The sequence below is a fragment of the Legionella bozemanae genome (assembly GCF_900450575.1).
Lineage (GTDB): Bacteria > Pseudomonadota > Gammaproteobacteria > Legionellales > Legionellaceae > Legionella > Legionella bozemanae.
Window position 1 is genome coordinate 1,731,780 of the sequence record NZ_UGGY01000001.1, and the last position, 115,343, is coordinate 1,847,122.

The window sequence follows — 115,343 nt, forward strand, 5'->3', positions numbered from 1 at the left end:
TTTGTGGGTACAAACAGTCGGGGTTTTGATCAAAACCGATTTTTCATCGGTTTGGGTTATAAAATAAACCCCATAGCCACTACTGAAATTGGCTATATGAATCAATACATTCGACGTTTTGGCGTTCCTGACTTTTTAGCCAATATTATATCGGTAAACTTTTTTATTAATTTCTAAGCGTGTGAATTTTCAAGATAACTTAAGTGAAAAATTGCGAGCTATCTTGAGTATCATCCTGAAAAGTACCCACTTAACGACCACCGCCAACTCCACCAAGCCCTCCAGAGCTACCAGGTCCCCCAGAGCTACCGCTTCCACCAGCGCCACCAACTCCACCGTAACCTGCGTTATCTATTTTAGAAGCTTGCCCGGGATTTGGCGTATGACATCCTGCCAACAAAGAGGTCAAAAGTAATAACAATAATATTGCTTGTTTCATGAATGTCCTTATTTGATTAAAAGAATTTTTAATATCCTTAATAACAAGTATAACTATTTTTTAAGTATAAAGCTTATTTTTCCTTTTATATTCTTCTGCTTGGGAGTTTGTATGAAGTTATTGCGCGTCTGGTACGTTTTCTGCTGGGTGTGAGCGGTAATGCCAAAATTTTGGTAAGGCCAAACAGCAAAAAGTTACTCCTATAATGCATAATACACCACCTGAGATCAGGGCAGTCGGAATGCTAAAACTGGTGGCAATAAATCCAGCGCGTGTATCACCTAATTTAGGCCCACTCAAATAACCGATCATTTCAATACCGGCCAACCTTCCGCGATATTCTGTTGGAATGGTATTATTCCACAAAGTAGTACGAAATATTCCGCTTATCGCATCAAAAGCACCAGCAAGTGCCAAGAAAAACAGGACATACCAAAGTGAATTTGATAAGCCAAACCCAATGATGGCTGCACCCCACAATGCAGAGGCAATGGCAATGGCTTTGCCATCATAGTTTATTTTTGCAGTCCAACCACTGAAAAATGAAATAATCAGTGCTCCTGCAGCAGGTGCAGAATAGAGCAAACCTAAGGTTTTTGCACCACCAAAAGATTGGGCAATAGCAGGAAGTAATGAATTAGGCCATGCAAAAACCATGGCAATAAAATCTACAGTATAGCTTCCTATTAATTCCTGCCTATTAAATGCAAAAGAAACCCCTTGTTTTAGGGATGATAAAATGGAAGGATGCTTCTGGGTGACGGGCTTGGGAATAGTATGAATTCTGACTAAAGCGATTAATGACATAAAAAATGTAATTAAATCAACTAAGTAAGTAATCACTATGCCGTATTGAGCAATAATAAGTCCGGAAAGGGCTGGTGCAATAATCATACAAAAACTGAATTTAAATGTAGCAAGCGCCCCCATTTTTTTGTAATCTCTCGGGTTAACAATTTGTTGCATAACACTATCAAAAGCAGGACGATGTAAGCCGTTAATTGCAGACATAGAAGCTGAAATGATAAAAATAAGGCTTAGTGAGGGGGATGTCTGATATGAGTTAAGAGCCAGTATCAAACATCCTATAGCAAGAAGTAATTCGCTGATAATTAATAATCTGCGACGATTGTATCGATCAGCAAATACACCACCAATCAGCGCAGTGATTAATAGTGGCAATAATTGAACCAAACTGAGTAAACCGACCAAAAAAGTTGACTGAGTAATTTGATAAATTTGATAGGGTAGTGCGACACTGCTGATCATTGTACCTATAAATGAAATAAATTGACCTAAATAAAGTAATCTGAAGTCTCGATTTTTTTTAAGAAGAGAGAAATCTAAAAACTGGCTCATTTTTGAAACATCCGAATGTGCAGAACAGTAAAATAATAAGACAAGAAGATTTTATTCTTTTTAATTGATTCAGTACAGTACTGATTTGCTCTGGGAAAAGCACTTTAAGTGTTTATCTAAGATTCAGAATTATTATTATACTTTTTATTATTTTCTTTATTTTGGTTTTTACTTTTTTCTTTATTATGAACTATCAAAGGTTCAAGAAAGCTCACTGGAGTGGAATAAGTCATCGGGATTTTTTCCTTATCAAGCGCATTTTTAATTGCTGTAAGTACTTCATCAAGTGAGCGACGTTGTTGGCTGGGTTCGGGATTTGTCCACCAATATATTGCAAAGTCAACGCCATTAGAAGAAAAAGAAACCACATAGACTTGAATGTACTTATCTTTAGAAACTGTTTTACACTGTTCCATAGCATTTTTAATGACTGAACGCGCTTTTTCTATATCAGTATCAAAATCAATACTGCAAACAATTTTTTCACGTCTGAGTGATTCATCAGTAAATACCCGTACTATACTGGCATACATTTTAGAGTTCGGGATGAATACCCGGGAACCGTCCGTTTTACGTAAATGAGTATTTTGAACAGAAATACGATGAACATAACCTTTAGCATCCCCATGTTGTGACTCGACCTCAATAAAATCGCCAATGCTAAAAGGTTCTCTGAGTAAGATCAAAATACCAGTAAAAAAATTTTCAAAAACATTTTTGAATGCAAAGCCGATTGCGACAGAGGTTAGTCCCAAAGTTGCCAAAATATTTGCAGTTGTTACTGAGGGAATTAAGATGGCTGAAATAATTAATATTCCTAAAAACCATACTATGATAATGGTTAGCTTATGAAAAATTGTTACTAAATTGGCACGAATTGCTATTCTCGGCAAAAACGAACTCACAAGACGGCTAATTATTTTCGCGAGAAAATAAGTAATAAAGGCAAAAAAAATGGCAATAATGATATTGGGAATGAGTGCAATGAAATTTTGTGCAAATTTATTTAGAGTTTTTAGAATAATCTCTAAATAGTTCATATCGAATTTCCTTATTCTACTTTTAATTATTTACCGAACAGATTATCTATTTGCCGATAATAAAAGACTGTGAATCGGATCAATTGTAGTGTAGCAAAAAAAATTGAAAGAAAGTAATAAGTACGATCCGGATAAATTGTATGACTGTAAGATTTTTGCTTCAGTGTAAAAATAAAAAACTTGGCTGCAAACATACTCCAGGGTGCTCGAATTAATCCTCGCATTCTGAAAATAATTCATATAGGATAAAGTGTAATATCCTATTGTTACTATTGAGAATTATGGCAGTAATACGACAAGATCCCAAATCTAAAGCATCAAGAAAAGTCTCTCTTGCAAGTATGGTTGGAACTACAATTGAGTGGTATGACTTTTATCTTTTTGGTACCGCCTCAGCTTTATTTTTCAATAAACTTTTTTTCCCTAAAATTAGCCCTGTAGCTGGAATTATGGCTGCGTATGCAACCTATGCCGTTGGTTTCTTTGCCAGGCCCTTAGGGGGAATTATTTTTGGTCACTATGGTGATAAATTAAGTAGAAAAAGTATGCTTGTTATTACACTATGTATGATGGGGATATCTACTTTTTTAATCGGGTTACTTCCGACTTACCAGACAATAGGGATATTTGCGCCGCTTTTATTAGTGATTTTGCGATGTACGCAAGGTATAGCAGTTGGAGGAGAATGGGCTGGTGCGGTAGTGATGTCTGCTGAAGTTAGCCGGGAAAAAGAAAGAGGATTTTATTCAAGCTGGCCAAATGCAGGAGCTCCTTTGGGGTTGGTCATTTCCATCGCAATATTTCTTTTATTTTCCGCACTTCCAAATGAGCAATTTTTATCTTGGGGTTGGCGTGTTCCTTTTTTACTGAGTTTCATTGTAATTATGGTCGGTCTTTATATTCGATTGCAGATTATGGAGAGTAAGATTTTTGTGGACGCAACAAAGAATAAACGACCGCCCATAGTTCCTGCTTTGGAAATGTTGCGTTCTCATTTTAGAAACTTTATTTTGGCGATAGGGGCTCGTTTCATTGAAAGCGCTTCATTTTATGTTTTAACTGTTTTTATATTAAGTTATGGAACACTTGTTCTGAATTTACCAAAATCACTTCTTCTCTATGCTGTGATGATTGGTGCTGTTTTGGAAACGTTTTCAATTCCCTTTTTTGGTATGATCTCTGATCGGATAGGACGTCGCCCCGTTTATATTTCCGGTGCTTTATTGATGGCTTTCTTTGCATTTCCATTTTTTTGGTTGTTACAAACAAAAAATCCAGTGCAAGTTTTTTTTGCTATAGTGTTTGGGATGTGCATTCCTCATGCAATGATGCATGGTGCCCAGGGAGCATTTTATTCCGAATTATTTAAAACACGTATTCGTTATAGCGGAACGGCAATTGCTTATCATTTATCAGCAGCATTGTCTGGGGGATTAGCTCCATTACTTGCTACTGGATTAGTAGAGTGGGCGCATGGGAGTACTTGGCCTGTATCTGTGTATCTTATCATTATGGCCGTAATTACTATTTTCAGCGTTTATCTGGCTGTGGAGAGAGCACAGAAAGATATTTCCTAGTTTTTAATGATAGAGCATACCTGAGTGATTCTTTTTATTGTACTTGGGTATTTTTATGACTTTTGCTTTTTGCTAATTTTTGAACCTTTTTCCTTTGGAGGATAAATATCTGCCAGGGAAACAGATGTACCATGCTCTGACACAATTCGGGCATGATGTCGTCTTAATTCTCGTGGCTCTTCTACACCACAGGAATGACAGATGATACCTACTTCATTGGTGAGGTTTTTGACATAATGATAAACGCGAACGGCCTTGTTTTTAGGATTTAAGCCTCGGGTTAGCCATTTGTTGTGAGTTGTAATTCCAGTCGGACATGTATTCTTATGACATCTCAGCGCTTGTACACAGCCAAGCGCAAACATAAATCCACGCGCTGAATTGACAAAATCCGCTCCAACACAAAGTGCCCAGGCTACCATTCCGGGGGTAATTAATTTGCCGGAGGCAATGATTTTGATTCGATCACGCAAATCATATTCTACTAGTTTATCGACAAGGACAGGGAGACTTTCTGTTAGAGATAGGCCCATATAATCCGCAAGCGTTAGAGGAGCGGCTCCTGTTCCCCCCTCAGCACCATCAAGAGTAATAAAATCCGGTGCATACTCCACACCTCGTTTGAGGATTTCTTCACATAACTCGTCCAGCCATTCATAATCACCAAGAACAACTTTAAATCCCGTAGGTTTTCCAGTTACTTCTCTTACATGATGAATTAGATTAAGTAATTCAAATGAATTTGAAATTTCAGGAAAGCGATTTGGACTAATAGAATCTTCGTGAGGTTTGATGCCCCGAATTTTAGCAATCTCCTTTGTTACCTTAACAGCGGGTAATATTCCACCTCTTCCTGGTTTGGATCCTTGACTGAGTTTAATTTCAAACATTTTAACTTGAGGATGTGCCGCTGCTTCTTTTAATTTTTCATCAGACAAGTTACCGTCTTTATCGTGGTATCCATATTTTGCTGATCCAATCTGAGCAATCAAATCACATCCACCTGCTAAATGATAAGGGGATAAGCCGCCTTCCCCTGTATTGAGCCAACACCCCGCTTTTTTTGCACCATGCGATAAAGCAAGAATCGCATTTTGCGAAATGGATCCATGACTCATTGCCGAAATATTGATTAATGAGTTTGTTGTATAGGGATATTTGCAATGCATTCCAATTGTCACAGAGTGTGCTTTTACTACATATCGTTTAAGCACGGGAAAAGGTGAGTCAACAAAATATATTGTATTCGGTTTTCTGTCCCGAGTAGTTCCAAATCCTATAGTTGTGTCGGTATTTTTACTTGCTTCATAAATCCATGTACGTTCAGTGCGATTAAAAGGTAACTCTTCCCGGTCTCGAGTAAAAAAAAAGTGTCTTAAATAGACCCCCAATGATTCAGAGACATAGCGTACATAACCTATGAGAGGAAAGTTTCTTAATATAGTGTGCTCTTTTTGGAATACATTCCAAATTCCTAAAAGAATAAGAAATACGAAAAAACTAGCAAATAATAATCCTAGTGAACTAGTGAAATGGAAATAAGGCTCTTTCATAAATTAGCGTCCTAGCCAAAAGCAAAACCAGAATACACTACAAAAGCATTTTTCAGCAACTCTACCATTTATCATTAATAATGACTAATCACATTGATTGAGAAATAAAGAGTCAATGTGAGTTGAAAATAATAATAATTGGCATATAATGAACAACAATTTGAATTGATTATAGAGGTGATATGCCAGCAATTACGAACAGCAATGATGAGACCAGTCAGGAAAATTCTAATCTTATGCAAAAGATTGAAGTTGCAAAAAAAACTCCAGTTTCAGCCCCACAACAAATTATTCAGCCTAATCAAATAATTAAACTATTAAAATCCAAGGCTCGCCAAAAACAAGCAGAAAAAGCTTTTTTATATACATTTCCAGATATAGACAAACAAATGGTATTGGATTTTATTAAAACACTGCAAGACTTACCTTCGGTAACTCCTGATCCTGAGGCTGCTGCATTAATTCATCAATGGTATCTTTCAGTTGGCATGCAGAATAAAAAGGAGTTTTCAATGACTGATACAGAGTATCAGCATTATAAATCTGCAAATATAACTCGTATCATCACCTCTCATTGTTCACCTCAACAGAAGGAAAAATTGAAAGGAAAAGCCCTTCTTGATATAGGTGCTGGTGATTGTGCAATGACTTATTTGGTAAGCCAGCATTTAGAGATGGAAGGAAATGCAATTGATATTCAAACTGAGATTGACTGGGGTGGTGAAAATAGCAGTGATAAAAAAAGAAAAAATCATTATATGGCACAACTTCATAACTATTATGAATATGATGGCAGTGATCTATTAGGTGCACTTAAGGGGAAAAAATTTGCGGTGGTGATGTATAATCATTCATTACATCATTTCCCATCGTTTCAGGCACAGCTCGACAGTTTAAAACAGGCAAGTCAAATTTTAGAGCCAGGGGGCATTCTCTTTTTATCAGAGCATGCGAATTGTTTTGATGAGGATATCTTGGATCTATCTCATATTTTATTAAACCTAAGATATAGCATTGATAAAAAGCAAATTCTTAATCCTGAAGATGCTATGGAAGCTATTTCAAAATTTAAATCTGAATATCAATCGCTTTATTTTTCTAAAAATATTCTTGATGTAATCACCAAACAACTTGGGTTTACATTGGTGAAAGAAGAAGTTCGTTCTGCAACGGATGTAGCAAAAGCAACATTTTTCTGTTTTGTTAAAAAATCTTCAAGAGCTGAGTTGACGTATTCTCCATATTTCTTTGATGAAGATAAGGCAAGTAGGCTGCATCACCATGTAGACAACACTGCTCATCAGGATCTTCCTCAAAGAAGATATTCTGCAGAATCTTTTAATTAATTACTGTAATCAACCAGGGTTAGCCTGTATTGAATTGAACTTAGATACAGGCAAAACTCATGAACATCAATTGTTACACATAGGAACATATGAGGTTTCTTTAGTTTCTGATGGTGAGTTTACACCAAGCGTCTTTAAAAATTTTGAGCAAATTTCCTGAGTCTCAGGAAATATCTTTGCATAAAAAGAAAAATCTTCAACTGTTTGGCTCACGGTATTTTTCATGTATGCTTGTACATATTCTTTGTCTTCGAATAGATAAGACTGGCGGTCCAAATTTGTTAAAATAGTTAAAATATGCTGTTGATATGCTTCGATTAATTGAGTCACATTTGCTCGATTTTCAAATAAATTAAGGCCTAAAGAAGTGTTGCGAATCGTTTCATCCAATGTTACTACGTTTTTATTCCAGTATTCATTGTAGCGGTCTTCAAACAAGGAGTTTTGAAATTTCATATTTATCCTTTTATTAATTAAAGTGATAAATATATAGACAAAATATTAAGAAAATATTAAATGAAGCTGCTCTATGTGCATTAAAATTCGTTTCTTAATGTATCTTTGGAAGATGCTGATTCCCATACAGAGTGTACAAAGTCAGAATCTTCTATTTCAGGTAGTGTTACTGTTGGGGGCAATGAGGAGTTCACCTCTGCAAAGTGATTTCTTACAATTTCTCCATCAAGCAAGTCTTTTAAATCCGTGATGTAAGCAACAATACGCTCCGCAGGTAAACCCTCGATGATTGCTCCGTGAATATATTCTTCTGGAATGAAATCAAGTGAAGATAATACAATTAGTCTTTCCGCAACGCCCACGATTAATCCACTTTTCCCGTTTTCAATTTCTTTATCTTTTAAAAAGCCAGTGAATAAATCATCAAGAACAGTGGCTCCACCATATGTTATTAGTGGTTTTTTTTCCGATAAGTATTTAGTTAATGCCTCAATAGTTACTTTGTCAAAATTGCCTCTTATTGGCAAGCCATACTCAGGAAAAGTACCATGAATTCTGTAATAAGGCACATTACGTTCTATGGCTGATGCTAATCCACCAATACTTTGTGGTTTTGTGCTGAAAAAGCGCAGCTTCGCAATACCCATGCCGACACTCCAAATAAAAAATATACTTCAAAAATTCAAAAGTAATTAGAGCGGTCATATTTTTATAAGTTACTATGTATTAATTATAGCCATTATTTGGTCCTACGCCTTGTGGCAGAGTATCTTGGAACCAATTACACTTTCTACTCAGTTTGTATTCACTTAACGTATAGTCTCTAAGTTTTTATTTTTACATTAAATTATTTATGTTGTGCAATTTTCAGCAAAATATCTCATTCTATAGCACTATTAGCCTTAAGTATTTGTCTTAGTAGAGGAGGAGTAAAGAGGATAGATTTTGAATCATAAGGAAACTGCTTCATCCGCATGAAAAGAATTAGGATGAAATCACAAGACTTCATAATTTAGCGCATGAAAATTGGAAAACACTTTAAAGGTTTTATTTTCATACTAACTCACAGTCTACTCGTTGTCTCGCTTAAGTAGTGTATTTAACATTGCGATAAAGTTTTTGGATGCACTAAATTTAAAAAATCTTCACTTTTGATTTTTAGAAGTTGAGTATGATTACCCGCATTAAAAACAAGCCATTCTTTATGTGCAAGACTATCCGCAAGATAGACATCCATACCATAAAGTTCGCCAAACAATGGTATCGCTCCAACTTCACAGTCTGTAAATTTGTCTTGAAACTCAAATTCTTTAGCAATTTCTGCACGCTTTGTGTGAGTTTCTTTTTTTAATAGGTTTAAATCCAGACGAGCATGGGCGGGAATTGCTACTAGTGCAAATTTTCCATCCAATTTGACAACTATAGATTTAGCAAAACAGTTTCCTTTAATATGTGCTGCTTGTGCACATTGTGATGCTGTATATGCTCTAGGGTGGCTGATAGTCTTATATGCAATATCATGACTATGCATGTATTCTCTAATTGATGGGTTTAACATGAGGGGCTCCTGAAAAAGATCTATTTGATTAATTATAGTTCAATTTATCTATATCTATACTAGATAAAGTTGTTGCCCTATTATTAAGGCGCGCACGTTATTACTAGTATTAATCCAGGCAGCGCCGAATGATAGCCATACAGATTACCCTTGCTCAGTATGGCGCACTCTCTGTGGCAGTTCAATAAGAATAGAAATCACCAACGCAGCAAGCGCAATAATCTGAAGAATCGCCCGTGAAGCGTGGGCAAATTCCCATTGGTCTCGCAAACGCGTCCAATCAGGAGGAAGCGTCTCGGGTGATAGTGTGGCACAAGCGCAACGTTCACCGAGCGATCCAGATCCAGAAGATTGCGTGAGTCGCCACAAGACATGATGCAGCGAGCAATGTCCATCAAAATGCTGTCGGGTGGTTGCGGATGGTAACAACCAGCACCAAAGAGGCGACAACCGCTCCGAATGAAGCATTGAATTGGGAGCGATTTGGATATGCTATTTATAAATGCTAAGTTTAACAGAGCTAATCTACAAGTTTTATTTTTCCCTGGGAGCTCTAAATTAGCAACTTTGTGTTTATTTAAATTCCTTTATGGGTTAAAATTTGCCATAAATTTAACTCTATTGAAAACAATGTCGTCTATATCTTTTTTTGAAGAGCAACTCCGATCGTTTTATAAAAAAAGAGAACAAAGGGAAAATGCAGATATAACTATACGTGACTTAGTAATCTATCCGCAAAGTTCATTTTTCTCACAAGGAGAAGCTGGTCTACATACAAATCCCTATTCCTTTTTAGATATGTATTCACGATTAGCGGAATATGTTGAATTTTTATTTGATCTAGCTAATGACTATCACCGACAAGCTTATTGCATCGAGAAAAATGGTAAATTTTACTTACAAGAACAATATAAAAATACAATCACACGGCTTTCTTTATATGAGTTTGCTTTATATGGCAAGGAATATATCACTATAGATAAATTTAATTTATTAATTGAAAAAATTCAGCATTTAGCAACAAACTCATTAGATAATGTACATGTATGCTTAAGTTCTTTTCCAATTCTTGATAGTAATGGAAAAATATTAAATTGCACTCTTTATGTGACATGCGGGGCAAATTCTCAAATACGTGCTATTTTTAAAAGCACTGCCTCTTCTGTTGATGTAACATATCCAGGTTTAATAAATTTTTCACAAACAAACTATCCCGCCTCCGAGGTTTCTTCCTATATAGTAGGAAGTAATCAAGAACTTATTTCTAACAACAGTATATTTGAAATAGAAACTGTTGGTGGCGCTAAATACGTACAAGTGATTGATATTTGCCTTGATCATAAATTTAAACATGCTAAAAATTTATTCATGCAACAACTTGAGCCAAATTTTCCTACTGATACGTCTCATTTTTTAATACCGATACAGGTTGATCAACTTGTAATCTCGAACTCAATACAACTTATTGATGACGCCAAAATATGCCCATCAACTTTGCATGTTGATCCTGCCCCTGTTTTTTATGATAAGGAAAATAAAGATCGACCTGTAGAGCAAAAATTTGTATTTAATCCCAAAGACCTCCCCAAATGGGTAAAAAAGTACTCTTTATTAAACATTATTCCTAATCAATGTGGATTGCAGGTTTTTAATCCTCCTTTTGGTTCTGATTTTGATTTAGTTGCTTATCAAGAAAGAACTTTAACTACCTATCTTCCTGAAATTGCAAAACAAGTGCAGATTATTAATCAAAGAATTTTAGATGAAAAACTAAAAAAATTGATAGGAGTTAGAGAGGGTTATTCATCTGAAGAATTAACTCAGGCTCCAATGCCTCCTGTTGATTTATCGCCTTTAGTACTTGATACGGATCTTTTATTTTTAGAAAACGAAATGTTCTCTTCTTCTCAACTAGTCATTGATGAGCAAGAACTTGAAAAAATGATGGAGTTTTTCGACAATACGACCCCACCCGTGTTGGTCGACGATCTCGCGTTGCCAGAGGAATTGCTTTTACTCCCGCTAGAACAATTTTGTATCCCCCAAGCAGAAGAGCTAGAGCCTGTAGCTACTTTACCTCCACGTTTACAGCAGGAGTTTCAATCAGCAAAGCAGCCTTCATTTTTTAATATGCGGGTGATGAAGAGAAAACATGACGATGATGAGATAGCTGATGAACTAGAATCGCCTAAACGAAGGCAATTTGGTCATGGATGATTGCACCTCTGTTATGATACTACATTTTATTACCAATTTGCTGTCCATATAAATGATGCAGATGTTTTAAAGCAGACTATTGAGTTCTTTGTACTATAATTGATACAAATCAATGAACATAAAGGATGCAAATATGGACAGGGATGCAGAAGTATTAGAAATTTATCATCGAAATATAAGTAAAGAAGAAAAAATTCATTTACTTGAAGAAATGGCTCTTGATTTACGCAATGAAATGGAAGCCCAAGATCAAAATATGCATCCAGAAATTCATAATAAATTAGCTGAAGGCTTGAGGCTCGCAACGAATTTTATAAGAGAATTGCAGTCACTTAATAAATCATGACTTCAGCAAGCTATAAAAATAATGGGGGTAAGACTGATTACAAAGGTGGTGCATATTTATAGCTTAGGCTCAAAGAAGGGGGAGCAAATTGTGCTCCAATTGTCCTTTTCTCTGCGGTTATCATAGTCTTCGTGGGTGATTCAGGAATTTATTTTATTTGAGTATATTTAAAGCTACTGTCTTTTATTTTATCATTTAATTGAATTACTGCTTTTTCTCTATTTTTTGGGAGAACTTGTTTGGTAGCTGCTAGAGAGATATGGGGGGTATAATTTTCTGGAATAATATCCGCATACATTTTGAAATTTGTATGATAGTCCTGATTATATTTTTTAAGTAATAAATTCAATTTCAAATTAATATTTTTTAACTCATTTTTAGTGGGCTCATCTGGAAACAATACAATAGCATTACGAGTACATTTTTTATTGTTCGGTGCCGGCTTAGGACATGATGGCGATACTTGGTAAATACCAGCTTCTCCAAAAAAATAGTTTATAGGTGATTCAGTTTTTAATTCATTTTTTATCATCTTCTCTAAATTTTTATCACTTTTTCCATTTTCAATCCATCCCACCGTAACATGATAGTTAGGCATGTTCGTTTTATTTGTATTATTATCTTTTGCAATAATTGTATCCTTTACAAATTGATCATAAATTTTTGTTTTATCAGCTGAATTGACACGTAGTAGCAAAACAAGATCAGTTGGTTTTGCTGCAAAAGATAGAGAAAAAAACATTAAAGAAAAAAGATAAGTAATTAATATTTTCATCATAATTGACTCCTATAAAATTCATTAAACTATATCAATTAAATATTAATTAATTCTTAATTCACTTTAGTAACTAATGCATTTCCAAGAGGCCGTAGCCTTGATAGAGCCTAGTGTCATAGGATTTTATTCTGAGTTTTGGTTTGGAGAAAAAGATCAGCAAATTAGGTTGCAAGCAACCAGGCTTGCTGGAGAAAATAGATGACACATCATTATTTCGCAAGAGAATCTAATTAAGACGAACCCTTTTTATCGTTTGCATTAACTTCATTTAAGGAATATCTGCACTCCCCATGCTAGTTGAATGAAAGTAGCGTTGCCGTTTGCAAGCAAACGGTCTATGCGTATTATACTTGTTGAAGCTGAGTATTGGACTCTTGTGTTGTTTCTTTTGCCGGAATTTTAAAACCATCGAGATCGGGAAGATCCTTCATGTCACTTTCTTTGGGCATTATGGACTTATCGGTAATCTCTTGCGGGCCTTCTTTTCCTGGCCTATAGAGTTTTCCATCACCATTAGAAAAGGCAATGACTTTATTCGTTTTTTCATCAATCATAATAAAACTTTTTCCTGAATCAGCTTGCTTTTTAAAAAAGTCAGCCATGTCTTCATCGGATTTAAAAGATAGGTTTAATCGACCCTCATCATTTTTCTGAGGGGGGTTATTCTTAAACCATTCTTCCCCACAATGTTTTTTATAGGCCTCAAGCAAAGCTTCAGTTTGTTCACTTTGAACACTAGTACTCTTTTTCTTACGCGCAGATTCTTCTTTTTCAAGCATTTGCAGCGCCTGTAGCTGAGAGGTCTCGGATACTGTTTTCTTGGGAGGTGTTAATGGTATATCGTCTTCTAAAGAGGGAGGTGGTAGATTGTTCTTTACCCAATCGTTAATCATTTGTTTTTGACCCGGTGTTTGCACGCCAGCAGCCACACCACCACCAATTGCCAACTTTCCTGGAGGGGTTTTTTGATTAGTCCAGCCGAGTAACACGCCTCCACTCTCCATAAATTTAGAAGCATGGTCAAGACTTTGCTTTACTGCAGTATCTTTAGCGGGTGCTGGTTTTCCTTTGCTGTCGTATTCCATCGTGGTAATAGGAACTGTCCGGTATACACTCTGTAAATGTTTATATTTTGGCTCAGTGAGTAGCTGCTCGATTTCGGATATTACAGTTGCCTGATTAGCTCCACTTGTACCGGTTTTCCAACCCCCTTTGTTGTAGATATCTATAATTTTATCTGTTTGATCTTTATTGGCAGAATAAGTGATCCCAACCGTTTTAGCTCCATTAGCATGTAATCTCGCTACTTCATCCAAAATTTTAATTGCCTGAGCCCTAGATGAAACTGAAGTACCATCCTTCTCAAAATCTACGCGGAAGGGAACAATACTGTTTGGCATGTGAAAAATCCTTAAATTGTGATAACTATTTAATCATAGTTAATCCGATGTTTGTTTTCAATAAAATGAAAGTAGAGTTCAAATAATTTATTAATGAGCAATTCGAGGGTACTAAATTCTGAAATCGACAGATACGAAGAAGAACAAATAATCATCCTTGGAGAAAGACTTTTAAATGTGCTAGTAAGCGTAATCTTGCTTATAAATGGGAAATGCTTGCTTAAGATAATCTACTCAGAGTAGGATAAATTAATTAAAAAGAGTCCTGCTGAAGTTAGAAGGATGAATGAAGCACTGCAGTAAACAAAATTGAAAGGGACACGATACATGGATAAGATAACACCGCATTTATGGTTTGATAAGGAGGCTAGGGAAGCGGTCGAGTTCTATATTTCTTTGTTTCCTGACTCGAAAATTACGAATATCACAACACTTCATAACACACCATCGGGAGATTGTGACCTTGTTTCTTTTGAGCTTTCAGGCCAGTCTTTTATGGCGATCAGCGCAGGACCTCTTTTCAAATTCAATCCCTCGGTTTCATTTCTCGTAAATTTTAATCGCGCAGAGGGAAAGGATGCCAGAGAAAAACTCGATATATTATGGAACAAGTTGCTTAGCAAAGGCACGGTGCTTATGCCGCTTCAAGAATATCATTTCAGCAAACGCTATGGTTGGGTTCAGGATAAATACGGTCTTTCATGGCAACTTATTCTTTCAGATAGTGGGAGCGAAGAACGCCCTCATATCATTCCATCGCTTCTGTTCGTCGGGAATGTGTGCGGTAAAGCAGAAGAGGCTATCAATTTCTATATGTCGGTATTTAAAAACTCAAGATGGGGCGATGTTACTCATTATGGTTCGGATCAAGCCTCGGAAAAAGAAGGGACAATTGCATTTGCCGATTTTATACTTTCAGGCAAGTGGTTCGCTGCAATGGAGAGCGCTCAAAATCATAATTTTGCTTTTAACGAAGCGATATCATTCATCGTGAATTGCGAAACTCAGGAAGAAATTGATTATTACTGGGGGAAGCTCTCTGCTATACCGGAAGCAGAGCAGTGTGGCTGGCTTAAGGACAAATATGGCCTCTCATGGCAGGTAGTTCCTACAGCTATGGATGAAATGATGAAAAATGGCACTCGTAAACAGATTGACCATGTAATACAAGCATTTTTACCAATGAAGAAATTCGATATCGCAACGCTTAAGCGAGCTTATGAGGGAAAATAAACAATATGAGAAAATTAGTTATCCTATCATTTATAACTCTTGACGGTGTGATGCAAGCTCCCGGCGGCCCGGAAGAGGAGCCTACTGGTGGATTTAAATACGGCGGTTGGACCTTTCCTTATGATGTGCTTTATTTGTGACAAAATTATTGACTAATTCAAAAAGAAATCTATTACTTTATAGAAGATCATTTATTTCAGATTTTAGCAATCTGGTTATGAGAAATTAGATATGTGACAAAGAAATCGCATTTCTCTTTTTCTAACAGCAAAAGGAGAATAGATGGATACTATTGCTGTTATTATAAATAAAATGGCCAAAAATTCCTCTAAAGCCATACTCTATTTAGAGGGGTTAAAAGGTGCGAATATTTCTTATATTCTCTATGAGACCACACCAAAAAATTTGCCAAAAACAATAAAGAAATGTATTAATAAATATAAAGTTATTTTGATTGGTGGAGGAGATGGGACAATACGAACAGCAGCTCATTATTGCGTCCATACGTCAATAATTTTAGGGGTAATTCCCTTAGGCACTCTTAACCATTTTGCTAAGGAACTTGGTTTACCTAGTGGTGTTCAAGAGATAGTTGCTAGTTTGAAAAAACTTCATACAATTAAAATCGACTTAGCTGAGGTCAATGATAATATTTTTATTAATAACTCTTCCATTGGTTTTTATCCAAAATTTGCCGACAAACGAGAGCAGTATAATAAGAACTATAACAAATGGTTAAGCTACATACCTGGTTTTATCGAGAGTTTAAAAAAACATCCAGTCTTTACTTTAACTGTAAAAAGCAAAAATCTAGATTTATCATTACACACTTCTTTTTTGATGGTCAGTAATAACATATATTGTTATAAGTTTCCAGCAACAATTAAAAGAGAGAGTTTCCACAAAGCCTTGCTCGGTCTTTATTATTTTAAACAGGGAAAAATACAAATATTTAAAATAATCCAAAGTATATTTTGCAGTAAAAATCTCTTTGAACGAATTCAATCAAAACATCCTATTGAAATCCATTTTAAAAATGAGAAAGAAATTACAATCTCTCTGGATGGCGATACCATCAAGACAAAAACTCCATTGTATTATCGAACATTATCTCGCTCTTTAACTCTTTTAAAGAGTTCATCATGAAAATAATACACATTTCCGATCTTCATTTTGGAATGCATAATCCTGAGATTATTGAGTCTTTGCTGGAAGATCTAACTTTATTGAATCCCGATGTTATTATTATATCCGGAGACTTAACGCAGAGAGCTCGCTCTGAGCAATATAAACAATTATTAGGATTCCTGCAGCGCTTAACTATGCCTCTGCTTATTGTTCCAGGCAATCATGATATTCCTTTTGATAATCCCATTTACCGTTTTTTACATCCATTTAAACGCTACAAAGAATATATTTCTGCTCAGTTGGAGGTAAGTTTTAATAATAAAGAAGTAAATATTCTGGGGGTTAATAGTGCTACTCCGTATCAGATTAAAGATGGTAGGTTAAGTCAAAAAACCTTAGGGCGTATAAAAAATCATTTTTCATGTACCTCAAAACAATTAAACATTCTATTTTTTCATCATAATCTTAAATATTTTTCAGGGATGCATCATCCCTTAAATAATGCGGAAGAATTTATAGATTATTTAAAAGAAAGTCCTATTCATATCGTTTGCACAGGCCATCTTCATTATGCCAATTTAACACTAATTACCAAAAATCAAGGTGAGCAATGTGCACTACTGCACGCCGGTTCAACATCTTGTTTGCGAACTAAAGATGAAAAAAATAGTTATTATTCAATCAATACTGACCAATTAAAGTGTTCTATTGATTGGCGGGTCTTTGTTAATAATGCTTTTACATCTCATAAGATTTATGAGCTCGATTTTACTCCTAAGATTAAGTAAAGAGATGTATTTATTCAAAGATCGATCTGAATTGCTTCACTAGGTTCACAATGACAGCTGCCTCTTAATGAAGTATAACTACATGAGATAAGTTATTTTTGTCGTTAAATTTCGGAGCTCATAGATATTATGGAAAATTCTTTTGGTTTTATCTTCCTATTATGTTGATGATCATTTACTTATTTATACGAGCCTTTATCGGGAAACCAATGAAAAGAAGCTACATAAATATGATCTCGGCAATCTATTTAATTTTTTATTTACTCACTACAGCTTGGTTGGGGCTATTCTGGGTAGCGCGCATCGGCTTGCTCGCTTTTGATTTATATTATTTGTTTGGTTATTGTTTGCTATCTTTAGTTTCTATTCATCTTTGGTTTCAACTTCCTCTGGTTTCTAACTGGCTAAAAAAATAGTCCCTCTGTTCTGCTTGATAAAACACATACTCAATGGAAGCCATGGGTAAAAAAATCTTTTTAATTATCATAATGCTAATTGCTTATTCTGTGATAACGATGATCGTGTATGAATTTATTAGCCCAGCAACAATCCCTCTTATTGAGAATAACCTGGAAATATCGAGTGGTTATCGAATCTGGTTTACCACAGAAGGAAAGTATATCCACCACCAGGGAGATCTCTCTCGTAGCGCTGTTTTTGGTCTCAGGTTTTTTAACCGAAAGATTAGCCCTGATGATTTTTCAGGCGTAATCCGCCAGTCCTTTGTCCTTCTTGGAAATCCACATAATGTTGAAGATGGCAGTCGCATTGAACTATTCGTTATAGTCTCTAAGGTAAAGATTTAAGCAAAGGCGTTTATTGGTATATTCCTGAAAGAGCCACTTTAGAGAAAATTAGAGAGGGTGATTTCTCAAAAGAAATATATCAAGCCGGGCTTTCTCAGGTGCTTCTTGAATGAGCCGCCTTTGTTATTTTCTGGAGCGTTGATCTCAGTCGGATAGGATTGCTACACGGAGAAAGAGATTACCGGTACGCCAATTTAGAATCTAGCATAGGCGGAGAAACAACCTATCTTGCCGCCCAAGCACGTGGATTGGGAGCTTGCTCGGTAGGTGCATTTTATGATGATGAATTGCGAGATATTCTTAATACTCGAGAAACATGAAACATGAGCTCTTATTCACTGCAGTGGGTAATAGATAGGTTCTTAGGGACGGGACTGAGGTGTGAATGTGTGAAAAAATTTGAAAAAAAGTTTGTGACCCCATAGAGATTATGTAATTTTTCTAATAATCCATCTACCAATAACTTGAAAATTAGAATAATCTACTGCTAATTATGTGCATATGACAGAAGCACCTTGACACTAAAAGGAAATTAAATGTCTAATTATCATCTCAATTATCGACCTGATATCGATGGTTTGCGAGCAATCGCTGTTTTGTCAGTAGTTGGGTTCCATGTTTTTCCAACTTTGATAAAAGGAGGCTTCATCGGTGTTGATATTTTTTTTGTGATCTCGGGTTTTTTAATTTCCAGCATAATTTTTAATAATTTAACGAATAATAATTTCAATATTTTTGAATTCTATAGCCGCCGCATTAAAAGAATTTTTCCAGCTCTTCTAATTACATTGTTGGCTTGTTTCATAGTCGGGTGGTTCATTTTATTTCCCCATGAATACGCACAACTAGGTAAACATGTTTTAAGCGGTGCGGGATTTTTCTCGAACTTTACTTTTTGGTTTGAAGCGGGTTATTTTGATAATCTGGCAGAAACAAAGCCTTTACTCCATCTTTGGTCTTTAGGGGTTGAAGAGCAGTATTATATTATTTGGCCATTATTATTATGGCTTATCTGGAAAAAGCCGCCTATTATTCCAGGTGTTTTGTCGATTATTTTCATGGCTTCCTTAATCATCAATATTAGAGTGGTGCATCATGACTTAGTTGCTGCGTTCTACTCACCGCAAACTCGTTTCTGGGAGTTAGTAGCAGGGTCTTTTTTAGCGTATTTTATCTTTAAAAAACAATCCGCGAGCGCTGTTTCGGCTACTACTTCACTCCATGGACAAGACGCAGAACATAGCTTGGTCAGAGAAAAACAAGCTGTACCGAATAAGGATCGCTTAAAGTTAGGAAAAACTCTATTGCAAAATGCGATTGATATAAACGAGAAACACTCTATTTTGCAAAATGTTAGCTCGCTAGTGGGTTTTATATTACTCGGCATCAGCCTTTTATTTATTAACAAAACAAAAATTTTTCCAGGTTGGTGGGCAATCTTACCTAATCTTGGAACTTTGTTGATTATTCTAGCTGGACCTAAAGCGTGGTTTAACAAAGCCATTTTATCCAGTCGTGTTTTGATCTGGATTGGATTAATAAGTTTCCCATTATATTTATGGCATTGGCCTCTTCTTTCTTTCACATTCATTCTGAAAGGGGAACATGTAGGAATAAAAGCAGGGCTAATTATTATTTTAATCTCGATGATGTTTGCCTGGGGAACCTATTCTTTTATTGAGAAACCAATCCGCTTAAATCAAAAAAAATTTATTGTGTATTTATTAATCTTAATCATGTTAGTGATCGCTTTAATGGGTTTTTATTGTAAAAGTAAAGAGGGTTTCCTGAATAGACCCATCTGGAAAAATTTTAATGAAGCAAACGCTCAGATTGTTGGCCCTGCTTGGCAATACACAAAAAATGATCTTTGCTTAAATCGCTATCCTTTTGATGAAGCAAAAGATTATCGATGGTGGTTTTGTATGATGAATAAAAGCAAGAAACCAACTGTTATTTTACTTGGGAATAGTTTTGCAAACCAGCTTTATCCTGGGTTATTACATAATAAGTTATTCTCGAATGAGACCATACTTTCTATTGGCACTTGCGATGCAGCAAAAGTTGGCAAAACTCCTTTATTTGATAAGCCATTGGATCCAACCTTTCCTTGTGCGGGGGATAGGCCCCTACATCAAGAAAAGTTTATAAATAATATTATTAAACAAAACGTTGGCTCTTTAAAATACGCAATAATTGCAGGCATACCCAACCTACAGTCAGAAGATTACATTTATCGCTTGAAAAGCAGAATAGATTTTCTGGAAAAAAATCATATAAAAGTTATTGTCTTTTTACCTCATCTCCTTTTTAATAAGGATGTCAAAAGCTGTATTAGACCATTTAGCAGCGCTACAGGATGCATATCCGATTTGAAAGAAAGGAACGCTCTCATTCAATCGAATCAAGCAGTAATTAAAACAATATCAAAAACCAATCCAAGTGTTGTTTTTTTTGATCCGAATGATTTATTTTGTGATAGTAAGAAATGCTCAATGATAGATACTAACGGCCTTCCTTTCTATCGCGATCATGCGCATATTTCTGAGTATGGAAGCATAAAATTGGTCGGTTTGTTTCAAAAATGGGTGGAAAAAAATCTTTCGGAAAAGATAATAACTTAGAGGCATGGCGCAATTACCTTGACACTAAAAGGAAATTAAATGTCTAATTATCATCTCAATTATCGACCTGATATCGATGGTTTGCGAGCAATCGCTGTTTTGTCAGTAGTTGGGTTCCATGTTTTTCCAACTTTGATAAAAGGAGGCTTCATCGGTGTTGATATTTTTTTTGTGATCTCGGGTTTTTTAATTTCCAGTATAATTTTTAATAATTTAACGAATAATAATTTCAATATTTTTGAATTCTATAGCCGCCGCATTAAAAGAATTTTTCCAGCTCTTCTAATTACATTGTTGGCTTGTTTCATAGTCGGGTGGTTCATTTTATTTCCCCATGAATACGCACAACTAGGTAAACACGTTTTAAGCGGTGCGGGATTTTTCTCGAACTTTACTTTTTGGTTTGAAGCGGGTTATTTTGATAATCTAGCTGAAACAAAGCCTTTACTCCATCTTTGGTCTTTAGGGGTTGAAGAACAGTATTATATTATTTGGCCATTATTATTATGGCTTATCTGGAAAAAGCCGCCTATTATTCCAGGTGTTTTGTCGATTATTTTCATGGCTTCCTTAATCATCAATATTAAAGTGGTGCATCATGACTTAGTTGCTGCGTTCTACTCACCGCAAACTCGTTTCTGGGAGTTAATAACAGGGTCTCTTTTAGCATATTTTATCTTTAAAAAACAATCCGCGACTGCCGTTTCGAACACTACAATCCACGAACAAGACACGGAACAAAGCGGCGGGGTCAATATTAAAAAGCAGGCTGTACCGAATAAGGATCGCTTAAAATCAGGAAAAACTCTATTGCAAAATGCGATTGATATAAACGAGAAACACTCTATTTTGCAAAATGTTAGCTCGCTAGTGGGTTTTATATTACTCGGCATCAGCCTTTTATTTATTAACAAAACAAAAATTTTTCCAGGTTGGTGGGCAATCTTACCTAATCTTGGAACTTTGTTGATTATTCTAGCTGGACCTAAAGCGTGGTTTAACAAAGCCATTTTATCCAGTCGTGTTTTGATCTGGATTGGATTAATAAGTTTCCCATTATATTTATGGCATTGGCCTCTTCTTTCTTTCACATTCATTCTGAAAGGAGAACATGTAGGAATAAAAGCAGGGCTAATTATTATTTTAATCTCGATGATGTTTGCCTGGGGAACCTATTCTTTTATTGAGAAACCAATCCGCTTAAATCAAAAAAAATTTATTGTGTATTTATTAATCTTAATCATGTTAGTGATCGCTTTAATGGGTTTTTATTGTAAAAGTAAAGAGGGTTTCCTGAATAGACCCTTCTGGAAAAATTTTAATGAAGCAAACGCCCAGTTTGTTGGCCCTGCTTGGCAATACACAAAAAATGATCTTTGCTTAAATCGCTATCCTTTTGATGAAGCAAAAGATTATCGATGGTGGTTTTGTATGATGAATAAAAGCAAGAAACCAACTGTTATTTTACTTGGGAATAGTTTTGCAAACCAGCTTTATCCAGGGTTGTTACATAATAAGCTATTCTCGAATGAGACCATACTTTCTATTGGTACTTGCGATGCAGCAAAAGTTGGCAAAACTCCTTTATTTGATAAGCCATTAGATCCAACTTTTCCTTGTGCGGGGGATAGGCCCCTACATCAAGAAAAGTTTATAAATAATATTATTAAACAAAACGTTGGTTCTTTAAAATATGCAATAATTGCAGGCTTATACGGTGCGTCAGAAGAGTACCTGGCTCGCTTGAAAAGCAGAATAGATTTCCTGGAAAAAAATCATATAAAAGTTATTGTCTTTTTACCTCATCTTATGTTTAATAAAAAAGATGTCAAAAGCTGTATTAGACCATTTAGCAGCGCTGCAAGATGTAGATCCGATTTGAAAGAAAGGAATGCTCTCATTCCATTTAATCAAGCAGTAATTAAAACAATATCAAAAACCAATCCAGGCGTTGTTTTTTTTGATCCGAATGATTTATTTTGTGATGAAAAAAAATGCTCAATGATAGATACTAACGGTCTTCCTTTCTATCGTGATCAAGTACATATTTCTGAATATGGAAGTATAAAATTGGCTGATTTGTTTGAGAAATGGGCTAAAAAAAATCTTTCATAAATGATAATAAGGCCGGGACGAAAATAACTTGAGTGGAAAACGTCCTAATCTGCTAGGTCGTGGGGATGAATTGTAAAAACATCCTAAATATATTAACAATAAATTTGCTCTTTACATGTTGAAGCATTTTATGCAATATGCAAAACTCAATGAATATCAAAATGTTATTAGGTAAAGATATGCCTATCGAGAGATATCCTCTTTCTGAATGTCATTCATCGGGTTTAGTCAAAGTTTCGGATGATACTTATATCTATTATGAGCAACGCGGGAATCCATTAGGACCTACAGTTGTTTATAATCATGGTGGCCCTGGTGGTTCTTCAAGTCCCGAAAATAGCCAGTGGTTTGATCCTGAATACTATAACATCATTCTTTATGATCAACGAGGAACCGGTCGCTCATGTCCTTCTATCGAATCCCCAGAAGTTGACCCAAAGCAGTTCTCTAAACTTACGATTGATGATATGGCCGCTGATCTTGAAAATTTGAGAGATGCTTTAAATATTAGCCAATGGCTTGTTTTTGGAGGCTCTTGGGGATCTACCCTTTCTTTATATTATGCTGCCAAATATCCTCAGCGTATTAAAGGCGTCATTGTATATGGAATTTTTTTAAATGACCCTGAAGAAATGAGCCAATACTATGATGTAAAACTCATCAAAGAGCGTTTTCCTGAATTAGGAGCTGAGGCTTTAGATACTTTATTGTCCCATGCGCAATCAAAAGGAGTGACCATTAACCCTAATTCACCACAAAGCTTGATGGATGCTTATTATCAATTTTGTGTTAATGAAAATGATATGAAGGCACAATATCTGTGGACGGCGTTTGAACGTTTTAATGATAGTCCAACAAAAGAATCATTAGATGATTTGCATAATCCACCAGAAAAAATTGACCCCAGTGATAGAACTCATGCAGTTTTTGAATGCATCCTCTTTAGATTTGCTTATCACGGATTTAATCTTTTAGATAAAGATTTATTAATGCCCTTTAATGAGATTCCTATTCGTATTGTTCAAGGGCTCTCAGATACTGAAGCACCACCTATTTTTGCACAAAAACTAGTGAAAACCTTATTGGAAATAAAACCTAATCTTTGGTATCGGTTTATTTCGGGTAAACATGCTGGAGATTCTTCCGAAGAAATGACTCAAACTTTGCTGGACTGTACCAATTACTTTAAAAAAGAGGTTGGTGCTCTTGAAACTGAGCAACAACATTCGGATGTTACTGCTCTATTGATGCAAGGTGTATTTGCATCTAAATTGGAAAATAAGCCTTTTTCTAATTCCTTACATTTGAATACTGACGGTTATGGACCTTCTGGTCCATAGTTGTTATTTAATAAATGCAAATTAAGAGTAAAAATAATTAAGAAAAAACCAGTCCATGAGAGAATTTACACGAAATCACGAAAAGTCAATTACTTGTTGGTCAAAATGACCTAATCTGCTGCTCTTTTGAAGCTTAGTCCATCTCTCAATTTACAGGGGTTTGCGCAAGTTTTGGTCTATAATTAATTATCATTATTTTTATTTAATTTCTATTATGAGATTTAAAATTTCCAGGGTAGCAAATCCAATCTTCGCGTTAGTTAAGTACACAGGTAAAATAGCATGGACGCATTGGGTAAATGTACCTAGTACAGGCTATGAATATGTAGATGAGGTAGAGGTAAGAAAAGAGCTAATTGATAGCGAAGGCGATAAAAAAGATGAAAATAGAATAAAAGTAACAGAAGATCTGCCCCGTTATGCAGCTTTTTCTTATCATGGAATATCTCTAAGTGAAATGAATAACTATGGTTATGGAGAAGATTTTAATCCAAATATAGTTATATTGAATGATCGCAATTCTGAATCAATTTTTCCTGGCAGTGACTTTAAAAATGATAATTGGGAGCTTGCCCTTAACAATGTAGTTGTAGATAGTGAGGGTAGGTTTATAGCTGATGGCTGGGATAATGATGACTGGGGTGCAGCGCCTGTTAATAGAGTGATTGCTGATAGCGAAGGACGTCTTATAGCTGATGAGTGGAATAATGATGACTGGGATGCAGCGCCTGTTAATAGAGTGACCGCTGATAGCGAGGGACGGCTTATAGCTGATGAGTGGGATAATGATGACTGGGATGCGGCGCCTGTTAATAGAGTAATCGCTGATAGTGAGGGTAATCTTGCAAACACTACTGCTGAATCCAATAAGGATGAAAGCATGGCTGTGCAGCCTATTGTTCCAATCAAATCTGAATTAAAAATTATTAAAATTAGACCAGACAATAGACAATCTAACGTAGAAATTATTACAAGATTATTGGATGATGAATTGTTAAAAAATTCTGGCACAGAGGAATTAATTCAAAATCTATTAACAAGGATTAAAAATATTGATTTATTGGATGAAAAAGAAATTTATCTAGGGTTACAAGGCATTAAAGATTATATAATCGATTGGGAAAAAAATAACTCTAATGAGGCAGAAAAAATTAGTCCTAGGCTATTAAAGTTAATGGAAATCTTTAAAACTAATAATTCTACTTTTGAAGAGATATTGAAATCCGCGTTACAGCATAAGGAATTCACTGAAATCATCGATCGTTTCAATACAGGACTTACGCAAAACTTTGTAAATTAAGAAATAGATCAAGCAAGTCGTCTAGAATAATTGAACTGATATTTAAAAATTAGCTACTTAGTGGTGATAGCCCAGATCTTTTTTAAAGATGAAGGATTGTAAAAAGACTGCAAGTGCCGCCACTTATCTAAAAATGGTTTGAATTGATTTATTTGATTTATAAGGAACAAATATCACCATATCTCAAGTAAGAATAGCAGAAACCAAAAATTAACGACAATGACCTTACTGTGCTCAGCCTTTAACCGATTATCCTTCTTCTTTGTATTCTACCACGCTTAATTTTGTAGCAAGTGTTGCTATTATGCTTAACCAATAGGCGAAATAATCATAAAAAAAAGGTTAATGGAACAAGTTTTTGCTGCAAATCCGGATAAAATACTGTACAATATGTGACAATTTTTTATCCATCAACTTTATAAGAGCGCTATGACTGATTTAAACCTTTATAGAAACATTGGTATCTTCGCCCACGTGGATGCCGGAAAAACCACCACTACCGAACGTATTCTTAAGCTTACTGGTAGAATCCACAAAATAGGTGAGGTTCACGATGGTGAATCAACAACCGATTTTATGGAGCAGGAAGCGGAGCGCGGTATTACCATCCAGTCCGCTGCAGTAAGTTGCTTCTGGAAAGGTCATCGTTTCAATGTTATCGATACCCCAGGACACGTTGACTTCACAGTAGAGGTATATCGTTCATTGAAGGTACTCGATGGCGGCATCGGAGTATTCTGTGGTTCTGGCGGCGTTGAGCCTCAGTCAGAAACCAACTGGCGCTATGCGAACAACTCAAAAGTATCTCGTTTGATTTTCGTAAACAAACTTGATCGTATCGGCGCAAACTTCTTGAAAGTGACTGACCAAATTAAAAAAGTATTGGGCGCACATCCTTTAATTATGACTTTGCCCATTGGCTATGAAGACAGCTTCGTAGGTGTTGTCGATTTATTAACTCGTAAAGCGTATGTTTGGGACGAATCTGGTCAGCCAGAAAATTACAAAATTACTGATGTGCCAGCCGATATGCATGACGACGTTGAAATGTATCGCGCGCAATTAATTGAAACAGCACTTGAAATGGATGATGAGTTGCTGATGGCTTATTTAGAAGGAGAGGAACCTTCAATAGAAGAAATTAAGCGTTGTATCCGTAAAGGTACGCTTGAATTAGCCTTCTTCCCAACTTATTGTGGTTCAGCGTTTAAAAACAAAGGAATGCAGTTATTATTGGATGCAGTGGTTGACTATTTACCTGCTCCCCATGAAGTTAATCCGCAACCTTTGACCAATGCCGAAGGTGAGCCAAATGGCCAATTCGCTATCGTTTCTCCTGATGAGCCATTCCGTGCCTTGGCATTTAAAATCATGGATGACCGTTTTGGTGCTCTAACGTTCGTACGTATCTATTCAGGAAGACTAAATAAAGGGGATACTATTCTTAACTCCTTTACTGGTAAAACGGAACGTGTTGGCCGTATGGTTGAGATGCAGGCAAATGAGCGTAATGAATTGCAAAGTGCTGAAGCAGGCGACATTATAGCGATTGTAGGTATGAAAAACGTTCGAACCGGCCACACTCTTTGCGATCCTAATCATGAGTGTACACTTGAAGCGATGGTTTTCCCTGAGCCAGTCATCTCTATTGCTGTTACGCCCAAAGATAAAGGTGCTACCGAAAAAATGGCTATTGCTATTGGTAAGATGGTTGCAGAAGATCCAACGTTTAGAGTGGAAACTGATCAAGATTCAGGTGAAACCATTCTTCGTGGTATGGGTGAATTACATCTTGATATTAAAGTGGATATTCTGAAGCGTACTTACGACGTTGAATTAATAGTAGGCCAACCGCAGGTTGCTTATCGTGAAACCATAACCAAATCGATTCAAGATAGCTATACTCACAAGAAACAATCAGGTGGTGCTGGTCAATACGGTAAAATCGACTACACTATTTCCCCAGGCGAGCCAAATACTGGATTCACGTTCATCACATCCGTTGTGGGTGGAAATGTCCCTAAAGAATTCTTTCCGGCAATTGAGAAAGGCTTCCGCTCAATGATGGACTCAGGTACCTTGGCAGGTTTCCCCGTATTGGATGTTGTAGTTAATCTCACCGATGGTGCTTACCATGCTGTTGACTCCTCGGCAATTGCATTTGAAATTGCAGCAAAGGGTGCTTTTCGTCAATCGATACCCAAAGCTGCCCCACAATTGCTTGAGCCAATCATGAAGGTTGATGTTTATAGTACTGAAGAGGATGTAGGTAATGTGATTGGTGACTTGAACCGTCGTCGCGGTATGATCTCGGGTCAAGAACCCAGTGCAGCTGGTGTCCGCATTAAGGCCGATGTTCCTCTTTCAGAAATGTTTGGTTACATCAGTACATTGCGCACCCTTACCTCTGGTCGTGGTCAATTCTCAATGGAATTCTCTCACTATGCTGCTTGTCCAAACAATGTAGCTGAAGCAGTAATTGCTAAAGAAAAAGAAAAGAAGAAAGCCACAGCTACTGCGTAAGATAATTAGTAACTTTTAAAAAGCTCTGTCAGTTTGTTCTGATGGAGCTTTTACTTTTAAAAGCCCAATAAATCAGGCATGAAATTTAAAGAAAATTTCTAACTGGTTATAACTTTTCTTTTAACCAGTCAATTTTCACACAGTCTTAGTAAGAATAAATTTCAATGTTTAGCATGCGGCAAGCATTTAAAATTTCTTCAACACACAATTCATTATCATTAGAATAATAAAAGAAATCTCTATGGATGTTACTACTGACAGAGTTTAACGAACAGCCATAAATAGAAGAAACTGCACTATTTCTTCCGTCAGAAAGACTAACTCTGACGACTCGGCCATAATCTGTGGATAGGGAACATGTCATTTTCTGATTATTAGAAAAAATTGAATTCAAAAAAAATGAATTAAAGCACTGACAGGCAAGCACATTGTTATTAATTGATAAGAAAATTGCCATTATGAACATTGAAAAAGTATTTTTAAAAGTAAACATTATGATCATTACCAAAAGTAAATCCATTTTTTAAATTATAGAACAGCAGCAAAATCTAAAGCAGACGTATCCGTATGGGAGGCAATGAGGAATAAAATTTTTATCTTTTTGCAAGCAAATGATCAATTGCCAATAACTATTTTCTTTGTTAAAGCAGCCTAAAATCGGTCCCTTATGAAAATGCTCCCATTCATTTCAGTTTTTCTAATAAAATAATATCCGTACCACGAGTATGCGATATTTTTTTAACTGTTACTGATGTTTTTTGTAGCATTTCTTGTATATCAGAAAATAAATCTAAACCATGATGATTTAATGGGCGTAATAAAAAATATGCTTTGCCATTGATTGCAAGTGAATTTTCTAGCGCTCGAATATAACTCTGAAAAGAGCTATCTAAATAAAATCTACAACGATTTTTAAATTCGGAGGGCGAAAGCATTCCGTGGCCTGGTTGGAAATAGGGTGGGTTACTGATAGTCAAATCAAATTTGCCTTCCCATTTTTTTTCATGTAATTCATCATAATTTAAAAGATGCCAGCGACATTGCAATTCAGGTCGATTGACGTTAGCTATGTTTTGATAAAAATATTCAGTATAAATATCCTGGATCTCAATAAAATCAATCTGCCGGATTGCTTGAAGATGCCATGATAGTTCAATTCCAATAACTCCGCAGCCTGCACAGAGATCTAATACTCTTAATGAACCAAGATCTGTATAGGATTTCAATTGTGTTGCAACAAATTTCGCAAGGTGAATTGAATCAAGACTGAAATGATATTCGTCAGGTTGTTTGTAATTATAAGTAAAATGCATGTTTTGTTCGTTCTGCATTGTATAAATCATTTTGAAATTATTTTCTGTCAATTATGGTCTTAAAGTATCTTATTCCGTTGCTTGTTCTCCCTTAATTAATTTTTCAAATTTATTTTCATATATAAAATAGATTTTATTCATAGTCATATTAATAACCTTCCATTAAACGATCATAAAAGTTTAGGCTGAGCATCTGATAGTGATCAATAAGCCATGAATTTTATGCTTTAGATTACTATTATAATGATGTTATAGAGGATTTTCCGAGTGGATATTTTAAGATTTTTTCGTCATGTTCTGGATACTTGCTCAATTACGCGAAAATTTTTGAAAAAACACCCCCATCCTTAACACCGGCTCTCATTATATAATGAGAGCTGAAAACAAAGGAGCAAGAGTTACTATTTATTTGACTGCGTTTGTTGTCTTAAGCTCGTTTCAAAAGTTATAGGACACTATGAGCCTGAGCCTATTGAGTGGAATCAACTTGTTCATCATAATGCAGATAGGCTAAAGCTCTTTCTACAAAAACTAGAAGTAGATCCCTTGAAATACTATTTATGATAGAGAAATGATGCAAAATTGGATTAAGAAAGAAAATATAAATCCTAAAGCAAAACCAAGGGAATCTTTATATATGAAGAAGCCGGTTCGTTCAATTGCGGAATATTTTGGTCCTTTGCTTGAAAAAGGTTTCGAACTGGAGTATCTGCAGGAAGAGACTACCATGACATTTAAAGTATAATTAAATTACCCTATTTGCTAAAGTTAATATATGGTGCTTATAATGTTCATAACTTATTCACAAGGAGTAAAACATGATGTCGAAAGAAGCTAATGGTACAAAAAGTCCTAAGGATGCTACAAAAAAATGGTCTTTTTTAGATACGTCCAAACGAATTTTAGAGGAAGAGAAAAGTCTAAAGAACTCGGCAGGAAAAAAAATAGTTAAGGGTAAAGAAGAAGCTCTCACCAGTTCAGATAATATGCTTGAAGCGGAGCCAGATATAAATCAGCTTTTTAAACATAAATAGTTTGGATATAAGAAGTTATCGAAAAAATCGATGCCTTAGGCTGTTGAAATGAGAAAGTCCAATCTTTCATGTTTGTCCAAAAACTCTTATAAATTAATTTTTCTGATATCCCTATAATAGGGACAGGTCTTTCCTTTTTATATTTAGGAAATAAATGCGAAACTATTGGTTTGCAAATGGAGAAGTATTTTGTTCTTAAAATTGGAATAGGATTCTGAACGATTTTGTGATGCGGTTTCCAGCATGTGTACTAAGGAGGCATGTTGGCGTCCATAGTATTTTTGTGAGGAAACCGCTATTACTTATGAGCTTACCGTAATCAGCTTTTCCAGTTCAAAAGCAATTTAAATTCTCAGTTTGTATCTATATTGTACTATAATTATATTTAGTTTTTCGGACCTTATCTTCGAACAGGGGTAACGGAAGCATTTACAAAAGAAAAAGTTGAATATGATGAAAAAAAATATAATGAGTTGTATCTATTCAGTTTTTATTTTTTTATTCTTTATCTTTGGTTCTGCGTATGCTGAAGATGAAGGTGAACCTTCTCGAGTTGCCCGATTAAGTTCCATCAATGGCTCTGCAAGTTTGCTGCCCGGAGGGGAAACTCAATGGGTAAAAGGCATTGTCAACCGTCCATTAATCACCGGTGATCGCATATGGTCAAGTAATAAATCATTTCTCGAATTACAGCTGGGCTCTACAACGGTACGTATGGGGAATCAAACCAGCCTTAAAATTCTAAACCTTACTCAAAAAATTTCCCAATTACAACTTTCCAGTGGAACCTTAATTGTCAAAGTAACCCATTTGAATCCTCGGCAAACAATTGAAATCAGTACACCCACTCTTGCTTTTATAGTAACAAAACCGGGTTATTATCGAATTTTTGTCAACAATCAAGCAAAAATAACGATCATAAGTGTAATAAAAGGAAGGGGAAAGGTGTATGGCCCAAAAGTTTCTTATATTGTTAATCAAGGAAAATCCTACACTTTTGGAGTAAATCTAAAACTATTTAAACCCACTGGCATACCTGCACCTGATAGTTTTGAACGTTGGAGTCGTATGCGGGATCGCATAGGCAAAGGTATTACCCGGTATGTATCTACCGAAATGATTGGCGAAGAAGATCTGCAACTCTATGGAAGTTGGAAAAAAACTCCTAAATATGGTCATGTTTGGATACCCAATAAAGTTAACCCAAATTGGGCCCCTTATCGTACAGGTCGGTGGGTTTGGGTACGCCAATGGGGTTGGACCTGGGTGGATGAAGAACCCTGGGGATTTGCTCCATTCCATTATGGTAGATGGGCTTATCTTGAAAGAAGATGGTGTTGGGTCCCAGGACCAAGATATGTCCAACCTGTTTACGCACCTGCTTTGGTGGCATTTGTAGGAGGCAACAATTTTAACCTGAGACTAAGTACTGGTGCATCTGGAATTGCATGGTTTCCTTTAGCTCCGGGAGAAATCTATATCCCTCCAGCCCACCTGGGACGTAATTATTTCATCAACGTTAATACCAGTAACACCCAGATTAATAATACTTATGTAAATAACATTTACGTTAATAGATCTACCAATATTTTCTATCAAAATGTAAATGTAGCACCCGCAATAACTGCAGTGCCAACACAAACATTTGTCAATTCACAACCGGTTAACCAGGCAGTGATAAATGTGCCTTCTCAAACAATACAACAGGCGCCTAAAACGCCTATTGCAGCAATTGCTCCTGACACTACCAGTGTATTAGGAGGAAGTTCTGCGCAGTCTCAACCCCCCAAAGAAATTTTAGATCAAGCTGGGGTAGTAACTGTTGCTCCTCCAGCACCTCCTGTTCCTTTTTCTGAAGAGAAAAAACTACTGGAAAAAAATCCGGGATCTCCTTTATCCACACAGGAAGCGCAATCTTTAAAACCATTGCCAACTGGAGCAACCGAAAAATTAGATGTAGTTAATCCAACACAAACTTCTACTCCCATTAATGAAAAAATTATCGAGCAAGCCCCCGTACCTGATCCAGCATTGATTAAAACTCAAGAACAGCGGTTACCACCTTCCCAACCAGCACAACCTCAGGAACAACCACAACCTCAGGAACAACCACAACCTCAGGAACAACCACAACCTCAGGAACAACCACAACCTCAGGAACAACCACAACCTCAGGAACAACCACAACCTCAGGAACAACCACAACCTCAGGAACAACCACAACCTCAGGAACAACCACAACCTCAGGAACAACCACAACCTCAGGAACAACCACAACCTCAGGAACAACCACAACCTCAGGAACAACCACAACCTCAGGAACAACCACAACCTCAGGAACAACCACAACCTCAGGAACAACCACAACCTCAGGAACAACCACAACCTCAGGAACAACCACAACCTCAGGAACAACCACAACCTCAGGAACAACCACAACCTCAGGAACAACCACAACCTCAGGAACAACCACAACCTCAGGAACAACCACAACCTCAGGAACAACCACAACCTCAGGAACAACCACAACCTCAGGAACAACCACAACCTCAGGAACAACCACAACCTCAGGAACAACCACAACCTCAGGAACAACCACAACCTCAGGAACAACCACAACCTCAGGAACAACCACAACCTCAGGAACAACCACAACCTCAGGAACAACCACAACCTCAGGAGCAACCACAACCTCAGGAGCAACCACAACCTCAGGAGCAACCACAACCTCAGGAGCAACCACAACCTCAGGAGCAACCACAGCCGCAGGAGCAACCACAACCTCAGGAGCAACCACAGCCGCAGGAACAAATACAGCCACAGGTACAAACACCGCTACCGGCACAAATACAGCCGCAAATACAAACGCCGCCACCGGCACAAATACAGCCACAGGTACAAACACCACCACCGGAACAAATACAGCCACAGGTACAAACACCACCACCGGAACAAATACAGCCACAGGTACAAACACCGCCACCGGCACAAATACAGCCGCAAATACAAACGCCGCCACCGGCACAAATACAGCCGCAAATACAAACACCGCCACCGGCACCGGCACAAATACAGCCGCAAATACAAACGCCGCTACCGACACAAATACAGCCGCAAATACAAACACCGCCACCGACACAAATACAGCCGCAGGTACAAACACCACCACAAACGCCTGTACAATAGTAAAGATAAAAGTATGAGCAAGTTAGCTTCTTAAGTCTTAATCTGTTTCGTCAGGAGCAGAATAAAATTAAATAAAGTATTCAATGAATGATGGACCTTGTTTCATGTACCTAAGATAGTGCATGAAAACATGATAAAACGCTTTGCTTCTTGGCAGAATCCTGGTGGCATTTTGCAATTCGCTACTGGAGAGAGCGCTTATGAAGAAAGCAGTAAGGATATGCTCGAACAAGGGCTGTGGTTCTATAGTCTGGAACACGAAGAGTATGAAAAATACCTCAAACAAAGTGGATATTAGCTACAACATCTAGTTTGGATGGTGGAATATACCGGAGTTGGTAACAATGAAACTCGACATTGTAAAAAGTTCAGAAAGTGATATCGAATATATCAACACTGGATATCGATACTGGGCGAATTCAACAGAAATCAGGTTCAACATACCTCCAAAATGGATTACATATCTCTTAATTATCATATAAAGGATGAAGATGGTTTGATTATTGCCAGCATCAATGCCTTTTCCTGCTGGCAAATGGCTTACATCAGTGAATTCTGTGTTGCCTTAAAATTTCGAAATCAGGGTATAGGCTCCCTTCTCTCAATAAAATTGAGGAAGAAGCAAAAATTAGGTGCAACAGTATCTCATACAGATACATTTGATTGGCGAGCAAAAGATTTTTATTTGAAATATGGTTATGAAGCCTTCGGGACAATTGAAAATTGTCCTCCAGGACATAAGCGTTTTTTCCTTAAAAAGCATTTTTAACAGTAGTAACTGTCTTGAATTTTATTTCGAGACAGTTATTACCTTTGGAGTAGTTGAGGGAATATGCTCTTCTATTCGTTTGATCATGTAGGGGAAAAATGGATTGGATGAAAGTCGGAGGATTGAATCCAAACTTATGATGAGTACATTTCGTTCACCACGCGAAGCGAGGGCTCCTAATTGAATGCCATATTTTTTCGAATCTGGAGAAAGGCCATACAGACTATCGTTTACCGGAAAGGGTATGGCAACATGTGACAAGGAGTAAACATCGCGGGGATAAGCCAATCCTAGAGAGGAAACACGTTCATTTACTGTCCCAGCTTCAGTGACACGTTCGACAACATCGATACTGTCATCAGTCGCATTAGTAATGATTACGGTGCGAAATTTTCGCGGGGGTTTATTTAAAAGCCGTGCCACTGCCGTATCTGCGGAAGGGCGTAATAAAAGACCTAATTTAGCGGCTCGATTCAAATCAAATAATATTAATTCACTACCATTTGCAGGAAGGTTGGCATAAAAAGCAGTAATTATTGCACGCGTACTTACTGTAAAATCCATTACAGACTGGAACGTCAATACAGATGGAAGTTCAATTAGTCGATCTTCATTAGCAAGGCGTACTATTTGTTGTTGTAATACCGCAGTTAAACGATGAGACTGGCTTGCTCCATTAACCGGAAAAGAGTTGTATTTAAATGGATTGAATTCAGGAAGTATACTGAGCCAGGCTGCTTTTGCAAACGGTGGCAAAACAGCCGGTAGGGCAGCAAATCCCGCAAAGCGAGCGAAGCGGGTGACTCCTATCATCGGTGAAATTAAGATAATTTTATCTGGTCGTGTTAATTGTTTATTTTCAAGAGAATCAAGAGCATATTTTAATGCCAGTGCTCCGCCATTAGAAAAACCTACGAGATGAAGGGGTTGTGATGGTCCTATGCGTCTTCGCGCTTCACGTACGGCTAGCCTGGTTGCCGCTAGCCAATCTTCCCATTTGACATCTGTTAACGCGGCAGGTACTGTGCCATGAGCAGGTAGTCTGATAGCAATGGCAACATAACCATGGGCGACATATCGTCTGGCAATATGACGCAGACTATAAGGAGAATCAGTCAGCCCATGTAAAAGTACAACAGCTCCAACAGCGGGACCTTGGGGTTCACGTATATAAGAGCGATTCCAATCAGTGGAAAATTTTTCGGGATAAACTGGGCTGCCGGAGAAATATCGATTAACCGGGACACGCTCTTTCTTATTTAATTTTTCAGTTACTTCAGTTCGTACAGCGTCAAAAAGAGCATTTTCTATTTCTATGTATTGTGCCCAATTAAGTTTATCAAGTTCTTTGGCATGTTTTTCTTTGGGGACATAAGTATGCCATAACTCTAAGGCTGGGCCACGTTGCGAATCAAATATTCTTAACCCAAGCAAAATTACAAAACATAAGCAGACAAGCTTAGTTAGTGATTTTAACAATTTAAATAATCTAGTTCTCATTGATGGGCTCTTTTGATCATCAGACCTAAGGTTTTTTCATCTAGGATATCATTTAGTTTTAATTCTCAAAATCTTATTTCTCTATTTTGCTTTTCTTTTAATGCACAATTACATCAAACAGAAGTGATGTTAATCTACTTTTTTGCCCGTCGGTTTCACACTGATTTTTGCTGGGCTAAGGTTGTTGGTGATGCGGGAGACAGTTCTATCTACTCGCCGCTGAAGCATGATTTCTACCATTAGTGTTTCATTCGGATGAAGAATTTTGTTAATGTCAGCGAGCGAGGAATGAAAATCAAGCGGCTTGTAATAGGCAAGGGCTTGATCACTTGGCGCAGGGTATGCCTTAATACGGAACCCCAGATTACCCTGCATTTTTGGGATATTAATCCCGGCTTCCATGATATCGTAGTCAAGAAAATAAGTCAGTTTACCTCGATCACGCTGGTTACGCTGGCGGTCTGCGAAGAAACCTGTAGGAAGCGCATACTCGCTATATTTGGGTCCAGCAGTTAGATAAAGATCATAATCGTCAAGATGATTACCCCTGTCATCAATAAGTCGGAATATAATCATAGAGTAGCGATTGGTGATATACTCCCGTTTATGCATAAGCGTCTTCACAAGTTCTGTATGTTCATTTTTCTGGGTTTCTTTGGTAATCTTGTCTAGCTCTTTTGCCAATGCATTATAGGAGTCACGATTTCTCACTTGAAGGCATCGCAAGACCCATATAGTCGTAGGATGAGTAGCGGCATTGGTCATAGTAATACTGCGGATGATTCCCATTTTTTTACCGGAATGCGAACATCCAGGTAGAACCCCAAATGCCATTTGTTTTGTCCGTGTCATTTTGGAGACAACAAGATTTTCACCGTTATTCCCCTCCTGATGTAACTTTAATAGACTGTAATTCATATTTGCAGCAGTGACACGAACAACTCCATCAGACCCAGCTTCTCCTGTATAGGAGTTAAGGGCATCATAAAGTTGGTGATCAATTTTCTGGCCTGTAAGTACAAACGAATAGATACCGTTAGCAGTGCAATCGTAATCAAGCCAACTTTCATTAAGTTGCCAGCTCATGTTGCTTCCGAGCTCAAGCCAATCAAGCACATGCTTTCCTGGTTCAATACCTTCAAAAAAACTTTTTATACGACCTAACCTGGATTTACCAAGTTGAGCAAGTGCAGAACCGTGGTTGGCGGGAGCCAGCATGATAAGATGACTCAATGGGCATTTTGCAAGATTATTCTTAAAGTATAAATCCATCCACTTACGAACAACGGGGCCACCGGTAGAGTGAGTAATACAAGCAAAACGCCTCCCATCTCGCAGTTTATCAGCAATTTCATCACGCACTGCATGATCAAATGCTCGTGCTATATCGTCGATTGTTACCGTATCGTCAAAGCTGATATAGTGCCCAAGATAGATGTTACCAACTTGAATATTCAGTTTTCCGTCTTTGCTCTGACGTTCAAGCCATTGAGGAAGCTCTCCATAAGTATCGGTATGTGTGACACTCCAACCATGGACGAAGATAACAATCATAATTTTCCTTAATTTATTGACACTACAAGGAGGCATTGTTTAATAAATCGGATAATATTGAATTATTTTACAATAAAATAGCTAAGTAAAATTAAAAACTTGAGGACACCTTGTCGCCAGTAATTGACTCTAACTGTTATTTCCGAATTCATAAACCTTTTTGTAAGCCATGCATTTGGTGGCTCCAGAAATTAAATATTAAAATTAATTGAAAGGGAAGTGATGAACCACAAATTAAGACATAAAAAGTCCGCTTACTGTGATATTCAGATCAAAATTCATTTGAAAAATAATTCAGTTCCCAATAGAGTTGCAGCAGGGAGGGAGCCTAATATTACGAAACAATGCTTCGTATGTACAGTCTAAAGCGGCATTCTAAATGTGGCCGATTTTTGGACTGTATTGCTAAAATTGCGTAGTAGTAATAATACTCACGTAACGCAAATTGATCAATAATTGCCCATAAAGTTTAATATGGAGTAATAAAATGCAGTCTCGTGAAGTAAATGAAAGCATAAAGTCTGAACGTATCATTACTGATATTTTGCCGTCTACTGAACTGACCGAAGAGCAAGACAATAATATTTTGTCTGATCATGCTTTCCGGATAAGTAGAATACCTATTGGTACAGGCTATGTAAATGCTGGTACTTTTAATATGTTAGCCAACGCCAATATATTTCCTGGGTTTCGATACCAATATCCTGATACGAAACAAAATTTGAGAGGTTTAACTTCATCCGACTCTAACTATGAGCTCTGGCAAAAAAATCGATGGGAAAAGATGGTTGAGTTTGTGAGTCAAACGGCCAAAATCCGTGAACTTTCATTATTATCGATTCAGGAAACGATACCAGATTTACGTAGTATGCTTTTGAAAAAATTGAATGAAAATCTTCCTGAAACTGAACAGTGGGCATTTTATTCTGATCCTGATAGTAAGAATGCTCCTGTAGCTATTTTATATAAAAAGTCAGAGTTTAAACTTGAAAATGAACGGATTATTAAACTGGATGGAAATAAATGTCCTTGTGTCGCTTTAACCCATAGCGCCACGCAGGAACCTATTGAAGCGGTAGCCCTTACTATAGGGCATAGACCGGATGAAGATCCAACAACTGCAGAAAATGATCTTCTCAAATGTGCCAGTCAAAATATGAGACAAAAAATGATTGCCATTGGGGATTTCAATTTGCGGATGGCAAATCCCGGTTCAGAGTTAATAAATTGTGCAAATAATCTTATCCCACCAGGTTTTCAAAAGACAGCAGGAGTTTATGATTCAACAGATGCGTTCATAATGGTTGAAATGAGTACTCTTAAACAATTGCCTGCTGATACTGTTGATCAATTAAATCCCAAGCTAAATATTTCACCAGTACCTATTTTGGATGTCAGTACACAAGAAAGTCCCTATAGAAGAGTTTTTAATCCCAATGGGCATTTGTTACCCATTGGTAAAGGTAGAGGGATGAATGTATCAGATTTTGTTAAAGGATTAATTAATGATACTAAAATTGAAAAAAATATTAATGTTGAAGTTTATGCTAAGATCCAAACCAATGAAAAACAGCTGGTTATTCGATCTAATACTAAAATACCCATTTTAGAGGCCATGGGAATACCTTATGATTTCCAAAATAAAAAATATTTAATTGAATTTGCCTATCCTGAAATAGACAAAGTCATGCCAATAAGCCGTAATGCTAAAAGCTTTTATTTTAGAGATGAAAACAAAAGGGTTAATCTTGCTTGTCTAGGTAGTCATCATCATAGAGTTGGACTAGTTGGTATATTTGCTAATAAAAATGTAAAGGAATATGAGACTAATAGGGATAGGCTAATTTTGGCTAGCGGATTGTATGATCATCTGGAAAGCAAAAAGTGTCTTCAAAATATAGAGAGTTCCTCTGGCGATCGTGTAATATATGAGGAGAACATGGCTAATTTGATAGGTGCGGTTAAAGAATTTATGAGTACTAATGGGGTAACTAACCCCAAGCAGATTCACCTTACAGTTTCTGAATATAAATCAGTGTACAAACAAAATAAAGAAATGACAAAAAAAGTTGAAGAGGCTATTGATTCTGTACTTAATATCTACTCAGCGCATGCGCCTGCGCCAGCATTACCTCCAAGAGCAAACCGATTGGGCCGATGAGATGATTGGCAACCCCAATGTGCATATGGGGCTAGCGATCCCGTTGTAATACAGGATTCATTTGTCAATCTATAATTATCCATTTAATTTTTCCTTTATGTTTATATAATGTAAAACTATTTGTTCAATGAGTTTATGGGTTCTTACTAATGCAAGATAAAAAAGAAGAGAGTCAAAGTAGAGGATATAAGTTAAGTCCTAAAAAAAATTTAACAAGAGATCTTATGATGGACCTAGTCAAAGCACTAGAAGAAACCAGTAGAGCTGAAATGTCTCTAGACGAAGAAATAAATATTATTTTAGAGGAACTGGCGTATTTTGCATCTATAAACGAGTTTCAAAATGCATTGATTGCACTGAATAGATTAGCTTCTCAAATAAAACACTTCTCTGACGAGGGGGCTTTTCTTGAATTCTTAAAAAATAAAACGGAGTATTCTGTTATAAACACTCCTCAAGTTGCTTACTTTTTTGCGTTAATGAATGATGTGATTAAGAATCAAAATAAACTCCTAATTTCCGGGAGTCAAGAAGACAAAAATATTGATGATCAAATTCTTCCTTTTTGTTTTTTAAGCAATTCAAAAAAAGGTTTAAAAATTCTTACTCCACTGCTGTCACCTCATAGAGTAGGCCAGCAATGCCATAGTGAATTTAATAATGATGTAGCCAAGTTAGATAGTTTGTTCAACAGTTTTAGAGTCTATAAAGAGTATTGGAGAAGCGATCGCTATTTTTATCGCTTAGCCAATCACTTACCAAAATGGGATAGTTTATATATTGAATCCTTTCATGATATTTTTGACGATATTGCAGATGAAAACTATATAAATTATATTCTGAATAATATTCAACAACGTCTTAAAATTTGTAAGGAACACTCTTTTCCTGCCTTTATCCACTTCAATACTGATAATGTACCTGCTTTATTTTTAAAAATTAGTCACTATTTGGGTAACGATAATTTAATTCAGAAAAAAATTGAAGAGCAAATAAATTCTGGCGCTAAAATGCGTTTTTTTAATCAGGAATGTCAAAGAGCGGGCTCCAAGACTTTATTATTAGGAGGAACTTATGGGAATGGATGTGTTCTTGCAGCTGCCCAAAAACTTGGAAAAACCATTTTTACAAAAACAAATGGTTATTTTCAGGCAAGCCATGCTCACTGCCGTTGGGTCAATTATCACAAAAAACCTTACTTACATGAAAACTCGCTTATAGATCCTCAAATTACCGAGGGTTTCAATCCTTTTGATGCAAAACAGAATGTTGAGAAAATAGGCTTTAGCGAGTTTCCTGCGTTATTACAGGTGAGTCATCGATATAGATGTAACTTTTTAGCATCTGAGTTAGAACAAGTTAGAGTTTTAGATACCTTGCCGCGCGAACAACAATGCAAGTTAATTTTTTCGGAGTGTGTGGATTATTCTAAATTAGCTACTGTAAAGCCTAGTGCTTTATCGAGAATCAGACAACGGAGTGCACAGCTAAATACTCAAAGCGCCCAAAGGCCTATTTTATCATGGATGTACAATGGCAGCAGACCTACAGTTATTTTGAAGAAACATCGTAAAGAAAATTCTGAAGAGAATCCGAGTCCTACACAAAATATGACTCCATAATCTAGTTTGGACTTTCCCTCCCAAAAGGCATTTTAATCAAGTAGTCTAGTATTTAAATTTATTAGTATCTGAAGTTAATAAAACTGTATTCAATAAAAATAGATAAAATGCCTAAAAAACCATCAGAAAGGTAGGTCGGGCTTTGGTTCGACGACTGTGAGCAATCCTTTTTGATATTTATTCTATTTATTCTTTACATCTGGCTTCAAACTCTGCATAGGGTGGTAATCGAATAAGGTTCCTGTTGTACGTATGCGATATGTTGAAAAACAATGCATTCAAAGGCTAATAAAACAATACTAATATTTTTAATATGAACAAATGAAGCAATGGAGAAATGCAAAACTCAAGACCTGACCTCATGGATTTCAAGCTTATCAGCAGATAGAGAGAAGGTCGCTATCTAATCTTTACGGTTTTTTGGTCATTTCATATCCGTCATTACTTACCAATGCATCATATATTTTTTTGCCTTGGTCAATTGCAATACCACGGGCAAACATTCCAAAGGCAGACAAACCAACTAAAGGAAAGAAGCCCTTTACACCACTTGATTTATAAATTTTGCTTGCCATAGTAACTATGTTGGTTGATTCTGCAGTAATTTTTTGATTAAGTCCAATGACACTTAATGGATTGCTGAAAATATAGCCTACAACTCCAGATACACCTGCTACTAAGACATTATCACCATATGTTCCTTGAAGATAATTCAGTGTATTAAAATAGACACCATATTGAATTGCATCTCTCATAGCGATAGCATTGACTCCTGACATGAGGCGACTTCCATTAAGGTTATTAATGGGCACATTAGTCATCATTCGAGCCTTTATTACAGAGATAGGGGTTGTTATATAAACAGTCGCAAGCCCTGCTAGAAATCCAGAATAATTTTTTGCATTTTCTTTATTTGCTAATTGTGAATTTAATGCGTTTTCAAAGACATATAATGCAGGAAAAAGTACTATGTTTTTCATGCATGAATTAAGAAGAGCTACAGGATATCCTTTGATAGGGTGCACCCATGCATTTCGATACGCCTGAACATACAAGCTATTATTCCAGATTTGTGAGTAATTTGCTTGCACTATGTTTTGCGTTAATTGTTTCAAGCCCTGAGCTTTATAAGACTCAGCAACAGATTTTATTGCTTGAGATAAGGGTTTATCGATTAAGCTAAAAGTTGCTGTTGTACTCGTAGCACCTATTACCGCACCTTTTAGCACGTTTTCTTTGAATTCCTCTTGATTAAATGTTTTTGAATCAGAAGAAGTAGAGCTGTTTTTTTTCTCATACATGGCTTAATATAACCTTTATGGTTAAGATTTACGTGGATAGTAAACATAAAACCTTAAGTAAATATTAACTCAGCTTATAAATTACTTTATTTTTTGTACGATATAAAAATGGTTTTATTTCCTCTGCGATAAAAACATAAATAGAGTCAGACAAAGTAATGTTGTAGAAGAGGATAATAATTCTTTTTTGTTCTGTATAAAGACAAGATATAAGGACGATTGTTATGAGAGCAAAATCTGAGCACCCCAAAACCACCGTTGAGCAGCAGAGGCAAAAAACCAAACCTTCTAAGCTTTTAGAGGAGTCAATATTTTTTGGGAATAGCTTTTTTTTAACGGGCCAAAATCTAATAGAAAAGAGCTGTAAGGAGAAGGCAAAAATAGAGGTGGAAACACGTAACAATATAGGGGGCTTGTCACACTAATCATTTGGTTGGGCCAACTTGCAGCAGCAAGTGTAGGTAGGACCTACACTTTCAAGATAGGAGCTTTTACATTGTTCTTTTGAATTGTAGTTTTTACCATGGTTGTATTTGGAAAGGGGATGGATTAAAGAGTTCTTGTTCTTCCTCATTCTTTTCAATTTTCTCTCTTGTAATAGAAGGGAAGGGTTGAAGTTGCATTGAAAGTGGATTGGGAGTACAACTTTGATCTTTGGTGGCTTCATCCTTTTCATGTGCTGTTGGCACTAAATTATTTGCTAGCCGTTGGATAAACGCATCGTATAAGGTTAATGTAGGCATGCTAATACGAAGAGAAAGTATGTTGCCCTCTTCATCTTGAGTAATGTGTATATAGTCATTGGAAAGATGATTTTCTTCTTTAAACTTCTTGAAGTCTTTTATAATTGCTTCCATGAATTTTTTTAATTCTTTTCTTTGTTCTTTAGTTAATGAATTAGGCTCACAAACCAACTTAATAGTGAGCGTCATTGATTCACGATCACTTTCAACCAGCAATTGCTCTCGGGCGATCAATTCCTCGATTATTTTCGCGTCAAAACTGTTATCATCTAAAGCCCCAGAATCATACACGTCTATCAAATCATCAACAGCCTCAACTCCTTTGCGTGGTTTAGTTAGCACGTCATCTGCTTCATGACTTGCTTTTTTCTCAGAGGTTTTATCAGAGGTAGCACTATCATCTTTACTGTCACCACTACCTCCTCCATGTCCAGAACAAAGGCGCTTAGGGGCAATTTCTTTAAAGCAAACCCGACAACGTACTTTTGCCGCTTCCTCAGCAGCCTCTTTTTTTTCTGCTTCTTTTTTGAATTGTTGTAAAGCTAATTTTATAGAAGAGGTTTGGGGTTCATCTGTCGTTATGGATTCAGAAACAGGCAGGTGTTTTTCTTTGACATTTTTCATGAGAATACTCCAGTACAAGTTTATAATAATTTCATCTGAATAAGGATTGACTTATCTGTTAGTATACCGAGTTAAAAGTGATTTGTTGTATATAAAATGTACAGAAGTACTGTGTGTTTGCTTATACTCTTATATCTGTGTAAAACTTAACTTAAACAGGATTTTAGGCTAATTTGTTTTGATGTTTTTCTTATTAAAGAGGCTGAGACAGGACGAATGAAAGAGAAATCAATATTGCTTGTGGAAGATAACATTAAGCTAGCCAATTACCTCAAGGAAAGCTTACAAGAAGCAGGTTATGAGGTGTCTATCGAAAAACGTGGTGACAGAGCAGTCTATCGTATTATTCGTGAACAACCTGGCCTGGTTATATTAGATATCATGCTCCCAGGGATGAATGGCGATCAAATATGTCACACTGTTAGAGATGAGTATTTGGGGAAAATACTCATGCTAACCGCAGTTAATGATATAGAAAGTGAAGTATCCTCTTTAAACTTCGGAGCAGATGACTATTTAACTAAACCTTTTGCAGACGAGGTTTTAAAAGCAAGGATAGAAGCTTTATTACGTAGACCTAATTTAGTTAATAATCAAAATCAATTTCATTTCGGCAATTTTTCTATCAATTTTAGTACTAAGAGTGTTTCTCTCTTTGGTGAAGAAGTTTCAATAAGTACCGCTGACTTTGAAGTTCTTGCTTTGTTGGTTAAGAATCATGATCGATTACTTAGTAGAAATAGTATGCAGTATGCTCTTTCTGGGCACGAATATGATGGGGTTGATAGAGGTATTGATTTAAAAATATCACGTTTAAGAAAAGCACTGAATGATAATCGTAAAAAGCCTTATCGTATAAAAACAATTCATAAAAAAGGATATGTATTTATATCTGATGCTTGGGAATAAACATGCTTAATTTTTATTCATCAAAACAGTTACCCTGCCAACAGTAATATTCCTATTTAATCTCTAGTAGTTTTTACTTTGTTTTCGTTCACTCTATTGATCTAAATCGATTAACAATAAATCGGCTCTTGTATATGGTACTGTTCTTGATCGCATCCCTGCCTACGTCCCACGGTTTTGTCCGCGGGGTCCAGAAATCTGCCTAGAACACGGGGGCCCTGCGGACAAAGCCACAGGGGGAAAGGAATAGGATTGGACTGGTTTTTCAGTGATGTGTAGAAGATTCAGGCATATGGTAAGAAGAGAGGTCTGTGCAATTTATATACATTTGAAAAAAAGATTCTTGATAAAATTAAAATATCAAAACTTTTAAGTGGAATTCATCGATATGGCTACTCCTTCTTTAATAATCACATTACACCTAATAACTAAGTTGGGTCATGTTCCAGCTGTGAGTTATGCGTGTGTCAAACACCAAAAAATAGATGAGCATGAGTTTGCAAGAACTTCAATGTCTGTTGGCAAAAAAAACGCTCAATCTATCGACTCTGAAATGGCCGTAGATGATAAAACCAGATTTCCAGCATCTTCCCTTAGCAAAATTGTTTTTACTTATTTGGTGTTGCAGCTGGTCAAGGATAAACAAATCGATTTAGACGCACCATTACATAATATACTGCACTATGAACGATTCTTAGTGGATAGTGAATACCCTAAAAAAGCTAAGGAATTAACGGCTCGACATGTATTGTCACATACCACAGGCTTGCCGAATTTTGGGGCAAGTTTATCTTCAACGCTAAGGTTTGATCCCGAATCGGAACTGGGCCAAAAATATTCCTATTCAGGCGAAGCGTTCCTGTACTTGCAGAAAGTCATCGAAACCAAAATGGGTAAAGATTTAGAAACGTTGGCTCAAAAGTATGTGTTTGGCCCCTTGGAAATGAGGCGCTCTACATTTATGCCGCCACCAGAGGACGATGGCAATGTTGTCGCAGTGCATACCGAGCTAGGAAAACCCACTCCAATCTACGTAGGAGATCCTCCCATAAATGCTGCTGGGTCGCTACTGACAACGGCTGATGATTTTTCGAAACTCATGGTTGCTTGGTTAGAGAATATGAATGATCCTCTCATCAAACAAGCATTTGAGCCAACGAACGCTGATGACTTTATGACATGTGGTTTGGGCTGGCATATCTATAGACATGAAAATGAGGTAATCGCATATCAATATGGTGAAAACCCTAATACCCGAGCTTTTATTGCGCTCAATGTAACAACCAAAAAAGGAGCCGTATTTTTTACCAATTCAGAAAATGGGATGAGTATTGCAAACCAAGTGTTCAGTTCGAGTGATTTAGTACCTATTAGCAACATGCAAGAGCTTTATAAATACTTGCATTATACTCAAAGCAATGAGCTAGGATGGCACGAAACGATTTTAGGGAAAATTGCTGAAGTTGAGGGCAAATTTGCAGAGGCGAGAGGTTATTTCGAAAGAGCCCTTGAGTTATCACCCAAGGATGAAACCAAGTTAAGACGTTTAGAATGGTTTAATGCGGTACATCATCGCTCTCCAGAAAAGGAATTTACCTCATCATTGAGCGTGTTTGTGGGAAATTATAAGAATCGCTATAACGATGATGTGGAGATGTCTATCAGAGAGGGTAGTTTGATATTCAAGCAATTTGATCAAGAGATAAAACTTGTGCGATTAATAGAAAATGAATTTTTGCCTGAAAAAGACCAATCGTTCAAAATAAGATTTGATGGGGAGCAAATGAGCATTAGTTTTGTCCATGGTGGCCGTGACAAATTCTTATCGAAACAGCCTTCACCAATCTCTCTATTACAATATAAGGACGAAGTGAGACAATTGAGAGAATCTCAGCCTCATTATATGAGTTCTACAGAAACATCCGGAACAAAAACAGAATTTTATATGTGACGTACAAAATCAAGACGTCATTTACAGTTCTCTAAATACTTATTTTTGTAGTAAAATTGTAAATCGAGCGCCTTTAAATATCGGTGATTGTGTAGCCAGAACCTTTCCTCCATGGAGAGTAACAACTTTCTTAATAATAGCTAATCCTAACCCAATATGTTTATCTCCCATTTCGTCGTTTTCAGCAATCGTATATTCAGAAAAAATGTCATCCACACCATCTTTTGGTAAGCCTGGGCCATCATCGTCTACATGAATTAAAATATGGCTATCATCCAGTGAAACAGTTAAAGAAATCTGACGCTCTGCAAATTTCATGGCATTTGTAATCAAATTAGTAACAGCATGTTTTAAAATATTTCTATCTATATTTGCTTTTAAAGAATTTAACTTATTAGCATGAAATGTGATTTCAAATATCGATGAAGAATAAGGGTCTAATAACTTTCTTAACCATACTATGATATCGGTCTCTGATGGTTTTAATTTTAATTCGCTTGAATGCATTTTTGAGTAAAACAAAAAAGTGCTGACGATGCGATTCATGTCTGCAATATCTTCTTGTATGCTGTTCATCTGTTTATTGAGTACTACATCTTCTGTGTTTTTCCTTTTGATACTATCCGTCGCCATTTGTATGGTTGATAAAGGAGTTCTAATTTCATGCGCGACAAATCGGCACATTTGTTTATGTGATTCAATCAATTCTTTTAATCGCTTACCCATGTGGATAATATTTATATATAGCCCATATAAAACAGAGGTGGTGCCTATTTTCCGATGAAAGTCAAAGTTCCCTTGACTAAAATTTTTAGTTATTTGATATATCCTCTTCATATTTTTCACAAAAAGCACCGAGAAAAAGGTAATAAGGCAAAGGGCTAAGAAAAAGAAAGCCAATATAAAATAATACATTACATCACTGATTCTTGTTGTAATTGGTAGGTAACTGAGCGGGCCAACTTTAAGCACTCCACCACTAAAACTATAATAGAGCACACCAATTTGCGATGAGTTTTTATTTGTTTCAAATACCAGACGCTTTGTTGATAAAGAATTAATTATAGTACCGGGCAAGTTTTTACTGTTGGTTGTATAAACATCAAGAGGAAAGCCATATATTTTCTCTAACTGCAATATTTCTTTATCCCACGTATTTGTTGGTTTTAATAATAAATGTTCAACAATTTGTGTTAAAGCAGGGTTCATATAATGAAAAATAACCTGGCCTGGATCTGAAAAATAATAAGCTAATGCGAATGAAGTATTACCAATTTTTTTATACGCTGTATGTTGTACAATGACCAAGTTGAGAAATTGATAGGTTGTACCTGATAAGTAAATTATCTCACCATTATTTAATTGGTCATTCTGAGTCGGGGTAAGTTTTAGACTGTCGATTGCTATAATATGAACAACATTATCGGTCTTTTTCTTTAATATTGCATTCCAATTTGATTTTGGGTTATTAACTAATTCATTTTCTAAACTAATTAAAAGTCCTTGTGACATCGTTTTCCCTGCATTAATCACTATCGCTGTCTCAACTAACTTTAAATAGTTAAAAAATGTCAAAACAAAAATTAAAAAAATCACAAAGAACGCAGCCAAAATTTTAAGATATACATTAAATTTCATGACCCTTAACCATACTTTATTATAAATTCTCGAACCTTTTGCTGCCTTTGGAGCCTGCTGGGCAAGGAAAAAACCAAAATGGGTACCGTATTCAATCCAGAAACGTTTTTTTTCTATTGATGCTAATCGTTCATAGGCAAACACACCATTATAAAATTTTACATGTATCATGTGTACTATGAATCATTAATGCAGGAGAACTAATTTTAGCAAAATCATAACAAGTGGCTTTTGCATCTACCGCCATTGTTTGTCCGGAGCCCAATGGGTGTTCCTAAATAACCACGGCCATTTGAAAACCTTCAGGCATATATCGCCTGAATAAAAGCAGCGCTTGATCATAGCCACTGCCTCCACCATGAATAATCAGAACAGGTTTTCCTGCGCCATAGGTTACATATTCCATATTGCCTATTGGTAGTTTTGCCGATTGAGGCGGTGTTAATATCTAATGGCTAATTCGCTTTTGGCGCAAAAAATCTTGAATTTCATTTATGGCCGCTTTCTATCCAGTTGCAAAAAATCAGTTCTATAACGGGAGTCGCTGATGTAAATTAAGTGCAATATTACTTAGATTTTTTTGAGTTACTCATCTTAGATGACGTTCCTTTTCTTAAAGACAAATTGACACAGATTGTCTTGTGTACTAGAGGTATAAATTAATTTCTTTAGCGGTTTATATATTCATTTCATTTTGCGAAGAAGTCCCGCTAATGCTATCCATAATGTACTTCATTTCCTGGTCAACTTCTAAAGCAGCGCGAATTTTTTTAAAATTATTGTCAGGCAGGTTAAATGCGTTAATGACAATCCGTGCCCGTTCGTTATCGATATTTTCGCCGGAGTCAGTTATTTTATCCTTAATGTTAATAATAGCCTCTACTATATCTTCCTCATTAGACGGATCAAGTGTTCCAACAATTTCTCGTATCTCTTGAATGATCTGAGGAACTGAGCCATCTTGATTTTTCAGTAATTCATCATGATTTAATACCGTAAGGACAGCTAAAATATTTTGTTCCCGTTCACTTTTCGGTATTTTAGTAACATTGAGCCCGATTTTTGTTTTATTTGATCGTACTGGTTTGGATTCACCTGATTTTTCATCTACGGAATTTTCAACAGGATTTCCCAAGTTCTTTCTTTGTTCGATTTGCTCCAATAAGCTATCTTTTACATAGGTACGAGTTGTCTTTGTATCTTTATAGATAGTGATATGCGCGAAATCAAATAATGACTTAAAATTGTCATTTTTTTGATAGAGTGCTCTTAATAAATAGCTATCCAGAGAATGATTATTTAATTTTGAGTTACTTTCAAGATGAGTGCGCAAAATAGTACTCATAGAATCTAAGTCGCTTACATTTTCCAATGCACGTTTTAATTCAATAGCGCGATTTTCCCCAAAACTTGTATAATGGCGCAGCCATGAAAACCATCCTGATTTATGCTGGTAACCCTTTGTGGTCTTGTTATTTTTACGCCAATCAAGGTAGTCATCAATGGCTTCAATTAGAATCTTTTTAAGTTCCCGTTCTTGTTGCGCTTTTTCACTTTGTTCTTGAAGCGCCTTAGCCTCCCTCATTTCAGATCTTAATGAGTCCATCTGATTCTGCGAAGGTTGAAAAAGCCTTTCTTGTGCTTGAATATTACTCTCTTCATAATCTATTGGATTATTATTACGAATATATGTAATCACCTTATTATCATATTCAGGGATGATGTTTTTAAGTAAGGCGACTACAGTTGAGTTAAAGGCATTATCAGTTGATTTTTCGAGTAAGGATAAAATTTTGTAAAAAACATCATCCCCACAATCCGGGTTTATATTTAAATAGAAAATTAAACCTAATATCTGAGAAATCTGGTGTTCATTGGAGTGCGTTTTGGAGTTCTCTTGAAAATTTATCAGCTGGGCCCAGGCATATGATGTTACTTCCAGGTGAATTGCCAGTTCCTTAAATAAATTTAAATTAATGGGCTCTATTTTATCCTCAAAAGAAAACGCCATTAATCCTTCATTGGTCATCGTGGTAAAATAATGTATTTTTGCTTTGGCCCTATTGGCACTTAAATCTTCACTATCTTCATTAAAGCCAGTAAAATAAATTCTGTAAGCATGTTTTATTAATTGGAATCCTGTCTCTGTCCGTCTTTCGTTATAAGAGGGCCATTCCCAATAATCATCATTGCTCAATTTAGGGTCGAATCTTAGGTTCGCGAGCCCTATTTGTTGAAAATTTTGAAGTAACAAATATTCTAAAATTTTTCCAAACCTTAAGTGAGAGATATCATGTGGGTTTTGGCTAGCCTGCTTTTCTAGGTTATCAATCCAATCTTGAATAAGATTTTGATGTGCTACTAAGTCTCTTATAAAAAGATCAGAACGCCCAACATCTCTGAGAGTCGCAAGAGATTCGTCTGATTTTATTTTCATGTGTTCTCTTAGAAGTAATAGGATTTTTTAATTATAGTTTAACTTTGATAATAATTTTGGGATAAAATGTTTATTAAAGTATCAGAGTAAGGATTGAGTACTAGTTACTCCTTTTGAGCTTTAGAAAGTTTTTTAATATAACGTTCTACACGCATTGCTATTGATTTACCGCCTTTTATTCCCAGCTTTGAGCAATTGAGAGGGGTTTAAAGCTTAGCGTATATTTTCCACCGTTATCTGTAAGATGATCTTGAAAACGTTTTTCAAGATTATTTGTATATCCTGTGTAATCGTTTTGATTACTGCAACGCAAAATAGAAACCCAATAAATTTTCTCAGGCATGTTGCATGTATACCCAAATTTGACTTGGTTTGGACTATAAACCAGTTATACCTCACGAATCAAATATATAGGAATCATTTGTAATCGATAAGATTTTTTATTACTACTTCTTTTCTACCGTCTGTAAACGAATCCCTTTTTCTTCAATATCAATCAAACCTCGTTTATAAAGTTGTCCCAATGCACTTTTAAAATTTTTTTTACTCTCAGAAAATATCTCCTGAATTTCTGTAGGAGAGCTTTTGTCATGTAAAGCCAAAAAACCACTGGATTGTTCAAGTTTAGATAGAATGCGTTGCGCTAATTCATTAATACTGTTTTGTCCTATTTGTCTTAAAGCAACATCAATTTTGCCATCTTCACGTACCTTCTTAATGTATCCTTTTATTTTTTTGCCATAAATTAATGGTTGAAAAATATCACCTGCATGGATTAATCCCCAGTGACTGTTGTTGATAATTACTTTTCGTCCTAATGGGGTACTCTCTGCGATAAGTAAGGTAACTTCCTCACCTGACTTAAAATGAGCTGCGGTCTTATCCAAAAAATAATCGATTTTTGAGCTTGCAATAATGCGTCCTTGATTATCTTGCTTTAAATAGACAAGATAAGATTTTCCCTTTTCCATAGGACGAAGTTGTTCTGGTTTTGGCACCAATAAATCTTTGTCTAATCCCCAATCAAGAAAAGCCCCTACAGCATTTACATCAATCACTTTTAAAAAAGCACAGCTATTCAATTTGGCATGAGGATGCACTGTTGTCGCAATAATTTTGTCGTCGGAATCAAAATAAACAAATACATCCAGTACATCACCAACCAAAGCGCCTCTAGGCACAGATTTATTAGGTAATAAAATTTCACCCCATTCTCCTCCTTGAAGATACACCCCAAAAGGAGCCTCTCGTACCATTTTTAATTTATTAAATTGCCCAACTTTTATCATGACCAAACTCATTTTTTCTTCTATCAGTCAAGCTTAACACATAATGTGTTTTTTATTTATTAATAAGCAAAACTATGTCAGATTGAGTGAATTACCCACGATTCGGTATAAACTATTTGGCAACTTAAATTTTGTAGTTGTCCTATTACAAATTTTATCCTCATCTAATAGCTAGATATTTTGAAGACAAGCAATATTAATCTAAACTGTTACAAAAAAGTTTTTAGGAAAAGGAGTTTATTTCATGAAAACACTGAGTTCTTTATCAGGAAAAACAGTAGTTGAGCTGATGAAAAAAAAGACGTTTCTTGTGTAGAAGTAATGCAGGCGCGTCTAAAATGCTGTGCCGCGCTTTGTGCTCTTCGCTTTGCATTTTGTTGAACATCAGCCCCCCTGGTTCGTATTTATCATCAATTTTCTTTTAATTCTCTCAACAAGAAACAGATAACTCATTGCGGCCAATATTAAAAAAATAAAGAAAGTTATAGGAAGGGGTACAAATCCCAATGAACCAGCAAGTGGACTGAAAGGTAAATAGATACTTATGGCAACTACTGCAAATATCGTAAGAGTTAATGGCAGACTAGGTTTGCTGCTAAATGGTGAATTAACGGTACGAATAACAAAAATAACCAGTGTTTGCGTTGTTAAAGACTCGATAAACCAACCTGTCTGAAATAACGATTCCGTTGCTTTAAAATAGCTTAACATTACCCAAAATGTAATAAAATCAAAAAGAGAGCTAATAGGTCCAATATAAATCATAAATTGCCGGATAATATCGATATTCCAATGTTTGAGTTTGTTAATAAAGCTAGGGTCCACATTATCAGAAGGAATAGTAATTTGTGACATGTCATAAAGCAGGTTATTAAGAAGTATCTGAGTGGGTTTCATTGGCAAAAAAGGTAAGAAGGGTATTGCAAATGCCATACTGAGCATGTTACCAAAATTTGAGCTGGTTCCCATCATTAAATATTTCATTATGTTCCCAAACGATTTACGTCCTTCTATAATGCCATTTAATAAAACTTTTAAATTATGCTCCAATAAAATAATACTGGCAGTTTCTCGAGCAACATCGACTGCTTCAGCAACAGAAATACCTACATCAGCAATGTGAAGCGATGGTGCATCATTAATGCCATCGCCAATATAACCTACTACGTGATTGTTAGAGCGAAGCGCTCTTATAACTCGTTGTTTTTGCTGGGGAGAAACTCGAGCAAAAATTTCAATTTCTTCGACAACTTTTTCTAAAGCTAAATCCGATATTTGATCTATTTGTTCACCAATTAAAATTTTTTCAGTAAGAAGGCCAACTTTATTACCAATATGTTGAGTAACAAGCTCATTGTCACCCGTTAGTATTTTAACTTTTACACCAGCATTCTTAAGATCAGCAATCATCTCTTGTGCATCTTCCAAAGGGGGATCTAAAAAAGCTAAAAAACCAACCAAGACTAAATCGATTTCATCATTGGCCTGATAACTTGCTTTTATTGTTGTTTCACTATATGCAATTGCTAAAACTCGATAGCCTTCTTGGCTTAATGAATGAAAAAGATTCAAATAACGTTCTTTAATTTTGTCATTTATTAATTTATTTTGATCTGCAATTTTATATTTTTTACAAATTGTAAGAATGCTTTCAGGTGCTCCTTTGGTAATTATTAAATTAGTTTTATTTTTTTTTACAACAATACTTGAGCGTCTTCTTTCGAAATCAAAAGGAATCTCATCGATTTTTGTGTAACCCTGCTGCATAGGATGTTCATGATGTAGAATTGCTGCATCAAGTGGATTAATTCCTGATTTCTTAAGTAACGCATTATCTAAAGGATTTTTTATATTTGTTGCAAATAAACTACCAAGATAAGCGAGCAATAAAACATATTCGGATTTTTCTCCATAAATATCAATGTATTGTTCCAAAGTCATTTCGCCCTTGGTAAGAGTTCCTGTTTTATCTGAGCATAAAATATCGATACTACCAAAATTTTGTATGGCGGCTAAATTTTTAACAATAACCTTTCGCTTTGCCATATTTAAAGCACCTACTGCTAGGGTTACTGTTGTGATCATTGGCAAAAACTCTGGAGTAAGGCCTACTGCCAATGCAATAGAGAATAATAGCGATTCAAGTGCAGGGCGTTTAAGGAATATATTGATTAAAAAAACAAACAGAATGAGAAAAATAACCGTTCTCATAATAAAAAAGCTGAAATGTAGAATTCCTTTCTCAAATTCGGTCTGCGGCGCAGTCACCGATAAAGTCTGTGCAATTTCACCAAATAAAGTGTGTTTTCCTGTTTTTAGAACTAAGGCAGTTGCATGACCACTCACTATGGAAGAACCAGAAAATACCGCATTTATTGCTTCAACAGAATTTTTAGGAGCGGTCGAAAGTACAATGGATTCTTTTTCTACAGGTAAAGATTCTCCTGTTAGTGCAGCTTGCTGGGTATGCAAATCTTTAGATTGAAGCAATAAACAATCAGCAGGTACTATATCGCCAGCAGTCAAATAAATAACATCCCCCGGAACTAGCTCACTGCAGACTAAATTACATGTTTTACCATTTCGTAATACCCTGGTTTTTATTGCTACATGTTGTTGCAATTTTTGAGCAGCTACTAACGAGCGATGTGTCTGAAAAAAATCAAGTACGACACTTATACTGATTATTATGAAAATAATAAGTGCATTTGTTGAAGTGCCCGTAAAAAATGAAATAAAAGCAGCAATTATTAATATAATTACTAGCGGATTTATTGAGTGAGAAATTGCTTCTAAAATATGAGAGCGAACCGGTTTGGTTACAAATTTATTAGGTCCATACAACTTGAGACGTTGTTTCGCTTCTCTTGTGGTGAGCCCTTGTAGTGAGCTTCGTAATTCATGTAACGCTTGTTGAGGTTCTAATGTTAAAAAATCATTCAATTTTTGTTCCATTATTTAATCCCAAAAAGAACTATTTGAGCACCCCATTTACATCTATCAACTTTAGAATTTCTCTAATAGTTTTATTTAGAAATTTGTAATAGCAAAGGCTGCGATTATTTCCACTTTAGAATTAGAGGCGGCTTATGAGCAGATGGTAATGTATGTCCTGATGGCCAGCCCAGAATAATTGGGGCCACAGCAGTCATTTTTTTAGGGATTCCCAACTCTTCTTTCCACTCTGGTAAATTTAATGCGTCAACTGCGAAACCAATAACACAGGAAGCAAGACCATAAGTTAGTGCAGCAAGCATTAAATTTTCAGCGGCTAACCAGCAATCCGCGCTGACAAACTTTCCTTTAAAGGTACTGTATATAACAATCAATGTACGGGCATTATAAAATACATTGAACTCCTTTTGTTGGACTACTTGCAAAACATGCTCTTCTTGTAAGTCAATGTTTTGTTTCTTTTCATTCATCGTTAACAGCTTAGCGCTTTCTGAAATACGATCTAATAAAGATTTATTCTGAATTACTACAAATCCCCTAGATTCTTCATGTAATGCGGAAGGAGCATGTATCGCCGCATCTAAAAGATGATGAATAATTTCAGAATCCACTTTTTTAGGTAGATAATTACGTACTGCCCTACGATTATATAAGGCATCCATTACATCCATTTTATAACGGGGTATTAATTCTGGGTTTTCCATGGCTTGCTCCTGCTTTTTTATAGGAGTATAGCAAATTCTGGCAATTACATTTTTAAATGATTCCTTGGGAAAAATTTTAAGATTTTTTTAGTCTGGATAAACTTTTCATAAGCATGAGTCATGCTGAACTAAGTGAATTTTCTAATATAGTTCAATAATTCCTTTTGCAAGAATATCAGACACATCTATTTGGTTCGTTGAATGTATTATAGTATTACAAGTAATAAGTTGTTTTGCTCCTGCACTTAAGAGCATAATTTCTGTTTGATTATTAAAAAGGGCATGTACACCAATACATATTGGATTTTTAAAACCATTGTTTCTTAGTTGTTTTAGTGATTCGAACATGGTCACCCCTGAAGAAATGATATCATCAACAAGAACGGGAGTATTTTCAATGCCCTTTATCTCAGGCAGCGATACGGCAACTCGTTTATCATCCAGACGTTTTTTTTGAGCAATTACAAAAGAAAGATTGCTAAAATTGGCTATTTCAGAAACCCATTGCTTACTTTCTTCATCAGGTCCTATCAAAATAGGATTTTTAATATGGGAAGATATCCATTCAGAAATATTTTTTGTAGCATGTAATGTTAGCAGCGAAGGCATACTGTATATTTCAGAGAGCTGATGTATGCGATGTAAATGTGGATCAATAGTAATCATTCCATCGATACAGCTTGAAAGTAACTGAGCAAAAATAGTTGATGTAATTGCTTCACCAGAATGAAAACGTTTATCTTGCCGCATATAAGCGAGGTAGGGTGCTACTAAGCAAATTTTCTTTGCTCCAAGCTCCTTAAGGGTTCTAGCCATAAATATAAGTGGTAGTATTTTGCTATTAGGGTGATCAAGAGTACAGACTAAAAAAACCTTTTTATTTTTAACTTCTGAATTAATTCGAATATAAGATTCACTATCAGGGAATGTATGTATTTCTGCTTTACCAATTTCAATAGATAGTTTATTGCTCAACGCTTGAGTAAGTTCCTTGTTTCCTGGTAATGAAAAAAGAATGGGGTTGTCCATATTATTGCCCTATGTTTTTTCAGATGTGATTTTAATAATATTGGGCATGGATAAAGCATAGGTACAGGCATAGTCCAATATTCCTTTAGACTCTGCATGGATTCGATACAACAATTGACCTTTTTCCACATGCGTATTTAATTTTGCAAAAAATTCAATACCTGCTGCAGGCTCATAAGGAGCCCCTGCCAATTTCGCTATTTTAGCTAGATTCCTATTATCAATTTCAGCAATACGTCCATTTTTGAGCGCAACAACGTCATATGTAAATGATGCAGTAGGGGGAACTTTAAAACCACCCTGGGCTTCACAAATTGCCAAGAATTTTTTTAATGCAGTACCATTTTCCAATAGTTTTATTGCTAACTCTGTGGCTTGCTGAAAAGGTATTTTTTTTCCCAATTCAAGCAAGATCGCAGCAAGTGTAATTGCTTTATTTTTTAAATCGATAGGTGCATCCTTATCATTATATAGCACAGCCAGGATATCTTTTGCTTCTAAAGCTGGGCCAATCCCTTTTCCAAGAGGCTGATTTCCATTTGTTTTTAAAGTAATGACATTCAGCTTAAACGCATTGCCTACTAAAGAAAAATAATTTTTATATTTGAAAAACTCAAGATCAGAGCGAATTTTTGCTGTGGGCCCAACCGGAATATCTATCAGCACATGTGTAGCACCAATCGCAATTTTCTTAGACAGTACAGATGCTATCATTTGTCCCATTGGATCAATATCCAGCACCCTTTCTACTCGAATTAGAATATCATCTGCCGGGCTTAAACCTAATGCACCGCCCCAAACCATGCAGCCTCCTTCACGTGCTACTACTTTTTGAATTTTTGAAAGAGGCAGATTTACTGCTGTCATTGTTTCAATAGTATCGGTAGTACCTGCCGGAGACGTAATTGCTCGTGATGAGGTTTTGGGAATAATGAGCCCAGCTGCAGCCACAATAGCTACAACAATAGGGGTTGTTCTATTGCCAGGAATACCTCCAACGCTATGCTTATCAAGAATAATAGGATGGTTCCAATGCAATTGCTTACCTGTTTTAACCATAGCATGTGTGAGGTAAATAATTTCTTCAATGCTGAGATTGTCATGGCCACAAGCAGTAATAAAGCTTGATAAATGAATATTGGAGTATTTACCAGCTACAACATCACTGATAATTTCATAAAATTGAGATGCTGTTAGTATATTGCCATATATTTTAGAACGCACATAGTTTATAGAAGTTACTGGAGGTAGGTGATATATATTAATCAAGTCGCCTTCTTTGGCACCAATTTGCTCCCAGGCGCTTTCGGAAAGACTGGCTTCATATTCTTGTAAAATATCAGAATGAATAATGTATAATGATGCGATTATCGATTTTTTATTTAACTGAACAATAACTCGTGCTTGTGTTTCGAACCCTTCCGAAATACAAATAAAACAGTCTGAACGTATAAAAAGAATAAATTCGTGTCTCGTATCAATACCTAATTTAACTAATTTTAATTTATTTGATCTTTTAGGTGATTGGTTATTCATCTTAATTTTTCTTGATCTAAATAGTTAGGAATCACACAATTCCAATGAAATCTTTGTTCTATTTTTACTTTAAGAGATTCGGCAGACTCTTTTTCCCCATGGGTAATAAAAATTTTTCGGGGTGTATTTTTTAAGTGTGCTAACCAAGACAGTATTTCAGCATAATCTGCATGTGCCGAAATATTTTCCATCTGTATTACCTCAGCTCGAATTGGAATCATTTGCCCAAACATTTTTATTTCTTTCTCACCACGAACCATTCTATCCCCACGAGTTCCGCCTGCTTGAAATCCACTGAAAAGGATGGTGTTTCTATAATTGGGGGCAAAATTTCGTATATGATGTATGACTCGACCCCCGGTAGCCATGCCACTAGCAGAGATCAAAATCATGGGCATTTTTTGTTGATTTAGTGCAATAGACTCTTCTGTGGTACGCACGTATCGAGCAACACCACAAAGTTCAGCACATTGTTGGACAGTTAAGCGACTTTCATTTGCATGACGGGAAAAGATTTCTGTCGCATTCGTAGCCATCGGACTATCAACAATAACAGGAATATCTGCAATTACTTTTTTTGATTTTAATTGTTGAATGTAATACAACAAGCATTGTGTGCGACCGACCGTAAAAGCAGGGATTAAAACGATACCGCCTCGTTTTACTGTACGGTTAATTATTTCTCCGAGTTGTTCCTCGGGATTTGTTATACCATGTAAACGGTTACCGTAGGTTGACTCGACAACTAAATAATTTGACTCTAATGGTGCTTGGGGGGGATTCATAATGGGATCTTGTGATCGACCAAGATCCCCTGAAAAAAGTACAGATACATTATGATGACAAATTTGTATAAAAGATGCTCCAAGAATATGTCCCGCATAATGAAAGCTTGCATAAAAATCATCATGCATTTTAAATTGCTTGTTGAAGGCTGTAGGATAAAAATAGTTGAGCGATAATTCTGCATCTTCGCGAGTGTAAAGAGGAAGGGCCGGATGATGTTTCGAATAGCTTCTTTTATTTGCATAAAAAGCTTCCTCCTCCTGAAGATAGCCGCTATCAGGTAATAGTATTTTACACAAATCATATGTAGCCTCAGTACAAATTATTTTTCCACGAAATCCATTTTTTACCAGCAGAGGAATGTATCCACTATGATCAATATGAGCATGTGTAAGCAAGACATAATTAATATTTTGAGGCTTAACAGGTAGTGATGACCAATTGCGTAAACGAAGTTCTTTATAACCTTGAAAAAGACCACAGTCGACAAGGATTTTCATATTTTCAGTTTGCACTAAATATTTTGAACCTGTGACTGTTTGAGTAGCACCTAAGAACTGAATTTCCATGAATTATCCTTATTGTATGGATACTATCTATTATAGGTTGGTTTAGGGGCATTAATTAAAAAACGATAAAGAAATAATCAATTTAATAAGATTCTTCTAAATTTAACGTAGATAAAAGTAAATCTTTGCATGCATCTAATGATAATAAACAATTCAAGTGATTTTTTGGGCTTCGAATTCGTTGCATAATATTAATATTTGTTAAGACACTCTCTGACCGCATTTTTTCACATATCCACTATAATATGATCACTATTTTTATATTCAAGGAAGAAGAGATGAAAGCGCTTATCTATAAAGGCAAAGGAAAAAAAGCAATTGAAGATCATCCCAAGCCAGAAGTTCAAAATCAAACTGATGCAATTATTAAAATGAAGAAAACAACAATATGTGGCACTGATTTGCATATCCTTAAAGGTGATGTTCCCACATGTGTTCCAGGCCGTATTCTAGGGCATGAAGGAATCGGAATTGTAGAAACAGTGGGCGAAAACGTTAATGCGATTTCGCCGGGTGATCACGTGCTTATTTCGTGTATTTCATCATGTAGTAAATGTGACTATTGTCGTCGTGGGATGTATTCACAGTGCCTGACAGGCGGTTGGGTTCTTGGTAATATTATTGATGGCACTCAAGCCGAATATGTACGGATACCTCATGCAGATACCAGTTTATATAAAATTCCAGATATAACGGATGATGCAATGGTTTTGTTAAGCGATATATTGCCTACTGGATTCGAATGTGGCGTATTAAATGGAAAAATTCAACCTGGTTCAACAGTTGCCATCGTTGGTGCTGGCCCAATTGGTTTAGCTGTACTTTTAACTGCACAACTCTATTCTCCTTCAGAAATAATCATGATTGATAAGGACGAGCATCGTTTAGAAATTGCAAAACAATTAGGTGCAACTTATATTTTAAATAGTCAAAAAGAGAATATCATTCATAAAGTAATGGAAATAACACACCAATTTGGAGTGGACGCAGCCATTGAAGCGGTAGGAATTCCAGATACTTTTGTGATGTGTGAAGATATTGTAGCGGCGGGTGGCATTATTGCCAACATTGGAGTCCATGGAATTGAAGTGCCCCTACATTTAGAGCGATTATGGTCAAAAAATATTGCTATTACCACGAGACTTGTTGATACCATTACAACACCTACTTTGCTTAAAATGCTTTGTACAAAAAAACTTAACCCAAACAAGCTTATTACCCATCATTTTAAATTTGAAAATATCATTGAAGCATATGAGACTTTTGCTCAAGCGAGCAAAACTGGGGCTATTAAAATGATCATTAGCATGCAGTAAAGGATCTTTATGTGCATGATAAATAGGACCATGTTTCAGGTGATTGTGTTTTGTCAAAGGTGGTGCACACTATATTATCGAGAGTTTACGTTCATATGATAAAATTTTTAGAATGTGAGACGAAGAATTTTTGATTTGCCTCCAACATGTTAATCTAACCTTGTGAATACGGTTGTTTCAATTTATTGAATAAGGCAGCGATCCGGCTTTTCATCTTGCAACGACAATGTGACAAAACCGCAGGGTACCTCAGTGTGTTTTTCTTTATCTTGACTCGGTTTCGTTTGTGACTCCTGAAGTGGTGATTGCACTTTGGGCATGGTTTCTTTGATACGCTCTAGCGAAAGCTCATCGGCAGGGTCAACGAAAAATCCGGCTCTCACATGACTAAAACAAGGATTAATCCCATGCTCAGCCCTTAGTTTATTCTCATTGATATTACCGCGATCAATTGTCCATAACTCTTCTATGCTTCTTGAGAACAATCTTTCTATATACATTTTGTCACTGTCCAAAAAAGCCATTTTACGTCTATCTTTACCTCTAAAAAAATGTAGTGTATGTGTAAACTCATGTCCAATGGAGATAAAGGCAGGTTTGAAAGCTAAACTGGTTTCTTTGCCATACGTTAATGCTTGTAATGGATAACGAGAGTCTTCCCAAAAATTACGAGGATATAAAAGCTGCATTTGCTTCCATATTGTTCTGGGATAATTAAAAAATTTTAATGCTGGCTTTGTAGTTGCATCAGTCATTGCCGCGGATTCACCAACACCTGAGGTTGCTACAGGGGTAACAGATAACATAGGGGGATTTTTTTCTTCAACTGAAATGCGACAACCATGCTGCTCTGCAAGTTGATTTAATTTGATAATCAATCTCTGTCCGGTTGGTTGAGATAATAGTTGACGCACAAATACTGCAATATGTTCTTTCTCTTTGCTTTTTTTATCAAATACCAAAACAACATCCATAAAGTAATTATATTGCTCGCGCAAATATTCTGCGGGATGTGATTGTTTATCTTTGGGGATTAATTCCATGTTGAACGCATGAAAATATAAAAGTGGGTTTTGTAAATGTACGTTATGTAGTGCATTGAGTTTTTGATTCAGCTGACTGACTTCTTCAAATAAATCTGTAAAAACAATACCTGTTTTTACGTCTTGGTTACTATCAAATAATGCTAAAGTTTGATCAATACGCCGGTAGATTAGATGCTCTAAATTATCAGCTTGCTGAATAATATCGTCACTCTGCAGTCTGGGTATGTCAGCAAGAAAAGCATCAACTTGGGCTGTCATTTTTTTATTTTCTAACCGTTCTTTCTGTAGGTTTTTAGTATACACTGTATGTTTCTCAAGCATCATTATTTCAGTATATAACACAACGAGGCGGCGTTTACCAATAAATAAGCAAAAAACTGTATTTTAGGGGTAATGATATGTGCGTTCTTGCAAAAATTTTCAACCTCAACAATGGTCTAATAAATATCTAATAGGATTAAGTTTCTAAATATCCAAAAGCCCTATTAGCAGCGAGGAAAATAGATATTTACCAAAAATATAAGGTTAGAAAATAAATTCCTCTCTTAATGTTCTATTAATTGTCAATTTGATATAATATGGAATATGAAGGATTGATTTAGTTTTAAATACAATCGCTCATGTAGTGCGGCAAGTCTTCTCCTTTTTATGCTCGTTATCACCTATCTCAAAAATTACTCGATGTTTTCTTAATGTCCACTTAATCTATATATTGTACTATATGTGTTCTTTAATTATTTCAAAGGGTGTTTCATGTTATCAAAGACGGTCAAAATGTCATATGAAGGTCGATTCTTTGTGCCCACCGTTGAGCTAAAAGAAAGAATAAAATCAAAGCAGGAAGTAAGGCCGGAAGATTTTACGATAATAGCTTACTCAAGTTCTGGTGGCGGAGAGGAATCTATCACTTTATTAGAGCAGACTACGGCAGCCTTTCCCAAAGAAATGGTGCGAAATTTAGTCTGTTTGTATCCTGAGCGCCTTGTTGAACATGAGATTCTTGCTCAATTACAAGCAACAGTAAAATTGGATAAGCATGTTGATGATGAGATGGATACATTTGGGCATGCTTTTACCATGGTCCAAAAAAAGTTAGAAGGGAAGTTGCTTGCGGGAGTAGTGTCCAAAGTTGCTTTAATGCATGCGAATACGAAGCTGGATGTTATCGAATTTTTCAATGATTTGGCCAATGGAAAATCAAAAGAGGAGTATCCTTTTTCTTCTGAGGAGTTAGATGCTCTAAAATCATTTTATGCATCAATTTCAGGAAAAGAGCCTTGGAGCACTGATAAAGAATTACTTAAAGCGGTTTGTGTTCAGCGAGGTATGGCCTTGATTTATACTCAGAGAGCCCGAGTAATCATTGAACCAGTAGTGGCGGAATCTATTAATGAACTTTGTGAGCAAAATGCTTTGGAGGGATTAGAGTACGTTGAAAAAAAACGCTCTCTAGCTGTATTTACTACTGGAGGAGTTGCCTCTGGAAAAGGGAGTTGTCTGAAACTTGTTTCAAAAGTTATAGGACACTATGAGCCTGAGCCTGTTGCATGGAATCAGCTCGTTCATCATAATGCGGATAGACTGAAACCTTTTCTGCAAAAACCCGAAGTAGATCCCCTGAAATATTCTCAATTTACGTACGAAGAAGCCCTGTTGGTTAAAGAAAGGGTAATGCACGTTATTGCGAAAAAAAGCAATGCATTGGGAGGAGAACGATATCCTCATTTTCTTCATGACCAAACCAAATTAAAAGCTGATGAGCTTCGAGAGGCGAATCAGCGCTATGGTGAAGTAGACATTGTTGCGATTTCTACGGATGTAACTTCTGCTGTTGAACGAGCACATGGTCGTGGGAGAACCACCCAACGCTATGAGCATACAGAAGGGTTGCTAGGTTCCCATCAAGCAGTACCAGGGGAAATGATGAAATCTTTAAATCAAGAGGAATTAATCGGTTCCAATGTTTCTGTGGCGATGTTTGATAATAATAGTCCGACACGAGAATTGACCCTGTTTGCAACAATAAATATGAGAACGAAGGAGATTAATATTTATGATAGGGAAATGATGCAAAATTGGATTAAGAAAGAAAATATAAATCCTAAAGCAAAACCAGGGGAATCTTTATATATGGAGAAGCCGGTTCGTTCAATTGCGGAATATTTTGGTCCTTTGCTTGAAAAAGGTTTCGAACTGGAGTATCCGCAGGAAGAGACTACCATGACATTTAAAGTATAATTAAATTACCCTATTTGCTAAAGTTAACATATGGTGCTTATAATGTTCATAACTTATTCACAAGGAGTAAAACATGATGTCGAAAGAAGCTAATGGTACAAAAAGTCCTAAGGATGCTACAAAAAAATGGTCTTTTTTAGATACGTCCAAACAAGTTTTGGATGAAGAGAAGAGCTTAAATAACTCAGAAAAAGAAACACCAGTTAAGGGTAAAAAAGAAGCTATCACCAGTTCAGATAATATGGTTGAAGCGGAACCAGATATAAATCGGCTTTTTAAGCATAAATAGTTTGGATATAAGAGGCTATCGAAAAAATCGATGCCTTAGATTGTTGGAAACGAGAAAAGCCCAAACGCTTCCCTCGTGTCAAAAAATTTTTTTGATATCCCTAAACTATTATAATAAGGTCAGGTTCTTCCATGAAAAGAGGCTCAAAAGGTTGGGTCTATTTTAGATGTTTTATTCAGGGAAACACGGCAGCTTTTACTCTTTGTACAGGCTAAGGGAATCTAATGATACTCAATTACGGAGTAATGTTTTTTGGGATAAAAAGCATGCTCTTAATTCATCACGATGAATCGAAAACTAAATGAGCTATTCCTGCTATCTCATAAATACGTGATCTGATTTATTAGTGTCTTAATTAAACAAATTTGCATAACCCAGGTAAGGCGCTTTTCATTGACCTCCAGTACCGTTTTAAAAACTAAGTTAATGATAGTCCACTACTGTCACAGTTACGCTACAATTTATGACACAGTAAACCACTGCTTAAAAGGTCAGTTTACATCACAAGCACGTTGAAAATTTTTAATAGAGCTATCAATTTCATTCATTCCATCGGTAAGGAAGGCGGATGCTATCGAGCAATGTGAGGGCACACCCCCAGGCCTACCGGTACAAATGTGTCTTTTATGAGCTAAGGTTTTTATTCTTAGTATGGTTAGTCTCTGCTATTTGTGTGTTCGTGGTAGATTTTGAATCAGATGCAAAAAAACATGAGCTGTTTTAGCGGTATTTTTCCTGCGTTTTAATTTTACCATTCACATACGCATCAATGGTCTTAGAAAAATCAGTTTGTAGGATCATCTCATTAAGAAATTCTTTGAAATTATCACTAGTAATTATCTTGTTATCTGCTAGGTCATGGATGCCTTTTAGGATTAAATCAATATCATTTTGTTGCGCTAGTTTGTGAACGGTTTCTTTTGTTAATAAATCTGCATCATCTAAGAAGTCTAAAAATTCTTGAAAGCCAGGCCTATTACAATGAAACAGATACTCTTGGACGTTATCGTTTGAAAAGGATCTATCAGCATATCGTATTTTATTTAAACCTTTTAAGGCTAAAGTAAGGTTGTCTTGCAGGATTAATTGACGAAAATTGTCTTTTATTAAAAACGAGCTTTTTAATAATCAAACGATCTTAATGAATTATTATTATGCAATTTATAAAATAAACTGTCAATTTGTGATCGTTGTTGAAACCATAACTTGCATCAGCAGAACTCTCAAATTTAATGAAGATGATTTTGGGCAACTGCAGCAAGCAGCATTTGGAAAATTTAAAAAATTGAAAAATGAATCTGGCTTTCTGTAACAATTAGGCAACTAAATAATAATGACGCCTATACTATTTTGGAATTTTGAAATACTCATCAATGATTATGAATATAAATAAGGCATTATGAGCAATAATGAATAATTAGCCTATAATTTAGATTATAGAAAACTGATGATTGGTATTTTGAAATGCAAAGTAAAGAGTTAGAAGATGGGAATCAAACGAAAAGACAAATCGTTTCACCTTCAATAGAAGAAATTATGGGAGGAGACGACATAACAAAACATTATCTCGATGAGGAAAACAAGCAATACAGAATATATCGTTACAACAAAGAAGTTTATGCTGTTCGCATGGAGGAGCCGAGGGATTTTTCACACATGTGGAGTAGTCATAAAGGTGAACATATTTCTCAAAGAAAAACGTTAGGTTCAGGTCAATTCGGAACGGTATATCAAAAAACAAATGATAAAGCATTTAAAGAAGTTGGCCGAGGGGAGGATAAACCAAGAGATATTAAAACAAATCTTGCAATTCTGGATCAAAAGTTTCTGCTTAAAAAGCATAATATAGAAGAGTTTTTTGTTTTGGGTTTATGGAATATTAAAGACAAACATGTGTTTAATATGCCAAAGTTAGCCTCTGCAGAGATGAAGAGAGATGAATTAAAACCTAAATTTGAGGAATTTATTTTAGCACTTAAAAAAGTTAACGAGTTAGGCTACATGCACCCTGATTTAGCAAATAATGTTAGGCATAATAGCCCACAAAATATGCTTGTTACAGCCGAAGGCGTAAGAACAATTGATCTGGATTCAGGATTTATGCCTTATGTTGAATGGGCTAAAGAACCAACAGATAATCCAATTTCAGCCAAATTTAAGCAACAGGCTCTTATTTCAGGCAGGGATCAATGGTTATATGTATATAATTACCATTATCCCACAGCAGAGGGTAGAAAGGTATGGAGAAAAGAAATAGAAGACTGGTACGAAAAAAACCCGGGAAAAACTTTATCAGAAGATCCAGATGCACTATATTCCTTTTATAAAAAAGGGACAATCGCTCTGCCTCAAAGTTATGTGGATGAATTAAATCTGAGAAAGGAGGAAGAGTATCTAAAGAAGAATGAGTTGAACAAAGAAAATACTAAAGAAAGCATTCCAGAGTATCGCAAAGGTAGTACGAAGGATAGGAAACATGATTTTCGAGAAGTCAGTACTGACCATACCTCCTGTGAGGTTTTTAAAAAAGAATATCAAGAAATAAAAGGAGATTCGCTAAAGAGGGCAATTCTTAAATCACTTAAAGATTCGGTAGCGGATATAGAATCGCCAGAAGATTTACAAAAATTCAAATCTGACTTTTTTAATTCTCCTGAAATGGAAATCATTAATACCGCTCAAGGTAAAACTACAGAACTTTTAGGAAAATTCGGTTTTAAAACAGACTCTCATCGGGCGGTAGTGAAAATTTTCGAAGAAGCAGCAAAAAGGTTTGAAACAGGTAATCAAAATATTCCGAAATAAGATTGTTTTTTTAACCTACTGAAAGCCATTGAAGTATAATACACTTTAGGTATCTATTTGTATTTCGATAAAATATTACTATAGGCATAAGGGTTTGTACTGAATATAAAAGCACTAAAACCCAATAAATAATTATAAAATGCAATCTGATTTTGCTAAGTTTTAATACTGGGACCAGATGGCAAATCTGTAAAGATGCTAGTAATTGATTATGTTTGTTATCTCAATTAATTTTTAAGGCATAAGTTAAGTTTAATAAAACTCTAAATCATTCTAGGTTCTTAAGTAAGTAATTTCACTAATTGAATTCTCTTTCTGAATAGATACGGAGGTGAATAGTTAGGGCAATATGTTTATACAATAAAAGTTATGAGGGTTTCGATTTATCAGGTTAAAATTTGTTAAAACAAAAAATAGCTCTATAACGAACCCATCGTTCTCTGTTTAATCTATTATGCTTCGATTTTTTTATTATTTTTTATCTCTTTAAGTTATGCCCAATCACCAGGTTCTTTTTCACAAGCTAAGAAAATTGCATCCCAATTATTTCAACAAAACCCTCAAACAATATATTGGCAATGTAACTATGAAGATAAAAAGGTTGATCTAAAGAGTTGTAAGATGCAAGCTGCTGAAGCAATTAAGAGAGCACATAGTATTTAATGAGAGCATAATTATAACTGCTGAACATTTTGGGCAACAATTTGAATGCTGGCGGACTCCCTTATGTGAGGACGGTGGAGGAAGGATGTACAAAGGATGCAGATGCTGTGAAAAAATAGATGATCGATATCGACATGTAGAAGCAGAACTTTACAATTTATATGGCCAGAATTAGGAGTTGTGAATCAAGCGCGATCTAACTACCGATTTACAACATTGCCTTATCAATCTGATTTTCTAGGATGCGCAATGATAAAGCCTCCCATCGTGCTGAACCCCCTGATAAAGCAAAAGGAGTTGTAGCTCGGGCTTATCTTTTTATGTCTGATCATTATGGTCTTTCTTTGAGCTCCTCACAAAAGAAATTATTAATTGCTTGGAATAAGTCATATTAAGTCATATAAACCTAGTTCTTGGGAAAAGCAGTGGGCTTCCAAGGTAGCTATGATTGAGGGCTATGAGAACTCTTACATTACTCAAGGGCAAAAGAAAGCGAATAATTAAAATGGAATGACAAAAGTTGAGCCCTTGTAAAGATTATTTTTTAGGCAAAAAGTTAAGCGGTAAACATTCCAAAATAAATATTAAAAATAGTTCGAGTCAATTGTTTTTTTATTTTTTATTTGTTTAACATATCAAAGCTTATGTCTTTTCTAATTCACTTATCTGGGGATATCTAAGGTTTACCCCTTTATTAAGTCAAATCGGCTTCCAAGTAAAAGTCCTTGCACACTTGGGCTAGTTGGCATGTGCAAAATGAAACAGCCTTACACGACTTACAAGAGTTTGGAGGCTGGTCAAATTACGAAACGGTACTACGTTATGACACCTTTCAAGTGACCATTTAAGAACAGCTGCAGAACGAGTTTATGACACGTTTTTGCCACAGTAGGTTGGTTTTTATGACACAGTATTTTGACTAAGGCATTGATTTTAAAAGAAAAAAATGACGCGCCCGGAAGGATCAAATATTAATTAGTATTTAGAGCTTATTATTAAATTAAAATGATCCCAAGATTCAGGGGAAGGATAGATTCGTCAGTCACTTTGTTCCTTCCTCACCGCTTTGCGGCGCGCTGAAGCGCGTCCAAAATGCTGCGCCGCGCTTTGCGCTCTTCGCTTCGCATTTTGTCGAACCTCGTTCGGTTCGAACACTTCCGGGCCAAAGACATTGGATGTTTTTGGCTGTCATTTCGGAGTGATTTTTGCTTTTGTGATTTTTATTAAAAATGGCGCGCCCGGAAGGATTCGAACCTCCGACCCCCTGGTTCGTAGCCAGATACTCTATCCAACTGAGCTACGGGCGCGTTGACTGGCGGAGAGAGAGGGATTCGAACCCTCGATGGGATTTCTCCCATACTCCCTTAGCAGGGGAGCGCCTTCGACCACTCGGCCATCTCTCCAATCAATGGTTGCGCAGTATAACAGGTATTTTGATGCCGTCAATATGCAATATCTATAAATTCAAGTTGAATGCATGGAGACAAAAACTTTAAATACACCAATATGATCTATAATTATCCAAAGAAGGATAAATTGCTTTGTGAATCTTATAGTATTCATTTTTTCAAGAAGTTAGTTTAATAATTTTTTATTTAATGCTTTATAAAAATTTCCAAATTTTCATGATTACTGCTACTCTTTATCATTCATAAATCAGAGCTACTATCGGTGAAGAGGTATGGCGTTAAGTTAAAAGATCTGGGTTATTTCAAAAGAAGTATGCTGCCAATTTGATACAGAGTAATTGGGAGTAATCTACTCTTTTAACGAAACATCGTTGCAGTGATGTAACCGCAATTTAAAAATAAGGAGGATCGATGAAACAGAAGTCGAATTTACATGGCCGAGATGTGTATATTGTTGATGGAAATCGAACACCATTTCTAAAGGCCAAGGGAATAGGTCCTTTTTCTGGATCTGATTTAGCGGTAGCTGCAGGGATGCCATTATTAAATCGACAACCCTTTGCTCCAACAGAGTTGGACGAAGTAATTATTGGTTGCGCAATGCCTAGCCCAGATGAGGCAAATATTGCTCGCGTAGTTTCTTTGCGTCTGGGATGTGGTGAAAAAGTACCTGCATTTACGGTAATGAGAAATTGTGCCTCCGGAATGCAAGCATTGGATAATGCAGCCATCCAAATTGCAAGTGGCCGCAGTGATTTGGTTCTTGCAGGGGGTACGGATGCCATGAGCCATGCGCCATTATTGTTCAACCAAAAAATGGCATCTTGGTTAGCCAGTTGGTATTCTGCGAAGAGTATGAGCCAAAAATTAGGGCTAATCACACAATTTAGACCGGGTTATCTTGCCCCTGTGATTGCTTTGCTGCGTGGCCTTACTGACCCTATTGTCGGTATGAACATGGGACAAACTGCCGAAAAAGTTGCTTACCGCTTTAATATTACCCGTGAACAAATGGATGAATTTGCCAATCAAAGCCATTTAAGACTGGCAAAGGCTTATGATGAAAATAGAATGACGGAAGTCACACCGCTTATTGACTCTAAAGGACGTATTTATTCACAAGATGACGGATTACGAGCAGATTCAACCGTAGAGAAATTAGCAAAATTAAAGCCTTTTTTTGATAAAAAATACGGCATGGTAACCCCTGGTAATAGTTCGCAAATCACAGATGGGGCTTGCTTGTTATTGCTGGCCAGTGCTGATGCTGTGAAAAAATATGGTTTGCAGGTTATAGGAAGAATAGTTGATTCACAATGGGCTGCGCTTGATCCTTCGCAAATGGGACTTGGCCCAGTACATGCAGCAACTCCTATATTACAAAGACAAAAATTAAAACCTGAAGACATGGATTGCTGGGAAATTAATGAAGCGTTTGCTGCTCAAGTTTTGGGTTGCGTTGCTGCTTGGAATGATGAGAATTATTGCCGAACTCAGTTAGGTTTGGAAAAGGCGTGGGGTGGCCCTTCATTAGAAAAGCTTAATCGCGATGGCGGTGCAATTGCAGCAGGGCATCCTATAGGCGCAAGTGGTGCGCGAATCGTATTACACGTTTTAAAATCATTGGAACAAAAAAATGAGTCGCGAGGTATGGCTTCTATCTGTATTGGTGGAGGACAGGGCGGGGCTATGTATCTTGAACGAGTGACTGAGGTGAAAGGACATGAATAATTACAAACATTGGGACTTGAAACGCGATAGTGACAATATTCTGTGGTTAGGCTTGGATAGAAAAGATACATCTATAAATAGCATTAATGAAGAAGTATTAGATGAACTCAACAGCCTTCTGCATGAAGTGTCGCAAGATAAAAATGCTATAGGCTTAATTGTTCATTCAGCTAAAGAAAAAGGGTTTATCGCGGGCGCAGATGTAAATGCTTTTTCAAAATTTGAGACTCCAGCCCAAGCAGTAGATTTTTTGCGAAAAGGGCAAGCTGTTTTCGCTCGATTACAGGCTCTTACAATTCCTAGCGTTGCTATGATTGATGGTTTTTGCATGGGTGGCGGCTATGAATTAGCTTTGGCCTGTACTTACCGAGTTGCTAGTGATGAAAAAGATACTCGAATCGGTTTACCCGAAGTCATGTTAGGTATACATCCTGGTTGGGGTGGTTCTGTACGTTTACCTCAATTGATCGGTGGCTTTAATGCTTTATCGCAAATCATTCTAACCGGTAATGCAGTACATGCGGCAAAAGCTAAGAGTTTAGGTATGGTTGATGAGGTCGTTCCTGTACGTCAGCTAAAACGAGCCGCAGTTTATTTTATTAAAAATAAACCACCAAAACATAAACCTTCCTTCATACAAGGACTTACTAATAGTGCTTGGCTAAGAAAACCTATTGCTGCTTTAATGCGTCATAATATTGCTAAACGGGTGCGAAAAGAACATTATCCTGCGCCTTATGCCATTGTTGATTTATGGGAGAAAGAAGGGGGTATAGGGGATAGGGCTTATTTGAAAGAGATAGATTCGGTGGAACATTTAGTATCTACTGGAATTACTGCAAAAAACTTAATCCGCGCTTTTACCTTACGTGAGCGTTTAAAAGGCTTTGCAAAAGGCAGTGATTTTAAGGCAAATCATGTACACGTTATTGGTGCTGGTGTCATGGGAGGCGATATTGCTGCATGGTGTGCTCTACGTGGCCTGCGAGTCACTTTGCAAGATCAAACTTATGCTCAAATTGCTCCGGCAATTGGCCGTGCTCATGCATTATATAAGAAAAAATTACGTAAGCCCCGTCTGATACAAGCTGCGATGGATAATTTAATTCCTGATCCTGAAGGCCATGGTATTGCCCGCGCTGATGTAATTATTGAGGCGGTATTTGAAAATCTTGCAGTAAAGCAAGAAATCATGAAAAAAGTTGAAAAACTTGCTAAAAAAGATGCCATCATTGCTACCAATACCTCCAGTATTCCATTGGATGAAATCAGTAGTGTCATGGCTAATCCTAATCGCCTGGTTGGAATTCATTTCTTCAATCCAGTTGCTAAGATGGACCTGGTTGAAGTAGTGAGCAGTACACAAACCTCTAAGAAGGTTGAACTTAATTCATGCGCTTTTGTCAATCAAATTGGCAAACTGCCGTTACCGGTTAAATCCAGCCCAGGATTTTTAGTAAATCGGGTCTTGATGCCTTATCTCATGGAGTGTGTCCAATTACTGGATGAAGGATATAGTGCTGAAACTATTGATGAAGCAGCTTTGTCTTTTGGTATGTTCATGGGACCTGTAGAGCTTGCAGATACAGTGGGATTAGACGTCGGTTTGGCTGTTGCTGAAAATTTAACAGGCCATTTTGGCGGAACTGTACCACAAAAGCTGCGTGACATGGTTAAAGAAGGTAAGCTTGGTCGGAAAACAGGTCAAGGGCTTTATCAGTACAAAAATGGTAAGCCAATCAAAAAACAACCTAGTACGCCAATTCCTCCACATATTGCAGATCGCTTAATCCTAAGAATGGTTAATGAATCAGCAGCTTGTTTGCGTGAGGGTGTTGTTGCTGATGCAGATTTGCTTGATGCAGGTATGATTTTCGGTACTGGATTTGCCCCTTTCCGTGGCGGTCCAATGAACTATGCTAAGGATTTTGGAACCAATAATTTGGAAAATTTATTTAAGACTCTTGAGTCCAAGTATGGTGAACGTTTTAAAGTGGATGAAAGCTTTTAATTTGCTTTTGCTATTTTTATAAAATATGTAGCTTGGGTTCCGTTACACGCCACCCAGGCTACTTCTTTACCCTAGTCAGACTATGTTTATGGATAATTCATTGAAAATGATCTTTATGAAACAAAGGTTGTTCTTCTTGATTTTTATGCAATTTTTTTTTGTGTTTATTTCTAATGCAACCACTTTGGTTATACCCGCAACAGGTGATGTGGTTGGCGAGGTTCAATATGCGCAATCCGAGTTAAACGAAACGATTGATGAGATAGGAAAACGTTTCGATGTCGGATATTATGAGCTACTCAGAGCAAACCCTCAAATTGATGCCAGGCGTTCTTTAACGAGTTCAGGGCTTATTATTCCTACACAATATATACTGCCTAATGTTCCTAGAAAGGGAATTGTGATTAATTTAGCAGAATACCGTCTTTATTATTTTCCTGAAAATGAGAATGTAGTAATTACTTTTCCCGTTGGTATCGGTCGGAAAGGTTGGAATACTCCTTTGGGGGTTACTAAAATTGTAGCAAAAGAAGCAAATCCCAAATGGCGTCCAACAGAAAATCTGCGTGCCGAAGCAGAAAAAAATGGAGATTTTCTCCCAGATGAATTTCCTTCAGGACCATATAATCCCTTAGGCCAACATGCCTTGCGCTTGGGATGGCCAACGTTTCTTATTCATGGAACAAACCGAGCTAATGGAATTGGCACGCGCGTGAGTGCAGGATGTATTCGCATGTTTCCTGATGATATTGAATTTTTATTTCGAATGGTCCCTGTGGGAACTCCAGTAAGGGTGATTAATGAACCCGTTAAAATTGGAAGACATGATGGAGTCTGGTTTGTGCAAGTACATCCTCCTTTAAGTGAGCAGAGCGGGATAACACTGCAATCAGCCCTGAAAAAACAATTATTAAGAAGTAATCATGCATTAAACTTAAATAACAACAAAATAATTCAAAATGAATTTGCTCATCCTACAGGTTTACTCAGAAAAATTTAGAACGAGACGAGGCTGCACCCAAACTCTTGGAGGGGTCTATATTTTTTCTTGAACAGTATCGAAATAGGTAGTAGCTAATCCATAAAACAATAAATCCCCCGATGATATCAATTAAATAATGCCATCCCAGTAAAACGCATGAGGCAATAAGAAAGACATTAATTATGGATAATAGAACGCAAGGGATTAGCCATTCTCTAAGAAGATTTACACATAAGATTGCCCAAATTGCGTGAAAAGAGGGAAGGGCTATTAATCCTCCTTCATTTGTAGTTGGATTAATATAGTGATGAATTTGTTTGAATTTAAAGCCTGTGGCAATTTGCTCTGGCGAGAAGAATGGACTGTTGGTAACGCTTGCTGGAGCAGTAGTAGGAAAAAAATAATAAAATCCAAAACCAATTAAGGCAGTGCACAACAAATAGAAATAATATTCCCTGATTAGATGAAAGCGACATGTGATAATAATCAGCACAGGCAAAATACTCATTTGATACGGAAGGCTGTCATAAACGATACCAAGTAAATATTTGAGCTGAGGATGATTATGGGTCCAGGCTACTATGGACTCCATGTAGATATGCATATACTTCTCTTCAAACAAGACAATAAATGGATCAATAATTGGGAATGGGGTTAATTGCACTGCATTTGTAGCGAAGGCAATGACGCACATGATGGCAAAAAAATAAACTAGTTCTCGTCCAACTTGCCTAATTTTATTGTCTTGAGGAAAATAGAGGACGAGCCCAAGGTTCAAAAGAATTAAGACTAAAGCAAGAAAGGGGATATTTTCAGGAAAGTAGTTATTCCCTGGATATTTGTAAAAAAAATGATTTACTAAAAGAATAATAGAAGATAAGGCCAGAATTAAACCAGAAAGAACTATAATCGAACGCGATGATACCTGACCCATTTTAGATAAATTATTCAACGGTTTCTAAAAGTTTTTTTTGTTTAATGGCATGAAAAATCTCTTCCCTATGCACGTTCACTGATCTGGGTGCATCGACACCAAATTTTATATTTCCATGTTCTTGTGTTTTAAAAGCCAAAATCTTAATAGTTGCATCACCAATATGAATCATTAAAGGTTCTTCAAATTGAAGAGAAATTATATCCATTAATTACCTCTGTACCTTTCAAATAAGTTGATTATAAATCAAAGACATTTAAGTTATGCACGGTAACCTAATTCATGGATATTTGTCACTATAAATTAATAAAAAAATTTTAAATAGGGAGTTTGATTTACCTATTTCAGATATTTAATTATTTTTAATTGTTTGATAATTGTATGATGCGATTAAAATGGTTATAATTAGCAGCTTTTTTTAAACCTTGCCTTACTGTTGTTTTAGATGACAGAAGGCTTTTTCCATAAGGAGAAATCATGAGACATTATGAAATTATGTTTCTTGTGCACCCGGATCAGAGCGAACAAGTACCAGCAATGGTAGAGCGCTATGAAGGGATCATAAGTAAGCACAATGGGGTGATTCACCGTAAAGAAGACTTGGGTCGTCGTCAATTAGCTTATCCAATAAGTGATGTACACAAAGCACATTACATTCTTATGAATATTGAATGTAGCCTTGAGGCTCTGGATGAAATAAAAAATGCATTCAAATATAACGATGCAATTATCAGAAACTTAATTACTCGTCAAAAACAAGCGATCACTACTGAATCTGTTTTGATGAAGAAAGAAAAAGAAACCAGATCTGCTTAAGAGGAGCCCTAATTATGTCAGCTTATTTTCGTAGAAAAAAAATGTGCCGTTTTAGTGCTGAAGGCGGTAATGAAATAGATTATAAGGATATCAATTTACTGAAAAATTATATTTCTGAAACGGGTAAAATTGTACCAAGCCGTATTACTGGTACTCAAACCCGTTTTCAAAGACAATTAGCAAGAGCAATTATGCAAGCCAGATTCCTTGGTCTGTTGCCATATTGTGATAGCCATAAATAATAATGATGAGTGCAGGTAATTTCATAACAAAACAATGCAAGGTAATACTCGAAAGCAAACAGCAAGCAATTATTTATGCTGTGGTTTTTTCAATATTACCCTTTGCGTCTTGGCTTTCAGTTGCCTTAGTAAGTTTGGTGACTTTAAGAAAGGGTGCAAAATCTGGTTTTGATGTTTTATTACCTGCGCTTGTTATTCATTCTGTTCCATTGATGATGTTAATACCATTATCCGGAGTACTAATTAATACTCTTATTACCTATCTTCCATGTTATTTTGCAGCATTGGCTTTGCGAAATACTGAACGATGGCAGGTAGTCGCTGGGGTATTTTTTTTACTGGCTTTTTTTGGGTGTCTACTCATTCAACTTTGGATTCCAGGTTTTATTGTCGAACAATTTAAATTGTTTAAAATGATTTTGACACAATACCAGGAATTAGTTGAGCCCGCTCTTAATGACATAAATTCAGTAGTTTTGGCGCAATTATTTTTCGGAATTCAGATCTTAAGTGTTCTTGTTTCTGCAATAATTTCCTTAATGTTTGCGCGAGCAATGCAAGCAAAATTATTTTTACCTGGAGGATTCAGGAGTGAATTAATGGCGTTTCGTAGTGGTAGACTTTCATTTTTAGTTTTTTTGGGAGTTTCTTTAGCAACTTTTTATGAAATTCCTTTAGCTATGAATGTACTCCCCATAGTGCTTTGTTATTTCTTGGCTTCGGGATTTGGTCTGGCTTATTTTATTTTTTCTCGTAAGAGACAAGTTAGGGTTTTCATTTTATTGATGTTGTTAATATTGGTGAAACCCACTTTTGTATTATGTGCCTACATTGTCCTTGGTTCATTAGACAGTTTAGTTAATTTTAGATCGTATTTCCCTTCAAGGGTTGGCGAATCAATTTAAGGGGTTATTAAGATGGAAGTTATCTTATTAGAAAAAGTGAGAAATTTAGGTAACCTGGGTGATAAGGTAAATGTAAAAGCAGGTTATGGTCGAAATTTTTTGATACCACAAAATAAAGCTGTGTTTGCAACACCTAAGAACATTGAGTTATTTGAACAACGCCGAGTTGAGCTTGAGAAAAAAGCCCAACAATCTTTGGCTACTGCTGAACAGCGTGCAGCTAAATTGAGTGATATTACTTTAGTTATTAATGCCATGGCGAGTGACGAAGGTAAATTGTATGGTTCTGTAGGCGTTAATGAAATCAAAGATGCTTTGGCCGAGAAAGGTGTGGATGTGGTCAAGCGTGAAATTGTAATGCCAGAAGGTCCTCTGCATTCAATTGGTAATTTTGTGGTTGAGATACATGTCCACAGCGATGTTATTGCTAAATTGAATGTCGAAATCGTTCCATCCAAGTAATTTCTGTAATTCTCATAGCCTGGGGAAACGTAGCGCAACCCAGGCTTTCTTTTATAAAAACCTGAGTGGTTGCGACGCATTGGATTGGTTATTTACACCAAGAGAATTCGATAAAGTGCAAGCAGGGCAATGACTGTATTCAGAACTGCCCAAATATAAGAAGGAGATAATCCTTTATGTCCGCTATAGTAAGCATATACAGCAACTAATGAACTGCCCGAGAAAAATATCCATTTATCATTGTAGGCAAATCCCATAGAAAGTAAGGCAATACCAAAAACTCCCAATATTAAAAACACACTATTTTCCTTACCAAACATCAAATAGAACGTAAGCAATTGGCAACACATCAATATAGGTAAGAAAAACTGAGTATAAGGCCCACTACCCAATAGAATCGCTGCATGCCCTGCAATAAGTATGAGTTGAAGCGCTATAAAGTAAAGCATTCTAAAGTAAATAGCTGTTACAAGTAATGCAACACCACCAATAAAATAGTAAAGTTGAGAATGAAGTTTGGGTGGGGTGGTTCCAAAAAACTTCAAAAGACCACACACGATTATAAGTGAACCAACACACCCTATAAGAATAAATATTTTTCTAGTCACGTATCACCATTTTAAGTAAATTCCTTTTGCCACTGACTCTTGGATAATTGCACTTTGGGGTTTATTAAATGCAATCCAATAATTTCCCATGTTGCTCAGGGCAAACTTAACTCTCGGATATTGACATACTTCTAAGACATTACGACAGTCCACTAGAGTAGTATTTTCGTCAACGCGTTTATAACATTTAAAATTTAAGTTTTTGACATCAGAAGCAAATGCGCCCCAACTCATTGAATCCAATGTAGCATGTAAGGGCGGACTCATAAAGGCCTCTTCTGTATTTACACGCTCCAATTCAATTTTAGAATCAGAATGGTTTTGTATTAAATAATAAGATTGATTTCCTGTTTCATTTAAAATCAGATAATTTTGGCTGTATCCAAAACCCGTAACTTCACATCCACGTGGGAAAATACTTGCTGCTTGAGTTGAGCTAATGAGTATCGCAGAAAAAATAATCGATTTATTAATTTGGTGAAATAAAGACATAACTACCTCAATAAGTATATTTTGTGGCTTATTTTAATCATAAAAAATACAAAGTCTATCCCACATACAAACTATTCTTTTTGTGCGGCAATCTTTGCCTTAATCATAGGGTAATAAGTTCTGTAAAAACTTAAAAATAAGTACATTCCAACATAAGCCACAGACAGGCTAAGACAAATGATATTTGTATTAGGATAGCTAATAAGTATGCAAATCGAACTAACAGCATAAATAATAGAACAAATATGCATGAGTATTTTTAATATTCTGGATTCTGTTAAATAGTCCAGTCTTGAGGGATACACATACTTTACAGGGACAAAAATAAGTATGGAGAGAATGATTAATATAATGGCATTCGTTGCCGCAGAAGTATTGAAAATAAACATGTATAAAATAGTAATATTCCAGTAACAAGGAAATCCTTTGAAAAAATGGTCTGGAGTTTTGGCATCACATTGGCAAAATTGATAAGCAGAAGTAATGGAAACCGCCGCAATAAGAAAGACAGAATATTCAGGTGGAAGCATACCTGGTTTCACGAGTAAGAAAAAACATGGCGTAATAACATAATTTAAGTAATCAACAATATTATCAAGCAGAGCCCCATCTATCTTGGGCAAAATTTTCTTAATATTGACCAGGCGAGCCAGCGTTCCATCAACTGCATCGATCACAACAGTAATAAACATAAGCCATAAAGCGAAAATGTATTCGTGCTGATATATCTTTACTAATGAAAAGACACCGATACAGGCTGCACTCGCAGTAAAGAGATGCACTGACCAAGCCGCTACGTAGTGTAATGGATGGAATTGCTGTTTGCTTAAGTTCATTAATTATCCTAGTGTTATTAGAAAACCATTGCTTGAAAACACGTTCTCTTAAAAATATGGATTTTCCGAAATATTTATTAATTGTATTAATGTATTGATTTAAACTACTATTGCTTTTTCTGAAAATCTAAGAGTATGAAAATAGTATCAATAATCAAAAGTAGTGTGCAAGGAGAGTTGATAACTTTAATTAAATATACTTTATTCTGTATGGAGACATTATGATAATTCAAACTGTAAATCCCGCAACTGAACAAATATTACAAAGCTATGATTGCATGAATGAGCAGGATGTTGAGAAAAAACTTAACGACTCACATGAAGCATATTTGGAATGGAAAAAAACGTCTTTTAGTCAAAGAAAAGCATTAATGTTGCAACTTGCCCAACTCTTAAAAACAAAAACAGATGAATTGGCTCATTTAATGGCAACTGAAATGGGCAAACCAATTACGGCGGGTAGGGCTGAAATTAATAAGTGTGCCTGGTTATGCGAGTATTTTGCGGAGCATGCAGAAGAATACCTTTCTCCAAAAGTAATCCAAACGGACATGAAAAAGGCAAAAGTATGTTATCGTCCACTTGGAATTGTTTTTGCCATCATGCCTTGGAATTTTCCTTTTTGGCAGGTTTTTCGATTTGCTGTGCCTACGCTCATGGCTGGAAACGTTGCCGTATTGAAGCACGCACCTATTTCTACGGGAACAGGTAACAAAATAGAAGAGCTATTTCTAGAAGCAGGATTTCCAGCCTACGTTTTCCAGCATGTGATCGTTGATAATGATGTAGCGGCCAAAATTATAGAACATCCTCATGTTATTGCTGTTACCTTGACAGGAAGCGGGCGTGCAGGACGTGCTGTCGCAAGTCATGCAGGAAAATTTTTAAAAAAATCAGTGTTAGAGCTTGGTGGAAGCGACCCCTATGTCGTTCTTGAAGATGCTGATCTTGATCTTGCTGCCCGTTGTATTGTGAATTCAAGACTCAGTAACTCAGGTCAAGTCTGTATTGCTGCTAAGCGTATCATTGTTTTAAAATCCATTGAAAAAGAATTGACACAGAAGATAATGGAGCAAATGGATGCATTTAAAGTGGGGAACCCACTTGATTCAGAAACCAAGCTTGGTCCATTAGCCCGTTCCGACTTGCGTGAAAACTTACAAATTCAAGTAGAAAAATCACTGAAACAAGGTGCTAAATTATTGGTAGGTGGTATAATTCCCGCAGGAAAAGGGTTTTATTATCCACCAACTTTATTAACTCAAGTAAGGCCAGGTATGCCGGCTTTCGATGAAGAGTTATTTGGACCTGTTATTGCTCTTATTACAGCCAATGATGAGAAAGAAGCCCTTGCATATGCAAACCAAAGTCAATATGGTTTAGGTGCTGCGGTATTTACTCGGGATTTGGAGAGAGGAGAGCATATAGCTACTTATGATATAGAAGCTGGCGTTTGTTTTGTTAACGCTTTTGTAGCTTCAGACCCCAGGTTACCATTTGGTGGAATAAGAGAGTCGGGTTATGGTCGTGAATTATCGAAAGAAGGTATATTAGAGTTTGTTAATACTAAAACCATAGCCATTAGTGATTCTTAATATTAACTCATACTGGGTAAGATATGATTTTTTGGGCCACTCCTGTCCGTCAGTTTATTTACTGACCGGATAAGAGTGGCTGTTATTTATATTTAAACAATAATTCTCGCTGTAGGGCTGAGGCAAATCGACGAGGTAAAACAACAATGTCTTATAAATTTGAAGAAGGTAAAGATGTATTAATTGAAGCCATTGTAAATAGAATTAGAAGTTCTATGGTTGGTGATCAAACCGAGTTTTGCGCCGAATTTGCCAAACAGCTATACAGTACTGTAGCAATGGAAGATCTTAATGCATGGACTATCGATGATCTTTACGGCGCTGTAGTAAATTTTTGGACTTTAATTAGTGAACGCGCACCACACGAAACAAAAATTAGAATCTATAACCCAGATTATGAACGTCATGGATGGCAAACAACACATACCGTCATTGAAGTGATTTGTGATGATATGCCGTTTTTGGTTGATTCAATTCGTCTGGTAATCCATAGGATGGGCCTATCCTCTCATCTAACTATTCATATGGGGGGGATTCGGGTTAAAAGAGATAAAAATAACCGGGTCTGCAAGATCTTACCTCGTAATCAAATGTTAGATGAAAAAGATGTAATTCATGAGGCGCCAATATTTTTAGAAATTGATCGCCAAACTGATCCTAAGGTACTTGAAGAATTGCATAAAGGATGTGAGCGTGCTCTTGAAGATAATCGAGTCGTTTTTGAAGATTGGGAAAAAATGCGTGCTGAAGTTCGAGAAGCAATTGCAGAGATTGATAAAGTGTCTTCAGTGCTTGATTTGGATGAAGTGGAAGAAACAAAGGCGTTTTTACATTGGATTGAAGACCATCATTTTACATTCCTGGGGATGAGGGATTATGAGTTGGTGGAAAAGGGTAAAGAAACGGTTTTACAAGCTGTTCCTAATACCGGATTAGGACTTTTGCGTGAAAGCGTTACTAAATCAATGTTGCGTAGTATTTCTGCAATGGCACCTGAAGCACGCGAATTTACCCTGTCTCCACGAATTTTGGTTACTTCAAAAACGAATACATTAGCAAGTGTTCATCGTGACGCTTATACTGATTATATAGGAATTAAACGATTTAATGAACATGGAAAGGTGATTGGCGAAAGAAGAATTATTGGGCTTTATACTTCTGCTGCTTATCATACGAACCCGAAGCAAATTCCATTCTTGCGACGTAAAGTAGCCCATATCATGGAAAATTCCGGATTAAATCCACGTAGTCATGCAGGTAAAGTTTTATTAAATATTCTTGAAACGTTACCACGTGATGATTTGATTCAAGGAACAGAAGATGAACTTCTGGAAATCGCAATGGGTATTTTTTACATGCAAGACAGAAAGCGTATTCGTTTGTTTGCACGAGTGGATGTTTATCGACGTTTTGTTTCCTGTCTAGTATACGTCCCTAAAGATAGGATTAATACTGAGTTAAGAATGGCTATGAAGCAAATTCTTGACGAGAGTTTTAACTCAATTGAGACTTCTTATTCAACTCAATTTACCGAGTCTGTTCTGGCACGAGTTCATTTTATTATTAAAATTAACCCGAATTTACCACTTGAATATGATCTAAAAGAAATTGAAAGAAAGTTGATTGAGGCAGGCCGTTCATGGACCGACGATTTGCAAACTCATTTATATGAGGCTTATGGAGAAGAACAGGCAAATAGTCTCTATGCCCGTTATAAAAATGCATTTCCAGGAGCTTATAGTGATATGTTCCCTGCGAGGACAGCAGTCTATGATATTAAACATATTGAATTGCTTACCCCGGAAGAACCATTAGGTATTAATTTTTATAAGCCCCTGGATGAGTCAGAAAATAGCTTTAGATTAAAAGTATATCAGCATGATACCACTATTCCTTTATCGGATGTTTTGCCCATATTGGAAAAACTGGGTTTGCGCGCTATAAGTGAACGCCCTTATGCATTGAAATTTGAGGATGGTAAAATAGCTTGGGTGAATGATTTTGCCATGCAATATAATAAGCCGATTGAGTTTGAGCTTGATGAGATTAAAGAATTATTCCAAAACGCCTTTGCTAAAGTTTGGTTTGGTCAAGCTGAAAATGACGGATTTAATCAGTTAGTTTTAGCAGCAGGACTTAATTGGCGTGAAGTAGCTGTTTTGCGTACCTATGCCAAATATTTTAAACAAATAGGTATTACTTTTAGCCAAGACTATATGGAAATGGCGTTAAATAATAATGTTGCTATTGCTAAAAAATTAGTGAAATTATTTGAAGTTCGCTGTAATCCTGCGGATGATCCTAATCGAGAGGATCGTTTTGCTGATTTATCCATCGAAATATTAAGCGATCTTGATACTGTATCCAATCTGGATGAAGATAAAATAATCAGACAATACATCCATGCTATTAGTGCTACGTTACGTACTAACTTTTATCAAATAAATGAAGATGGACATCATAAACCTTATATTTCACTCAAGTTAAACAGTAAAATTATTCCCGGTGTGCCAAAACCACATCCGATGTTTGAAATTTTTGTTTATTCTCCACGTTTTGAAGGGGTTCACTTACGTTGCGGCAAGGTTGCTCGCGGCGGTTTGCGTTGGTCTGATCGAAGGGAAGATTTCCGTACAGAAATACTTGGTTTAATGAAAGCGCAGCAAGTGAAAAATTCAGTTATTGTACCTAGTGGTGCCAAAGGTGGTTTTGTACCTAAGCTTTTGCCTGTAAACGGTACTCGTGAAGAAATAATGGCTGAAGGAATCGGTTGTTATCAATTATTTATTCGTGGTCTTCTCGATATCACAGATAATTACGTTGAAGGCAAAGTGGTCAAACCTGTGAATGTTGTATGTTTTGATGAGGATGATCCTTATCTTGTTGTTGCTGCAGATAAAGGTACGGCAACTTTCTCTGATCTCGCCAATGCTATTTCTTTAGAATATGGCTTTTGGCTAGGTGACGCTTTTGCATCAGGTGGATCAATAGGTTATGACCATAAGAAGATGGGGATTACAGCCAAAGGTGCATGGGAATCAGTGAAGCGTCATTTCTATGAATTGGATATAGACATTGAGAATAACGATTTTACTGTTGTTGGCATCGGAGATATGGCAGGCGATGTTTTTGGTAATGGTATGTTGTTGTCAAAACACATCAAGTTAATTGGTGCATTTAACCATATCCATATTTTTGTCGACCCTGATCCTAATGCAGAAATCAGTTACAAAGAACGTGAGCGTTTGTTTCATTTGCCACGTTCGAATTGGGCAGATTACGATAAAAAACTTATCTCCAAGGGTGGTGGTGTATTCAATCGTAATGCCAAATCCATCCCTGTCAGTAAGGAAATGCAAGCAGCTTTTGGAATTAAACAAACCGAGATTGAGCCGAATGAGTTAATTAAAGCAATTTTAAAAGCTAAGGTTGACTTGCTTTGGAGTGCAGGAATCGGTACTTATGTTAAGGCCAGTACTGAATCAAACGCTAATGTTGGCGACCGAACCAATGATGCAACTCGAGTGAATGCAAAACAACTGCGTTGTAAAGTTGTAGGTGAGGGCGGTAACTTGGGATTAACCCAATTGGCACGAGTCGAATACTCATTAAATGGAGGAATGGTATATACCGACTTCATTGATAATTCGGGTGGTGTGAATTGTTCAGATAAAGAAGTAAATATTAAGATCCTATTGAACAGCATTGTAGCAGTTGGTGATTTGACTCCAAAACAACGTAATGAATTATTAATTGAAATGACTGATGAAGTCAGCAAATTGGTGCTACGTGACAATTTCTTGCAAACGAGAGCGATTAGTTTAACTGCATCGCAACCTCTTCAAGCATTGGATCTACAAAGCCGTTATATTAGTGAATTGGAACGCACTGGAAAAATTGACCGTAATCTTGAGTATTTACCCGACGATAAGGTTATTTTGGAACGCAAATTAATGGGTAAAGGTTTGATGCGTCCCAGTATTGCTGTATTGATGTGTTACAGTAAAACAATTCTTAAGGAACAAATTCTGGCCTCAGGTGTTCCCGAAGAAGCGTATATGACCCAATTTTTAATTAGTTCATTTCCAAAACCCTTGCAAGAGCGGTTTAGCAAACAAATGCAATCGCATCCGCTAAAAAGAGAAATTATCGCAACTCGATTAAGCAATATTATTGTAAATGAGATGGGCTTTACTTACATTTACAGATTGCAGGATGAAACAGGAGCTCCTGTTTCCGCTATTGTAAGAGCATATGTAATTACTCGTTCTGTACTTAATTTAGAAGCTGTTTGGAAACAAATCGAAGAATTGGGTACAAAGATCAGCGCTAAAAAACAAATCGAAATGATGATGCTTTATTCCAGATTGGCTCGACGTATTACACGTTGGTTCCTGCGTAGTCAACGTAGGGCTGTGGACATTTCTGAAGTTGTAAAACTCTATGCGCAAGGTGTTGTTGAATTGAAGATATCCATACCGGCTATTCTAAATGAAGAGCGACGAGCAAAATATGATAAACATTATCAAGAGCTTGTGGATGAAGGTATTCCATCAGCGCTAGCACATGATTTAACTGTAACACGAGGTCTATTTGCGGCAACTGACATTATTGAAATCGCTTATAAGAGAAATATGAAGGTAGCGCAAGTTGCTGAGATTTATTTCGGAATTGGCGAGTTCCTGGATCTTGCCTGGATACGAAAGCAAATTATTATGCATCCAAGTGAGAATCATTGGGAATCTCTCTCCAGAGAAGCGTTGCGGGATGATTTAGATTGGCAACAACGTCAACTTACTGCTGGGCTGATTAACTATGATGGTGATAATCCAGATTTGCAGGCGCGTCTTGCATCTTGGGGAGAATCGCATCGTGCATTAATTCAGCGTTGGCGTTTTATATTGGCGGATCTGAAAGCAAGCGCAGTTCTAAACTATACTATGTTTTTTGTTGCAATCAGGGAGTTACTGGATTTAACTCAAACTACTTTGCAATCTTATGCATTGGTTGAGCAAGAAGCATAATTTGTGTATGTGTATAGAGATTGGGCTTTGGTCTGAAAATTTTCACTTTTTTGATCAGTTCATAATAAAGCCGGAAGTAGGTTGGGTTATTTTGACCCAACCTACTTGTTTCACCAAGCTCCATTATATTAAGCGAGTGGATTTGATAAGGTAACTGATGCCTTGGTTAACTCTACTAGCTGATTATGTCCTTCAAGAAACACCGTTTGTTCTGCTTCCTTCAATATACTTACAGCAATTAAATACCGCCCAGATTTTAGAATAGAAAAGTCAACTAATTCACCAACTTCTGTTCCCCCAGGTTCGCTTAATAGCTTTTGTCCGGAATAGATTTTTTGCTCGGTTTCCATTTCATAAATTTTCAATTGATGTTTTATAGTCGCTTTATAGTGCATTCGAGCAATAATTTCTTGCCCTTTATAGCACCCTTTATTGAAGCTAATGTATGGGGTTTGTTGTAAACCAAGTCTATGAGGTAAAAATAGGCCCCGTGATTCGGGGTAAATTTCTATTTGTTGTTGGAATAATCTTAAAGTGTGCCAGGTTAAAGAACCAAGAAATTGGTCATTTTTCATAAAACGTTCTTGTATCGCATGTACATTATCAGCCAGGGCAAGAAAAATATAAAATCCATTGCCTAAATGGTAAGAACAAGAACGGTTGGTATATGTTTGAGCATAAAGCGAATTAGGAAAAAAACCTGTATCGGGAATAATATCTTCATGATTTTGTAGATAAAATCCAAAAATATTAAATTGGCTATTTTTTTTGAGTGTAACGCGAGACAGCAATGCATATTTGCCTAATGAGTTAATTGTACTCTCTTGCAAATCTTGGGGCAGTACTAACTTAACTCCTTGCCAGGTAATAATATCCATTAAAGTGAGAATTCGCCCTTTAAGATTACACTGCGCACCTTCTATCATTTGTATGTCAGATATGGCGTTCAAGTCGCAGGTTAATTGTCCTTGAAGAAAATCAATGGCTTTATTACCCTCAACATCAATCACTGTAAGATAAGATAAATCAAACAAATAATTTTTGTGAGGTAGAAGCACTAATTCTTCCTCTAATGGTTTAAATGTAGTTAAAGCCCTGTTATTGATTAAATGTGTAAAAGTTATGCTCATCATTTTAAACCTAAAAAACAGTTGCTTTGCGGCAACTGTCAATTGAAATATGTAGAGTTTATCTAATTTTTTAAGCTCACCATAGTAGTGTTTTAAATATAGCACCACCCACTAAGTCCTATACTTCGTTGCAAGCTCGTTCGGCTCATGAAGTATACACTCCTTCACCTCACTTTACTTGCGCCTTGTCTAGAACTTAGTGGATAACTCTATAGAGGTTTAATGATTTCCGTTTATAAAGACAGTAGTGTATTATGTGCCCGTAACTTGATCATAAGAGATTTACCTATGTTGGATCCCAAGGAAAAAACAAGACTTGCATGGCATTGCCGCCGAGGAATGCTGGAATTGGATCTTATTTTGCAACATTTTCTTGAGCATCAGCTCGTGCATTTGTCTGTAAAAGAACTCGAGGCTTTTAATTCCCTATTAAGTTGCACTGATCCAGAGTTATTCGCCTGGTTAATGGGGCATGAAGATCCTCAAGATAAAGAGTTAAAAAAAATTGTCGCCATTATCCGAAATAGTAATTGAGCCAGGGAAGTCAAGGACTTATTTCCGTTTGATTTTAGTGACTTACCTTATTACCGCCATTTTGATCTTTTATTCATCAATAGCTTTATTTATCAAACTAATTTTACTGGGCTTTGTTTTTATCTTGCTGAAAATTGATTGGACTAATCAGAGCCCATGCTCATCAGTTAAAAAAATTCAATTTATGAACAATGCATGGGTTTTGGAAGCAGCTCAGGATAATAAGGTGACTTATAATCAAGCTGTTATTCTTATTCACAACCCTCTTTTTCAACTTATTGAATTCACGAATCCAAGTCAAAAAAAGCGGATTGTTTTATTTCTTGACCAGATAACAAACTATCAATTACGTTTATTGCATCTCAAAATAAGCCAAAATAGTATATAATTACACATATAGCACAATAAAAGACCGATCGTTCTTATAATGGAATTATGAGGAAGTGATGAAGAAAGAAACTTCTTATAGTGATGAGGACTTGATTAATTTGGCGAGACAGGGAGACATGGAAGCTTATAATCTGTTGTTTTCACGGTATAACAATAAAATACAGCAAATTATTTACTTACATATTCAAGATAGGGCCAATGTTAGTGATCTGGCGCAAGAAGTATTAATTAAAGTTTATCGCTATTTGCATTATTTTAAAGAGAAAAGTCAATTTTCCACTTGGTTGTATCGAATTACTCAAAATACAATCAAAAATCATTACCGTGCTGCTAATTTGCGCATGGATATGGAAGCAGAATATGCTGACAATTATTATCCTTCGGTGCAACTCTCCCCAGAATATCTATTGATTAATATCGAGTTCGGTGAGCAACTGGAGACGATTCTTTCTACTTTATCTGAGGAGTTACGTCTTTGTTATGGGATGTATATCCTGGATGGCCAATCTTATGAAGCTATTGCAAAAAAAATGGATTGCCCGGTTGGAACGGTGCGATCTCGCATTTTTAGGGCTCGAAAATTAGTTATGGAGTCAATAGGCCAATTTGTTTAAATAGACATTTTTTCTTTCCACAATTATGATATAAAAAGCATTTTTTGATTATCTGGGCCTTTTTAAAATATCTAAGAGTTGATGAACATATGCCTATTACTCTGGAGGTGCGTTTAGTAAATTGCCGCGATAAACTTTTACGACTTTATACAATGCATGAGCATGCCCCAAGTCTTCTGCAGCAATTAAAAGATATCGATGCATATTATAATTCCTCATTCAATAAATCGACTTATTTGCCTAAAACGATTGTGGAAAGCTATGAATTATTTGTTGACAATCTTCTTAAAGTTAAAAATGGTCAACTTTCTGCTGATGAGGCATTACAAAAAATTCAAGATATTCTTTTTGAAAGAAAGCTTGGTATTGTTTTTTATAATATCGCGAAAGTACTGGAAATGGCTTTCTGGTCTTTAGCAATCACCATTTTTTTTCTTTGTGCCACTACAGTAACAGTACCCAATCCAATTTTAGGATTCGGACTAACTATTGTTTCTGCTGCTCTAATGATTAAATCAATAAGTAATTTATTTCAATGTATTGATGATCTTAAATCATGTACCCGATTGAATGAAGAAGATGAGCGAGAACGAAGTTTGGTGTTATTTTTTAAACCGCCCGTTTCTCCCATAAACGAAGTAAGTGCAGCAATCGCTGGGCAATCTTCTACAACTGAGTATGTTTCTGAAAATATGATTGCGATGTTAGATTAGCTAAGGATTAAGTTACTTTAGTTTTAACTGTTTTTTCAATCGGTTGCACTATCTTTAATAGTTTTTTCAATTATGTTATAAAACGACCTTGATTATTTACTGATCAATATAAATATCATTTTTCTTTTATTAAATTAAGGGATGAATTATGTCGAGTTCAATGGAAAAACGTTTAAACAAATGCGATAAAAAAATTGATGCATTGTTTCACGGAGTGGAACTTAATGAGGAAATTGAAAGACAATTAAAAGCGCTTAAAGCTTATTATCATAAGCTATATATTGACGCGCTTGATGATGAATCAGAAAAAGAATCTATTAAACTATATGAACTTCTTGTATTAGGACTTGAAAGTGCAAAAAACGGACAACTAACCGCTGAAAAAGTTTTAAAAGAAATTGAAGAAATAAAGTCGTTAAGAAAAACTGGTGTTGTTCTTGAAAATATTCTAACTTCATTAGAATTGTTGTTCTGGGCCGCACTATCAAGTACATTTTTTTCGTATTGTGTTCTTATGGCAGCCCCATTAGTAGCAGTTAATCCTTTTTTTGCGCTTGCTGTATTGTCAGTCTCTTGTATGGCTGCAATATGCTCAATAGTTCGCTTTTTCAATTGTCTTGATGAATTTAAATCGTTTACTCCAATCGAAGAAGAGTTTGAGCGAGAAAAAAATTTAATACGATTCTTTAAACCTGCTATATCGTCTCCTGAAATACCTCCATCTATAGTATCTGACCATGATGAACTCCAACAGAAAGAGAGATTATCTCTTCAAATAAGTTAAGTATGATTTTCTATATTGAGAGGGATTTAGTGACCCGGGTGAGGGTAAAACTGTAATCCGGGGCTATTGTGTGATATTACTTTCAGTCATCACTGTTATGCAGCTCATAAATATCTATTAACAAATAAGCTGCTATTCAAAAAACATATGATAAAATGCTACCATTCATCTGAACTGTTAAAAGAACTTTATGCTGGAAAGTGACCGCTTAATCAGTACTCAAAGTACTACCTCAGAAGAGGCTATCGATCGTGCTATTAGACCTCTAAGCCTTAGTGAATATATAGGGCAGGATGCAGTAAGTTCGCAGATGCAAATTTTTATCGATGCCGCGAAAAAGCGAAGCGATGCTCTGGATCATGTCTTAATTTTTGGCCCGCCTGGTCTTGGTAAAACTACTTTAGCCAATATTATTGCTCATGAAATGGGTGTCAATCTGCGTCAAACCTCCGGGCCGGTAATTGAGAGAGCAGGGGATATTGCGGCAATACTCACTAACTTGCAAGCAAATGACGTTCTATTTATTGATGAAATTCATAGGCTTAGCCCTGTAATAGAGGAAATACTCTATCCGGCCATGGAAGATTATAAATTGGATATTATGATCGGTGAAGGGCCGGCTGCGCGTTCTATTAAACTGGAGTTACCTCCTTTTACTTTAATTGGCGCAACGACACGAGCCGGATTGCTTACTTCGCCCCTTAGAGATCGATTTGGTATTGTACAGCGTCTGGAATATTATTCTGTTGATTCATTAACTCAAATTGTTGCACGGTCCGCACAATTGCTCAATGTAAAAACTAAACCCGAAGGAGCAAGAGAAATCGCACTCCGATCAAGAGGAACACCACGTATTGCAAATCGTTTACTGCGACGGGTTCGTGATTATGCCGAGGTTAAGGGGAGCGGGATTATTAGTGTTGATATCGCGCAAAAAGCTTTGGAAATGTTGGATGTAGATCAACATGGATTTGACCTCATGGATAGAAAATTACTGTTGGCCGTCATTGAACAATTTAATGGGGGTCCGGTAGGTGTTGATAGCATTGCGGCAGCAATTGGTGAGGAAAAAGGCACAATTGAAGATGTTTTAGAGCCATTTTTAATACAACAAGGATTCCTTATGCGCACGTCAAGAGGTAGAATAGCCACACCAAGAGCGTATCAGCATTTTGGTTTAAATACAGTAGAGCAGGATTAATCAATGGATGCCACAATCACGCATCAACATTCTTTTCGTGTTTACGCGGAAGATGTAGATTATATGGGAATTGTTTATCATGCGAATTACCTTTGCTATTTTGAGCGGGCTCGCACAGAAATGCTCAGGCAAAATAATTTGGTCCTCTCCGATTTGATGAAACAGGATACTCTTTTTGCAATATATGATGCGCATCTTCGGTATAAAGCCCCGGCTCGATTGGATGATTTACTAACAATTAAAACGCAAGTACAGCAATTAGGGGCTTGTAGTTTTTTATTTGATCAGAGTATGCAAAATGAGCAGGAAATAATAGTTTGTGAGGCCAAAATTCAAGTGGTATGCGTGAATAGTAATTTGAAACCAAAACGATTTCCGCGTTGAATAAAAAAATTGTTATTGTAATTTGGTATAGGTAAAAGCCACAGCATGAAATGGTACTGGAGATAATATAGATGGGTAATCAAGCAAATGTATTAATGTATTTTATGCAAGCAGGTATGGTTGTTAAATCAGTTATGATATTGCTAGCTGCTGCATCCATTACTTCCTGGACATTAATATTTCAACGAGCCTGGTTTTTTAACCGTAAAAAGCAGCTCACAGATGCGTTTAATCAAAGATTCTGGGATAGTGGTGATTTAAGCAGGCTCTATGCCGATATTGATAGTAATTCGGATGAACGACAAGGGATGGCAGCTATTTTTCATGCTGGGTTTAAGGAATTTGTACGAGCCAGAAAACAAGGTAATGTAGTTATTGAACCGATACAACGAGTAATGCAAATTACACACGCAAAAGAAGCAGAGAAATTGGAAAAACATTTACCTTTTTTTGCTTCTGTAGGGTCTATCGCACCTTATGTAGGACTATTTGGTACGGTTTGGGGTATAATGACCTCCTTTCAGGCATTAGGCCATGCCCAACAAGCAACGATTGCTATGGTGGCACCAGGGATTTCTGAAGCGTTAGTAGCTACTGCTTTGGGTTTATTTACTGCAATACCAGCAGTTATTGCATATAACCGATATACAACGCGCGCTAATGATTTATTAAATCGATTTGATTTATTTCAGGAAGAATTAATATCGCTTATAGAGCAACAAAACAGAGATACTGCAAGAGGGTAAAATTTGAAATGATCAGAGCAAAAAACAAGCGTGAGCGCCCCATATCAGAAATTAATGTTGTACCATATATCGATGTGATGTTGGTCTTACTTGTAATTTTTATGATCACAGCACCCATGTTGAGCCAAGGAGTAACTGTGGACCTGCCTAAAGCTGCAAGCCAAACTTTGGCACCTACAGATAGAGAACCCATTATTGTTTCAGTAAATCAGCAAGGTACTTATTTTCTTAATATTAGCAGTACTCCTGCAGAACCTATAGAGTCTCAAGCTTTAGTTGTTCGCGTTGCGGCAGAATTGGAGTTGGCAAAGCAATCAAACCAAAAACTTAACGTTTTAGTTAAAGGAGACCAGGGGGTTGCGTACGGAAAAGTTGTTCAGGCAATGGCATTACTCAAACAAGCAGGGGCTGAGCAGGTGGGATTATTGACTGACTCATCTCAAGAAAAATCAGAGGGGCAAGCATGATAAGCAATCCCAGTTATCGTAAAGCTTTTTTTGCCGCACTTGGTTTACATCTTTTTTTAATCGTGATGCTTTTAACAGATAACTCAAGTCAGCGGCCTGTTTTAACTGCGGAAACCAAAAATACACCTGGAGTAGATCAACCTATTGCGGCTACACCTCAAACTGAAGTGGTGAAAGCAGTAAGTGTTGATAATAAACAAGTTATGGAAACAGTAAATCGCTTGAAACAGGAGCGGGAGCAACAAAAAAAAGCTGAAATTAACCGACAAAACGAGCTCAAGCGACAGGCAGAAGCGGCAAGGCAACAGAGAATAAAAGAACAACAACAACTTGCTCGACTTAAAGAGGAGGCGAATAAGATTGCTATTGCTCGTAAAAAACAAGCTGAAGAGGAAAAAAAACGTTTAAAGAAACTTGAAGAGCAAAAGGCATTGGAAGCGAAGCGTATTGAAGACTTAAAAAAACAAAAAGAAGAGTTAGTCAAGCAACAGCAATTGGAAGCTAAAAAACTTGCTGATTTGAATAAGAAAAAAATGGCGGAGAAGGCTCAAGCTGAAAAAGAAAAAGCAGAGCTTGCAAAAGCAGAAGCGGAAAGAAAAAAACAAGCAGAGGCTGCTGCTGCAAAACAAGCGCAAGCAGCAAAAAATGCTGAAAGGCAGGCACGTATCGCCGGCGAAGTTGATAAATATAAGGCACTCATTGTGAATGCTATCGGTAGAAATTGGATATTGCCTGAAAATGTTGACAGTAGTTTATCGAGCCAATTCAGAATACGTCTTGCTCCTGATGGAATGGTATTAGAAGTTACTTTAACTCGCAGCAGTGGTGATCCATTGCTTGACCGTTCAGCACAAACAGCTATTTATAAAGCATCACCGCTACCTGTACCCGCAGATGCAGAAACATTTAATCTGTTTCGAGATATAAGTTTAACCGTTCGACCAGAACAAGTGAGGGGGTAAAACTCGTGATTAACCGAATTATTACACTTTTTTTATTGCTTTTTACACAGCAAATTTTTGCTCTTGATTTAGAGTTAACTCAAGGGATTAATTCAGCCTTACCTATTGCGATTAATTCTTTTGGTTCAGATAGTGCCGCTCAAGAAATCGGACAAGTTATTGAAGGTGATTTAAATTTCTCAGGACAGTTTCGTATTGTTTCTGGTCCTCAAGGTGCCAATGCGCAATCGCCAGTAAGCACGCTCAAGCAGTTGGGGGCAGACAGTGTTGTAACAGGGCATGTCATCCGCGCAGGAAATCATTATGAAGTGAGCTTTACCTTAACTGATGCTGTAGCGAATGGAGCTACTTTATTGACAAAAACGTTTCAAATTAGTGCGAATCAAGTCAGACCATTAGCACATCATATCAGTGATGAAATCTACCAAAAATTAACGGGAGAGAGAGGGATTTTTTCTACTCGCATTGCCTATATTTCTGTCCAAAGAACTCTAAAGAGCACTCGTTATTCACTTGAGGTTGCTGATGCAGATGGACATAATCCACAAAGCTTATTGATTTCCTCCGAGCCTATTATGTCTCCAGCTTGGGCGCCAGATGGTAAAAGCATTTCTTATGTCTCTTTCGAGAAAAAAAGAGCGCAAATATTTACTGTTTCAGTTGAGACAGGTCAAAGACGCTTAATTACCAGTTTCCCTGGAATTAATGGAGCCCCTGCATGGTCTCCTAACGGCAGAGAGTTGGCTGTAGTTTTATCTAAAAGTGGAACACCCAAAATTTACAGCGTAGACATCAGTACCGGTAACATGAAGCAATTGACTTTTGGTGATGCCATTGATACTGAGCCACGCTATGCGCCAGATGGCAAAAGCTTATTATTTACTTCAGGGCGAGGAGGTTCACCACAAATATATCGTCTCTCTTTAGCCAATGGTCAGGTGAGCCGTGTAACTTTTGAAGGTAATTACAATGCACGTGCTTCTTATACACCCGATATGAAAAATATCATTATGTTGCATCGGGATGACAAGCAATTTAACATAGGGTTACAAAGTGCAGCTGGTGGACCAATTGTCAGTCTGACTTTTTCTGGTCGTGATGAGTCTCCATCTATTGCACCAAATGGTCGTTTAATTCTTTATGCGACCCACAATGAGGATAAAGGTGTATTGGGTATCGTTTCTCTTGACGGTAGAATACGAATGAGACTTCCCGCACGTGAAGGAGATGTACAAGAGCCCGCGTGGTCTCCCTATTTGGGTTAATTATGTCACGAATTATTTGTATACTTGTTTGTTGCTTAGTGACTTTAAGCAGTTATGCTTGGAATGCAGCAGGCCACAAGGTGGTGGCGCAAATTGCTTACGATAATTTATCTCCCAGCGCCAGAACCATGTGTTATAAATATCTTCGTTCACGCAGCCAGAACACACCCAATTCAAGTTTTGTTAGCTCTTCAACATGGATGGATGAAATTAGGTGGAGAGAAGTATATTGGTATGATGTAATGCATTATATTGATATTCCTTTTTCCAGTGATGGAACTCACTTACCGCCCATTGAAAGTACCAATGCAGTAAAGACAATTAAACAAGCAACTTCAGTACTTTCCTCTAAAAAGACGAGCCCGTCGGATAAAAAACTTGCATTACGCATGTTGATTCATATAACAGGTGATATCCATCAACCATTACACGCTATAACTCGAGTCAGTGCGCAACATCCTAAGGGTGATTTAGGAGGCAATTTATTCTTGTTAGGAAAAAATCCAGTGGGCAATAATTTACATCAGTATTGGGATAATGGCGCTGGCTTTTTTCTTGGGCAATTTGATGAGGCTCGAGTGAAAAATACAGCACTGCAATTGGAACAAAAAATGCCCTGTTCAATGATAGGTGCAGAAATAAAACCTGCTAAATGGGCAAAGATGTCCCATAAGCTGGCGATAAAGAATGTTTATCAGCTGAACCCTAATGAAACCCCTAGTGATAAATATCAAGAAAATGCTCAGCAATTAATTCAAAAACAAGCTACGTATGCAGGATGCAGGCTCGCAGCGCTACTCAATAAAATTGCTCAATCATAAAATATATGCTTGAGCGCAGCATTAGCGAAACCTAATATTGAATACAAACGAATATCCCGCTCGGCTCTGATCACCAACCCTAGTTTATGTATTAAAATAATATTATATGGCTTATTTTTTTATTTATTATGGCACTATTAAATGATAAAAAGAATGACGATCTGAGTAATAAACTTACTATAAGTCAGTCTTCAGTTGTTCCTGAGCCTTTTTTCAAGCGTCATGACGCGTTATTTATCTCATCTAATATTTCTGAAAAGGATGTTTATAAACATTATCAAACACTTCAGTCCACTATGATTGATAGGAGAAATCCCAATAATCCTATAAAGCCCCTTATGTTATCCAAAAAGGTTCACGCTATTTTGCATACGGGAGAAATAGTAGATATGTTAGCGGCAACAGGAATCACAAAGGAAAATTTGTCTCAAGTAAAAGACATAAAGCACATAGTGCCACGAGAACTTACTGTGGAAGCAAAATGGCTGGATAAGGATAAAGAGCAAGCAAATTGTGGTAGGGATGCGAGTGTTTTTGGTGATTTAGGGATTCTGGCCATCTCAAAGGAAGTGAGCGCTCTTAATATTCCCAAAATGAATGCATCAGCAGTACCTGAAACCTTTCTAAGAAAATATGGAGCAGAGCTTATTTCACTAAATCAATCCTTTACATTGGATGATGTAGAATATGAAGAATTAAAAACTCTATTTTTAGTAGAATATATATGGGACCCGGCCTATATCGAAGAATATGTTATGAATCAATTTGGTGGAGGAGGAGTATTTATTGAAACCCATCCTTTTCCGCATGTCTTCACTCCTTTATCCCCTAAATGTAGTGGTGCCTTGACTCTTGGTTTTGATAGAGCGGATGGATATTTTGATTTTGCAAGTTTCGAAATTCCTTTTGGATATACAATGAAAGTGAGAAGTAACGTGATCCATAGTGACGCATTTTTTGTTGGTCCTTATGCAATCGCTTTGACACAAACAGATCGTGCTAATTCTGTACTCTTAAAACGCGATACTATAGAGCGAGAAATAGAGAGAGTCTTTCTTACTCCTGTGCCAAAATAACTTAATTCTGGCACAAGGTACTTCATGTAATTTATTGAATTTGAACTCTAAAATACTAATAAAGGCAAACTACAAATACTATGCTATATTTTAGATGCAATTGTTTAAAAAATAGGATTGATATCCTCAACAAAAGGAATTATAAAAATGAACAAATTATTTGCAAAGATTGGTATAGTTAGCTTATTAATGAGCGTTTCATTTTTTGGTTGGGCAGAATCAGGGCCCTGCAAGGCTATTGCAATCTCTTGTATGCAAAATGGTTACTTTAAAGGAGGGGAGAATGCAGGCAAAGAGTTAGTCAAAGACTGTGTTTTACCTGTATCAATGGGTAAAAAACAATTACCCAACACCAATTTCAGCCCAGAACAATTGCAGCAATGCAAAATGAAGCTTGCTGAAAAAATAAAAAGTAAAATGCAAGAAAAAATGCAGCAATAACATCTATATCCTCCCCCTCAAGGGGAGAGGAGTTTTACCTTATTCCTTTTGTAACGACTCCATCACAGCACCTAAGAAACGGGTTGCTTCGCCTCCAGTGACTGCTCTATGATCAAAACTTAATGATAAAGGAAGTATGTTATGTGCTTCGAGTGTTCCTTGAGTATTGACAACAGCTCCCTGATAGAGTCTGCCTACGGCCAAAATAGCAACCATCGGTGGAACAATAATGGGACTTGCGAAGCGACCAGCAAATTTTCCAAAATTGGAAAGTGTTATAGTAGCTCCTTTCAATTTATCTGCAGTAATTTCTCGATTGCTCACAGACTCTTTAAACTCATTGATCATTTTTCGTAGATCACCATCGGCAAGTTTTCCGGCGTCATGAATAACAGGTACAAATAATCCTTCTTCATTATCCATGGCCAAGCCAAGATGTACCTCATCAAAACACTGGCGTGCACCATGTTTTGTATCAAACCATGCATTTAAGGCAGGTTCTTTTTTAGCAGCGTAGACCATTGCCCGGATTAGGCGAATCGTAATATCAGTACCTGGCTTCCACGCATTAATATCCGCTTCATCAAAAATACTTACAGGAACTACCTCTGCATGAGATTGAGTCATACTATTAAGCATTGCTCGCCTTACTCCGCGCAGAGGTTCAAAGCCTGCAGGAATCTCTGAGTTCTTGTCAGCTTGTACCTGAACATCATCTCGAGTGATGACGCCAAACTCTCCAGTTCCCTTAACTGTAGATAAATCGACATTAAGTTTTTTAGCAAGCATTTTTACTGCAGGGGTTGCCTTGATGCGGTTTTTAGTAGTGTGTTGGATGCCGACAGTAAAATTATCTTCAAATACTTCACTGCTTTCTTCTAAATTACCGACTACTGTTCCTTTGTCTTCGGTTTTAGCACTAGTTGATTTAAAAGCAACCAAAGGTTCACCTGTTTTAATTACATCTCCAGGCTTACCATATAATTTGCTAATAGTCCCAGACTGAGGACAAGGTACATCAACTACTGCTTTTGCGGTTTCCATAGAAACTAATGGTTGATCTACTATTACAACATCACCTTCTTTAACAAACCATTCATGAATCTCAGCATCTGGCAGGCCTTCACCCAAATCAGGTAGATTGAAAATATTCATTATTACTCCATTATGCTCATAACACTGTTTTTAATCCGTGCAACACTTGGGATGTACTGTTTTTCCAGCTGAAAATAGGGCATTACAGTATCATACCCGGTTACCCGTTGGACTGGAGCCATTAAATCAGCCATAGAGTTTTCCATAATTTGTGCGGAAATCTCGGCACCAACTCCACAAGTTTTTGCTCCCTCATGAACGATAACACAACGTCCCGTTTTCTCTACTGAGGCTAGAATTGTTTCAATATCTAGTGGTTTAATCGTTGCTACATCAATGACTTCACAAGAAATTCCTTCGTTTTCTAATTGCTTCGCGGCTTGTTGGGTTTCGTGGATGCTGGCTCCCCAACTTATTAATGTGACGTCATCGCCTTGTTGTAAAGTAAAACACTTGCCGAGGGGAAGAGCCTCACCGTTATCTTCTACAGGTTGCTTGACTAAACGATAAATACGTTTAGGTTCGAGAAAAACTACCGGATCAGGATTACGCATGGCTGCTAAAAGCAGCCCATAAGCGCGTCGTGGTGAAGAGGGAATCACAACTTGTAAACCAGGAATATGAGCAAATAGTGCCTCAGTACTTTCAGAATGATGTTCTGGAGCTCGAATGCCACCACCAAAAGGCGCACGAAAAACGAGAGGGCAATGGAGTCGACCGCGTGTTCGATTACGCATTCGAGCAGCATGAGAAATAATTTGATTCATTGCTGGGTAGATGAACCCCATAAATTGAAATTCAGCAACAGGTTTCAATCCTTGTATGGACATGCCAATTGCTAATCCGGCAATCATAGACTCTGCCAGAGGAGTATCAAAAACTCTTTTTTCACCAAAACGCTCTTGTAATCCTACAGTGGCGCGAAAGACACCACCATTTTTACCTACATCTTCTCCAAAAACCACAACATTTTCATCATGAGCTAACTCATAAGCCAAAGCCTGAGTTACTGCCTCGATTAAAGTAATATCAGGCATGAGTTGCTTCCTCCATAGCTATTGCACGTTGTTCCACTAAATACTCGGGTAGTTCGGCATAATGATAATCAAAAATACTACTGATTGGTTGCGGCTCCATACCCAAGTATTCATTAACTGCTTTTTCTACTTCTTCAGAACATTGAATTACCAAATTTTCTTCGTCTTGCGCATTCCAAATTTTTTGTTCTATAAGAAATTCTTTAAATCGTGAGATGGGTTCTTTAGGTTTTGCTTTTTCAACTTCAGCGCCAGGTTGATAGCGAGTTGCATCATCAGCTGTTGTATGATCCGATAAACGGTAAGAGATAGCTTCAATTAAAGTAGGTCCTTCACCACGACGTGCTTTTTCAATTGCATCGCCAATAACTTGTCTTGTTGCCAGAATGTCATTACCGTCAATTTGCATTCCTGTAAAGCCAGCTGCTATAGCCTTTTGTGCTATAGTTTGGGTACCGGTCTGTTGATCTCTAGGGACAGAAATTGCCCATTGATTATTATTGACCACGAAAACAACGGGTAAATTCCATGTGCCTGCGACATTCATCGCTTCATAGAAATCGCCTTCAGAAGTACCGCCTTCACCAAGACACACTACAGCGACACGAGGTTGATTTCTGTATTTAAAGGCAAATGCAACGCCTGTTGCATGCAAACATTGAGATGCAATTGGAACACATATCGGTAAGTCTTCTGAATTACAGGAAAATTGACTGCCACGCTCATCACCACCCCAGAAAGCGAGTATTTCAGACATTTTTACCCCGCGTTGAAATTGCGCAGCATAATCACGATAATAGGGTACAAGTACGTCCTCAGGACGCATTGCATGCCCTATAGCGGTTGAAATTGCTTCCTGTCCGTTAATCGGGGCATAAGTTCCCATTTTTCCCGTTCTTTGTAAAGCAATCGCTTTTTTATCAAAAGTCCGTGTAAGAACCATAATTTTATAAAGTTCTTTGAGCACAGAATGATCATGGGCAAAAGAAGGTAGCTGGCCGACCAATTTTCCATGTTCATTTAAAAATTGAGTATATGTAATATCAAATTGAGCAACTGTTGCCATACAAGGCTCCTTGTCAATAAAGCGTTTGCATAGCATACTCACAAATTAATTCAAAAACCAGAGAATTAGTGTTGAATTCGTATTTCAAAATGAAGTATTTGTAGCCTGGGTGCAGCGTCTGTCTCTTGATCACACCTATGCCTACGCTCCGCGGCACCTAGGATACAAATATAAGTTTTATAATAATTACCTAAGAGGAATATTTTGAGTCAATTTGTATTATATTCATTAGACTATCATGATTCATTACATGAATATTACCAAAAATTACATCATTTACCTGGTTTTGTTCTTTTAGAAAGTACTGATCGCACTCATGGACGTTATGATATTATCAGTGCCTATCCTTATGATTTTATTCAAATCGATCAAAATACTGACGATTTGCCGAGCTTATTAAAAAAAATAAGTCAGATCTTATCGCCAATCCCGTCTGTGGCGGATCTTCCTTTTCAAGGCGGTGCTCTGGGTTATATCTCTTATGATCTTGGGGCAAAATTATTGGGGATAGATTCCCGCATACAACCCACATTAGAAAATATGCCTTTGCTCGATCTTGGTTTGTATGATTGGGCAATTATTGTGGATCATTATAATAAAACGGTAACCGTATTTGCTGCAAATACACATCAGTCAACTTCTAAAATAGTTGATGAAGTATTGGAGTTATGGAATAACTCTGCCGAGCAACAAAATAATGCAGTCATTAAAGGTGATTTTACTCCTTTAGTGAGCAAACAAAATTACATCAAAGCATTTTCCTCAATTTATCAATTTTTAAAAGAAGGAAGAAGTTATCAGGTCAATCTGACTCAGCCATTTCACGTTGCTTACGAAGGAGACAGTTGGGCTTTTTATAAAAAAATTTGTTTAAAAAACCCTGTTCCTTTTGCTGCTTTTCTACGAACAGCCCATGCTGATATTTTAAGCTTCTCCCCCGAGCGTTTTCTATTTCATGAAGAGGGTAAATTAATCACATCTCCTATTAAAGGAACAATAGGACGCTCCACTAATCCTATGGAAGATGAGCAATTAAAAAATAAATTAACATCATGCGAAAAAAATCGAGCTGAGAATGTCATGATAGTTGATTTATTGAGAAATGATTTGGGTAAAATTGCTCAACCAGGTTCGGTACACGTAACTGATTTATGCGAAGTGCAAAGCTATACTTCAGTTCATCATTTAGTAAGTACAATTGAAGCTCAATGTCTCGCTATAATTCTACCATTTGATGCATTTTTGTCTTGTTTTCCTGGTGGTTCTATTACTGGAGCACCAAAAATTGAGTCTATGCGAATTATTCATGAACAAGAATCTTATGCACGAGGTATTTATTGTGGCTCTATAGGTTATTTTTCCCGGCATGGGCGTTTTGATACAAATATTGCTATTCGTACGGTTACAGCCACAGAAAATATTTTACATTTAGCTGCTGGTGGTGGATTAGTTATTGACTCAAACTGGGAAGATGAATATCGTGAATGTTTTATCAAAATAGCAGCGGTTATTAATGGACTTAAATGAAATTAAAGGGAAAAAACTTGCCCATTCGGCTGTGGTCGTCTTATATGAGCAGTTATCTGATTCATTAATTCTGACACAACGTAGTGATAAACTGCGTGCGCATCCCGGAGAAATTTGTTTCCCAGGTGGTGCCTGGGAAGAGGGAGATGAGAACTATTATGCTACTGCACTTAGAGAGTTGCATGAAGAGTTAGGTATCACCCCTAACCGCATCACTTTGATAAAAGAATTAACTACTCAAAAAACTCTTTTAGGGAAGATTATTCATCCTTGGTTTGCAAGTATAGAGACTATTCATCCTTACCAGTTAAATGATCAAGAGGTTACTCGTCTAATATCGATCCCGATGGTATTAGTTCAAGATGCCCAAAATTATAAAGATTTTATAATTGAACGAAATGGTCGTCGTTATATGACTTGTGAGTTTACTGCAAATAAAGATTGGGTATGGGGTGCGACTGCTCGCATAATGAAACAATTGGTAAAATAATTCGGACTAGAAAGAGTGTCCTTAGAAAAGCATTGGATAAAAGGGTGAGGATTTTGTTTCTGGATTGGTCATAAAAGACCGTAGGTACCTAAAAACCTCACCTAATCACGATTTTAAACGCGAACGGTAGGAAGGTCATAAAGACCGTGTACCCAATCAAGTGTCTGAATCTTTATAAAGGATAACAAGAATGAGTAAAATTTTCAGTACTTTTTGTGGTGTAGATGTTGCAACAGATAAAATAATCGTCCAATTGCCTCAAGATAGAAAGTCTATTATTGGTTTTATTAAAAAGAATTTTGAGCAACCTAATGAGACCCCTGGTTGTCCTGGAAAGTACTAGTGGTTATGAACTATTAGCAGCAGAATGTTTTGATGAAATGGGTATGACAGTACGCAATAAGCTGTTAATGAAGCTTACTGCGCTTAATAGCAGGTTAAGTCAGCTGAAAGAGTTTCATCATCAAGAAGCGTGTCGATTGGGTAACGCCAAAATACCTGAAGTCAAACAAACACACAAAGAGATGCTCAAACTTTTGGCAAAACAAATGACCAGCATCGAGACACAAATGATAAAATTAATTAAATCGGAACAAGAGCTCGCAGAAAGGTATACCCGCCTTCAGGCAATGATAGGCGTTGGCCCAACATTCGCTTTAACACTAATTGCAGAACTGCCAGAGCTTGGTTATGCTAATAAAAAAGAGATTGCAGCCTTAGTCGAAGTTGCTCCTATAACAAAAGATAGTGGGAAACAGAGGGGACGTGCAATCACTCAAAATGGAAGAAACAGTCTTAGAAAAATACTTTATATGGGCGCTTTATCAGCCATTCGATATGACAAAAAAATGAGGGAATTTTACAAGCGCCTAATAAGCACTGGTAAAGCAAAGAAAGTAAGTATTGTTGCTGTTATGCGAAAGATGTTAGTGACGATGAATGCGGTGCTTACACAAGCAAAGGATTATTGCCCAGCTATGTAGCAATAATCCTTGACTTTAAAGCGCGGTACGTAGAAAGCTGAGTATAGTTTATTTAAAAATATAAAGTGACATGCAAATTTCGCGTGGTTCTCTCAGGGCTTGTCCGCGGGATCCAGAAGATCTATGTTAAAACACTGGGCCCCGCGGACAAGCCGCGGGACGTAGTAAGTACATTATTTGAATTTATATAGCAACAGCTGGTTTTTTCTCTGGGAGGCTTGGAGACGTGGAATGGGAATCTTTAAGTGCTCGACGAAGAATTTTTCCCACATTTGTTTTGGGAAGTTCATCATAAAATTCAACTACCCTGGGAACTTTATAAGCTGTTAGATGTTCTCGACAATAAGCAATCACTTGCTCTTCGGTTAAAGTGGGATCTTTTTTTACAATACATGCTTTAACACGTTCACCAGATTCCTTATCAAAAACGCCAACAACCCCCACTTCCAAAACACCAGGATGCATTGCAATCACTTGTTCGACTTCATTTGGATAAACATTAAATCCGGAGACAAGTAACATGTCTTTTTTTCGATCGACGAGGTAAATAAAACCTTCTTCATCCATTTTACCAATGTCCCCAGTTTTTAAATAGCCATTCTTAGTGAACACTAATGCGGTTTCATCAGGTCGTTTCCAATATCCCGGGGTTACTTGTGGTCCTTTAATGCAAATTTCCCCGCTTGTTCCTATAGGTACTTCGTGTTCATCATCATCAAGAATGATGACATCTGTAGAGGGAATTGGCACTCCTATGCTTCCATTATATTCCGTCAAATTCATAGGATTCATGATGGCAGCAGGACTGGTTTCAGTTAATCCATAAGCTTCTAATACAGGCGTTTTGGTGACTTCACGCCATTTAAGCGCTACACTTTTTTGCAATGCCATACCACCCGCAAGTGAAATTTTTAGGTTGCTGAAATCAACTTCTTTAAATTTAGGCTGGTTTAGTAATCCATTGAACAGGGTATTAACACCCGTAATCGCTGAAAAACGTACTTTTTTGATTTCTTTAACAAAGTGCTTCATATCACGGGGGTTTGTGATTAGCACATTTTTTGCTCCTTGTTTTAAAAAAGTCAAACAATTCGCAGTAAGAGAGAAAATATGATAAAGAGGTATTGCTGTAATAATCGTTTCATCGCCGTTTAACCCTACTATAGGTTTAATCCATGCTTCAGCTTGCAGGACGTTGGAGAGCATATTGCGATGAGTTAAAATAGCACCCTTTGCTACGCCTGTTGTACCGCCGGTATATTGTAAGAATGCAATATCGTCATGCCCCAATGCAACATGATGTAGCGTCGATTCTTTTCCTTCAAGCAGAGTATAATTAAAAGCTACTGCATGGGGGATATTATAAGCAGGTACCATTTTTTTAATGTATTTAATTATCGAATTGATAATGATTCGTTTCGGAGTGGGAAATAGATCTGCTATTTCAGTCACAATAACATGTTTTAATGTAGGAATGGAGCTTAAAGCCTTTTCTACAGTTTTTGCAAAATTAGCAAGTACAATAATTGCTTCAGCACCCGAGTCATTCATTTGATGAATAAGCTCGTCTGTGGTGTAAAGTGGATTCGTATTAACAACAATATAACCTGCACGTAAGATGCCGAATAAGGCTACTGGGTATTGAAGAACATTGGGAAGCATAATTGCTATCCGAGCTCCTTTATCCAGTTTGAGCTGTTGAAGATAAGCAGCAAAATTGCGACTTGACTCATCCAGTTCACCAAAAGTAATACTACTCCCTAAATTGGTATACGCGGTTTTTTTAGCATAACGCGAGCAGGATTCTTTAAACAAATCGACGAGGGAAGAATACTGACTTGCGTCAATTTCATGCGGGACTCCTTTCTGATATTGTTCAAACCACCGTTTATCCACCTTAATATCCTTCTGTTATTGGTTTTCACATGTTAGTATAAACAAAAATATCGGTTATGGATATCATACTCATGGGTGAAAATACAACACAAACTCAAGCATTTAAACTAAAAGGCCGTCTTTATACATTTACTGTATTACATGTATTAAATACGAACTCTGATGTTTTTTCGCAACAACTTGATGATACTATTGCCAAAGCTCCTAAATTATTTGAGCATACTCCTGTTGTTTTTGACCTGTCTTCTGTACAACAGTTAGAATTTGATTTGCAGCCTTTACTCCAGAGTGCACGTGCGCATGGTATGATTCCTGTTGCCATTCAAGGAGGAAGTGTATTACATAATACTCTGGCTCAATGTCATGGTTTGGCTGTATTGCATGCGTCTTCAACACAAGATAAACCTATTATTGAGCGGCCTATTGAAAACAATCATCATGACTCAGCAAAATCAATAACAAAGTTAATTACTACACCTGTACGTTCGGGACAACAAGTAGTAGCAAAAGGTGGTGATCTCGTAGTGACTTCTTCGGTAAGCCATGGTGCTGAATTACTGGCGGACGGTTGTATCCATGTGTATGGCGCTTTAAGAGGGAGAGCCTTGGCAGGAATTTCTGGAGATAAAGAGGCAAGAATTTTTTGTCAATCCCTGGAGGCAGAGTTAGTATCAATTGCCGGATTTTATCGTTTAAGTGATGTGATCGAGCCTTATAATGGTCCTTGCCAAATTTATTTAATCGATGAGCACATACAAATAGAGCCCTTATGATAGAGGTTGTTTTTATTTCGGACCTTCATCTGCATCCAGAGGATCGGGATATTCAAAAACGTTTTAATCATTTTCTTGAATGGGCACGGGTTTCTGTTAAAAATATTTATATTCTGGGTGATTTTTTTCATGCGTGGGCAGGTGATGATGCAATCGATGATTGGAGCAGGGAGATTGCTTATCAGTTATCTTCTTTAAAAAAACAAGGAATTAACTTATTTTACATGCATGGTAATCGTGATTTCTTATTGGGGAAAACTTTTGCACATCTGGCGGGATGGACGGTTTTATCTGAACCGACTGTAATCCAATTAGGGCAGGAAAAAATATTGTTAGTTCACGGCGATCGCTATTGTACTAAAGATTTAGCCCATCAGCGCTTTAGATTGTTAACTCGAAATAGAATATTTACTACTCTTTTTTTAAGTTTACCGCTAAAATATCGCGAGCGGCTAGTAAACCAAATTCGTTCTCATAGTCAGATGAATACCAACAAATCTATGGAAGAAATGGATGTGGTTACTGAGGAAATCATTAAGCATATGTCATACTACCAAGTGACTCAATTAATACATGGTCATACTCATAAACCGGGTATTACTTCTTATCAAAATAACGCACAAAATTTAAAGCGTTACGTCCTGAGTGATTGGGATGACAAACCCTTGGTATTGTGTTATCATAATACAAAAGGGCTCTATTTTGCTCATTTGTAATTTTTAGAGAGGCAGGCTATGACTCAAAATAAAGATGAACTTGAAAGAAAAAAAGAAGAGGCGAATAAAGAGTTTGAAAAGGACATAGCCCGGATCAATAAAGAAGAAAGTGAGAAGAAACGATTAGCATCTCTTGAAGAGGCACGGTTTAAACATCAGAGACAGTGGGCTAAGGTTATGGATGAGTTAAGGAATAGCCATAAAACCATAAACAAGAGAACAGGTAAAGAAACAACTTATTGGGATGAAATAAAGGAGTTAGCTGACGAGGTAATTAATTCAGAACAAACCTCCATCAATGACTGGCGCTCTAATATGATGTCCTTATTGAATTTATTTTCCAAACTTAATAAGGCAATAAACGTATCGTCAAATCAAGTTTCAGGTGAGGCATTAGATCTTATAAAGAAAGCCACTCATGAAATGCCTATTGTTAGAACAATAACTCACCCTAAAGAGTTTATATATGAAGGAGTTAAATCAGCGATACTTCATAAAATTAAAGGCAACAGTGATATAAACGTAAATGCTCTTAAGCATAAAGTTACCTTTAAGGATGGGAAAGTTGAAATCGCTGATTTAACTCGTGTTGATGGTATCCCTTTCGATAAAGCAAATGATGCAAATAAAGCATTTAAGAAATTGGTTGATTTATGGTTACAAGAAAACGATTATGTAATGGACTCTCAAACAAAAATTTATAAGCATCATCCAGATGGTACCCCATTAGATAAGGATGCGTTTGAGGCATTACACTCTGATCCCAATAAAGGGTTTGGCAAGTTTTTAGCGGAAACATCCTCCTTTAAATTTGAGGAACAAGAGGATCTGCAACCAGGGCTGTCTCATGGTTAATTTTGTTAGATTGCGGTATTCCGCTGTGAAAGCGAAATACCGTATCCGTCGCTAAAATAAAATCATTTTCCAAAGATAAAAACAAGTTTAGACGTTGTTCTATATTCCCGCCATATAACTTTGCCAAGCGCAGATAGTCTTCAAAATGACGTGCTTCCGATCGAATTAAAGTAGTGTAAAATTTTGTTAAGTCCTGATCCTCAAGGTAGGGGATAATTGCATGAAAGCGCTCGCAAGAACGGGCCTCGATAATGGCACCGATGATCAGTTGATCACATAAGCGTTGGAGGACATTCCTGCTTGTAACTTGTTTATGCATGTGCGTAGCGTATCCTGATGGTTGCAAGGGACAAAATTGAATCCCTTTTTGGGCCATTAGATTAATGACCTTTTCAAAATGAAGTAACTCTTCGCGAGCTAAAGGTGACATCACTTCAACCAATTCCTTTTTTTCTGGATATTTGCTGATAAAATTAATTGCTGTTGCTGCTGCTTTACGCTCACAATGAGCATGGTCAATTAATAATAATGGAATATGATTTGCAGCAAAATCCAACCATACTTGTGGCGTTTTGACTTGGAGAAAGTTATTTAATAATTGTAAATCAATATCTAATCGTTTTAACATCTGCTAAATACACTATACTTATCAAATAAATTGTCTTATATCATAGGACCTTTTTACAATTCTACTATTTTGGCCGCGAAGCCTTGATTTTCTATGCTCCGATGCTCATATACTATGCTACGAAATCAAAGCCTTGTGACTCAATTTAGCGAATTGCAACACGATACTTTGAAAAACTTGAATTGGATGAAAAATGAACGGGGAAGAAATTGATAGTGAATTAAGCCATTGGTTTTCAACCTATGGAATAATAACGGCTGAACGTATATTAGGTAGGTACAATGTCAAACTGGCGCAAGCCGAATTAGTGGTAGCTATTAAAAGTCCATTTAGTTTTTATCATCGAATGCTGCGGGTTCCACTAAGAAATGTACTTAATGGTATCATCTTGCAACAAGCAAATGATTATCATGTTTATGTGCAAAAATTATTTATTGATTATTTATTGTCCGGAGAAAACTCTAAAGGTGAAGAAGCGCAAGGTGCTTCAACACGTGAAGTTATAGAAAAAGAACGACAGCAGTTAGTTGCACTCGGGGATGAGTTTAATAATGTGCAAGGAGAGCATGATTATTTGATTGCTAACAGTCAGGCTGCTTTGATAAAAATAGCTCAGATATTCAATGCGGAGTTGGATAAAACGATCTCCTCATTAAAAAAAGTACTTAAGAGCCCTGATTCTTCAGAGAAAAAAAGTAAAATCCGAGAAGCAATTAATCATGCCTTGATTTACTGCAATGTAGCAGAAGTCCAAAACAATAAATATCTTTTTATAGATAAAATGAACGAGGTCCTTAATGTCTCCCTATCGGAAGATTTAAAGGAAAAAAGTGTAAATATTTTATCCGAAATTATACAAATGGATATGGATTTTGATGAGCAGATCAGTGATTTTGTGGCACAAACTGAAGAATTAAGCAGGTCAGCTAATTCCTATCGCAATCAATTTTATGAGACGATTCTTCGCGTTGTCGATTTGTTAAAATCATTACCAGAATACAAAATTGATAGCGAGCAAGATGCTATTAATAGAGAGCCTTTATACTTTGACAAGAACATTGGGGCAATATGAGGTGCTATGAACAGTAAATAAAAAAGACATCAGAAATGAAGCATATGTATTTGGTTTTTACTTTGACTATCGAGACTATAATTGATATAAAAATGAATTTATATTAGCCATATAGCTTGTATTTCATGTATAATATTGCACTTTAACTAACCCCCCATGGAGTGCATGATGGCAAAAGAAACAACGTTGTCAATTATTAAACCTGATGCAGTAGCTAAATCTGTTATTGGTCAAATCTATTCTCGTTTTGAAAATGCGGGACTCAATATAATCGCTGCAAAAATGATGCAACTTTCTCGTGAACAAGCAGAAAATTTTTATGACATTCATCGCGCACGTCCTTTCTTTAAAGATTTAGTTGAGTTCATGATCTCTGGCCCAGTAATGGTTCAGGTATTACAAGGTGAAAACGCAGTAATGAAAAATAGAGAAATTATGGGCGCAACAAACCCCAAAGAAGCAGCACCTGGAACTATACGTGCTGATTTTGCTGATAGTATTGATGCGAATGCAGTACATGGTTCAGACAGCCTTGAAAATGCAGCTCGTGAAATTGCCTTTTTCTTTGAGCCACATGAAATTTGTGAAAGATAAGAATATTTAATGGAATACGTTAAAGTAACATAGTTAAAATGTAGTCTGGGTGCAGTACAGCGAAACCCGGGGTTTTCTGAAAGATTAGCATTCCCGGGTTTCGCTGTACTGCACCCAGACTACATATACTATTACTATTTATTTAATGTATGTCATTAAATTTGGAGCAAAAATGACTGCACAAAAAGTAAACCTTCTTGATTACAATTATCAACAAATGCGTGAATTGCTAAATAGCTGGGGAGAACAACCTTACCGAGCTCAGCAAATAATTCAATGGATACATCAGGCCGGTTTTACTGATTTCACAAAAATGACAAATCTTAGCAAAGCCTTAAGAGAGAAACTGACAGAGCTATCATGTATTAAATTACCAGAAATTGTTGCTTGTCAAAAATCCAATGATGGCACCCATAAATGGCTCTTGAAATTGGAGTGCGGCAATTGTATCGAGACGGTATTTATTCCCGAAAGTAACCGCGGAACTTTATGTGTTTCTTCACAAGTGGGATGTGCTTTGAATTGCTCCTTTTGTTCTACTGCAAAACAAGGTTTTAATCGTAATTTATCTACAGCCGAAATTATCGGCCAAGTTTGGTTGGCTGTCCGTGAGTTATCACAACAAGAAGGAATTCATGACAAAAAAATAACAAATGTGGTAATGATGGGCATGGGCGAACCTTTACTTAATTTTGATAATGTTGTGTCAGCAATGAATATTATGATGGATGATTTTGCTTATGGATTATCCAAACGTCGCGTTACTTTAAGTACTTCAGGGGTTTTACCTGATCTGGAACGTTTAAGAGAAATTAGCCCTGTTGCTTTGGCTGTCTCGCTGCATGCACCGAATGATGAGCTAAGAAATGAACTGGTTCCTATAAATAAGAAGTATCCGTTGACTCAATTGATGGCTTTATGCAAAAACTATTTTAAGAATGAGCCTCGAAGAAAAGTAACTTTTGAATATGTAATGCTTAAGGGCGTCAATGATCAACCAGAACATGCCAATCAATTGATAAAGTTGTTGCGAAATGTTCCAGCAAAAGTCAATTTAATCCCTTTTAACCCTTTTCCGATGACACAATATGAACGCTCACCTCAGGAAACAATAGATGCCTTTAGAGATAGACTAATCGCTCATGGCATTAATACGATTACTCGAAAAACACGGGGTGATGATATTGATGCAGCATGTGGGCAATTAGCTGGAGAGGTTAAGGATAGAACAAGTCGTTCTCAAAGATGGCAAAAATTGCATTTTATACCTAAAACAAACCAAGAACAGCAAGCAGTAGAATAATGAGGTATGTCTTGAGTTTAGCGAATTTACAACTTCAAGAATTATAATAAAATCATTATTTGTGACAAATTATTTTTAATTTATTTGTAAGCGGTTATAATGCGCAATCATTTCTAACCTTAGCGTGAAAATACTGTGTTAAAAAAGTTTTGTCTCTTGCTTGTTATGACTTGCCTGTTTTTTTTGCAGGCGTGCGTGCATGATGAAGAAAGTGAAAAACAAAATTTTAAAAAACCTGATCTCAGCAAGGCTGCATCATATAATGTTCAGTTAGGATTAGGTTATTTAAAGCAGGGTGATAGGCCAAGAGCGAAAAAGAAGATTCTTACTGCATTGGAGCAAGAACCTGGCTCACCTGATGTTAATTCAGCAATGGCTTATTATTTTGAACAAACCAAAGAATTAGATCAGGCAGAGAAATATTATTTGAAAGCCATATCGCTAGCAAAAAATGGAGGCGCACAGCTTAATAATTACGGTGCTTTTTTATGTCGACAAGGTGATTATAAAAAAGCCGAAGCTTACTTTTTAAAAGCAGTTAATGATTTACAGTATTTGCATACTGCAGGAGCTTATGAAAATGCAGGACTTTGTGCTTTATCAACTCCCAATGAAGATAAGGCTAAGCTTTATTTTGCAAAAGCTTTAAATCAGGATCCTTCACGGAAAGTATCTTTTTATGAATTACTAAAACTTGAAATTAAAGCCAAACATGATGCAGAGGCATTTGCGCTAGTACAAAAGCATTCTGATTTAGTGTTGAATGACAGGGTTTTATTATCTTTAGCCAAAGAGGTTTCTGATAAAGTTGGGCAACACACTTTAGCTGCAGAATATGAACAAAGCATGAATAATTTGAATTCCAATGTCGATAATAGTGGAGTAAATAATGAATACAACAACCACACTGGATGAGAATATAGCAGAGTATAATAATAATCCAGGCGAGCAACTTGCCAGTATTCGCCAACAAAAAGGATATACAGTTGAATATGTTGCCAATAAATTGCATTTAAGGGCTCGTATTATTGAATTAATTGAAAATAATGAATTTCATTTATTACCTGAGCCTGTTTTTGTTAAAGGATATTTGCGTGCTTATGCTAAATTACTTGGCACATCTCCTGAACCTTATCTGGCAATATTTAATGCTCAGTTTGTTGTCGAGAAAAAATCTGATCGAGCGCTCCTATGGCAGCAAAGTAAACGCGAATCATATAAAGTGGAACATATTATTCGTTGGTTTACAATTTTGTTTGCATTAGGTGTGATCGTGGCTGTAGGAGTTTGGTGGCAAAAAAACAGAGATACGCAACAGATATTTCCGACAAAGACGGCTCCTGCTGATTTATCATTAAATCAAACGCCAACAATTGAAACTAAAGAGCTTAAACTCACTGACATATCAAAAATGCAATCCTTGTTAAACCCAAAACCGGAAATGTCTCCTATGGAGAAGATAGGTGACTGAACGAATTCAAGCAATCCGTGGAATGAATGATATTTTGCCTGAGACAACGGTATTTTGGCGTTCCATCGAACAGATTTTTGTGAATGCATTGTCCAGTTATGGTTATCAGGAAATACGTTTCCCACTTATTGAAAGCACCCAACTATTTAAGCGGACTATAGGTGAAGTAACTGATATAGTCGAAAAAGAAATGTATACTTTTAATGACTTAAACGGGGATAGCATTACCTTAAGACCCGAAGGAACAGCTGGCTGTGTTCGTGCTTGCTTGCAAAATGGGCTTTTGCATAATCAGCAACAAAAACTGTGGTATATGGGACCAATGTTTCGTCACGAAAGGCCACAAAAGGGACGGTATAGACAGTTCAATCAATTAGGCGTCGAGGCATTTGGTATGCCAGGTGCACTGGTCGAGTTGGAATTGATTTCCTTATGCCGTAAGTTTTGGGAGCAATTAGGATTTGCAGATTTTGTTCAATTACAAGTGAATACCTTAGGCGAATTAACCGAACGTCATCATTATAAAAAAATTCTCGTTGAATACTTGACCGCTCATGAACGTCAATTGGATGAGGACAGCAAACGCAGGTTAACTCGCAATCCATTGCGCATTTTGGACAGTAAAAACCCAGAAATGCAACAGTTGTTGGCTAATGCACCCAAATTGATTGATGTTCTTGGTGAAAGAAGTCGTGCGCATTTTCAGTCTTTCTGTGATGGCTTGGACGCATTAGAGGTACCCTACGTAATTAATCCTGTTTTGGTGAGAGGCCTGGATTATTACGGGCATACAGTGTTTGAGTGGGTTACTGATAAACTTGGAAGTCAATCCACAGTATGTGCTGGAGGACGCTACGATATCTTAGTAGAACAATTAGGGGGTAACCCAACTCCTGCTGTAGGTTTTGCATTAGGTATCGAAAGAATATACTTGCTTATGGAAACCTTGAGTCTTTTGCAACCAGAGAGTAAAAAGAACGCATTATATTTTATTGCTACGAATGAGCAGGCGGTGGTACGAGGTCTTGTAATTTCCGAATGGATACGTAACGCTTATCCAAAGATAGAGGTGTCAGTAAATACTGCAGGGGGCAGCTTTAAAAGCCAATTCAAAAAAGCAGATAAAAGCGGGGCACGTTTGGCTTTAATTTTGGGTGAAGATGAATTGGCTAAAAAACAAATTAGTATCAAAGACTTACGTAATGAGGCCGAGCAAATTACAGTGGATCAAAATATGATTAATCAGGTCTTGAAAGATTATTTAGAGTGAGTGCAGGAGAATATTATGTCAGTGTATATGACCGAAGAGGAACAACTGGAATCGATAAAAAAATGGTGGAAGCAATACGGTAATCTTGTCACCGTAGTATTATCGCTTATACTCTTTGGCATTGCCGGTTATCGATATTTGCATTGGCATCAAGCAAAGATTACTCAACAAGCTTCTGTTGCTTATGAGCAAATGATGGTTGCTCTTTCAAATCAAAATATCAAAGGAGTAAGAGCCTATGCAAATGAATTGATTCATCAACATAGCAGTACCGTTTATGCTGATGCGGCACATCTGACACTTGCGAAAATTTATGTGTCAAAAAATAAACTGGATACAGCTACAGATGAACTGAAAGCGGTTGCTACAAACAGTAAAATGCCTGCTTTAAAACAAATTGCTAAAATTCGTATGGCGCGCATCTTTGCAGCAGAAAAGTCTTATACAAATGCTCTTAAGGAATTAAGCAGTATTGATGATAAAACTTATTTACCTGTTATTAATGAATTAAAAGGCGATATTTATGGAGCTACAGGTCAATATCAAGAAGCTATGAGTTCCTATAAACTGGCTTTAGATGAAGTAAAAAATAATGGGATGGGTAATTTATTTTTGGAAATGAAAACTAATGAGATAGCAAGTAAATCGCACTCAATGATTTCTGGAGATAAAAAAGTAAAGTCCGCATAATTGTTATAGCCTGAGTGTAGCTCATAAGTTTTAGTGGTCTTTTTCACCCAGGTTGTTATTTATGTGCATAATAGTTGATCTTTTATTGATATATTTTGTAAAAATTGAGGTTTAATTTTCATGAAAATGAAATTATTTATTTTAATTCTCTGTGCGTTAGTTCAAGGATGTTCAAAACTTGATGATTATATGTTGGGTAAAGACAATACGCCACAACCTAAAGAACTCAAGCTAATAAAGGATAAAATTACAGTTGAGCAAAACTGGACAGTAGCTGCTGGTAAGTCATCTAAAAATAAAGAATATTTAAGATTGAAACCAGTGGTTCAGGGTGGCGTTATTTATACCGCTGATGCCAGTGGGTTAGTTCGTGCTATTAATAAGCATAATGGTCAGGTAAAATGGACTA

The 115,343-nt window shown here is 36.7% G+C and carries 106 protein-coding genes, 2 tRNA genes and 1 pseudogene (2 of these 109 cut by a window edge); 70 read left to right on the top strand and 39 right to left on the bottom strand.

Annotation, left to right across the window (positions count from 1 at the left end):
* Positions 1 to 177 carry the end of a DUF2490 domain-containing protein gene (locus DY223_RS07430; RefSeq protein WP_058459331.1) on the top strand. 534 nt of this gene lie to the left of the window's left edge, so the window shows 177 of its 711 coding nt (coding positions 535-711); its start codon lies beyond the left edge, outside the window; the stop codon is at positions 175 to 177.
* 73 nt (positions 178 to 250) lie between these two features.
* On the opposite strand, the gene DY223_RS19315 is transcribed toward DY223_RS07430, so the two are convergent.
* The 3 genes from DY223_RS19315 to DY223_RS07445 all read right to left on the bottom strand — a co-directional run bounded on the left by DY223_RS19315 (position 251) and on the right by DY223_RS07445 (position 2,838).
* A complete protein-coding gene (locus DY223_RS19315) occupies positions 251 to 439 on the bottom strand; it encodes a hypothetical protein (protein ID WP_058459332.1) in 189 nt (62 codons plus the stop codon).
* A 117-nt stretch (positions 440 to 556) separates the two neighbouring features.
* A complete protein-coding gene (locus DY223_RS07440) occupies positions 557 to 1,798 on the bottom strand; it encodes an MFS transporter (RefSeq protein ID WP_058459333.1) in 1,242 nt (413 codons plus the stop codon).
* Positions 1,799 to 1,914: 116 nt separating this feature from the next.
* Complete coding sequence (locus DY223_RS07445) at positions 1,915 to 2,838, bottom strand: mechanosensitive ion channel family protein (protein ID WP_058459334.1); 924 nt, start codon at positions 2,836 to 2,838, stop codon at positions 1,915 to 1,917.
* Positions 2,839 to 3,119: 281 nt separating this feature from the next.
* Here DY223_RS07445 and DY223_RS07450 point away from each other — a divergent pair, with 281 nt between their 5' ends.
* Complete coding sequence (locus DY223_RS07450) at positions 3,120 to 4,415, top strand: MFS transporter (protein ID WP_058459335.1); 1,296 nt, start codon at positions 3,120 to 3,122, stop codon at positions 4,413 to 4,415.
* A gap of 53 nt (positions 4,416 to 4,468) precedes the next feature.
* Here DY223_RS07450 and DY223_RS07455 read toward each other — a convergent pair whose 3' ends face one another.
* Positions 4,469 to 5,968 (bottom strand): FMN-binding glutamate synthase family protein, encoded by a 1,500-nt coding sequence (locus DY223_RS07455; RefSeq protein WP_058459336.1) that lies wholly within the window; start codon positions 5,966 to 5,968, stop codon positions 4,469 to 4,471.
* A gap of 182 nt (positions 5,969 to 6,150) precedes the next feature.
* Here DY223_RS07455 and DY223_RS07460 point away from each other — a divergent pair, with 182 nt between their 5' ends.
* Positions 6,151 to 7,314 carry a class I SAM-dependent methyltransferase gene (locus DY223_RS07460; protein WP_058459337.1) on the top strand — a complete coding sequence of 388 codons (1,164 nt, stop codon included), beginning with the start codon at positions 6,151 to 6,153 and terminating at the stop codon, positions 7,312 to 7,314.
* 66 nt (positions 7,315 to 7,380) lie between these two features.
* Here the strand turns inward: DY223_RS07460 and DY223_RS07465 are convergent, their stop codons facing one another.
* The 4 genes from DY223_RS07465 to DY223_RS07480 form a co-directional block, all read right to left on the bottom strand.
* On the bottom strand, positions 7,381 to 7,770 hold the full coding sequence (locus DY223_RS07465) for a hypothetical protein (RefSeq protein WP_058459338.1): 390 nt from the start codon (positions 7,768 to 7,770) through the stop codon (positions 7,381 to 7,383).
* Between the two features lie 80 nt (positions 7,771 to 7,850).
* On the bottom strand, positions 7,851 to 8,417 hold the full coding sequence (locus tag DY223_RS07470; protein ID WP_058459339.1) for a hypothetical protein: 567 nt from the start codon (positions 8,415 to 8,417) through the stop codon (positions 7,851 to 7,853).
* Between the two features lie 452 nt (positions 8,418 to 8,869).
* On the bottom strand, positions 8,870 to 9,328 hold the full coding sequence (locus DY223_RS07475; RefSeq protein WP_058459340.1) for an aminoacyl-tRNA deacylase: 459 nt from the start codon (positions 9,326 to 9,328) through the stop codon (positions 8,870 to 8,872).
* A gap of 144 nt (positions 9,329 to 9,472) precedes the next feature.
* A complete protein-coding gene (locus DY223_RS07480; RefSeq protein WP_058459341.1) occupies positions 9,473 to 9,757 on the bottom strand; it encodes a hypothetical protein in 285 nt (94 codons plus the stop codon).
* A 201-nt stretch (positions 9,758 to 9,958) separates the two neighbouring features.
* On the opposite strand from DY223_RS07480, the gene DY223_RS07485 reads away from it, so the two are divergent.
* Together DY223_RS07485 and DY223_RS07490 are read left to right on the top strand one after the other, a co-directional pair.
* Complete coding sequence (locus tag DY223_RS07485; RefSeq protein WP_131744452.1) at positions 9,959 to 11,545, top strand: hypothetical protein; 1,587 nt, start codon at positions 9,959 to 9,961, stop codon at positions 11,543 to 11,545.
* A 133-nt stretch (positions 11,546 to 11,678) separates the two neighbouring features.
* Positions 11,679 to 11,891 carry a hypothetical protein gene (locus DY223_RS07490; RefSeq protein ID WP_058459343.1) on the top strand — a complete coding sequence of 71 codons (213 nt, stop codon included), beginning with the start codon at positions 11,679 to 11,681 and terminating at the stop codon, positions 11,889 to 11,891.
* Between the two features lie 148 nt (positions 11,892 to 12,039).
* On the opposite strand, the gene DY223_RS07495 is transcribed toward DY223_RS07490, so the two are convergent.
* Positions 12,040 to 12,669 (bottom strand): hypothetical protein, encoded by a 630-nt coding sequence (locus tag DY223_RS07495; protein ID WP_058459344.1) that lies wholly within the window; start codon positions 12,667 to 12,669, stop codon positions 12,040 to 12,042.
* Between the two features lie 344 nt (positions 12,670 to 13,013).
* Positions 13,014 to 14,069: a hypothetical protein gene (locus DY223_RS07500; RefSeq protein ID WP_058459345.1), complete on the bottom strand. Its 1,056-nt coding sequence runs from the start codon at positions 14,067 to 14,069 to the stop codon at positions 13,014 to 13,016.
* A 327-nt stretch (positions 14,070 to 14,396) separates the two neighbouring features.
* Here DY223_RS07500 and DY223_RS07505 point away from each other — a divergent pair, with 327 nt between their 5' ends.
* The 12 genes from DY223_RS07505 to fusA all read left to right on the top strand — a co-directional run bounded on the left by DY223_RS07505 (position 14,397) and on the right by fusA (position 27,926).
* Positions 14,397 to 15,302, top strand: coding sequence for a VOC family protein (locus DY223_RS07505; protein WP_058459346.1), 906 nt, complete (start codon positions 14,397 to 14,399; stop codon positions 15,300 to 15,302).
* Positions 15,303 to 15,307: 5 nt separating this feature from the next.
* Positions 15,308 to 15,442, top strand: coding sequence for a hypothetical protein (locus DY223_RS19460; protein ID WP_259293083.1), 135 nt, complete (start codon positions 15,308 to 15,310; stop codon positions 15,440 to 15,442).
* A 142-nt stretch (positions 15,443 to 15,584) separates the two neighbouring features.
* Complete coding sequence (locus tag DY223_RS07515; protein ID WP_058459347.1) at positions 15,585 to 16,448, top strand: diacylglycerol/lipid kinase family protein; 864 nt, start codon at positions 15,585 to 15,587, stop codon at positions 16,446 to 16,448.
* Positions 16,445 to 17,218, top strand: coding sequence for a metallophosphoesterase family protein (locus DY223_RS07520; RefSeq protein WP_058459348.1), 774 nt, complete (start codon positions 16,445 to 16,447; stop codon positions 17,216 to 17,218). The genes DY223_RS07515 and DY223_RS07520 overlap by 4 nt, the downstream gene beginning before the upstream one ends.
* A gap of 209 nt (positions 17,219 to 17,427) precedes the next feature.
* Complete coding sequence (locus tag DY223_RS07525) at positions 17,428 to 17,634, top strand: hypothetical protein (protein ID WP_131744453.1); 207 nt, start codon at positions 17,428 to 17,430, stop codon at positions 17,632 to 17,634.
* 42 nt (positions 17,635 to 17,676) lie between these two features.
* Complete coding sequence (locus DY223_RS07530) at positions 17,677 to 18,024, top strand: hypothetical protein (RefSeq protein ID WP_058459350.1); 348 nt, start codon at positions 17,677 to 17,679, stop codon at positions 18,022 to 18,024.
* A gap of 125 nt (positions 18,025 to 18,149) precedes the next feature.
* Positions 18,150 to 18,344 (top strand): nitroreductase family protein, encoded by a 195-nt coding sequence (locus DY223_RS19800; protein ID WP_082642439.1) that lies wholly within the window; start codon positions 18,150 to 18,152, stop codon positions 18,342 to 18,344.
* Positions 18,345 to 18,560: 216 nt separating this feature from the next.
* Positions 18,561 to 20,648, top strand: a complete 2,088-nt coding sequence (locus DY223_RS07540; protein WP_115684297.1) for an acyltransferase family protein — start codon at positions 18,561 to 18,563, stop codon at positions 20,646 to 20,648.
* A gap of 39 nt (positions 20,649 to 20,687) precedes the next feature.
* Positions 20,688 to 22,763 (top strand): acyltransferase family protein, encoded by a 2,076-nt coding sequence (locus tag DY223_RS07545; RefSeq protein WP_115684298.1) that lies wholly within the window; start codon positions 20,688 to 20,690, stop codon positions 22,761 to 22,763.
* A 149-nt stretch (positions 22,764 to 22,912) separates the two neighbouring features.
* On the top strand, positions 22,913 to 24,103 hold the full coding sequence (locus DY223_RS07550) for an alpha/beta fold hydrolase (protein ID WP_160116278.1): 1,191 nt from the start codon (positions 22,913 to 22,915) through the stop codon (positions 24,101 to 24,103).
* Positions 24,104 to 24,317: 214 nt separating this feature from the next.
* Positions 24,318 to 25,403 carry a hypothetical protein gene (locus DY223_RS07555; RefSeq protein WP_131744499.1) on the top strand — a complete coding sequence of 362 codons (1,086 nt, stop codon included), beginning with the start codon at positions 24,318 to 24,320 and terminating at the stop codon, positions 25,401 to 25,403.
* Positions 25,404 to 25,832: 429 nt separating this feature from the next.
* A complete protein-coding gene (gene fusA, locus DY223_RS07560) occupies positions 25,833 to 27,926 on the top strand; it encodes an elongation factor G (RefSeq protein ID WP_058459354.1) in 2,094 nt (697 codons plus the stop codon).
* 683 nt (positions 27,927 to 28,609) lie between these two features.
* Here the strand turns inward: fusA and DY223_RS07565 are convergent.
* Positions 28,610 to 29,269 carry a methyltransferase gene (locus DY223_RS07565; protein ID WP_115684355.1) on the bottom strand — a complete coding sequence of 220 codons (660 nt, stop codon included), beginning with the start codon at positions 29,267 to 29,269 and terminating at the stop codon, positions 28,610 to 28,612.
* Between the two features lie 541 nt (positions 29,270 to 29,810).
* Between DY223_RS07565 and DY223_RS19465 the strand changes: the two genes are divergently transcribed.
* The 5 genes from DY223_RS19465 to DY223_RS07600 all read left to right on the top strand — a co-directional run bounded on the left by DY223_RS19465 (position 29,811) and on the right by DY223_RS07600 (position 34,228).
* Positions 29,811 to 29,984 (top strand): hypothetical protein, encoded by a 174-nt coding sequence (locus tag DY223_RS19465; RefSeq protein WP_235810505.1) that lies wholly within the window; start codon positions 29,811 to 29,813, stop codon positions 29,982 to 29,984.
* A 73-nt stretch (positions 29,985 to 30,057) separates the two neighbouring features.
* On the top strand, positions 30,058 to 30,273 hold the full coding sequence (locus DY223_RS07575; protein ID WP_235810506.1) for a hypothetical protein: 216 nt from the start codon (positions 30,058 to 30,060) through the stop codon (positions 30,271 to 30,273).
* Positions 30,274 to 30,723: 450 nt separating this feature from the next.
* Positions 30,724 to 33,459, top strand: a complete 2,736-nt coding sequence (locus tag DY223_RS19100) for a DUF6600 domain-containing protein (protein WP_160116279.1) — start codon at positions 30,724 to 30,726, stop codon at positions 33,457 to 33,459.
* Positions 33,460 to 33,589: 130 nt separating this feature from the next.
* Positions 33,590 to 33,757, top strand: a complete 168-nt coding sequence (locus DY223_RS19105) for a hypothetical protein (RefSeq protein WP_154669246.1) — start codon at positions 33,590 to 33,592, stop codon at positions 33,755 to 33,757.
* Between the two features lie 153 nt (positions 33,758 to 33,910).
* On the top strand, positions 33,911 to 34,228 hold the full coding sequence (locus tag DY223_RS07600) for a GNAT family N-acetyltransferase (protein WP_058457719.1): 318 nt from the start codon (positions 33,911 to 33,913) through the stop codon (positions 34,226 to 34,228).
* A 21-nt stretch (positions 34,229 to 34,249) separates the two neighbouring features.
* Here the strand turns inward: DY223_RS07600 and DY223_RS07605 are convergent, their stop codons facing one another.
* Positions 34,250 to 35,728 carry an alpha/beta hydrolase gene (locus DY223_RS07605; protein ID WP_058457720.1) on the bottom strand — a complete coding sequence of 493 codons (1,479 nt, stop codon included), beginning with the start codon at positions 35,726 to 35,728 and terminating at the stop codon, positions 34,250 to 34,252.
* A 129-nt stretch (positions 35,729 to 35,857) separates the two neighbouring features.
* Positions 35,858 to 37,282, bottom strand: a complete 1,425-nt coding sequence (gene plaB / locus DY223_RS07610; RefSeq protein WP_058457721.1) for a phospholipase PlaB — start codon at positions 37,280 to 37,282, stop codon at positions 35,858 to 35,860.
* A 487-nt stretch (positions 37,283 to 37,769) separates the two neighbouring features.
* Between plaB and DY223_RS07615 the strand changes: the two genes are divergently transcribed.
* Positions 37,770 to 39,443: an endonuclease/exonuclease/phosphatase family protein gene (locus DY223_RS07615; RefSeq protein ID WP_058457722.1), complete on the top strand. Its 1,674-nt coding sequence runs from the start codon at positions 37,770 to 37,772 to the stop codon at positions 39,441 to 39,443.
* Between the two features lie 149 nt (positions 39,444 to 39,592).
* The gene (locus DY223_RS07620; RefSeq protein WP_235810443.1) at positions 39,593 to 41,065 is read left to right on the top strand and encodes a hypothetical protein; all 1,473 of its coding nucleotides are present in this window, start codon (positions 39,593 to 39,595) and stop codon (positions 41,063 to 41,065) included.
* Between the two features lie 410 nt (positions 41,066 to 41,475).
* Here the strand turns inward: DY223_RS07620 and DY223_RS07625 are convergent, their stop codons facing one another.
* Both DY223_RS07625 and DY223_RS07635 read right to left on the bottom strand, forming a co-directional pair.
* Positions 41,476 to 42,366, bottom strand: a complete 891-nt coding sequence (locus DY223_RS07625; protein WP_058457723.1) for a hypothetical protein — start codon at positions 42,364 to 42,366, stop codon at positions 41,476 to 41,478.
* A 518-nt stretch (positions 42,367 to 42,884) separates the two neighbouring features.
* On the bottom strand, positions 42,885 to 43,733 hold the full coding sequence (locus DY223_RS07635; RefSeq protein WP_058457725.1) for a hypothetical protein: 849 nt from the start codon (positions 43,731 to 43,733) through the stop codon (positions 42,885 to 42,887).
* A gap of 216 nt (positions 43,734 to 43,949) precedes the next feature.
* Here DY223_RS07635 and DY223_RS07640 point away from each other — a divergent pair, with 216 nt between their 5' ends.
* The gene (locus DY223_RS07640; protein WP_058457726.1) at positions 43,950 to 44,642 is read left to right on the top strand and encodes a response regulator; all 693 of its coding nucleotides are present in this window, start codon (positions 43,950 to 43,952) and stop codon (positions 44,640 to 44,642) included.
* Positions 44,643 to 45,030: 388 nt separating this feature from the next.
* The gene (locus DY223_RS07645) at positions 45,031 to 46,593 is read left to right on the top strand and encodes a serine hydrolase (protein WP_058457727.1); all 1,563 of its coding nucleotides are present in this window, start codon (positions 45,031 to 45,033) and stop codon (positions 46,591 to 46,593) included.
* 39 nt (positions 46,594 to 46,632) lie between these two features.
* Here the strand turns inward: DY223_RS07645 and DY223_RS07650 are convergent, their stop codons facing one another.
* The 10 genes from DY223_RS07650 to DY223_RS07695 all read right to left on the bottom strand — a co-directional run bounded on the left by DY223_RS07650 (position 46,633) and on the right by DY223_RS07695 (position 59,536).
* On the bottom strand, positions 46,633 to 48,402 hold the full coding sequence (locus tag DY223_RS07650; RefSeq protein WP_235810444.1) for a sensor histidine kinase: 1,770 nt from the start codon (positions 48,400 to 48,402) through the stop codon (positions 46,633 to 46,635).
* A 103-nt stretch (positions 48,403 to 48,505) separates the two neighbouring features.
* Positions 48,506 to 48,637, bottom strand: coding sequence for a hypothetical protein (locus tag DY223_RS19470; protein ID WP_259293095.1), 132 nt, complete (start codon positions 48,635 to 48,637; stop codon positions 48,506 to 48,508).
* 270 nt (positions 48,638 to 48,907) lie between these two features.
* On the bottom strand, positions 48,908 to 50,668 hold the full coding sequence (locus tag DY223_RS07660) for a hypothetical protein (RefSeq protein ID WP_058457728.1): 1,761 nt from the start codon (positions 50,666 to 50,668) through the stop codon (positions 48,908 to 48,910).
* 175 nt (positions 50,669 to 50,843) lie between these two features.
* Complete coding sequence (locus DY223_RS07665; RefSeq protein ID WP_235810445.1) at positions 50,844 to 51,011, bottom strand: GIY-YIG nuclease family protein; 168 nt, start codon at positions 51,009 to 51,011, stop codon at positions 50,844 to 50,846.
* A gap of 103 nt (positions 51,012 to 51,114) precedes the next feature.
* A complete protein-coding gene (locus DY223_RS07670) occupies positions 51,115 to 51,957 on the bottom strand; it encodes a CvfB family protein (RefSeq protein WP_058457729.1) in 843 nt (280 codons plus the stop codon).
* Positions 51,958 to 52,341: 384 nt separating this feature from the next.
* Complete coding sequence (gene mgtA, locus DY223_RS07675) at positions 52,342 to 54,912, bottom strand: magnesium-translocating P-type ATPase (RefSeq protein ID WP_058457730.1); 2,571 nt, start codon at positions 54,910 to 54,912, stop codon at positions 52,342 to 52,344.
* A gap of 104 nt (positions 54,913 to 55,016) precedes the next feature.
* Complete coding sequence (locus tag DY223_RS07680) at positions 55,017 to 55,616, bottom strand: nitroreductase family protein (RefSeq protein ID WP_058457731.1); 600 nt, start codon at positions 55,614 to 55,616, stop codon at positions 55,017 to 55,019.
* Between the two features lie 141 nt (positions 55,617 to 55,757).
* On the bottom strand, positions 55,758 to 56,645 hold the full coding sequence (locus DY223_RS07685; protein ID WP_058457732.1) for a ribose-phosphate diphosphokinase: 888 nt from the start codon (positions 56,643 to 56,645) through the stop codon (positions 55,758 to 55,760).
* Between the two features lie 9 nt (positions 56,646 to 56,654).
* A complete protein-coding gene (locus DY223_RS07690; protein ID WP_058457733.1) occupies positions 56,655 to 58,181 on the bottom strand; it encodes a thymidine phosphorylase family protein in 1,527 nt (508 codons plus the stop codon).
* Positions 58,178 to 59,536 carry an MBL fold metallo-hydrolase RNA specificity domain-containing protein gene (locus DY223_RS07695; RefSeq protein ID WP_058457734.1) on the bottom strand — a complete coding sequence of 453 codons (1,359 nt, stop codon included), beginning with the start codon at positions 59,534 to 59,536 and terminating at the stop codon, positions 58,178 to 58,180. The genes DY223_RS07690 and DY223_RS07695 overlap by 4 nt, the downstream gene beginning before the upstream one ends.
* A 278-nt stretch (positions 59,537 to 59,814) precedes the next feature.
* Between DY223_RS07695 and DY223_RS07700 the strand changes: the two genes are divergently transcribed.
* Complete coding sequence (locus DY223_RS07700) at positions 59,815 to 60,852, top strand: zinc-dependent alcohol dehydrogenase family protein (protein WP_058457735.1); 1,038 nt, start codon at positions 59,815 to 59,817, stop codon at positions 60,850 to 60,852.
* Between the two features lie 182 nt (positions 60,853 to 61,034).
* On the opposite strand, the gene DY223_RS07705 is transcribed toward DY223_RS07700, so the two are convergent.
* Positions 61,035 to 62,222 (bottom strand): hypothetical protein, encoded by a 1,188-nt coding sequence (locus DY223_RS07705; RefSeq protein ID WP_160116280.1) that lies wholly within the window; start codon positions 62,220 to 62,222, stop codon positions 61,035 to 61,037.
* Positions 62,223 to 62,651: 429 nt separating this feature from the next.
* Between DY223_RS07705 and DY223_RS07710 the strand changes: the two genes are divergently transcribed.
* From DY223_RS07710 to DY223_RS19480, 5 genes and pseudogenes are all read left to right on the top strand, one after another.
* The gene (locus DY223_RS07710) at positions 62,652 to 64,136 is read left to right on the top strand and encodes a zeta toxin family protein (protein ID WP_235810446.1); all 1,485 of its coding nucleotides are present in this window, start codon (positions 62,652 to 62,654) and stop codon (positions 64,134 to 64,136) included.
* A gap of 73 nt (positions 64,137 to 64,209) precedes the next feature.
* Positions 64,210 to 64,425 (top strand): hypothetical protein, encoded by a 216-nt coding sequence (locus DY223_RS07715; protein WP_058457737.1) that lies wholly within the window; start codon positions 64,210 to 64,212, stop codon positions 64,423 to 64,425.
* A gap of 1,464 nt (positions 64,426 to 65,889) precedes the next feature.
* Positions 65,890 to 67,230: a hypothetical protein gene (locus tag DY223_RS07725; RefSeq protein ID WP_058457739.1), complete on the top strand. Its 1,341-nt coding sequence runs from the start codon at positions 65,890 to 65,892 to the stop codon at positions 67,228 to 67,230.
* Between the two features lie 905 nt (positions 67,231 to 68,135).
* Complete coding sequence (locus DY223_RS19475) at positions 68,136 to 68,288, top strand: endonuclease (RefSeq protein ID WP_235810447.1); 153 nt, start codon at positions 68,136 to 68,138, stop codon at positions 68,286 to 68,288.
* A 333-nt stretch (positions 68,289 to 68,621) separates the two neighbouring features.
* Positions 68,622 to 68,785: pseudogene (locus DY223_RS19480) on the top strand (site-specific integrase); the annotation flags it as partial.
* Between the two features lie 338 nt (positions 68,786 to 69,123).
* Here DY223_RS19480 and DY223_RS07740 read toward each other — a convergent pair.
* Both DY223_RS07740 and DY223_RS07745 read right to left on the bottom strand, forming a co-directional pair.
* Positions 69,124 to 69,200, bottom strand: a tRNA-Arg gene (locus DY223_RS07740).
* Positions 69,201 to 69,206: 6 nt separating this feature from the next.
* Positions 69,207 to 69,296 (bottom strand) — tRNA-Ser (locus DY223_RS07745).
* A 417-nt stretch (positions 69,297 to 69,713) separates the two neighbouring features.
* On the opposite strand from DY223_RS07745, the gene DY223_RS07750 reads away from it, so the two are divergent.
* From DY223_RS07750 to DY223_RS07760, 3 genes are all read left to right on the top strand, one after another.
* A complete protein-coding gene (locus tag DY223_RS07750) occupies positions 69,714 to 71,033 on the top strand; it encodes an acetyl-CoA C-acetyltransferase (RefSeq protein WP_058457740.1) in 1,320 nt (439 codons plus the stop codon).
* The gene (locus DY223_RS07755; protein ID WP_058457741.1) at positions 71,026 to 73,044 is read left to right on the top strand and encodes a 3-hydroxyacyl-CoA dehydrogenase NAD-binding domain-containing protein; all 2,019 of its coding nucleotides are present in this window, start codon (positions 71,026 to 71,028) and stop codon (positions 73,042 to 73,044) included. Before DY223_RS07750 ends, DY223_RS07755 begins: the two co-directional genes overlap by 8 nt.
* A 115-nt stretch (positions 73,045 to 73,159) precedes the next feature.
* Positions 73,160 to 74,044, top strand: coding sequence for a L,D-transpeptidase family protein (locus DY223_RS07760; RefSeq protein ID WP_235810448.1), 885 nt, complete (start codon positions 73,160 to 73,162; stop codon positions 74,042 to 74,044).
* Here the strand turns inward: DY223_RS07760 and DY223_RS07765 are convergent.
* Both DY223_RS07765 and DY223_RS07770 read right to left on the bottom strand, forming a co-directional pair.
* A complete protein-coding gene (locus tag DY223_RS07765; RefSeq protein WP_058457812.1) occupies positions 74,031 to 74,960 on the bottom strand; it encodes a phosphatase PAP2 family protein in 930 nt (309 codons plus the stop codon). The genes DY223_RS07760 and DY223_RS07765 overlap by 14 nt on opposite strands.
* Before the next feature lie 10 nt (positions 74,961 to 74,970).
* On the bottom strand, positions 74,971 to 75,168 hold the full coding sequence (locus DY223_RS07770) for a carbon storage regulator (protein ID WP_058457743.1): 198 nt from the start codon (positions 75,166 to 75,168) through the stop codon (positions 74,971 to 74,973).
* Positions 75,169 to 75,437: 269 nt separating this feature from the next.
* On the opposite strand from DY223_RS07770, the gene rpsF reads away from it, so the two are divergent.
* From rpsF to rplI, 4 genes are read left to right on the top strand one after another with little or no spacing between them, the layout of a single operon-like run.
* Positions 75,438 to 75,776: a 30S ribosomal protein S6 gene (gene rpsF / locus DY223_RS07775; RefSeq protein ID WP_058457744.1), complete on the top strand. Its 339-nt coding sequence runs from the start codon at positions 75,438 to 75,440 to the stop codon at positions 75,774 to 75,776.
* A 14-nt stretch (positions 75,777 to 75,790) separates the two neighbouring features.
* Positions 75,791 to 76,018: a 30S ribosomal protein S18 gene (rpsR, locus tag DY223_RS07780; RefSeq protein WP_010653600.1), complete on the top strand. Its 228-nt coding sequence runs from the start codon at positions 75,791 to 75,793 to the stop codon at positions 76,016 to 76,018.
* Between the two features lie 2 nt (positions 76,019 to 76,020).
* On the top strand, positions 76,021 to 76,923 hold the full coding sequence (locus DY223_RS07785) for a hypothetical protein (RefSeq protein WP_174223900.1): 903 nt from the start codon (positions 76,021 to 76,023) through the stop codon (positions 76,921 to 76,923).
* A gap of 12 nt (positions 76,924 to 76,935) precedes the next feature.
* Positions 76,936 to 77,385, top strand: a complete 450-nt coding sequence (rplI, locus tag DY223_RS07790) for a 50S ribosomal protein L9 (protein ID WP_058457745.1) — start codon at positions 76,936 to 76,938, stop codon at positions 77,383 to 77,385.
* Positions 77,386 to 77,477: 92 nt separating this feature from the next.
* Here rplI and DY223_RS07795 read toward each other — a convergent pair whose 3' ends face one another.
* From DY223_RS07795 to pcsA, 3 genes are all read right to left on the bottom strand, one after another.
* Complete coding sequence (locus tag DY223_RS07795) at positions 77,478 to 77,993, bottom strand: hypothetical protein (protein ID WP_058457746.1); 516 nt, start codon at positions 77,991 to 77,993, stop codon at positions 77,478 to 77,480.
* A gap of 3 nt (positions 77,994 to 77,996) precedes the next feature.
* Positions 77,997 to 78,485: a hypothetical protein gene (locus DY223_RS07800; protein ID WP_058457747.1), complete on the bottom strand. Its 489-nt coding sequence runs from the start codon at positions 78,483 to 78,485 to the stop codon at positions 77,997 to 77,999.
* A 71-nt stretch (positions 78,486 to 78,556) separates the two neighbouring features.
* Positions 78,557 to 79,321, bottom strand: a complete 765-nt coding sequence (pcsA, locus tag DY223_RS07805; protein WP_058457748.1) for a phosphatidylcholine synthase — start codon at positions 79,319 to 79,321, stop codon at positions 78,557 to 78,559.
* 221 nt (positions 79,322 to 79,542) lie between these two features.
* Between pcsA and DY223_RS07810 the strand changes: the two genes are divergently transcribed.
* A complete protein-coding gene (locus tag DY223_RS07810; protein WP_058457749.1) occupies positions 79,543 to 80,916 on the top strand; it encodes an NAD-dependent succinate-semialdehyde dehydrogenase in 1,374 nt (457 codons plus the stop codon).
* A 146-nt stretch (positions 80,917 to 81,062) separates the two neighbouring features.
* Positions 81,063 to 85,940, top strand: a complete 4,878-nt coding sequence (locus DY223_RS07815; protein ID WP_058457750.1) for an NAD-glutamate dehydrogenase — start codon at positions 81,063 to 81,065, stop codon at positions 85,938 to 85,940.
* Positions 85,941 to 86,068: 128 nt separating this feature from the next.
* Here DY223_RS07815 and ygfZ read toward each other — a convergent pair whose 3' ends face one another.
* Positions 86,069 to 87,070, bottom strand: coding sequence for a CAF17-like 4Fe-4S cluster assembly/insertion protein YgfZ (ygfZ, locus tag DY223_RS07820; protein ID WP_058457814.1), 1,002 nt, complete (start codon positions 87,068 to 87,070; stop codon positions 86,069 to 86,071).
* Between the two features lie 288 nt (positions 87,071 to 87,358).
* On the opposite strand from ygfZ, the gene DY223_RS07825 reads away from it, so the two are divergent.
* The 14 genes from DY223_RS07825 (at position 87,359) to DY223_RS07890 (ending at position 97,468) form a co-directional block, all read left to right on the top strand.
* Complete coding sequence (locus tag DY223_RS07825) at positions 87,359 to 87,604, top strand: FAD assembly factor SdhE (protein WP_058457815.1); 246 nt, start codon at positions 87,359 to 87,361, stop codon at positions 87,602 to 87,604.
* A 184-nt stretch (positions 87,605 to 87,788) separates the two neighbouring features.
* Complete coding sequence (locus DY223_RS19485) at positions 87,789 to 87,992, top strand: hypothetical protein (RefSeq protein ID WP_235810449.1); 204 nt, start codon at positions 87,789 to 87,791, stop codon at positions 87,990 to 87,992.
* Positions 87,993 to 88,050: 58 nt separating this feature from the next.
* Complete coding sequence (locus DY223_RS07835) at positions 88,051 to 88,608, top strand: sigma-70 family RNA polymerase sigma factor (protein ID WP_058457752.1); 558 nt, start codon at positions 88,051 to 88,053, stop codon at positions 88,606 to 88,608.
* Between the two features lie 89 nt (positions 88,609 to 88,697).
* Positions 88,698 to 89,321, top strand: coding sequence for a DUF5638 domain-containing protein (locus DY223_RS07840; protein WP_058457753.1), 624 nt, complete (start codon positions 88,698 to 88,700; stop codon positions 89,319 to 89,321).
* 160 nt (positions 89,322 to 89,481) lie between these two features.
* Complete coding sequence (locus DY223_RS07845) at positions 89,482 to 90,105, top strand: DUF5638 domain-containing protein (RefSeq protein WP_235810450.1); 624 nt, start codon at positions 89,482 to 89,484, stop codon at positions 90,103 to 90,105.
* A 190-nt stretch (positions 90,106 to 90,295) separates the two neighbouring features.
* Entirely contained in the window at positions 90,296 to 91,306 is a 1,011-nt protein-coding gene (ruvB, locus tag DY223_RS07850; RefSeq protein ID WP_058457755.1) for a Holliday junction branch migration DNA helicase RuvB, read from the top strand.
* Between the two features lie 3 nt (positions 91,307 to 91,309).
* Positions 91,310 to 91,690, top strand: a complete 381-nt coding sequence (locus DY223_RS07855) for a YbgC/FadM family acyl-CoA thioesterase (protein WP_058457756.1) — start codon at positions 91,310 to 91,312, stop codon at positions 91,688 to 91,690.
* Between the two features lie 71 nt (positions 91,691 to 91,761).
* A complete protein-coding gene (gene tolQ, locus DY223_RS07860) occupies positions 91,762 to 92,436 on the top strand; it encodes a protein TolQ (protein ID WP_058457757.1) in 675 nt (224 codons plus the stop codon).
* Between the two features lie 8 nt (positions 92,437 to 92,444).
* Positions 92,445 to 92,903, top strand: coding sequence for a protein TolR (gene tolR, locus DY223_RS07865; protein WP_058457758.1), 459 nt, complete (start codon positions 92,445 to 92,447; stop codon positions 92,901 to 92,903).
* Positions 92,900 to 93,865 (top strand): cell envelope integrity protein TolA, encoded by a 966-nt coding sequence (gene tolA, locus DY223_RS07870; protein ID WP_058457759.1) that lies wholly within the window; start codon positions 92,900 to 92,902, stop codon positions 93,863 to 93,865. The genes tolR and tolA overlap by 4 nt, the downstream gene beginning before the upstream one ends.
* Before the next feature lie 5 nt (positions 93,866 to 93,870).
* Positions 93,871 to 95,130 (top strand): Tol-Pal system beta propeller repeat protein TolB, encoded by a 1,260-nt coding sequence (gene tolB, locus DY223_RS07875; RefSeq protein WP_058457760.1) that lies wholly within the window; start codon positions 93,871 to 93,873, stop codon positions 95,128 to 95,130.
* 2 nt (positions 95,131 to 95,132) lie between these two features.
* Entirely contained in the window at positions 95,133 to 95,951 is an 819-nt protein-coding gene (locus DY223_RS07880) for a S1/P1 nuclease (RefSeq protein WP_058457761.1), read from the top strand.
* 128 nt (positions 95,952 to 96,079) lie between these two features.
* Positions 96,080 to 97,027 carry a hypothetical protein gene (locus DY223_RS07885; protein ID WP_058457762.1) on the top strand — a complete coding sequence of 316 codons (948 nt, stop codon included), beginning with the start codon at positions 96,080 to 96,082 and terminating at the stop codon, positions 97,025 to 97,027.
* A gap of 147 nt (positions 97,028 to 97,174) precedes the next feature.
* Positions 97,175 to 97,468, top strand: a complete 294-nt coding sequence (locus tag DY223_RS07890) for a hypothetical protein (protein WP_058457763.1) — start codon at positions 97,175 to 97,177, stop codon at positions 97,466 to 97,468.
* 39 nt (positions 97,469 to 97,507) lie between these two features.
* Here the strand turns inward: DY223_RS07890 and DY223_RS07895 are convergent, their stop codons facing one another.
* The 3 genes from DY223_RS07895 to pdhA are packed head-to-tail and all read right to left on the bottom strand — an operon-like array spanning position 97,508 to position 100,666.
* Positions 97,508 to 98,623 carry a dihydrolipoamide acetyltransferase family protein gene (locus DY223_RS07895; RefSeq protein WP_058457764.1) on the bottom strand — a complete coding sequence of 372 codons (1,116 nt, stop codon included), beginning with the start codon at positions 98,621 to 98,623 and terminating at the stop codon, positions 97,508 to 97,510.
* A gap of 2 nt (positions 98,624 to 98,625) precedes the next feature.
* Positions 98,626 to 99,600, bottom strand: coding sequence for an alpha-ketoacid dehydrogenase subunit beta (locus DY223_RS07900; protein ID WP_058457765.1), 975 nt, complete (start codon positions 99,598 to 99,600; stop codon positions 98,626 to 98,628).
* On the bottom strand, positions 99,593 to 100,666 hold the full coding sequence (gene pdhA / locus DY223_RS07905) for a pyruvate dehydrogenase (acetyl-transferring) E1 component subunit alpha (RefSeq protein WP_058457766.1): 1,074 nt from the start codon (positions 100,664 to 100,666) through the stop codon (positions 99,593 to 99,595). The genes DY223_RS07900 and pdhA overlap by 8 nt, the downstream gene beginning before the upstream one ends.
* A 204-nt stretch (positions 100,667 to 100,870) precedes the next feature.
* Here pdhA and pabB point away from each other — a divergent pair, with 204 nt between their 5' ends.
* The 4 genes from pabB (at position 100,871) to DY223_RS07920 (ending at position 103,666) form a co-directional block, all read left to right on the top strand.
* Complete coding sequence (gene pabB / locus DY223_RS07910; protein WP_058457767.1) at positions 100,871 to 102,193, top strand: aminodeoxychorismate synthase component I; 1,323 nt, start codon at positions 100,871 to 100,873, stop codon at positions 102,191 to 102,193.
* Positions 102,180 to 102,683 (top strand): NUDIX hydrolase, encoded by a 504-nt coding sequence (locus DY223_RS07915; protein ID WP_058457768.1) that lies wholly within the window; start codon positions 102,180 to 102,182, stop codon positions 102,681 to 102,683. Before pabB ends, DY223_RS07915 begins: the two co-directional genes overlap by 14 nt.
* A 190-nt stretch (positions 102,684 to 102,873) precedes the next feature.
* The gene (locus DY223_RS19110) at positions 102,874 to 103,026 is read left to right on the top strand and encodes a hypothetical protein (RefSeq protein WP_154669267.1); all 153 of its coding nucleotides are present in this window, start codon (positions 102,874 to 102,876) and stop codon (positions 103,024 to 103,026) included.
* Positions 102,995 to 103,666 (top strand): IS110 family transposase, encoded by a 672-nt coding sequence (locus DY223_RS07920; protein ID WP_058457769.1) that lies wholly within the window; start codon positions 102,995 to 102,997, stop codon positions 103,664 to 103,666. The genes DY223_RS19110 and DY223_RS07920 overlap by 32 nt, the downstream gene beginning before the upstream one ends.
* Positions 103,667 to 103,849: 183 nt before the next feature.
* On the opposite strand, the gene DY223_RS07925 is transcribed toward DY223_RS07920, so the two are convergent.
* Positions 103,850 to 105,562 carry an AMP-binding protein gene (locus DY223_RS07925; RefSeq protein WP_058457770.1) on the bottom strand — a complete coding sequence of 571 codons (1,713 nt, stop codon included), beginning with the start codon at positions 105,560 to 105,562 and terminating at the stop codon, positions 103,850 to 103,852.
* A gap of 71 nt (positions 105,563 to 105,633) precedes the next feature.
* Here DY223_RS07925 and minC point away from each other — a divergent pair, with 71 nt between their 5' ends.
* From minC to DY223_RS07940, 3 genes are read left to right on the top strand one after another with little or no spacing between them, the layout of a single operon-like run.
* The gene (minC, locus tag DY223_RS07930; protein WP_058457771.1) at positions 105,634 to 106,335 is read left to right on the top strand and encodes a septum site-determining protein MinC; all 702 of its coding nucleotides are present in this window, start codon (positions 105,634 to 105,636) and stop codon (positions 106,333 to 106,335) included.
* Positions 106,332 to 107,051, top strand: coding sequence for a UDP-2,3-diacylglucosamine diphosphatase (locus DY223_RS07935; protein WP_058457772.1), 720 nt, complete (start codon positions 106,332 to 106,334; stop codon positions 107,049 to 107,051). Before minC ends, DY223_RS07935 begins: the two co-directional genes overlap by 4 nt.
* Before the next feature lie 18 nt (positions 107,052 to 107,069).
* Positions 107,070 to 107,906 carry a hypothetical protein gene (locus tag DY223_RS07940; protein ID WP_058457773.1) on the top strand — a complete coding sequence of 279 codons (837 nt, stop codon included), beginning with the start codon at positions 107,070 to 107,072 and terminating at the stop codon, positions 107,904 to 107,906.
* Here the strand turns inward: DY223_RS07940 and DY223_RS07945 are convergent.
* A complete protein-coding gene (locus tag DY223_RS07945) occupies positions 107,857 to 108,534 on the bottom strand; it encodes a MiaE family protein (RefSeq protein WP_058457774.1) in 678 nt (225 codons plus the stop codon). The two genes, DY223_RS07940 and DY223_RS07945, sit on opposite strands and share 50 nt — an antisense overlap.
* Before the next feature lie 193 nt (positions 108,535 to 108,727).
* On the opposite strand from DY223_RS07945, the gene DY223_RS07950 reads away from it, so the two are divergent.
* The 8 genes from DY223_RS07950 to bamB all read left to right on the top strand — a co-directional run.
* The gene (locus DY223_RS07950) at positions 108,728 to 109,606 is read left to right on the top strand and encodes a hypothetical protein (RefSeq protein WP_058457775.1); all 879 of its coding nucleotides are present in this window, start codon (positions 108,728 to 108,730) and stop codon (positions 109,604 to 109,606) included.
* A 168-nt stretch (positions 109,607 to 109,774) separates the two neighbouring features.
* The gene (gene ndk, locus DY223_RS07955; RefSeq protein ID WP_058457776.1) at positions 109,775 to 110,200 is read left to right on the top strand and encodes a nucleoside-diphosphate kinase; all 426 of its coding nucleotides are present in this window, start codon (positions 109,775 to 109,777) and stop codon (positions 110,198 to 110,200) included.
* A gap of 172 nt (positions 110,201 to 110,372) precedes the next feature.
* Positions 110,373 to 111,503 carry a dual-specificity RNA methyltransferase RlmN gene (gene rlmN, locus DY223_RS07960; RefSeq protein WP_058457777.1) on the top strand — a complete coding sequence of 377 codons (1,131 nt, stop codon included), beginning with the start codon at positions 110,373 to 110,375 and terminating at the stop codon, positions 111,501 to 111,503.
* Positions 111,504 to 111,638: 135 nt separating this feature from the next.
* Positions 111,639 to 112,418, top strand: a complete 780-nt coding sequence (gene pilW / locus DY223_RS07965; protein WP_058457778.1) for a type IV pilus biogenesis/stability protein PilW — start codon at positions 111,639 to 111,641, stop codon at positions 112,416 to 112,418.
* Positions 112,393 to 112,974: a helix-turn-helix domain-containing protein gene (locus DY223_RS07970; protein WP_058457779.1), complete on the top strand. Its 582-nt coding sequence runs from the start codon at positions 112,393 to 112,395 to the stop codon at positions 112,972 to 112,974. The genes pilW and DY223_RS07970 overlap by 26 nt, the downstream gene beginning before the upstream one ends.
* The gene (gene hisS, locus DY223_RS07975; RefSeq protein ID WP_058457780.1) at positions 112,967 to 114,244 is read left to right on the top strand and encodes a histidine--tRNA ligase; all 1,278 of its coding nucleotides are present in this window, start codon (positions 112,967 to 112,969) and stop codon (positions 114,242 to 114,244) included. The genes DY223_RS07970 and hisS overlap by 8 nt, the downstream gene beginning before the upstream one ends.
* Before the next feature lie 15 nt (positions 114,245 to 114,259).
* Complete coding sequence (locus DY223_RS07980; RefSeq protein ID WP_058457781.1) at positions 114,260 to 114,934, top strand: YfgM family protein; 675 nt, start codon at positions 114,260 to 114,262, stop codon at positions 114,932 to 114,934.
* A 120-nt stretch (positions 114,935 to 115,054) separates the two neighbouring features.
* On the top strand, positions 115,055 to 115,343 hold the start of the coding sequence (gene bamB / locus DY223_RS07985) for an outer membrane protein assembly factor BamB (RefSeq protein WP_058457782.1). Its footprint extends 866 nt past the window's final position; only the first 289 of its 1,155 coding nucleotides appear in the window; it begins with the start codon at positions 115,055 to 115,057; the stop codon falls past the right edge of the window.

What these genes read in the sequence shown, in the direction of transcription:
- pcsA (WP_058457748.1), bottom strand. Translation starts at nt 79,321, where the DNA reads ATGAACTTAAGCAAACAGCAATTCCATCCATTACACTACGTAGCGGCT.
- DY223_RS07705 (WP_160116280.1), bottom strand. Translation starts at nt 62,222, where the DNA reads ATGATGCTTGAGAAACATACAGTGTATACTAAAAACCTACAGAAAGAA.
- DY223_RS07785 (WP_174223900.1), top strand. Translation starts at nt 76,021, where the DNA reads ATGATGAGTGCAGGTAATTTCATAACAAAACAATGCAAGGTAATACTC.
- DY223_RS07445 (WP_058459334.1), bottom strand. Translation starts at nt 2,838, where the DNA reads ATGAACTATTTAGAGATTATTCTAAAAACTCTAAATAAATTTGCACAA.
- DY223_RS07605 (WP_058457720.1), bottom strand. Translation starts at nt 35,728, where the DNA reads ATGAGAACTAGATTATTTAAATTGTTAAAATCACTAACTAAGCTTGTC.
- DY223_RS07935 (WP_058457772.1), top strand. Translation starts at nt 106,332, where the DNA reads ATGATAGAGGTTGTTTTTATTTCGGACCTTCATCTGCATCCAGAGGAT.
- DY223_RS07885 (WP_058457762.1), top strand. Translation starts at nt 96,080, where the DNA reads ATGGCACTATTAAATGATAAAAAGAATGACGATCTGAGTAATAAACTT.
- DY223_RS07615 (WP_058457722.1), top strand. Translation starts at nt 37,770, where the DNA reads ATGCAGTCTCGTGAAGTAAATGAAAGCATAAAGTCTGAACGTATCATT.
- DY223_RS07545 (WP_115684298.1), top strand. Translation starts at nt 20,688, where the DNA reads ATGTCTAATTATCATCTCAATTATCGACCTGATATCGATGGTTTGCGA.
- DY223_RS07515 (WP_058459347.1), top strand. Translation starts at nt 15,585, where the DNA reads ATGGATACTATTGCTGTTATTATAAATAAAATGGCCAAAAATTCCTCT.
- DY223_RS07660 (WP_058457728.1), bottom strand. Translation starts at nt 50,668, where the DNA reads ATGAAAATAAAATCAGACGAATCTCTTGCGACTCTCAGAGATGTTGGG.
- DY223_RS07635 (WP_058457725.1), bottom strand. Translation starts at nt 43,733, where the DNA reads ATGAAAAATGTCAAAGAAAAACACCTGCCTGTTTCTGAATCCATAACG.
- DY223_RS19315 (WP_058459332.1), bottom strand. Translation starts at nt 439, where the DNA reads ATGAAACAAGCAATATTATTGTTATTACTTTTGACCTCTTTGTTGGCA.
- DY223_RS07815 (WP_058457750.1), top strand. Translation starts at nt 81,063, where the DNA reads ATGTCTTATAAATTTGAAGAAGGTAAAGATGTATTAATTGAAGCCATT.
- DY223_RS07680 (WP_058457731.1), bottom strand. Translation starts at nt 55,616, where the DNA reads ATGGAAAACCCAGAATTAATACCCCGTTATAAAATGGATGTAATGGAT.
- DY223_RS19470 (WP_259293095.1), bottom strand. Translation starts at nt 48,637, where the DNA reads ATGGAATATGTAACCTATGGCGCAGGAAAACCTGTTCTGATTATTCAT.
- DY223_RS07650 (WP_235810444.1), bottom strand. Translation starts at nt 48,402, where the DNA reads ATGATACATGTAAAATTTTATAATGGTGTGTTTGCCTATGAACGATTA.
- ndk (WP_058457776.1), top strand. Translation starts at nt 109,775, where the DNA reads ATGGCAAAAGAAACAACGTTGTCAATTATTAAACCTGATGCAGTAGCT.
- DY223_RS07765 (WP_058457812.1), bottom strand. Translation starts at nt 74,960, where the DNA reads ATGGGTCAGGTATCATCGCGTTCGATTATAGTTCTTTCTGGTTTAATT.
- tolA (WP_058457759.1), top strand. Translation starts at nt 92,900, where the DNA reads ATGATAAGCAATCCCAGTTATCGTAAAGCTTTTTTTGCCGCACTTGGT.
- DY223_RS07440 (WP_058459333.1), bottom strand. Translation starts at nt 1,798, where the DNA reads ATGAGCCAGTTTTTAGATTTCTCTCTTCTTAAAAAAAATCGAGACTTC.
- mgtA (WP_058457730.1), bottom strand. Translation starts at nt 54,912, where the DNA reads ATGGAACAAAAATTGAATGATTTTTTAACATTAGAACCTCAACAAGCG.
- DY223_RS07565 (WP_115684355.1), bottom strand. Translation starts at nt 29,269, where the DNA reads ATGATTTATACAATGCAGAACGAACAAAACATGCATTTTACTTATAAT.
- DY223_RS07575 (WP_235810506.1), top strand. Translation starts at nt 30,058, where the DNA reads ATGATGTCGAAAGAAGCTAATGGTACAAAAAGTCCTAAGGATGCTACA.
- DY223_RS07695 (WP_058457734.1), bottom strand. Translation starts at nt 59,536, where the DNA reads ATGGAAATTCAGTTCTTAGGTGCTACTCAAACAGTCACAGGTTCAAAA.
- DY223_RS07890 (WP_058457763.1), top strand. Translation starts at nt 97,175, where the DNA reads ATGAACAAATTATTTGCAAAGATTGGTATAGTTAGCTTATTAATGAGC.
- tolR (WP_058457758.1), top strand. Translation starts at nt 92,445, where the DNA reads ATGATCAGAGCAAAAAACAAGCGTGAGCGCCCCATATCAGAAATTAAT.
- plaB (WP_058457721.1), bottom strand. Translation starts at nt 37,282, where the DNA reads ATGATTGTTATCTTCGTCCATGGTTGGAGTGTCACACATACCGATACT.
- DY223_RS07945 (WP_058457774.1), bottom strand. Translation starts at nt 108,534, where the DNA reads ATGTTAAAACGATTAGATATTGATTTACAATTATTAAATAACTTTCTC.
- DY223_RS07640 (WP_058457726.1), top strand. Translation starts at nt 43,950, where the DNA reads ATGAAAGAGAAATCAATATTGCTTGTGGAAGATAACATTAAGCTAGCC.
- ygfZ (WP_058457814.1), bottom strand. Translation starts at nt 87,070, where the DNA reads ATGAGCATAACTTTTACACATTTAATCAATAACAGGGCTTTAACTACA.
- DY223_RS07835 (WP_058457752.1), top strand. Translation starts at nt 88,051, where the DNA reads ATGAAGAAAGAAACTTCTTATAGTGATGAGGACTTGATTAATTTGGCG.
- DY223_RS07840 (WP_058457753.1), top strand. Translation starts at nt 88,698, where the DNA reads ATGCCTATTACTCTGGAGGTGCGTTTAGTAAATTGCCGCGATAAACTT.
- ruvB (WP_058457755.1), top strand. Translation starts at nt 90,296, where the DNA reads ATGCTGGAAAGTGACCGCTTAATCAGTACTCAAAGTACTACCTCAGAA.
- DY223_RS07845 (WP_235810450.1), top strand. Translation starts at nt 89,482, where the DNA reads ATGGAAAAACGTTTAAACAAATGCGATAAAAAAATTGATGCATTGTTT.
- DY223_RS07855 (WP_058457756.1), top strand. Translation starts at nt 91,310, where the DNA reads ATGGATGCCACAATCACGCATCAACATTCTTTTCGTGTTTACGCGGAA.
- DY223_RS19105 (WP_154669246.1), top strand. Translation starts at nt 33,590, where the DNA reads ATGATAAAACGCTTTGCTTCTTGGCAGAATCCTGGTGGCATTTTGCAA.
- rpsF (WP_058457744.1), top strand. Translation starts at nt 75,438, where the DNA reads ATGAGACATTATGAAATTATGTTTCTTGTGCACCCGGATCAGAGCGAA.
- DY223_RS07915 (WP_058457768.1), top strand. Translation starts at nt 102,180, where the DNA reads ATGGACTTAAATGAAATTAAAGGGAAAAAACTTGCCCATTCGGCTGTG.
- DY223_RS07550 (WP_160116278.1), top strand. Translation starts at nt 22,913, where the DNA reads ATGAATATCAAAATGTTATTAGGTAAAGATATGCCTATCGAGAGATAT.
- DY223_RS07880 (WP_058457761.1), top strand. Translation starts at nt 95,133, where the DNA reads ATGTCACGAATTATTTGTATACTTGTTTGTTGCTTAGTGACTTTAAGC.
- DY223_RS07755 (WP_058457741.1), top strand. Translation starts at nt 71,026, where the DNA reads ATGAATAATTACAAACATTGGGACTTGAAACGCGATAGTGACAATATT.
- DY223_RS07750 (WP_058457740.1), top strand. Translation starts at nt 69,714, where the DNA reads ATGAAACAGAAGTCGAATTTACATGGCCGAGATGTGTATATTGTTGAT.
- DY223_RS07520 (WP_058459348.1), top strand. Translation starts at nt 16,445, where the DNA reads ATGAAAATAATACACATTTCCGATCTTCATTTTGGAATGCATAATCCT.
- DY223_RS07485 (WP_131744452.1), top strand. Translation starts at nt 9,959, where the DNA reads ATGTCGTCTATATCTTTTTTTGAAGAGCAACTCCGATCGTTTTATAAA.
- DY223_RS07710 (WP_235810446.1), top strand. Translation starts at nt 62,652, where the DNA reads ATGTTATCAAAGACGGTCAAAATGTCATATGAAGGTCGATTCTTTGTG.
- DY223_RS07530 (WP_058459350.1), top strand. Translation starts at nt 17,677, where the DNA reads ATGGGTAAAAAAATCTTTTTAATTATCATAATGCTAATTGCTTATTCT.
- DY223_RS07950 (WP_058457775.1), top strand. Translation starts at nt 108,728, where the DNA reads ATGAACGGGGAAGAAATTGATAGTGAATTAAGCCATTGGTTTTCAACC.
- tolQ (WP_058457757.1), top strand. Translation starts at nt 91,762, where the DNA reads ATGGGTAATCAAGCAAATGTATTAATGTATTTTATGCAAGCAGGTATG.
- DY223_RS07670 (WP_058457729.1), bottom strand. Translation starts at nt 51,957, where the DNA reads ATGATAAAAGTTGGGCAATTTAATAAATTAAAAATGGTACGAGAGGCT.
- DY223_RS07625 (WP_058457723.1), bottom strand. Translation starts at nt 42,366, where the DNA reads ATGTATGAGAAAAAAAACAGCTCTACTTCTTCTGATTCAAAAACATTT.
- DY223_RS07760 (WP_235810448.1), top strand. Translation starts at nt 73,160, where the DNA reads ATGAAACAAAGGTTGTTCTTCTTGATTTTTATGCAATTTTTTTTTGTG.
- DY223_RS07540 (WP_115684297.1), top strand. Translation starts at nt 18,561, where the DNA reads ATGTCTAATTATCATCTCAATTATCGACCTGATATCGATGGTTTGCGA.
- DY223_RS07685 (WP_058457732.1), bottom strand. Translation starts at nt 56,645, where the DNA reads ATGGACAACCCCATTCTTTTTTCATTACCAGGAAACAAGGAACTTACT.
- rpsR (WP_010653600.1), top strand. Translation starts at nt 75,791, where the DNA reads ATGTCAGCTTATTTTCGTAGAAAAAAAATGTGCCGTTTTAGTGCTGAA.
- DY223_RS19110 (WP_154669267.1), top strand. Translation starts at nt 102,874, where the DNA reads ATGAGTAAAATTTTCAGTACTTTTTGTGGTGTAGATGTTGCAACAGAT.
- DY223_RS07980 (WP_058457781.1), top strand. Translation starts at nt 114,260, where the DNA reads ATGTCAGTGTATATGACCGAAGAGGAACAACTGGAATCGATAAAAAAA.
- DY223_RS07465 (WP_058459338.1), bottom strand. Translation starts at nt 7,770, where the DNA reads ATGAAATTTCAAAACTCCTTGTTTGAAGACCGCTACAATGAATACTGG.
- DY223_RS07645 (WP_058457727.1), top strand. Translation starts at nt 45,031, where the DNA reads ATGGCTACTCCTTCTTTAATAATCACATTACACCTAATAACTAAGTTG.
- DY223_RS07475 (WP_058459340.1), bottom strand. Translation starts at nt 9,328, where the DNA reads ATGTTAAACCCATCAATTAGAGAATACATGCATAGTCATGATATTGCA.
- DY223_RS19460 (WP_259293083.1), top strand. Translation starts at nt 15,308, where the DNA reads ATGAGAAAATTAGTTATCCTATCATTTATAACTCTTGACGGTGTGATG.
- DY223_RS07665 (WP_235810445.1), bottom strand. Translation starts at nt 51,011, where the DNA reads ATGCCTGAGAAAATTTATTGGGTTTCTATTTTGCGTTGCAGTAATCAA.
- DY223_RS07900 (WP_058457765.1), bottom strand. Translation starts at nt 99,600, where the DNA reads ATGCCTGATATTACTTTAATCGAGGCAGTAACTCAGGCTTTGGCTTAT.
- DY223_RS07460 (WP_058459337.1), top strand. Translation starts at nt 6,151, where the DNA reads ATGCCAGCAATTACGAACAGCAATGATGAGACCAGTCAGGAAAATTCT.
- DY223_RS07920 (WP_058457769.1), top strand. Translation starts at nt 102,995, where the DNA reads ATGAGACCCCTGGTTGTCCTGGAAAGTACTAGTGGTTATGAACTATTA.
- DY223_RS07970 (WP_058457779.1), top strand. Translation starts at nt 112,393, where the DNA reads ATGAATACAACAACCACACTGGATGAGAATATAGCAGAGTATAATAAT.
- DY223_RS07620 (WP_235810443.1), top strand. Translation starts at nt 39,593, where the DNA reads ATGCAAGATAAAAAAGAAGAGAGTCAAAGTAGAGGATATAAGTTAAGT.
- DY223_RS19465 (WP_235810505.1), top strand. Translation starts at nt 29,811, where the DNA reads ATGATGCAAAATTGGATTAAGAAAGAAAATATAAATCCTAAAGCAAAA.
- DY223_RS07690 (WP_058457733.1), bottom strand. Translation starts at nt 58,181, where the DNA reads ATGAATAACCAATCACCTAAAAGATCAAATAAATTAAAATTAGTTAAA.
- DY223_RS07940 (WP_058457773.1), top strand. Translation starts at nt 107,070, where the DNA reads ATGACTCAAAATAAAGATGAACTTGAAAGAAAAAAAGAAGAGGCGAAT.
- DY223_RS07770 (WP_058457743.1), bottom strand. Translation starts at nt 75,168, where the DNA reads ATGGATATAATTTCTCTTCAATTTGAAGAACCTTTAATGATTCATATT.
- DY223_RS19475 (WP_235810447.1), top strand. Translation starts at nt 68,136, where the DNA reads ATGCGCAATGATAAAGCCTCCCATCGTGCTGAACCCCCTGATAAAGCA.
- DY223_RS07800 (WP_058457747.1), bottom strand. Translation starts at nt 78,485, where the DNA reads ATGTCTTTATTTCACCAAATTAATAAATCGATTATTTTTTCTGCGATA.
- DY223_RS07470 (WP_058459339.1), bottom strand. Translation starts at nt 8,417, where the DNA reads ATGGGTATTGCGAAGCTGCGCTTTTTCAGCACAAAACCACAAAGTATT.
- rplI (WP_058457745.1), top strand. Translation starts at nt 76,936, where the DNA reads ATGGAAGTTATCTTATTAGAAAAAGTGAGAAATTTAGGTAACCTGGGT.
- DY223_RS07505 (WP_058459346.1), top strand. Translation starts at nt 14,397, where the DNA reads ATGGATAAGATAACACCGCATTTATGGTTTGATAAGGAGGCTAGGGAA.
- rlmN (WP_058457777.1), top strand. Translation starts at nt 110,373, where the DNA reads ATGACTGCACAAAAAGTAAACCTTCTTGATTACAATTATCAACAAATG.
- DY223_RS07500 (WP_058459345.1), bottom strand. Translation starts at nt 14,069, where the DNA reads ATGCCAAACAGTATTGTTCCCTTCCGCGTAGATTTTGAGAAGGATGGT.
- DY223_RS07490 (WP_058459343.1), top strand. Translation starts at nt 11,679, where the DNA reads ATGGACAGGGATGCAGAAGTATTAGAAATTTATCATCGAAATATAAGT.
- minC (WP_058457771.1), top strand. Translation starts at nt 105,634, where the DNA reads ATGGGTGAAAATACAACACAAACTCAAGCATTTAAACTAAAAGGCCGT.
- DY223_RS07555 (WP_131744499.1), top strand. Translation starts at nt 24,318, where the DNA reads ATGAGATTTAAAATTTCCAGGGTAGCAAATCCAATCTTCGCGTTAGTT.
- DY223_RS07495 (WP_058459344.1), bottom strand. Translation starts at nt 12,669, where the DNA reads ATGATGAAAATATTAATTACTTATCTTTTTTCTTTAATGTTTTTTTCT.
- DY223_RS19100 (WP_160116279.1), top strand. Translation starts at nt 30,724, where the DNA reads ATGATGAAAAAAAATATAATGAGTTGTATCTATTCAGTTTTTATTTTT.
- DY223_RS19485 (WP_235810449.1), top strand. Translation starts at nt 87,789, where the DNA reads ATGAACAATGCATGGGTTTTGGAAGCAGCTCAGGATAATAAGGTGACT.
- DY223_RS07450 (WP_058459335.1), top strand. Translation starts at nt 3,120, where the DNA reads ATGGCAGTAATACGACAAGATCCCAAATCTAAAGCATCAAGAAAAGTC.
- DY223_RS07810 (WP_058457749.1), top strand. Translation starts at nt 79,543, where the DNA reads ATGATAATTCAAACTGTAAATCCCGCAACTGAACAAATATTACAAAGC.
- DY223_RS07725 (WP_058457739.1), top strand. Translation starts at nt 65,890, where the DNA reads ATGCAAAGTAAAGAGTTAGAAGATGGGAATCAAACGAAAAGACAAATC.
- DY223_RS07895 (WP_058457764.1), bottom strand. Translation starts at nt 98,623, where the DNA reads ATGAATATTTTCAATCTACCTGATTTGGGTGAAGGCCTGCCAGATGCT.
- DY223_RS07825 (WP_058457815.1), top strand. Translation starts at nt 87,359, where the DNA reads ATGTTGGATCCCAAGGAAAAAACAAGACTTGCATGGCATTGCCGCCGA.
- DY223_RS07715 (WP_058457737.1), top strand. Translation starts at nt 64,210, where the DNA reads ATGATGTCGAAAGAAGCTAATGGTACAAAAAGTCCTAAGGATGCTACA.
- fusA (WP_058459354.1), top strand. Translation starts at nt 25,833, where the DNA reads ATGACTGATTTAAACCTTTATAGAAACATTGGTATCTTCGCCCACGTG.
- DY223_RS07600 (WP_058457719.1), top strand. Translation starts at nt 33,911, where the DNA reads ATGGATTACATATCTCTTAATTATCATATAAAGGATGAAGATGGTTTG.
- pdhA (WP_058457766.1), bottom strand. Translation starts at nt 100,666, where the DNA reads ATGGCAACAGTTGCTCAATTTGATATTACATATACTCAATTTTTAAAT.
- DY223_RS07455 (WP_058459336.1), bottom strand. Translation starts at nt 5,968, where the DNA reads ATGAAAGAGCCTTATTTCCATTTCACTAGTTCACTAGGATTATTATTT.
- DY223_RS07700 (WP_058457735.1), top strand. Translation starts at nt 59,815, where the DNA reads ATGAAAGCGCTTATCTATAAAGGCAAAGGAAAAAAAGCAATTGAAGAT.
- DY223_RS07525 (WP_131744453.1), top strand. Translation starts at nt 17,428, where the DNA reads ATGAAAAGAAGCTACATAAATATGATCTCGGCAATCTATTTAATTTTT.